Origin of the sequence: Flavobacterium sp. 40-81 (assembly GCF_001898245.1) — a bacterium.
GTDB classification, from domain to species: Bacteria; Bacteroidota; Bacteroidia; order Flavobacteriales; family Flavobacteriaceae; genus Flavobacterium; species Flavobacterium inviolabile.
Map to the genome: position 1 here is coordinate 1 of NZ_MKTM01000008.1, position 115,343 is coordinate 115,343.

The 115,343-nt window shown below is 40.3% G+C and carries 96 protein-coding genes and 1 riboswitch (1 of these 97 running past the window's edge); of the genes, 37 read left to right on the forward strand and 59 right to left on the reverse strand.

The annotated features are described in order from the left end of the window. Positions 1-364: 364 nt before the first annotated feature. On the reverse strand, positions 365-1,606 hold the full coding sequence (locus BGO42_RS01380; RefSeq protein WP_273245656.1) for an ABC transporter permease: 1,242 nt from the start codon (positions 1,604-1,606) through the stop codon (positions 365-367). A gap of 5 nt (positions 1,607-1,611) precedes the next feature. Between BGO42_RS01380 and BGO42_RS01385 the strand changes: the two genes are divergently transcribed. The 6 genes from BGO42_RS01385 (at position 1,612) to BGO42_RS01410 (ending at position 12,657) form a co-directional block, all read left to right on the forward strand. After that, positions 1,612-2,868, forward strand: coding sequence for an exo-beta-N-acetylmuramidase NamZ family protein (locus tag BGO42_RS01385; RefSeq protein WP_273245654.1), 1,257 nt, complete (start codon positions 1,612-1,614; stop codon positions 2,866-2,868). 14 nt (positions 2,869-2,882) lie between these two features. Next, entirely contained in the window at positions 2,883-4,445 is a 1,563-nt protein-coding gene (locus BGO42_RS01390; protein ID WP_177732221.1) for a sensor histidine kinase, read from the forward strand. 108 nt (positions 4,446-4,553) lie between these two features. Further along, on the forward strand, positions 4,554-7,145 hold the full coding sequence (locus BGO42_RS01395; protein WP_177732218.1) for a zinc-dependent metalloprotease: 2,592 nt from the start codon (positions 4,554-4,556) through the stop codon (positions 7,143-7,145). A gap of 14 nt (positions 7,146-7,159) precedes the next feature. Further along, complete coding sequence (locus tag BGO42_RS01400; protein ID WP_273245651.1) at positions 7,160-10,501, forward strand: SusC/RagA family TonB-linked outer membrane protein; 3,342 nt, start codon at positions 7,160-7,162, stop codon at positions 10,499-10,501. A gap of 12 nt (positions 10,502-10,513) precedes the next feature. Then, positions 10,514-11,833: a RagB/SusD family nutrient uptake outer membrane protein gene (locus BGO42_RS01405; protein WP_273245650.1), complete on the forward strand. Its 1,320-nt coding sequence runs from the start codon at positions 10,514-10,516 to the stop codon at positions 11,831-11,833. 59 nt (positions 11,834-11,892) lie between these two features. Continuing rightward, positions 11,893-12,657: a LytR/AlgR family response regulator transcription factor gene (locus BGO42_RS01410; protein ID WP_273245648.1), complete on the forward strand. Its 765-nt coding sequence runs from the start codon at positions 11,893-11,895 to the stop codon at positions 12,655-12,657. Between the two features lie 16 nt (positions 12,658-12,673). Here the strand turns inward: BGO42_RS01410 and BGO42_RS01415 are convergent, their stop codons facing one another. Next, positions 12,674-13,081, reverse strand: coding sequence for a PH domain-containing protein (locus BGO42_RS01415; protein WP_273245646.1), 408 nt, complete (start codon positions 13,079-13,081; stop codon positions 12,674-12,676). 1 nt (position 13,082) lies between these two features. Continuing rightward, entirely contained in the window at positions 13,083-13,577 is a 495-nt protein-coding gene (locus BGO42_RS01420; RefSeq protein WP_177732203.1) for a YkgJ family cysteine cluster protein, read from the reverse strand. Positions 13,578-13,653: 76 nt separating this feature from the next. Between BGO42_RS01420 and BGO42_RS01425 the strand changes: the two genes are divergently transcribed. Continuing rightward, positions 13,654-14,367 (forward strand): class I SAM-dependent methyltransferase, encoded by a 714-nt coding sequence (locus BGO42_RS01425; RefSeq protein ID WP_273245643.1) that lies wholly within the window; start codon positions 13,654-13,656, stop codon positions 14,365-14,367. 48 nt (positions 14,368-14,415) lie between these two features. Here BGO42_RS01425 and BGO42_RS01430 read toward each other — a convergent pair whose 3' ends face one another. The 9 genes from BGO42_RS01430 to BGO42_RS01470 all read right to left on the reverse strand — a co-directional run bounded on the left by BGO42_RS01430 (position 14,416) and on the right by BGO42_RS01470 (position 21,573). Beyond that, on the reverse strand, positions 14,416-14,823 hold the full coding sequence (locus BGO42_RS01430; RefSeq protein ID WP_177732197.1) for a DUF2059 domain-containing protein: 408 nt from the start codon (positions 14,821-14,823) through the stop codon (positions 14,416-14,418). A 39-nt stretch (positions 14,824-14,862) separates the two neighbouring features. Then, positions 14,863-15,495: a 7-carboxy-7-deazaguanine synthase QueE gene (locus tag BGO42_RS01435; protein ID WP_273245641.1), complete on the reverse strand. Its 633-nt coding sequence runs from the start codon at positions 15,493-15,495 to the stop codon at positions 14,863-14,865. Positions 15,496-15,666: 171 nt separating this feature from the next. Beyond that, complete coding sequence (locus tag BGO42_RS01440) at positions 15,667-17,328, reverse strand: tetratricopeptide repeat protein (RefSeq protein WP_273245639.1); 1,662 nt, start codon at positions 17,326-17,328, stop codon at positions 15,667-15,669. 32 nt (positions 17,329-17,360) lie between these two features. Then, complete coding sequence (locus tag BGO42_RS01445) at positions 17,361-18,284, reverse strand: PstS family phosphate ABC transporter substrate-binding protein (protein WP_273245637.1); 924 nt, start codon at positions 18,282-18,284, stop codon at positions 17,361-17,363. Positions 18,285-18,379: 95 nt separating this feature from the next. Then, positions 18,380-18,601 carry a hypothetical protein gene (locus BGO42_RS01450; RefSeq protein WP_246297045.1) on the reverse strand — a complete coding sequence of 74 codons (222 nt, stop codon included), beginning with the start codon at positions 18,599-18,601 and terminating at the stop codon, positions 18,380-18,382. A gap of 4 nt (positions 18,602-18,605) precedes the next feature. Then, complete coding sequence (locus BGO42_RS01455; RefSeq protein WP_177732186.1) at positions 18,606-19,427, reverse strand: energy transducer TonB; 822 nt, start codon at positions 19,425-19,427, stop codon at positions 18,606-18,608. Positions 19,428-19,458: 31 nt separating this feature from the next. Further along, the gene (locus tag BGO42_RS01460) at positions 19,459-20,013 is read right to left on the reverse strand and encodes an ExbD/TolR family protein (protein ID WP_273245634.1); all 555 of its coding nucleotides are present in this window, start codon (positions 20,011-20,013) and stop codon (positions 19,459-19,461) included. A 20-nt stretch (positions 20,014-20,033) separates the two neighbouring features. Next, positions 20,034-20,648 (reverse strand): ExbD/TolR family protein, encoded by a 615-nt coding sequence (locus tag BGO42_RS01465; RefSeq protein ID WP_273245633.1) that lies wholly within the window; start codon positions 20,646-20,648, stop codon positions 20,034-20,036. 88 nt (positions 20,649-20,736) lie between these two features. Beyond that, on the reverse strand, positions 20,737-21,573 hold the full coding sequence (locus tag BGO42_RS01470; protein WP_177732177.1) for a MotA/TolQ/ExbB proton channel family protein: 837 nt from the start codon (positions 21,571-21,573) through the stop codon (positions 20,737-20,739). Between the two features lie 367 nt (positions 21,574-21,940). On the opposite strand from BGO42_RS01470, the gene BGO42_RS01475 reads away from it, so the two are divergent. Genes BGO42_RS01475 through BGO42_RS01485 form a run of 3 tightly spaced genes read left to right on the forward strand, consistent with a single transcriptional unit; the run spans position 21,941 to position 24,198 of the window. Beyond that, positions 21,941-23,458, forward strand: a complete 1,518-nt coding sequence (locus BGO42_RS01475) for a helicase HerA-like domain-containing protein (protein ID WP_273245631.1) — start codon at positions 21,941-21,943, stop codon at positions 23,456-23,458. Positions 23,459-23,460: 2 nt separating this feature from the next. After that, positions 23,461-23,829, forward strand: a complete 369-nt coding sequence (locus BGO42_RS01480) for a DMT family protein (RefSeq protein ID WP_273245629.1) — start codon at positions 23,461-23,463, stop codon at positions 23,827-23,829. Between the two features lie 6 nt (positions 23,830-23,835). Continuing rightward, a complete protein-coding gene (locus BGO42_RS01485) occupies positions 23,836-24,198 on the forward strand; it encodes a cupin domain-containing protein (protein WP_273245627.1) in 363 nt (120 codons plus the stop codon). Positions 24,199-24,257: 59 nt separating this feature from the next. Here BGO42_RS01485 and BGO42_RS01490 read toward each other — a convergent pair whose 3' ends face one another. Next, positions 24,258-25,607, reverse strand: a complete 1,350-nt coding sequence (locus BGO42_RS01490) for an FAD-dependent oxidoreductase (RefSeq protein WP_273245625.1) — start codon at positions 25,605-25,607, stop codon at positions 24,258-24,260. Between the two features lie 223 nt (positions 25,608-25,830). On the opposite strand from BGO42_RS01490, the gene BGO42_RS01495 reads away from it, so the two are divergent. Next, the gene (locus tag BGO42_RS01495; RefSeq protein WP_177732162.1) at positions 25,831-25,989 is read left to right on the forward strand and encodes a lmo0937 family membrane protein; all 159 of its coding nucleotides are present in this window, start codon (positions 25,831-25,833) and stop codon (positions 25,987-25,989) included. Positions 25,990-26,021: 32 nt separating this feature from the next. On the opposite strand, the gene BGO42_RS01500 is transcribed toward BGO42_RS01495, so the two are convergent. From BGO42_RS01500 to kynU, 3 genes are all read right to left on the reverse strand, one after another. Continuing rightward, complete coding sequence (locus tag BGO42_RS01500) at positions 26,022-27,104, reverse strand: agmatinase family protein (protein WP_177732159.1); 1,083 nt, start codon at positions 27,102-27,104, stop codon at positions 26,022-26,024. Positions 27,105-27,238: 134 nt separating this feature from the next. Next, positions 27,239-29,302 (reverse strand): T9SS type A sorting domain-containing protein, encoded by a 2,064-nt coding sequence (locus tag BGO42_RS01505; RefSeq protein WP_273245624.1) that lies wholly within the window; start codon positions 29,300-29,302, stop codon positions 27,239-27,241. A gap of 92 nt (positions 29,303-29,394) precedes the next feature. Then, a complete protein-coding gene (gene kynU, locus BGO42_RS01510) occupies positions 29,395-30,669 on the reverse strand; it encodes a kynureninase (RefSeq protein WP_177732153.1) in 1,275 nt (424 codons plus the stop codon). A gap of 106 nt (positions 30,670-30,775) precedes the next feature. On the opposite strand from kynU, the gene BGO42_RS01515 reads away from it, so the two are divergent. Then, the gene (locus BGO42_RS01515; RefSeq protein WP_273245621.1) at positions 30,776-31,507 is read left to right on the forward strand and encodes an SIMPL domain-containing protein; all 732 of its coding nucleotides are present in this window, start codon (positions 30,776-30,778) and stop codon (positions 31,505-31,507) included. A gap of 63 nt (positions 31,508-31,570) precedes the next feature. Here BGO42_RS01515 and queA read toward each other — a convergent pair whose 3' ends face one another. From queA to BGO42_RS01580, 13 genes are all read right to left on the reverse strand, one after another. Further along, a complete protein-coding gene (queA, locus tag BGO42_RS01520; RefSeq protein WP_177732147.1) occupies positions 31,571-32,620 on the reverse strand; it encodes a tRNA preQ1(34) S-adenosylmethionine ribosyltransferase-isomerase QueA in 1,050 nt (349 codons plus the stop codon). A gap of 87 nt (positions 32,621-32,707) precedes the next feature. Beyond that, entirely contained in the window at positions 32,708-33,943 is a 1,236-nt protein-coding gene (locus tag BGO42_RS01525) for a 3-phosphoshikimate 1-carboxyvinyltransferase (protein WP_273245619.1), read from the reverse strand. 37 nt (positions 33,944-33,980) lie between these two features. Then, positions 33,981-34,307, reverse strand: a complete 327-nt coding sequence (locus tag BGO42_RS01530) for a nucleotide pyrophosphohydrolase (protein WP_177732141.1) — start codon at positions 34,305-34,307, stop codon at positions 33,981-33,983. 1 nt (position 34,308) lies between these two features. Continuing rightward, positions 34,309-36,318 carry a DUF3858 domain-containing protein gene (locus BGO42_RS01535; RefSeq protein WP_286748566.1) on the reverse strand — a complete coding sequence of 670 codons (2,010 nt, stop codon included), beginning with the start codon at positions 36,316-36,318 and terminating at the stop codon, positions 34,309-34,311. After that, complete coding sequence (locus BGO42_RS01540; RefSeq protein WP_286748567.1) at positions 36,318-38,222, reverse strand: DUF3858 domain-containing protein; 1,905 nt, start codon at positions 38,220-38,222, stop codon at positions 36,318-36,320. The genes BGO42_RS01535 and BGO42_RS01540 overlap by 1 nt, the downstream gene beginning before the upstream one ends. 90 nt (positions 38,223-38,312) lie before the next feature. Beyond that, positions 38,313-40,256 (reverse strand): DUF3858 domain-containing protein, encoded by a 1,944-nt coding sequence (locus BGO42_RS01545; RefSeq protein WP_273245613.1) that lies wholly within the window; start codon positions 40,254-40,256, stop codon positions 38,313-38,315. Positions 40,257-40,344: 88 nt separating this feature from the next. Beyond that, a complete protein-coding gene (gene dtd, locus BGO42_RS01550; RefSeq protein ID WP_273245611.1) occupies positions 40,345-40,797 on the reverse strand; it encodes a D-aminoacyl-tRNA deacylase in 453 nt (150 codons plus the stop codon). An 11-nt stretch (positions 40,798-40,808) separates the two neighbouring features. Further along, on the reverse strand, positions 40,809-41,777 hold the full coding sequence (gene rsgA, locus BGO42_RS01555; RefSeq protein WP_177732133.1) for a ribosome small subunit-dependent GTPase A: 969 nt from the start codon (positions 41,775-41,777) through the stop codon (positions 40,809-40,811). A 71-nt stretch (positions 41,778-41,848) separates the two neighbouring features. Beyond that, positions 41,849-43,504, reverse strand: coding sequence for a hypothetical protein (locus tag BGO42_RS01560; RefSeq protein ID WP_273245609.1), 1,656 nt, complete (start codon positions 43,502-43,504; stop codon positions 41,849-41,851). 53 nt (positions 43,505-43,557) lie between these two features. After that, positions 43,558-44,640 carry a bifunctional 3-deoxy-7-phosphoheptulonate synthase/chorismate mutase type II gene (locus BGO42_RS01565; RefSeq protein ID WP_177732127.1) on the reverse strand — a complete coding sequence of 361 codons (1,083 nt, stop codon included), beginning with the start codon at positions 44,638-44,640 and terminating at the stop codon, positions 43,558-43,560. Next, positions 44,630-45,523 (reverse strand): prephenate dehydrogenase, encoded by an 894-nt coding sequence (locus tag BGO42_RS01570; RefSeq protein ID WP_273245607.1) that lies wholly within the window; start codon positions 45,521-45,523, stop codon positions 44,630-44,632. The genes BGO42_RS01565 and BGO42_RS01570 overlap by 11 nt, the downstream gene beginning before the upstream one ends. Then, complete coding sequence (locus BGO42_RS01575) at positions 45,523-46,668, reverse strand: pyridoxal phosphate-dependent aminotransferase (protein ID WP_273245605.1); 1,146 nt, start codon at positions 46,666-46,668, stop codon at positions 45,523-45,525. The genes BGO42_RS01570 and BGO42_RS01575 overlap by 1 nt, the downstream gene beginning before the upstream one ends. Then, positions 46,665-47,492, reverse strand: coding sequence for a prephenate dehydratase (locus BGO42_RS01580; RefSeq protein ID WP_273245604.1), 828 nt, complete (start codon positions 47,490-47,492; stop codon positions 46,665-46,667). Before BGO42_RS01580 ends, BGO42_RS01575 begins: the two co-directional genes overlap by 4 nt. 294 nt (positions 47,493-47,786) lie before the next feature. On the opposite strand from BGO42_RS01580, the gene gldA reads away from it, so the two are divergent. Continuing rightward, entirely contained in the window at positions 47,787-48,689 is a 903-nt protein-coding gene (gene gldA / locus BGO42_RS01585) for a gliding motility-associated ABC transporter ATP-binding subunit GldA (RefSeq protein ID WP_177732115.1), read from the forward strand. A gap of 2 nt (positions 48,690-48,691) precedes the next feature. Here the strand turns inward: gldA and BGO42_RS01590 are convergent, their stop codons facing one another. The 12 genes from BGO42_RS01590 to BGO42_RS01645 all read right to left on the reverse strand — a co-directional run bounded on the left by BGO42_RS01590 (position 48,692) and on the right by BGO42_RS01645 (position 64,931). After that, positions 48,692-49,453: a head GIN domain-containing protein gene (locus BGO42_RS01590; RefSeq protein ID WP_273245603.1), complete on the reverse strand. Its 762-nt coding sequence runs from the start codon at positions 49,451-49,453 to the stop codon at positions 48,692-48,694. Next, entirely contained in the window at positions 49,453-50,544 is a 1,092-nt protein-coding gene (locus BGO42_RS01595; RefSeq protein WP_273245601.1) for an acyloxyacyl hydrolase, read from the reverse strand. The genes BGO42_RS01590 and BGO42_RS01595 overlap by 1 nt, the downstream gene beginning before the upstream one ends. 192 nt (positions 50,545-50,736) lie before the next feature. Next, positions 50,737-51,693 carry a methylenetetrahydrofolate reductase [NAD(P)H] gene (gene metF / locus BGO42_RS01600; RefSeq protein WP_177732106.1) on the reverse strand — a complete coding sequence of 319 codons (957 nt, stop codon included), beginning with the start codon at positions 51,691-51,693 and terminating at the stop codon, positions 50,737-50,739. 24 nt (positions 51,694-51,717) lie between these two features. After that, positions 51,718-54,399 carry a methionine synthase gene (gene metH / locus BGO42_RS01605; RefSeq protein WP_273245599.1) on the reverse strand — a complete coding sequence of 894 codons (2,682 nt, stop codon included), beginning with the start codon at positions 54,397-54,399 and terminating at the stop codon, positions 51,718-51,720. Further along, a complete protein-coding gene (locus BGO42_RS01610; RefSeq protein ID WP_273245597.1) occupies positions 54,399-55,400 on the reverse strand; it encodes a homocysteine S-methyltransferase family protein in 1,002 nt (333 codons plus the stop codon). The genes metH and BGO42_RS01610 overlap by 1 nt, the downstream gene beginning before the upstream one ends. 180 nt (positions 55,401-55,580) lie before the next feature. After that, a riboswitch (SAM riboswitch) is annotated at positions 55,581-55,702 on the reverse strand. Positions 55,703-55,779: 77 nt separating this feature from the next. Continuing rightward, positions 55,780-56,952: a trans-sulfuration enzyme family protein gene (locus tag BGO42_RS01615; RefSeq protein WP_273245595.1), complete on the reverse strand. Its 1,173-nt coding sequence runs from the start codon at positions 56,950-56,952 to the stop codon at positions 55,780-55,782. Positions 56,953-56,992: 40 nt separating this feature from the next. After that, the gene (gene thrA / locus BGO42_RS01620) at positions 56,993-59,404 is read right to left on the reverse strand and encodes a bifunctional aspartate kinase/homoserine dehydrogenase I (RefSeq protein ID WP_273245593.1); all 2,412 of its coding nucleotides are present in this window, start codon (positions 59,402-59,404) and stop codon (positions 56,993-56,995) included. After that, a complete protein-coding gene (locus BGO42_RS01625; RefSeq protein ID WP_273245591.1) occupies positions 59,401-60,393 on the reverse strand; it encodes an alpha/beta fold hydrolase in 993 nt (330 codons plus the stop codon). Before BGO42_RS01625 ends, thrA begins: the two co-directional genes overlap by 4 nt. Before the next feature lie 108 nt (positions 60,394-60,501). Further along, positions 60,502-60,960, reverse strand: a complete 459-nt coding sequence (locus tag BGO42_RS01630) for an OsmC family protein (protein ID WP_177732087.1) — start codon at positions 60,958-60,960, stop codon at positions 60,502-60,504. Continuing rightward, the gene (locus tag BGO42_RS01635; protein ID WP_177732084.1) at positions 60,957-62,255 is read right to left on the reverse strand and encodes an O-acetylhomoserine aminocarboxypropyltransferase/cysteine synthase family protein; all 1,299 of its coding nucleotides are present in this window, start codon (positions 62,253-62,255) and stop codon (positions 60,957-60,959) included. The genes BGO42_RS01630 and BGO42_RS01635 overlap by 4 nt, the downstream gene beginning before the upstream one ends. A 563-nt stretch (positions 62,256-62,818) precedes the next feature. Then, positions 62,819-63,754 (reverse strand): T9SS-dependent choice-of-anchor J family protein, encoded by a 936-nt coding sequence (locus tag BGO42_RS01640; RefSeq protein ID WP_273245589.1) that lies wholly within the window; start codon positions 63,752-63,754, stop codon positions 62,819-62,821. A 178-nt stretch (positions 63,755-63,932) separates the two neighbouring features. Then, positions 63,933-64,931: a T9SS-dependent choice-of-anchor J family protein gene (locus tag BGO42_RS01645; protein WP_273245587.1), complete on the reverse strand. Its 999-nt coding sequence runs from the start codon at positions 64,929-64,931 to the stop codon at positions 63,933-63,935. A gap of 311 nt (positions 64,932-65,242) precedes the next feature. Between BGO42_RS01645 and metK the strand changes: the two genes are divergently transcribed. After that, positions 65,243-66,493 (forward strand): methionine adenosyltransferase, encoded by a 1,251-nt coding sequence (gene metK, locus BGO42_RS01650; protein WP_177732074.1) that lies wholly within the window; start codon positions 65,243-65,245, stop codon positions 66,491-66,493. Positions 66,494-66,549: 56 nt separating this feature from the next. Here the strand turns inward: metK and BGO42_RS01655 are convergent, their stop codons facing one another. Together BGO42_RS01655 and BGO42_RS01660 are read right to left on the reverse strand one after the other, a co-directional pair. Then, positions 66,550-69,261: a TonB-dependent receptor gene (locus tag BGO42_RS01655; protein WP_273245585.1), complete on the reverse strand. Its 2,712-nt coding sequence runs from the start codon at positions 69,259-69,261 to the stop codon at positions 66,550-66,552. Positions 69,262-69,393: 132 nt separating this feature from the next. Next, positions 69,394-70,239, reverse strand: a complete 846-nt coding sequence (locus BGO42_RS01660; protein WP_273245584.1) for a GLPGLI family protein — start codon at positions 70,237-70,239, stop codon at positions 69,394-69,396. 142 nt (positions 70,240-70,381) lie between these two features. On the opposite strand from BGO42_RS01660, the gene BGO42_RS01665 reads away from it, so the two are divergent. Beyond that, a complete protein-coding gene (locus BGO42_RS01665; RefSeq protein ID WP_273245582.1) occupies positions 70,382-71,803 on the forward strand; it encodes a sensor histidine kinase in 1,422 nt (473 codons plus the stop codon). Continuing rightward, positions 71,796-72,476 carry a response regulator transcription factor gene (locus tag BGO42_RS01670; protein WP_177732064.1) on the forward strand — a complete coding sequence of 227 codons (681 nt, stop codon included), beginning with the start codon at positions 71,796-71,798 and terminating at the stop codon, positions 72,474-72,476. Before BGO42_RS01665 ends, BGO42_RS01670 begins: the two co-directional genes overlap by 8 nt. Positions 72,477-72,578: 102 nt before the next feature. On the opposite strand, the gene BGO42_RS01675 is transcribed toward BGO42_RS01670, so the two are convergent. After that, a complete protein-coding gene (locus BGO42_RS01675) occupies positions 72,579-73,457 on the reverse strand; it encodes a GLPGLI family protein (RefSeq protein WP_273245580.1) in 879 nt (292 codons plus the stop codon). Positions 73,458-73,579: 122 nt separating this feature from the next. Here BGO42_RS01675 and BGO42_RS01680 point away from each other — a divergent pair, with 122 nt between their 5' ends. The 4 genes from BGO42_RS01680 (at position 73,580) to BGO42_RS01695 (ending at position 77,554) form a co-directional block, all read left to right on the forward strand. Further along, positions 73,580-74,371 carry a hypothetical protein gene (locus BGO42_RS01680; protein ID WP_177732059.1) on the forward strand — a complete coding sequence of 264 codons (792 nt, stop codon included), beginning with the start codon at positions 73,580-73,582 and terminating at the stop codon, positions 74,369-74,371. Continuing rightward, positions 74,371-74,985 (forward strand): deoxynucleoside kinase, encoded by a 615-nt coding sequence (locus tag BGO42_RS01685; protein ID WP_177732056.1) that lies wholly within the window; start codon positions 74,371-74,373, stop codon positions 74,983-74,985. The genes BGO42_RS01680 and BGO42_RS01685 overlap by 1 nt, the downstream gene beginning before the upstream one ends. A 457-nt stretch (positions 74,986-75,442) precedes the next feature. Further along, positions 75,443-76,816, forward strand: coding sequence for a hypothetical protein (locus tag BGO42_RS01690; RefSeq protein WP_273245578.1), 1,374 nt, complete (start codon positions 75,443-75,445; stop codon positions 76,814-76,816). Between the two features lie 141 nt (positions 76,817-76,957). Beyond that, the gene (locus BGO42_RS01695) at positions 76,958-77,554 is read left to right on the forward strand and encodes a DUF6705 family protein (RefSeq protein ID WP_177732050.1); all 597 of its coding nucleotides are present in this window, start codon (positions 76,958-76,960) and stop codon (positions 77,552-77,554) included. A gap of 248 nt (positions 77,555-77,802) precedes the next feature. Here the strand turns inward: BGO42_RS01695 and BGO42_RS01700 are convergent, their stop codons facing one another. The 7 genes from BGO42_RS01700 to BGO42_RS01730 all read right to left on the reverse strand — a co-directional run bounded on the left by BGO42_RS01700 (position 77,803) and on the right by BGO42_RS01730 (position 88,528). Beyond that, positions 77,803-80,286 (reverse strand): beta-mannosidase, encoded by a 2,484-nt coding sequence (locus tag BGO42_RS01700; protein WP_273245576.1) that lies wholly within the window; start codon positions 80,284-80,286, stop codon positions 77,803-77,805. Then, positions 80,286-80,954, reverse strand: coding sequence for a copper homeostasis protein CutC (locus tag BGO42_RS01705; protein WP_273245574.1), 669 nt, complete (start codon positions 80,952-80,954; stop codon positions 80,286-80,288). Before BGO42_RS01705 ends, BGO42_RS01700 begins: the two co-directional genes overlap by 1 nt. Beyond that, positions 80,955-81,950: an isoaspartyl peptidase/L-asparaginase family protein gene (locus tag BGO42_RS01710; RefSeq protein WP_273245572.1), complete on the reverse strand. Its 996-nt coding sequence runs from the start codon at positions 81,948-81,950 to the stop codon at positions 80,955-80,957. It lies immediately after the preceding gene. Then, positions 81,950-84,223, reverse strand: coding sequence for a glycoside hydrolase family 20 protein (locus BGO42_RS01715; RefSeq protein ID WP_273245570.1), 2,274 nt, complete (start codon positions 84,221-84,223; stop codon positions 81,950-81,952). Before BGO42_RS01715 ends, BGO42_RS01710 begins: the two co-directional genes overlap by 1 nt. A gap of 80 nt (positions 84,224-84,303) precedes the next feature. Beyond that, positions 84,304-84,837 (reverse strand): inorganic diphosphatase, encoded by a 534-nt coding sequence (locus BGO42_RS01720; RefSeq protein WP_177732035.1) that lies wholly within the window; start codon positions 84,835-84,837, stop codon positions 84,304-84,306. 112 nt (positions 84,838-84,949) lie between these two features. Next, positions 84,950-87,463 (reverse strand): DUF5686 and carboxypeptidase-like regulatory domain-containing protein, encoded by a 2,514-nt coding sequence (locus tag BGO42_RS01725; protein ID WP_273245568.1) that lies wholly within the window; start codon positions 87,461-87,463, stop codon positions 84,950-84,952. A gap of 63 nt (positions 87,464-87,526) precedes the next feature. Then, entirely contained in the window at positions 87,527-88,528 is a 1,002-nt protein-coding gene (locus BGO42_RS01730) for a pyruvate dehydrogenase complex E1 component subunit beta (RefSeq protein ID WP_262888440.1), read from the reverse strand. 252 nt (positions 88,529-88,780) lie between these two features. Between BGO42_RS01730 and BGO42_RS01735 the strand changes: the two genes are divergently transcribed. The 6 genes from BGO42_RS01735 to BGO42_RS01760 all read left to right on the forward strand — a co-directional run bounded on the left by BGO42_RS01735 (position 88,781) and on the right by BGO42_RS01760 (position 93,146). Next, positions 88,781-89,527, forward strand: a complete 747-nt coding sequence (locus BGO42_RS01735) for an electron transfer flavoprotein subunit beta/FixA family protein (RefSeq protein WP_177732026.1) — start codon at positions 88,781-88,783, stop codon at positions 89,525-89,527. Positions 89,528-89,561: 34 nt separating this feature from the next. Next, positions 89,562-90,530: an electron transfer flavoprotein subunit alpha/FixB family protein gene (locus BGO42_RS01740; protein WP_273245565.1), complete on the forward strand. Its 969-nt coding sequence runs from the start codon at positions 89,562-89,564 to the stop codon at positions 90,528-90,530. A gap of 226 nt (positions 90,531-90,756) precedes the next feature. Further along, positions 90,757-91,383, forward strand: coding sequence for a bifunctional nuclease family protein (locus tag BGO42_RS01745; RefSeq protein ID WP_273245563.1), 627 nt, complete (start codon positions 90,757-90,759; stop codon positions 91,381-91,383). A 33-nt stretch (positions 91,384-91,416) separates the two neighbouring features. Continuing rightward, on the forward strand, positions 91,417-92,241 hold the full coding sequence (locus BGO42_RS01750) for a thymidylate synthase (RefSeq protein WP_177732017.1): 825 nt from the start codon (positions 91,417-91,419) through the stop codon (positions 92,239-92,241). 45 nt (positions 92,242-92,286) lie between these two features. Next, a complete protein-coding gene (locus BGO42_RS01755; RefSeq protein ID WP_177732016.1) occupies positions 92,287-92,628 on the forward strand; it encodes a 2TM domain-containing protein in 342 nt (113 codons plus the stop codon). Then, a complete protein-coding gene (locus BGO42_RS01760; RefSeq protein ID WP_273245561.1) occupies positions 92,625-93,146 on the forward strand; it encodes a dihydrofolate reductase in 522 nt (173 codons plus the stop codon). Before BGO42_RS01755 ends, BGO42_RS01760 begins: the two co-directional genes overlap by 4 nt. A gap of 45 nt (positions 93,147-93,191) precedes the next feature. Here BGO42_RS01760 and BGO42_RS01765 read toward each other — a convergent pair whose 3' ends face one another. Then, positions 93,192-93,506 carry a hypothetical protein gene (locus tag BGO42_RS01765; protein ID WP_177732010.1) on the reverse strand — a complete coding sequence of 105 codons (315 nt, stop codon included), beginning with the start codon at positions 93,504-93,506 and terminating at the stop codon, positions 93,192-93,194. Positions 93,507-93,690: 184 nt separating this feature from the next. On the opposite strand from BGO42_RS01765, the gene ubiE reads away from it, so the two are divergent. Beyond that, the gene (gene ubiE, locus BGO42_RS01770; protein ID WP_177732007.1) at positions 93,691-94,422 is read left to right on the forward strand and encodes a bifunctional demethylmenaquinone methyltransferase/2-methoxy-6-polyprenyl-1,4-benzoquinol methylase UbiE; all 732 of its coding nucleotides are present in this window, start codon (positions 93,691-93,693) and stop codon (positions 94,420-94,422) included. Position 94,423: 1 nt separating this feature from the next. Beyond that, positions 94,424-95,125, forward strand: a complete 702-nt coding sequence (porT, locus tag BGO42_RS01775; protein ID WP_273245557.1) for a type IX secretion/gliding motility protein PorT/SprT — start codon at positions 94,424-94,426, stop codon at positions 95,123-95,125. Positions 95,126-95,127: 2 nt separating this feature from the next. Here porT and BGO42_RS01780 read toward each other — a convergent pair whose 3' ends face one another. Continuing rightward, positions 95,128-95,856, reverse strand: a complete 729-nt coding sequence (locus tag BGO42_RS01780) for a TrmH family RNA methyltransferase (protein ID WP_177732001.1) — start codon at positions 95,854-95,856, stop codon at positions 95,128-95,130. A 36-nt stretch (positions 95,857-95,892) separates the two neighbouring features. Between BGO42_RS01780 and tamL the strand changes: the two genes are divergently transcribed. Genes tamL through accD form a run of 3 tightly spaced genes read left to right on the forward strand, consistent with a single transcriptional unit; the run spans position 95,893 to position 100,463 of the window. Beyond that, entirely contained in the window at positions 95,893-98,451 is a 2,559-nt protein-coding gene (gene tamL / locus BGO42_RS01785; protein ID WP_273245554.1) for a translocation and assembly module lipoprotein TamL, read from the forward strand. 47 nt (positions 98,452-98,498) lie between these two features. Then, complete coding sequence (fbaA, locus tag BGO42_RS01790) at positions 98,499-99,566, forward strand: class II fructose-bisphosphate aldolase (RefSeq protein WP_177731995.1); 1,068 nt, start codon at positions 98,499-98,501, stop codon at positions 99,564-99,566. Between the two features lie 42 nt (positions 99,567-99,608). After that, complete coding sequence (gene accD, locus BGO42_RS01795) at positions 99,609-100,463, forward strand: acetyl-CoA carboxylase, carboxyltransferase subunit beta (protein WP_177731993.1); 855 nt, start codon at positions 99,609-99,611, stop codon at positions 100,461-100,463. A 30-nt stretch (positions 100,464-100,493) separates the two neighbouring features. Here accD and galE read toward each other — a convergent pair whose 3' ends face one another. Both galE and BGO42_RS01805 read right to left on the reverse strand, forming a co-directional pair. After that, positions 100,494-101,513 carry a UDP-glucose 4-epimerase GalE gene (gene galE / locus BGO42_RS01800; protein WP_273245551.1) on the reverse strand — a complete coding sequence of 340 codons (1,020 nt, stop codon included), beginning with the start codon at positions 101,511-101,513 and terminating at the stop codon, positions 100,494-100,496. Between the two features lie 35 nt (positions 101,514-101,548). After that, positions 101,549-102,679, reverse strand: a complete 1,131-nt coding sequence (locus BGO42_RS01805; RefSeq protein ID WP_273245549.1) for a DegT/DnrJ/EryC1/StrS family aminotransferase — start codon at positions 102,677-102,679, stop codon at positions 101,549-101,551. A 177-nt stretch (positions 102,680-102,856) separates the two neighbouring features. Here BGO42_RS01805 and BGO42_RS01810 point away from each other — a divergent pair, with 177 nt between their 5' ends. The 4 genes from BGO42_RS01810 to BGO42_RS01825 all read left to right on the forward strand — a co-directional run bounded on the left by BGO42_RS01810 (position 102,857) and on the right by BGO42_RS01825 (position 107,234). Then, the gene (locus BGO42_RS01810) at positions 102,857-104,101 is read left to right on the forward strand and encodes a 3-deoxy-D-manno-octulosonic acid transferase (protein WP_273245547.1); all 1,245 of its coding nucleotides are present in this window, start codon (positions 102,857-102,859) and stop codon (positions 104,099-104,101) included. Next, a complete protein-coding gene (locus BGO42_RS01815) occupies positions 104,085-104,534 on the forward strand; it encodes a GNAT family N-acetyltransferase (RefSeq protein ID WP_273245545.1) in 450 nt (149 codons plus the stop codon). Before BGO42_RS01810 ends, BGO42_RS01815 begins: the two co-directional genes overlap by 17 nt. A gap of 103 nt (positions 104,535-104,637) precedes the next feature. Then, positions 104,638-106,779: a S46 family peptidase gene (locus BGO42_RS01820; protein ID WP_273245543.1), complete on the forward strand. Its 2,142-nt coding sequence runs from the start codon at positions 104,638-104,640 to the stop codon at positions 106,777-106,779. Between the two features lie 206 nt (positions 106,780-106,985). Continuing rightward, on the forward strand, positions 106,986-107,234 hold the full coding sequence (locus tag BGO42_RS01825; RefSeq protein ID WP_273245541.1) for a hypothetical protein: 249 nt from the start codon (positions 106,986-106,988) through the stop codon (positions 107,232-107,234). 46 nt (positions 107,235-107,280) lie between these two features. On the opposite strand, the gene BGO42_RS01830 is transcribed toward BGO42_RS01825, so the two are convergent. Beyond that, complete coding sequence (locus tag BGO42_RS01830) at positions 107,281-107,430, reverse strand: hypothetical protein (RefSeq protein ID WP_177731976.1); 150 nt, start codon at positions 107,428-107,430, stop codon at positions 107,281-107,283. Between the two features lie 4 nt (positions 107,431-107,434). Then, positions 107,435-108,961 carry a GH3 auxin-responsive promoter family protein gene (locus BGO42_RS01835; RefSeq protein ID WP_273245539.1) on the reverse strand — a complete coding sequence of 509 codons (1,527 nt, stop codon included), beginning with the start codon at positions 108,959-108,961 and terminating at the stop codon, positions 107,435-107,437. 147 nt (positions 108,962-109,108) lie between these two features. Here BGO42_RS01835 and BGO42_RS01840 point away from each other — a divergent pair, with 147 nt between their 5' ends. Further along, positions 109,109-109,903 (forward strand): DUF2797 domain-containing protein, encoded by a 795-nt coding sequence (locus BGO42_RS01840; protein ID WP_177731970.1) that lies wholly within the window; start codon positions 109,109-109,111, stop codon positions 109,901-109,903. A gap of 30 nt (positions 109,904-109,933) precedes the next feature. Here BGO42_RS01840 and BGO42_RS01845 read toward each other — a convergent pair whose 3' ends face one another. Both BGO42_RS01845 and sppA read right to left on the reverse strand, forming a co-directional pair. Beyond that, positions 109,934-112,537 (reverse strand): AsmA family protein, encoded by a 2,604-nt coding sequence (locus BGO42_RS01845; RefSeq protein WP_273245537.1) that lies wholly within the window; start codon positions 112,535-112,537, stop codon positions 109,934-109,936. Between the two features lie 190 nt (positions 112,538-112,727). Beyond that, positions 112,728-114,494, reverse strand: coding sequence for a signal peptide peptidase SppA (sppA, locus tag BGO42_RS01850; protein ID WP_273245535.1), 1,767 nt, complete (start codon positions 114,492-114,494; stop codon positions 112,728-112,730). A gap of 148 nt (positions 114,495-114,642) precedes the next feature. On the opposite strand from sppA, the gene folK reads away from it, so the two are divergent. Then, positions 114,643-115,343 carry the 5' portion of a 2-amino-4-hydroxy-6-hydroxymethyldihydropteridine diphosphokinase gene (gene folK / locus BGO42_RS01855; RefSeq protein ID WP_273245533.1) on the forward strand. The gene runs 436 nt beyond the window's last position, so only the first 701 of its 1,137 coding nucleotides appear in the window; its start codon is at positions 114,643-114,645; its stop codon lies off the right edge, out of view.

Sequence of the window (115,343 nt, forward strand, 5' to 3'; positions counted from 1 at the left end):
TCAACCTCAATATCTAATGAACTTCGCCTTGATTGCGGGTGCAAAAGTAGCACCTTTTTACTCTTCTCCAAACTATTTCTAAACTATTTTTTGCCTTTCTACAAAACAATAACTTAACAAACTGATTACTAATCCTTAATATAACAAATTATTTTTAGGGGTTTTTGGTGCAAATCCCGCTTATCCGCTGCCATCCCTATTAAAACAAGGCTTCCACAATGGTTTTTGTGGTATTTTCTTTTTACAGCACTCCTTATATATAGTATAAAAGACCAGCAAAAAATCAAAAAAAAGCCCCGGGTATCATCCGGGGCTGCGCTTTTATTGCTTTAAAAATTTCTTGGTGACCACTTTTTGACCGTCATTATTCGAATCGGATTGCTTTTACCGGCGAAATCTTGGTAATAATATAGGACGGAATGAGCAAAACAACCAGACACACCAGTATCGTACCTGCATTTAATGCACCTATATATAGTATATCAATAACCACCGGCGCCTCGGTAACATAATAGTTTTCCGGATTTAGTTTGACAACTCCGAAATATTTCTGGATCAACAACACACCTATCCCAATAACATTCCCAAAAAACAGTCCTCTTATAATAAGGTATAAGGCATTGTAAAGAAATATTTTCCGGATCATCCAATTGTTGGCACCTATCGATTTCAAAATACCAATCATTTGCGTACGCTCCAAAATGAGTACCAATAGCGCCACAACCATATTAATGGTTGCCACTACTATCATAATAATAAGGATAACTACGATATTAAAGTCGAATAGTTTCAGCCATTCAAAAATATTAAAGTACTTATCCTGGATAGTCATACTATTATAGGTAGGCGGAATTTCAGAATAGATCTCTTCTCCTTTTTCTTTGATCTTTGAAAAGTCATCAATAAACACTTCAAATTCTCCAACTTCATCCTTACTCCATTTATTGATTCTTTGAACATGGCGGATATCACCCAATACATAAGAGGCATCGAATTCCTGAAATCCGGAATTATAAATACCGACAATTTCAAACCGGCGCAAATTCGGCATCTGGTTATTCCCTCCGTCCTCTTTCATAAAGAACGTATTGAATTTATCGCCTAATTTTAACTGGAGTCTGTTTGCCAGATATTGCGAAATGATCACTTCGGCATTCAAACCGGCTTTTAAATTCGGGATCCTGCCCGCTATAATATATTCTTTCAGGTTATCCCAGCTAAAATCTTTCCCCACTCCTTTAAATACAATTCCTTCAAATGCATTTTCCGTCCGGATAATCCCGGCTTTGGAAGCTGTAGCCTGAACATGACTGATGCCTTCTACATTTTTAAACTTCGGATAAAACGGCTGATTTATGGAAATGGGCTCCACACTCACTTCGGATTGGTTGTTATCATAATTAGAAATAATAACGTGGCCGTTGAATGCGGCAATTTTCTGGCGTATTTTTTGTTGCAATCCTACTCCGGTCGCCACGGAAACAATCATCATCACAATACCGATCGCGATGGCTGCAATTGCAATTTTTATTATTGGTGCAGAAATACTACTTTTATAGTTTTTAGTAGTAATTAATCTTTTTGCTATAAAATATTCTAATCTCAAGTCTTATGATATCAAATTCGGTTTTCAAAAATACAGTTTTATTCTTGGTTTTAGCGACAGTTTCCTGTGGAAATTCTATCATTAAGAGTAAAGAAGAAAAAACAGCAACTTCAAGCAGTATTGCAGTAGCGGATTCAAAAAAGAACGAAATACTTACCGGTGCCGATAATTTTGAAAAATACCAGCCGTTGTTAAAAGGCAAAAAAATCGGGGTGGTTACCAATCAGACCGGTATTGTAAATTATAATGCTTCCCGCAAGAAAACAGCCCAACCGGTACATCTGGTTGATTTTCTTTTGGCCAATAAAATTGATGTTCAAAAAATATTTGCTCCCGAACATGGTTTCAGAGGCACTGCCGATGCCGGTGAATTAATCAAAGACGGTAAAGATACCAAAACCGGATTACCGATCATCTCCCTATATGGCAGCAACAAAAAACCAAAACCGGAACAGCTGAAAGATATTGACGTCCTGGTTTTTGATTTACAGGATGTCGGTGCGCGTTTTTACACCTATATATCTTCGTTACACTATATCATGGAAGCCTGTGCAGAGGAAAACATTCCTTTAATTATCCTGGACAGACCGAATCCGAATGGCAAAATCGTTGACGGACCCGTTTTGGAGAAAGAGTTTACCAGTTTTGTAGGAATGCACCCTATCCCGGTTTTGCACGGTATGACCATCGGGGAATACGGCAAAATGATCAATGGGGAAAAGTGGTTAAAGAATGGGATTCAGTGTCCGCTGGAAATAATCCCATGCTCCAATTACAAAAGAACGCTGGCTTACAGCCTTCCGGTGAAACCGTCACCGAATCTTCCGAATGACCAGTCGATAAATTTATATGCCAGCCTGTGTTTTTTTGAAGGAACAAATGTTAGTGTAGGCCGTGGAACAGATAAACAATTCCAGCTTTACGGTTCTCCGTTTTTACCAAAATCCGATTTCAGCTTTACGCCATCGCCCAATACCGGTGCTAAAGAACCGCCTTACAACGGAAAGTTATGCTATGGTGAAGACCTGTCGCAGGCTACTCCTGTTTCCCGTTTAGAATTGAAGTGGCTGATAAAGGCGTATCAGGAAACTACCGATAAAAAAGCTTTTTTCAACAGTTTCTTTAGTAAATTAGCCGGCACTAAAAAGTTACAACAGCAAATCGAATCCGGGCTGAGCGAAACGGAGATCCGGAAAACATGGGAAAAAGGGCTGACTGCTTTTCAAAAAACAAGAGCACCTTACCTTATATATGAAAACTAAACACTGATTTATCTTTGCGATTTCCTTTAAAAAATACTATTTCCCGAAGAACGTTTTTAATAACCAGTCTTGGCGTCATTGTTATGACCATGATTGCTATTTATTTTTTGAGCAACCTGATCACCAAAATCACCGAAAGATCCAATCAGGAAATTGCACAAAGAAGTTTTTTAAAGAAATATGATGTTTTCCAGCAGGAGTTTTCGCGATTACTGGAGCAGAAAAAGAATGTCAACCAGGTTTTAAAAATCAGTACCGACAAGAATCTGGCCAACAACCTTTCGGTTTTAAATGCGATCCAGCTTAGCAATCCCGTTGTTATCTCCAATTGGTTCCAGATTAACAACGGCAAAATTTACAGCAACAGTTCTTCTCAAAAAACATCTTTTGAGAAGAATCTCAATCTGCTGGTCGATCCTATTAATAAGGAAGAAAACACCAGTCTTATTCTCCGCAAGGGCGATACTTTAATCTGGCGCAATTATTTTAAAATCAGAAAAGACGAAACAACAGCCATCCGTTACGGTTATGATGTTGATTTAAAAAAGCTGCATCAGTATTTTTCCACGATAGATGAGAATGCGCCAAACTATGCTTTTGTGTTTGACAAAAACGGTACCTGCATTTTCCATCCGGATATTGAAAAGAACGGTAAAAACATTTTTACTTTTTCCAACCTGAAGCCTTCCGATACTATTTTCAAAAGGAAAACGGACTACAATGAGGAGATTGCCATGTCGGAATACCTGCAGCTGGACGTTATCCGCTTTGTAAAACCGCTTCACTTTGAGGGTATCGACTGGTACATCTGTATTAACTTCCCCAAAATGATTGCCGATGAGAATGTAAACAATGTCAAAAAATATGCTTCGGCCATTTACCTGACCACGACATTTATTCTGGTTTTTGTTTTCTATCTGTTCAATCGTGCCAACCGGAAGGAATACCTGGAAAAAGAAGCCCTGATCAAGGACAAAAACAATTTATTACTGGAAAACGAAAAGGTTACCAAAGAGAAGGCGCTGATCCAGCTGCAACAGCTGAAGGAACAGATCAATCCGCATTTCTTATTCAACACGCTGAATTCACTCTATATGCTGATTGATGTCAATGCGCAAACCGCTAAAAAGTTCACGCTGAATCTTTCCAAAATTTACCGTTATCTTATCGATCCGCCACAGGAAAACATCGTTCCGTTGAGCGATGAGCTATCGTTTATAGAGAAATATATCTTTTTACAGATGACGCGGTTCAATGAAGAATTGCAGTTTTCCATTGAAATTGAAGAAGATTCGGGTCTGATTAAAGACATTCCGTACCTAGCGCTTCAGATTTGTATTGAAAATGTGATAAAGCACAATTCTGCAACCATCGAATCGCCTTTAAAAACCCGCATTATTATTAAAAAAGACAGTGTAATTATTAGCAATAATTTACAAAAAAAGGCCAGTCCTGAACAAAGTAATAATTTTGGGCTGAAATATTTACAAAGTATATATAATTATTATTCGAAAAAAGACTTCAAAACATTTGAAGAAAACGGAAATTTCATTTGTATCCTACCCCTTATTGATTAAAAAAAGAGCACTCACTCTCAAAAAATAGCCACTCACTCCGTTTTGTTTTTTTATCGCCGCCAAAGCTTCTAAATTTCGCGATAATTATTTAACCTAAACTTAACATAGATGAGCAAAAAGGCATTCATATCAAACACAAAATATGTATTGATATTATTGTTTTTACTAAGTAATGTTGCCGCATTTTCCCAAAAGAAAAAGCAAAAAGATACAAAATCAGAAACGACAAAAGACACTACGATTACAAAAACAAAAGGTTACGCAGAATTATTAAAAAAAGGAACTTTGAAAAAAGGGCTTTTTAATACGATTCAGGTTAAGACCGATATTTATTTTGAAATTCCCGATAGTTTAATGGGGAGAGAATTCCTTGTGGTAAACAAATTATCGCAAGTACCGATGCAGGTTAATGAAGCCGGATTAAACAAAGGAATGAATTATGAAAACAAAGTAATCACCTTTTATAAAGATACGGTTGCCAAAAAAGTATGGGTGAAATCATTCCTGCCAAAAGTTTCTTCACCGGAAACGGATGCGATAACCGAATCGGTAAAAAACAATTTTTCGGAATCCATTATTGAGGTTTTTGACATTGAAACCAAAAACAGCGATTCGACAGCAGTAGTCATTAAAGTAAACAAGATCTTTGACGGAAAGCAGAAGAGTTTTAACGATGTACTGAGTTCGATTGGATTTGGCGGATCTGTTAAGTCTGATTTATCGTATATAGAAAGTGTAAAGACCTTTCCGGGCAATGTGGTGGTAAAATCACAATTAACGACCTCTATCAGCGAAGGCGGACCTGCTTTATCCGTAACTTTAGGTGTTACCAGCAATATCGTATTGTTGGATAAGGTTCCGATGCAATCCCGCTTTTTAGACAAACGCATCGGTTATTTTACAGAGAAGCACTGGTATTTTAACGATACCCAGCATGCCATGGTTGAAAAGGAATTGATCACCCGCTGGCGATTGGAACCTAAAAAAGAAGATGAAGCAAAATACCTGAAAGGGGAATTGGTAGAACCTAAAAAACCGATAGTGTATTATATTGACCCATCCACTCCAAAACAGTGGAGACAATATATTATTGACGGGGTACATGACTGGCAGGCCGCTTTTGAAAAAGCAGGATTCAAGAACGCAGTAATCGCTAAGGAACCTACCGAAGCCGATACCGATTTTGATGTAGATGATGTGCGCTATTCGGTAATTACCTATGCTGCTTCACCAAAAGCAAATGCAATGGGCCCGTCTGTAGTAGACCCGAGAAGCGGTGAGATATTAGAAGCCGATATTATCTGGTGGCACAATGTAATGACCTCTTTGCACAGCTGGATGCGCATCCAGACCGGACCAATAGATCCGAAAGCCAGAGGTAATAAATTTAGTGATGAACACATGGGAGAAGCGATCCGTTTTGTTTCTTCGCATGAAGTGGGGCATACTTTTGGATTAAAACACAATATGGGTTCTTCTTTTGCGTTTGAAGTAGATTCACTTCGTTCCAAAGCGTTTACTGAAAAGATGGGCGGAACAGCACCTTCAATCATGGATTATGCCCGTTATAACTATGTGGCACAACCGGAAGACGGTGTTACAGCGATTACTCCTAAAATTGGAGAATATGACAAATATGCGATAGAATGGGGATACCGATGGTATCCAGATGAAACGGAAGAAAAAACAAAATTGAACGCTTTAATCACAAAACATCAGCATGATCCTATTTACTTTTACGGTGAACAGCAGGACGGTGCGGCTATAATTGACCCTCGTTCTCAGTCGGAAGACTTAGGAAATGACGCTGTTAAAGCCAGTGAATACGGTTTAAAGAATTTAAAACGCGTTGTCAATAATATACTGACCTGGACATACGACAAAGACGAGTCTTACTATGAAACCGGGAAATTATATATCGGAACTATCGGGCAATGGCAATTGTACAACCGTCATGTACTGAACAATATTGGCGGTGTGTATCTGAACACTACAGTACACGGTGACAACAAGGCCAGTTATATTCCGGTTCCGGCAGCAATGCAGCGAAAAGCAACCGATTATTTACTTAGAAATGTGATTACAATTCCGGAATGGTTGTTTTTCAATTCAATACTTGACAAAACCAATCCATTAAAAGATTCGCCGGTTGGCCCTTATGAATATACGCCTTATACCCTGTCGAGAGAATTGCAGTATGGTATTTTATATGATCTTTTCAGCGATGAGCGTTTGCTTCGTATGATTGAAAACGAATTGTATCAACGAAACAACAGTAAAGATAAATTGTTCACGGTAAGTAATTTGTTTGGTAAAGTACATCAGCAGATCTTCGGGGCTACTCTTCAGAATAAATCACTATCCATTCTGGAGCGTATGACACAAAAGAACTATGTAGATGTATTGATCGTTTCCACAAACAAACTGTTTGAAAAAACGGATGCCAAGAAATCGCTACAGTTTTCGAAAACACTGAGTATGCCAACCTTATGTAACCATCTTCATGAAGATCGAATGGTGCGAAATATCAACCAGTCTTCTTTAAAAAGAGTTACCGAGGTAACATCCGAAAAGAAAGGGGAATTAAACAAGATTCTGCAACTGTTAAGATTGAAGAAGAATACCGGAAACCAGGAAACCCGAAATCATTATGCCGATTTAATTAATCGTATTGACAAAGCGCTAAACAATCCACTATAAACTGACTGACAAAAATGAAAAAACTAATTTTTTTAATGGCTATCCTCCTCTCCTATGTTAGCCATGCCCAAGAAACCAGGACGGTTACCGGAAAGGTAACCGATTCCCAAGATAAGTTACCTATGCCGGGTGTTTCGGTATATGTTGAGAACCAATCCATTTCCAACAAAACGGAACAAAATGGTATTATTCAGAGTACCGGTGTCGGAACAGTTACCGATATGGATGGTCATTTCAAATTGGAAATTTCCAAAGATGTAAAAAGCCTTCGGGTTAGTTTTATTGGCTACCAACCATATCTGATTGACCTGTCGTCACAAAGTAACTATAATGTTTCTTTGAAAGCCGACATGAATCAATTGCAGGAAGTTGTGGTTACAGGTTATCAGAAAATTGAGAAACGTAAACTTACAGCTGCCCTGACTAAAGTAGACATGGAGAACATTCAGCAAGCCGGTGTTGCCAGCGTTGACCAGTTATTGGCGGGTCAGGTTGCCGGTGTAGCCGTTACTCCCGGAAATGGTGCCCCGGGTGGTGCCGCAAAAATCAGGATCAGGGGTACTGCCTCTCTTTCCGGACCGCAGGATCCGCTATGGGTATTGGACGGACTTCCGTTAGAAGGAAATGACGTTCCGAAATTTAATGACAAAGACAATATCGACCAGTTGAATAACTTTTCTATTGCCGGTTTAAATCCGGATGATATTAAAGATATTACTATTTTAAAAGATGCCGCTGCAACAGCAATTTATGGTGCAAGAGCGGCTAACGGTGTTATCGTGATTACCACTAAAAAAGGTAAAAAAGGAAGAATGGCTGTGAATTTCACTGCGAATACCTTCGTAACGCAAAAACCGGATTTTTCGAAGTTAAATTTAATGAATGCCGACCAGAAAGTGGATTTCGAACTGGCTTTGGCAGGACGTTCTGATTTAACCTACAGAGACGGAAACGGTGAAATTTCCCGTATCCTTAACGGTGCCGGTGAATTAAGCGCTTACAGAACCGGTGGATTCTCTGCATTGACTCCGGGAACACAGCAGGCGATTAACGCTTTGCGTAAAAATCAAACCAACTGGGGCGATTTATTATACCGTACAGCCGTGAACAAACAATACGGATTGAGTATTTCCGGTGGTGGTGAAAAATCAGATTACTATTTCTCATTAGGATACTATGACGAAAAAGGAGCGACCATAGGAACCGGTTTTGAAAGATATAACCTTACGTTAAAAAACAATTACGAATTATCAGACAAGTTTAAAGTAGGTGTTGGTTTATTCGGAAGTCAGAGTAAAAACACTTCCTATATTTCCGATACGGATGCTTTTACCAATCCTGCTAATTATTCCCGTAGTGCTAATCCGTATTTATCACCAATTGATGCCAACGGTAATTATGTATATGACAAAGATATCCAGGGATATTCGGATCGTTATGTTCCGTTCAACTTCCTGGAAGAAAGAGAAAACACTTCGTATGAATTAAAAACAAGAGCGTTAAAAGCGATTTTTGATCTGGAGTATAAAATCACCAATGATTTAAAACTGACTTCTCAAATCGGTTTACAGCTGGATAATTCCGGTACCGAAAAATATGCCGGAAAAGAAACATATTTCTCCCGTAAGGAAAGAGAAAAAACCAGACGATACAGCAATGGAAATTATTACTATTTCTTACCGGATGGCGGGATCATTCAAAACTGGAATACCGATTTTTTCCAGTATAACGTAAAAACACAGTTAACCTACAACAAGACTTTCAATGAAAAACACGAATTGGACCTTCTTGTGGGTAATGAGTTAAGAAGAACCTATAATACGAGTATCTATACCAGAGGATTTGGTTATGACCGTAAAACCGGAAACACTATTCAGCCAATTTTCCCGAACCAGGAAACGGCAAACAGTTCCGATTATAAAATGTACAACAGAACGAAAAACGAGAATGCTTTTGCTTCTTTCTATGCAACAGCTTCGTATACCTACGACAGAAAGTATACTGTTTTCGGAAGTGTGCGATATGACGGTTCCGATCTATTCGGAGTGGATCCTAAATACAAATACCTTCCGTTATGGTCTATTTCCGGTTCCTGGTTAGCTTCCGAAGAGAACTTCTTAAAAGACAATGTTCCGACAATTAGCAATTTAAGACTTCGTGCTTCTTACGGTTTACAAGGAAATATCGACAAAGGTACTTCTCCGTTCGTAGTAGGAAACTATAACAACACCAGTATTCTTCCGGGACAATCGGAGCCGACTATTGTGGTGACCAGTCCTCCAAACAGCAAATTGCGTTGGGAGAAAACAGAAAACGTTAACTTTGGTCTGGACTTAGGTGTTTTGAAAAACCGTATTAATGTAGCAGCAGATTTATATGGCAGAAAGAGTACCGATTTATTAGGTATCCGTGCTTTACCGCTTGAAAACGGTTTCGAATATACAAACATGAACTGGGCTCAGGTAACGAACAAAGGTTTTGAGATTTCATTATCGACTAAGAACATTGATAATCCTAATTTCAAATGGTCTACCAACTTTAACTTTGCACATAACAAGAGTAATATTGACCGTGTAGAAGTGAGAGCGAACAGCTACCTGCCATCAGGAGAAGGCTATCCGGTTAATGCCGTTTTCGCTTTGAAAACTGCCGGAATCGATGCTAATGGTTATCCACAGTTTTTAAACAACAATGGTGAAGTGGTTAGCGCTGTGAATTTCTTTAAATTGTTTGACCCGTATGCCGATTTCCTGCCGGGAGAATTATCGCAGTCTGCTTTAAGCGCATCGGAATTCAGAAATTTATTTACCTATATGGGTGACCAGGATCCTAAATTTACAGGAGGTTTTATCAATACCTTTAAGGTTAAAGATTTCGATTTAACGGTTTCAACAGCTTTTAATTTAAAACAAACGGTTGTTAAAAGACCGCCATACAACGGAACACAAGTGGACAGAGGTCAGAACTTCACCACAGACATTTTAAATGCATGGTCGCCTTCCAACCCGAATTCTAACTTACCGGGAATCGTAGGTCAGCAATCCGGTACCGGAGATTCCTGGATGGCATACCAGTGGTTTGCAAACGCATCACCAATTAACACTTATGCGCTTTTGGATACCTGGGTAGAAGAAATGAGTTATTTAAGAATCAGCAGTATTCGTTTGGGGTATTCCTTACCGAAAGCGGTAACTGAAAAAATGAGCATTCAGAATGTTCGATTCAGCGTTGAGGGAAGAAATCTTTTCGTTATTAGTTCTGATTACAAAGGTTATTTTGATCCGGAAACATTTGGTAACATTTATGCACAGCCAATCCAACGATCAATAACATTGGGTGTAAACTTAACTTTTTAAAAATTGAGAATCATGAAAAAAATATCAAAATATATCGTTCTGTTTGCCGCTGCTATCGGAATGACAGGCTGTAATGAGTTCCTGGACATTAAACCGGAAGGAAAAGTGATTCCGGAAACGCTGGAAGATTTCCGTGCCGTACTGACAACCGGATATAATGCTTTCCCAAGACACAAATCGCTTGCGTCATTACGCGCAGACGAGCTGACCTTGAACGAATTTGACGATCAGCTGGTTTATTACAGAGACATCTATATCTGGAAAGATGCCAACCCGGATCCGGCAACGACCACATTTCAATGGGGACAGCTGTACAACACTATTTTCTATACGAATGTAGTGATTAACGAAGCCAGTGCAAAAGTTCCGGCTTCAGCAGAAAAGAACCAGTTAATCGGTGAAGCACATGCTTTAAGAGCCCTTACCTATTTTGACCTGATCAACCTGTTTGGGAAACCATACAACGCAGCGACATCTGGCAGTGATAAAGGTGTGCCTTTGGCTTTGGAAGTGGATCTGGAACAGAATTTCATTCCGGAAAGTGTTGCCAATGTTTACAATCAGATCCTTTTCGATATCGACCAGGCTAAGAATTTATTGAATCAGTCCACACAGGCGACAGGATTAAACTACCGTTTTTCCAAAGCTTCCATTTTTGCGTTAGAAGCAAGAGTGCGTTTGTACCGTAACGAATGGCAAAAAGCACTGGATGCTGCCAATACGGCTCTGACTTATAAAAGTGAGCTTGCCGACCTGAACAGTGCCGCTGTGTTACCAAACAAATTCAACGGAGTGGAATCGGTAATGGCTTTAGACGATGCTTTTATCAGTACTTTAAAAACGGCTTCTTATGCTTCTGCAGATCTGATTGGTGCTTTCAGCCAGCAGAATGACCTTCGTTTTCCGTTGTATTTCCAGGCATCGGGCAGCCGCTTCAAATTTAAAAAAGGTGGTGAGCAGGATCAGAAATGTACTTTCAGAACTTCCGAGTTGTATTTAATCAAAGCGGAAGCGCAGTTAAGACTGGACAACGTTACCGAAGCAAAAGCAACGGTATTGCCATTGTTACAGAAAAGATATACACCGGCCGGATATACCCAGTTGAGTACCCAGGTGAACAACATGTCTGCCCAGGATTTCACCAACTTCCTTTTTGAAGAAAGAAGACGTGAATTAGCCGTAGAAGGCCATCGCTGGTTTGACCTGAGAAGAATGAATCAGAAACAGATCATTCACCAGATAGACGGACAGGATTATACGCTTATTCAGAATGACCCGCGTTATACGCTGCCTTATCCACGAAATGCGCAGTTGAATAACCCTAATTTATAATTTCAGGAAGTCCGGTTTTAAAACCGGGCTTTTTTTTTACTTTTACATAAAAAAGTAAAATGCAAGTAGCTATTGTAGAAGATGAGCATCTGGCTTCCGGTTATCTCAAATCGATTTTGGAGAAACAGGACGTCATTGCAGTGTCTAAAATAACTATTTTAAAATCTGTAAAAGAAGCGGTTGCTTTCTTTAAAGAGCATACTGTCGACCTGGTTTTTATGGACATTCACCTGGGTGACGGCAAAAGTCTGGACATTTTTGAAGAAATTTCCATCCCGAGTCCGATTATCTTTGTTACGGCTTATGATGCTTATGCCATACAGGTCTTCAAACATTTTACTATCGATTACCTGCTCAAGCCTTTTGAAGAACAGGAACTGCTTGCCGCAATATCGAAATACAAAAAGATGAAAAGTGCTTTCGACCTGAATCAGACGGTACAATCGCTGGCAACCATCGAAAACAAGAACGCCGATTCCTACCAGAAACGTTTTCTGGTGAATCACGGTTATAAGTTTATTTCAATAAACGATTCCGATATTGATTGTTTTATGGGTTCCGGAAAGCATCTTTTTATTTACACTTCAAACGGCAACAGTTATTTGTACAGTGACACCATCAAGGATGTCATCAACAAACTCAATCCGGAGTTCTTTTTTAAAGTTAACCGGAAATACATTTTCCACATCTCGGCGATCAAAGAAGTCATTCGCCATTCCAGCCAGAAAGTAGAAATTAAAGTTACCGCCGCCATCAATGACAGCAGTCCGATATTGGTCAGCAAACATGAGATTGCCAACTTTAAAAAGTGGCTGGACCGGTAAATAAATCGGTCTGCACTTATAACTGCACGACAATAGCGGGATTCACGGCCAGCAATTCCGTAACAAATGCTGCCTTTTCTTTTGGGGAAATAATCACACTTTTTGAGTCTTCATATTTTATTTCAATCCTGTCCGTAATCGAATTTGCAGGTGCACTTAATACCGAATCGGTTTTCATGACCGATTGAATGGACATGATCTTTATTTTCTTATTGACCAAAAATCCTGCTTTTACCTGTAAAATATCCCCTTTAATGTAGTATTTCGTTTCCAGGAACAGGTAAACAATAAACGCCAGCACCGCACACATAAGCAATGCTCCTTTCCAATCCTTCTGACTGATAAACAGTATTGCCGGACCTATAAAAGAGGCGGCAAGAATCATAATGATTGCGGAATCGGTTTTGGATCGGAATGTTTTCAACTTAAAGCGGCATTTTTTTCTTCATTTCTTCCACTATATTATACGCGGCCGGACAGATGGCAACATTCTTTAACGTAAGATTCGCTATCTGCTGGAATTTCTTCCTGTCGGTATGCGGAAACTCCCGGCAGGCTTTTGGGCGCACATCGTAGATCATACAATAATTTTCATGATCCAGAAAAGTACAGGGAACGCTTTGCAGCACATAATCGTTGTCCTCATCAATGCGGAGGTATTTTTCTATAAACTGCTGCGGTTTCATCCGGAAATGTTTGGCAATCCGTTCCACATCGGCAATTGTAAACAAAGGTCCTGTTGTTTTACAGCAATTGGCACATTTCAGGCAATCCGTTCTTTTAAACTCGGCATCATGCAGTTCCTGCATCACATAATCCAGATTCTTGGGCGTTTTCTTTTTCAGCTTATCGAAATACTTTTTGTTTTCGTTATGCTTATCTTTGGCAAGCTTTGGAAGATTTTTTATAAGATTGTCCATTTTGGATATGCAGCTAGGTTATTCAATAAATCTGCAGCAAATAAACAAATAACCGATATAAGATACAAACTAAATAATGAAAGACCTAATAGGAAAAGCAATACTGGATTATCAGACGCATAACGCACCGGAAGACATCATTACCGAAACTTCAATTACCGAAGCCGACAGTATGAGTGTTGCCTATCTTTTCCGCAGTTTTAAAGAAATGCCGAAGATCGAGCAAAAAGCCCTGCAGCTTGCCAAAGGAAGGGTTCTCGATGTGGGCTGCGGTGCCGGAAGCCACAGCCTGTATTTACAGGAAAAAGGGTTTGATGTTACGGCTATTGATATTTCGGAAAACGCTGTTGAAGCCTGTAAGTTAAGAGGTCTTCAAAACGCTTTTGTCCAGGACATGATGACGCTCACAGCTGCACCGTTTGATACGATCCTGCTACTGATGAACGGAACCGGTATTTGCGGAAAGCTGAACCGGATCGCTCCGTTTCTTCAGAAACTAAAAACTTTATTATCCATACATGGACAGATTTTAATTGACAGTTCCGATATTATTTATATGTTCGATGAAGATGAAGACGGCGGAAAATGGATTCCATCCGATGTGGACTATTATGGTGAAGTGCTTTTTAATGTTAGCTATAAGGGTGAAAAGGAAGAACCTTTTGACTGGGTTTACGTGGACTACAATACGCTGCAAAATGCGGCACATGCAAACGGCCTGCATTGCGAACTGATAAAAGAAGGTCCGCATTTTGAATACCTGGCACGACTGACGCATCTTAAATTATAACAAAAAGCCTGAGAAAATCTCAGGCTTTTTTTATTGTTGCTACAGTGCTTATTGCATGTATTTCATCATCATTCCTTGTAATGAGCTTCCCCACTCCTGGCTTGCTGTCATGTTTTTCTCTGCGATAACACCCGCTTTTTCAGTCATTTTTTTACCAATCGGAGTTTCGTAAAATTTCAAGATCTGTTTGATATCATCGTGAGTATATTCCTGCATATAAACATTTGCGATTTTATCGTATAGCGACGGTAAAGTTGCTTCAAATTCTACCAGGAAAGCAGCTTGTTTTTCTTTAGGGATCATTTTGATGATCTGATCCTTAACAAGCTTCATTTGTCCCGCAGAACCGGTAACATCGATCACTTTTAATACATCTTTTTTGAAAGCCTCATTCGTTTGGGCCATTCCTATTTGCGCTGCTAAAACAAAGGCAAATGTTAATACTATTTTTTTCATCGTTATTTTGTTAATTAACCAGGATAAAAGTAAACTATTTTATGGAATATTCAAATATTTATGCGTCTGTAATGATACGCGCCATTTGGGGTTGTTCATCACGTAATCCACGATTAGCGGTGTCATTTCCTCTTTCTTACTCCATTCCGGCTGTAAGAACAATATAGCCTTGCTGTTTACTTTAGCAGCCTGCTCTTCGGCAAAAAGAAAATCGTGTTTGTTGTGAATAATCACTTTTAGTTCATGTGCATTTTCATAGACTTCATCCTTAGGAAGTTTTGTCTTTTTTGGCGACAAACAAATCCAGTCCCAGGTTCCCGTTAAAGGATAGGCTCCGGAGGTTTCGATATGTACCCGAAGGTTCTTTTCTTTTAATTTACGGGTTAGCGTAGTCATGTCCCACGTTAACGGTTCTCCACCTGTTATAACAACGGTTTCGGCATATTTTTTTGCATTCTCAACAATCAGATCCGTTGCTGTTGGCGGATGCAGTTCGGCATTCCAGCTTTCCTTTACGTCACACCAATGGCATCCTACGTCACAACCGCCTATCCGTATAAAATAAGCCGCTGTACCGGTATGATAGCCTTCACCCTGAATGGTGTAAAATTCCTCCATTAAAGGCAACATTTCGCCTCTTTCTACCGCTAATTGAATTTCTTTTTTAAGCATGTGTTTCTAAAATAGTCTGCAAAGATAGTTATTTTGAAAACTTTATAATTTGAAATCTTAAAAAGCTTAACCATAATTAACTAAAGTTTATTATCCGGGCCGGCATTCTCAAATAAAAAAACCCGGTAACACTGTTACCGGGTTTGCTTTGTATTTCGAAATCCCTCCGGATTACAATTTTTTCAACGTGTCTGTAGCATATTTATTACCGGGCTCCAATACTAAAAGTGCCTGTAAGTTTTCTACTGCTTTTGCTTTATCACCGTTATTAGCATAATAAGCCCCAACATAAGTATATGCTTCTATCAGGTTGTTTTTAGCTTTTTCCGTTTCTCCTTTTTCTTTTACAATTTTGATGTATTCTTCATAAGAACCCACCATTACTTTTTTAGATTCCGGAGTATCGATAATACGGTTAACTTTCGCTTTGTATAAGTGTGCATCCTGAGTTGTCGGCGATGCTGCAATTACATTTGTAAAGGCAAGATCTGCTTTAGTCAACTCGTCTTTAGGAGATGTTTTCTCATCATAATTGAAGTATAACGAATATCCTAAATAGAAGTTATCATACAAATAGTTTTTCGATTTTGGATTTTTAACCGCTACTTCAAAGATTTTACCAGACTCTCTGTAGAATTTCTCTTTGAATAGTTTTAAACCAAACTCGTTTAATTCGCTGGCAATAACCGGATCTTTTTCTACCGCTTTGTTGATTTCAACTACTCCTTCGTCAAAGAACGTTTTATCATACGATTTTCCATCTGCCTTTTTAGACAATCCGATTTTAGCTAATCCTAAATACAGGTAATCTCTGGCGATGATTTTCTTAGCTTCTGCTTTTGCAATAAATTCATTTAATGCTTTTACACTTTCCTGGTGGTTTCCGTTCTCATGAGCAGAATATCCCAGATAACGTAAGATTCTTGGATTCACTTTATCCAGCTGTTGCATTTTTTTAGCTTCTGCTTCCAATGCTTTATAGTCTTTTGCCAGGATTAAGAAATCGGCATGACGCATACGGGACTCTAAAGAGTAATCAGTAAGGCTCATGTATTTCTCATAGTACTCCAATGCTTTTTTCACATAAGCATTATAGTTTGTTGTTTCACTGGCACCCCAGTAATAGTACGTTTCTGCTAACTCTCTGTAAACCGGTCCGAAGTTCGGGTTGATGGCTACAATTTCGTTAAACGCTTTTACTGCTTCCGGGAAGGCTTTTGTATTTTTTGTAATCGCTGCTAATTTTACTTTTGCAAGCAACAACGTATTATCATAATCGTAGGCATTACGGTAAGCACTGTACGACTCGTTTATGTTACGATCGCCATAGTAAGCATCACCTAAGCTCAAATAGGCCTGAGCCGATTTAGGATCAACAACCAGTACTTTTTTCAGGCTTTCGATCGCTTTTTTAAAGTCCGGACGATCCGACTTAATGTAAGCTCTACCGATTAACAAAAATTCTTCTGTATCTTTCTTTTTAATATCTTTTGTTGCTTTGGCAAAATTAGCTTCCGCTCCGAAACCATCCCCATTGTCAAGGTTCATTTCCCCAAGTCCGATATAGTTAAGTGCTCCTTTATCTTTAGCTGCTAATCCTTTTTCAAAATAGATTTTAGCCGAATCCACAGATTTCTCATTCAAATACAAATCTCCTAAATAGAAAAAATTTCTACCGTTATTGGCATCAGAAGCCACTAAAGATTTTAATATTTTTTTTGCCTTGTCATATTGCTCTGCATCAACTGCTTTTTTTGCTTGTTCCAAATCCTGTGCAAAAGTGGCAGTACCAATCACAGACAGTAACAAAGTAAAAACTTTTACATTCTTCATTTTTATTGTTATTTATTATTATTTGGTTTCTTCTATTTATCCTTAACCAGTATTTCTCTACTTGGCATTATTGCGGGAACTAATCCGGATTTTAAAATAATCCGCTGTCCTTTATTCCCTGCAACAAAAGATGCAAACCCCATGCCTAAACCGGTGGTTCCCTGAAAATTTAACAAATACAGCTTTCGCGTAATCGGATAATCACCTTTAGCAATAGCGCTTTGCGTTGGTTTATAGAACTTATTATCTTTCAGTTTATTGTTGTTAACCCCTAAAACTTTAACATTTTCAACATAAGGCTGAAGGTCTTTTGGTGCCTGAAGCAGCCAGTTTACGCCAACAACTCCTACTGTTCCCGGGTTAGCAGCAATATGCCTGATTAATTCTTCATTTGAGTTTAAGGAAAAGACACCTTCTTTTGGTAATACCTGTACATTGGCCAATTCTCTGATTGTTCTCACGGAACTTGAATTGGCATTATCAAAGACCAGGTTTTTGATTCTTGTAGATTTTTTCCCCAGCATCACTGCTACAATTTCCTCAGTGGTGATGGTGGAATCTTTTTCTTTAGCATTTACGATAAAAGCTAAGGCATCGGTTCCGATTTCCGTAATACGCGGTATAATGCTTTTACTTTTGAAATTCTTCAGTTCGACAGAGTCTAACGTTCGTGGCAGTACAACCACCTGCGAACTATTCTGAAAAATAGATTTTAGTATTTCGGTTTCCGTTTTTTTATGCAATTCAATCTTTGCACGATTGTAATCATTTTCAAAGATAATCACTTCGTCTTCCATTATCGGAAAGATCGTTTCTTCAACCGAAACGGTCGCTTTTCCCGAAACAGGTGTTTCTTCAATTTCTTCCGGATTGTCACTTGGTTTCTTACACCCCATTTGGAATGTCAGGAAAGCCACTCCAAGTAAAACAGATAATTTTAAAGCAATCTTTTTCATCAAAAACATTTAAGCTGCAATAGCCATAGCTACAAAGTTAGTCCTTTTTTTATTTTACAAAACCTTAAAAACGTGAAATTAAACCTAATATTTGGTTAATCTTCCTGCTGCATTAAACGGAAAAACCGGAAAGCGGCATAAATCATCAATAAAATTGCCAGTATTACTCTTCTTGTATAGGAAAGCTCAATGGGCATTGATTTCCATATAATCAAAGTCAGTCCCATAAAGACATACAAACACAAGAAGATAAGTCCTAAAACAAACAGAAATCGCTGTTTAGGCGATTTCTGCTTAAAAATTTGAAATATATTCATAGAATTATTCTCCTACTTGAATAGTGATTGGCAAGTTATACGCTACACGTACCGCTCTACCATTTTGAACTCCGGCTTTCCATTTTGGTGCATTCTGCAACATACGGATCGCTTCTTTACCCATTCCGTATCCCGGATCTCTTAAAACTTTAATGTCTGTTAATGATCCGTCTCTTTCAACAACGAAACCAACAATAACTCTTAATGTTTTAACACCTTCATCAACATCAGGAGCTCTGAAGTTTTTCTGAACGTATTTGTTGAAACCAGCCATACCTCCTGGAAATTCCGGCGGAACTTCTACAGTAAAGAATACTTTATTTCCATCGTCAACGATATCCGAGTTTTTAGGCCCGTCACCCGCTGGTTTGTCGATCAGGATATCTCCTGCTTCTTTATCTCCTTTAACATTTTTTTGTCCAGGATCGGCAGTTTCCAAATCTTTAACCGTTGGCGGATCTTCGTCACGCACTAATTTTTTATCAACCACTTTCGGCGGAGGGAATTTCACCTGGTCGTTTACAGACTTTGGTGGCTCCGGTGGTGGTGGTGGTGGTAAAATTTCATCTTTTGGCGGTGGTGGCAATAATGCTGTTTCAATTACCTTGTCCATGTTTTCCTTTTTCTCAACACCGATATTCTCAGAGATAAATCGCATGATCAAAGGAGCACTTACTGCAGAACCGAATAAAACTATTCCAAGAAAAAGTGCTCTTGTTGTAGTTTTAGGGTTCTCTGAACGTAATTGATAAGCACCATAGGCTTTGTTACGGCCTTCAAAAACCATATCAATCCACCCTTTTTTAAATATGTTTAATCTTGACATAATTTAGTTTTTTTAATTAGTCCGGAAAGAATTAATTAATTCCTTCTTTATCTAACATTTTAAGTTCGTCTGGTGTAATATCAACAATCGCATAAGTCGGAACAGATGTAATCGCCATCTCATCTAAAATATCCACTAAGTTTTTATAGTTTGATTTCTTAGAAGGTTTAATTACAACGATTAATCCTTTTTTAGGGTCAGCTCCATAAATTCCTTTTACTTTCTGAATCTGATCCAATATTACCTTACGAATCCCATCTTTACCAAAAGCTACAGCTGTAGGACCTTCTAAAGGTGATGCAGGCTGTCCTTTGAACCATAGGATTTTATTATCTTTTCCTATCAAAATTGTCAACGAACGGTCATCAGGAATAGTTAGCTCAACCTGCGGCTTATCCTTTGGCGTTTTATCCGGCATTGCCAGATTCATTGACTGAGGTTTTGACAACGAAGTCGTTAACATAAAGAAAGTAATCAATAAGAATGCCAAATCCACCATCGCTGTCAAATCGACACCGGCGTTTTGTTTTTTACTTCTTACTTTCTTGCCTTTACCGCCGCCGTCGCCTGTATTTAATTCTGCCATTTCTACAGTTTATTTTTTAATTAAAAATCTTCGCTTCTTAAACCGGTAACCAAGAAGAATTTATTTACTTTTTGGTCTTGAAGAATATCAATTACTTTTTTAACAGTAGGATATTCTTCTTTAGCATCTCCCTTGATAGCGATCTTAAGCTCAGTATTGTTTATTTCTTTTGTCGCATTACGAGCAGCCAGAATCCATTCTCTTAATTGGTTATCAATAGAATCGTATGGGATTCCAGGCTGAAGACCTTCTTTGTTACGCTCTTCTCCGTTTAAAGCGATCAATTGCTTTAAATTTCCGATAGGCACTCCAAAACCATCTATAAGTGAAAATTTCTTAGCTTCTTCATCTGTGAACTTCACATTATATTTTTCTCCCATCTTTGACAAAGTAAGCATTCTTACATCCTTACCTACTACTCCAAAGAATACTTTTTCCTTTCCTACGGTAATTGTTGCCAAATCAGCATCCGGCAATTTTGTTTGTACTGTAGAAGCAGGCGTATCCACCGGAAGCGGCTCTGGGAGCTTTGCCGTAGACGTCATTACAAAGAAAGATAACAACAAGAATGCTACGTCACACATCGCAGTCATATCTATTCTTGTGCTTTTCTTTGACATTTTTGCTTTAGCCATTTTCTTTTAGATTTTTTAATTCCAAACCTGATAGTCGAAACATCATTCCGCTATCCCGTTTGCAATTTGTTATTAAATTACCTTATAATTATGCGTTGTTACGCGCTTTGAAACGTCTGTAAGTTTGCGTGATAGCAAAACCAGCCTCGTCAATAGAATAAGTTAATTTATCAATCTTAGAAGTAAAGATGTTATAAGCAATAATAGCTAGTGTAGAAGTACCAATACCAGTTGCTGTATTAATAAGTGCCTCAGAGATACCAGTTGCCAATGCTGCCTGATCCGGAGCTCCAGCTGCTGCTAATCCAGAGAACGCTTTAATCATACCTGATACCGTTCCTAATAGTCCCATCAACGTACCAATTGATACTAATGTCGCAATAATTGTTAAGTTTTTCTCTAACATTGGCATCTCTAAAGAAGTTGCCTCTTCGATTTCTTTTTGAATAGTTTCTGTAGCTTTCTCACTATCAAAACCTTCTTTTTTAACCTCTTGGTATTTTGTTAAACCAGCTCTAACAACGTTAGCTACTGAACCTTTTTGAGTATCACACTCAGCGATAGCCTCATCAATTTTACCTTGGTTAATTAATACCTGAATATTTTTAACGAAAGTTTCAACATTCCCTTTTCCAGCTGCTTTTGAAATAACGAAGAATCTCTCAATTGAAAACACAACAGTCATCAAAAATAATCCCATCAACACCGGAACGATAAATCCTCCTTTGTAAACCATTCCTAAATAGTTTCCAGGTAGCGGATGACCATTAGGGTCGTTATTGATGAAATTCGATGGTGCACCCATTACATATTTCCAAATAAGAACTCCGACTAAAATACAGATTACAATTGCTAAACCTGCAAATACACTTGATCCATTAGAGCTAGCTCCTTTCCCAACATTTTCGTTAGATACTTTTGTCATTTTTTTTAATTTTTAGTTTTTTGATTTTATTATAACTACCTTCTTACAAAATGAATATTCTCGTCTTATAAGATTCGCAAATTTATGTTTTTAGAGTAAATAAAAAAATAAAAAGCATTTTTTTTAAGTGTTAACAATAAATTATTTAACAATCCCTATACTTTTCTTTATAATTCCACCCGCCACCATTAACATAAGTTTAAATTAATAACGCTTTAATGTTACTATTATTCTTTTTCATTCTTGCTTTTTTCTATAATTTTTTAAAAAAGATACAATTTTGAATATTCCGGATCCGCATATTTTATAGAATCGGATTCGTATATTTGTATAAACACGATCCGTAATACTATTGCTACAACAAAAGATGACAGCTACAAAATTTTCAGATGCTATAAACGCAGGTTACGATTGTAAAGGTGAACATATCGTACTTGGAGGAGCTATTTTAAACGGTGAATCCGTTCCGAATACTCAAATCAAAATCCCTCTTAAAACCCTTAACCGTCACGGTCTTATTGCCGGAGCAACGGGAACCGGAAAGACCAAAACCATACAGGTACTTTCGGAACAGTTATCGCAAAACGGTATTCCGGTACTGATGATGGACATTAAAGGTGATTTTAGCGGCATTGCCATGCCCGGTGAAGAAAAATCGTTTATAACCGAACGCCATGAAAAGATCGGAATTCCTTACGAAACAAAGGCTTTCCCTGTGGAACTAATGAGCCTGTCGTCGCAAAACGGCGTACGCTTAAGAGCCACCGTTTCTGAGTTTGGCCCGGTTTTATTTTCACGTATCCTGGACCTGAACGACACCCAAAGCGGCGTTGTTTCCATCATTTTCAAATATTGTGACGACAACCAGATACCACTGCTGGATTTAAAAGACTTTAAAAAACTGCTGCAATATGCCACCGAAGAAGGCAAAGCCGAATTTGAAAAAGAATACGGCCGGATCTCCACTTCTTCTACCGGTTCCATCCTGAGAAAAGTAATTGAACTGGAGCAGCAGGGAGCCGATTTATTTTTCGGGGAATTGTCGTTTGAAATTGACGATCTGATGCGGATTGACAGCAATGGAAACGGCTATATAAACATTATCCGGCTGACGGACATACAGGACAAACCGAAATTATTCTCCACTTTTATGCTTTCGCTTTTAGCCGAAATTTACGGCCAGATGCCGGAACAGGGCGATAGCGGAAGACCGGAGCTGGTTATTTTCATTGATGAGGCGCATTTAATATTCGACCAGGCCAGCAAAGCATTACTGGATCAGATCGAAACAATTGTAAAACTAATCCGTTCCAAAGGCATCGGTATTTATTTTATCACCCAGAATCCTACCGATGTTCCGAATGGCGTATTGGCGCAATTAGGATTAAAAATCCAGCACGCACTGCGCGCTTTTACCGCTAACGACCGGAAAGCCATTAAAATGACTGCTGAAAACTACCCGATTTCCGAGTTTTACAAAACCGACGAAGTCATAACCCAATTGGGTATTGGCGAGGCTTTTGTAACCGCTTTAAACGAAAAAGGGATCCCGACACCCTTAGCAGCCTGTATGCTTCGTTCCCCGATGAGCAGAATGGATATCCTGACACCAGCTGAAATTGACACCATCAACAGCAATTCCAAACTGGTCAAAAAATACCAGGAAACCATCGACCGGGAAAGTGCTTATGAAATACTGAATAAAAAAATAGAATCCGCACAGGAAGTGGCTGCAAAAGAAGCAGAAAAACAAGCCGAAGAAAAAGCACAGAAAAGCACGGCAACCCGCCAGAGCAGCGCCATGAATCCGATTGTAAAAGTCCTGACCAGCGCGACATTTATAAGAGGCGCTTTCGGAATACTATCCAAAATGTTTAAAAAATAATTATGAAAGGGTACATCACTATCGGATTACTGATCCTCTCCAATGTTTTTATGACACTGGCCTGGTACGGACATTTAAAATTCAAGGAACTGAAATGGTTTGAAAACGCCGGTTTGATAACGGTAGTTTTAATCAGCTGGGGACTCGCCCTATTTGAGTACTGCTTTCAGGTACCGGCAAACAGGGTAGGCTTTGATGGCAACGGTGGTCCGTTTAGCCTTATGCAGTTAAAAGTGATCCAGGAGGTTATCACTTTGGTTGTTTTCGTTATTTTTTCTTTGCTTTTTTTCAAAAACGAAACTTTCCGGTGGAATCACGCCGTTGGCTTTTGCTTTTTAGTCCTGGCCGTTTACTTTATATTTAAAAAATAGTACAAAATGAAAAAATATTATATCCAAAACAATCCGTTTGTTGTTCCAACAGACGACGGTAAACTAATCGAAGAGCATCATGGCAATGCCTCGACAGGCAATGCTGAAATTTCAATTGCCCACATGGTTGCACCGCCACACTGGAGTGAGCCGTTTCAAACGCCCGAATTTGACGAATACACCTATATTATAAAAGGAAAGAAACAATTTATCATTGACGGCGAAACGATCATCCTGGAAGCCGGACAATCCATTAAGATCGAAAAGAACACCCGGGTCCAGTATTCCAACCCGTTTGATGAAGCCTGCGACTATCTTTCCGTTTGCAAACCGGCCTTTACAGTAGATGCCGTGCACCGGGAAGCATAAGCCCGAAAACAAAAAAGTCGTGTCTTATAAATTATACGACACGACTTTTTTGTTTCTATTTATAATGCCTGCTTTAGCAGTGCCAATATTTTATGCTCAACTTCTTCCGTTTCCCAGTTATGCTCAATGCCCGGCAATCTCATAATCTCTTCCATAATGGCATTTTGATGGTTCCCTATCGCTAAAGCTTCCGCATACGGACGGTGGCTAAAGGTTACCCTGTCGTATAGCGGCAGCCATTTTTCAGGATGCCTGATCGCAAACCATTTTTCAATTTTCTTTTGCAGTAAAAATTTATCATCGGCTGTTTTGGTACTCATCTCCATAAAGTTGCGATAAGATAATTCCGCAATAGCGTCAGCATTTGGTTTTCTGATTATCTGGTATTGTTTAAAAATAGTTTCCCAATCGTCGCCATACTCTTTCATCAACTCCGCTAAACTGGTAATATCTTCAAATCCGGCGTTCATCCCCTGTCCGTAAAAAGGAACTATTGCATGAGCCGCATCCCCTATCAACGCTACCTTATCGGTATACGTCCACGGATAGCATTTCATCGTTACCAGTGAACTGGTTGGATTTTTAAAGAAGTCGTTTACCAATTCCGGAATCACATTAATGGTATCCGGGAAGTGTTTCTGGAAGAAATCCTGAACCGCCTGTCTGTCGTTTAATGATTCGAATGAGTTTTCTCCTTCAAACGGCATGAACAGCGTACAGGTAAAACTGCCATCCATATTGGGCAGTGCAATCAGCATAAAAGCCCCTCTTGGCCATATATGAAAGGAGTTTTTATCCAGTTTATGGGTTCCGTCCGGATTTGCCGGAATGTTCAGTTCTTTATAACCGGTATCCAGAAAGTCCTGGGAATAATCAAACCGGTTTTGTCGCTGCATCCGGTGTCGCACTCGGGAAAAAGCTCCGTCGGCACCAAATACTTTGTCATATTTTACTTCTTCCCATGCACCTTTTTCGGTTTCCCCGATATGTAAGGTCGCATCAGAAAGAGTGACATCCCATATTTTTTTCTCGAAGAAAAATTCCACTCCCACTTCTTCCGCCAGGGTTAACATCAGGCGGTTTAATCCTCCTCTTGATATGGAGTAGATACTTTCACCATCAATACCGTAGTTTTGAAAAGCCAATGGCTTATCGGCAAGATGGATGGCTCTTTTATCCATTGGTATCGCCACTTTTCTTATTCTGTCGCCAATTCCCGCTCCATCCAAAGCTTTCCAGCCACGATCTGACATTGCTAAATTTATCGACCTTCCTGAAAACTGTATGTTCCTCACATCCGGACTCCTGTCGTATACATGGACGGTATGTCCTTCTTTTTTTAGATAAATCGCTAATAATGTCCCTACTAATCCTGAACCGACTATAGCTATTCGTTGGTGCGTTTGCATGAAATTTACTTCTAAATAATTGGCGTAAAAATACTTAATAATTAAGAACTGAAGCCGTTTTATACTGATTTTATCATATTTTTCACTTTTAAAAAAGCCCTGCAAAAAGCGCCATTCAATTAATTACACAAAAAAGCGCGTTAACCTTAATTTTTTATTAAAATTCAAGCTAAAAAGAATAAATATTAATAATTTTAAAGAAATAACTTAAAAACTATTAATTATGAGAGATTTAATTTGGTTGATTGTGGTTATCTTATTACTCGGATGGTTAGTTGGGTATTTCGGATTCAGGGAAGCTGTCGGCAATTTAATCCATGTATTGCTTATCCTGGCAATTGTTGGTGTACTGTACCGATTAGCAACCGGAAGAAAGCCCTGAAAATAGAAAAATCCCCAATCGGGGATTTTTTTTTATCGGTTGAATGTAATCTTCTCGCCTACTTTCATTTTTTGTGATTTTGCAAAAACACCACACATGTGGAATAGCATTCTTGCGCCGACATTACCGTCCCAGTCATCTTCTCCCGGTGCTACTTCAACCAGGTCGAATCCGATGATTTCTTTATTGGTATCGGCCAATCGGCTTAACAAATAAGCCGCCTGTTCAAAAGAGAAACCACCCGGAACCGGTGTTCCTGTATTCGGGCAGTACCAGGGATACATTCCGTCAATATCGAAAGAGATACATACTTTTTCCGGCAGGGAAGCAATGATATCATCACATTGCTGTAACCAGGTTTTGCCTTCAAACGTTTCTGCTTTCAGATCCATATCGGTATGAACCAAAACCCTGTTTCCGGCATTTTTGGCCACTTCTACTTCCTGTTCACAAAAATCCCTGATTCCCACCTGAACAATTTTAGATATCTGCGGGATCTGCAAAGCATTGTACATAATGGAAGCATGCGAATAGGTAAATCCTTCATAAGCAATACGCAAATCCATGTGTGCATCCAGATGTAAAATACCAAAATTCTCATGCTGGGAAGCCAAGGCTTCATAATATCCTAATGGTGTACTGTGGTCACCACCCAATAAAGCTACTTTTTTACCTTGTTTCATCCAATGTAAAACGCGGTCCTTCACTTCATTTTTTAAGTCTTTACAAACTTTATTAATCTTATCAAGGTCGGCTTGCAAAGCAGGAAATGTAGCAATATCTTCTCCGTTTTCCAACGCTTCAATTACCGGTTGTGCCAGACTTTTGTACTTTTTTGAATTTTCTTCCCAATGTTTGGGTGCTTCATCCATATAGATCCCCAACTTCCATAATTCCGGAAATTCCTGGTGCTGTAAATCTACCTGAAAAGAGGCATCCAGAATGGCATCCGGTCCTTCCGATGCTCCTGCTCCGTAACTTACCGTAACTTCCCAGGGAACCGGAACAATAACAATATCGCTTTCTGCTGCTGTAAAAGGCAATCCAAATACACTTGCATCTGCTAATCCCGGTTGTGAAGGATCAAAATTTTCTATTTTTTGCTGTTTGTTCATTTTTAATTTTCTAATGATGATGGTACAACTTAACGTCACAAAGATAAGCGCATTAGGATAATTGCGAAAAAATATTCAAAAAAAATGACCGGAGCTGCATCCGGTCATTATATCAGTAAAAAAGAAGTATCCTATTATTTTTTTACGAATTTATAAGAGGCTTTACTGTTGTTAAAGAATATCGAATATACTCCACTTGACAGTTTTGACACATCAAGGGTGATTTCTCCGTTCTCGATAGTGTTTTCAAGCACTTTTTGTCCTAACATATTGTAGATCGCAAAATCTTCGGCTGCATTAAAGTTTCCTTTTATGGTCAGCACATTGTTTGCCGGGTTCGGGAAGATTGCCACATTTTGTTTTGCAAAATCATCCGTTCCCAGTGGTGCTTCCACTACCAATGAGAAATTACAACTTACAGAAGTACCGCTTGTTCCGGTCATCGTAATCTGGTGTGTTCCAACATTTACAACTGTTCCGGCTGCCGGCGACTGGGTAACAACTGCATTACAGTTTGCCGTTACAGCACTTGTTTGTCCGCTATAATCCGGAACTACATAAGTCCCGCCGCCCCCGGCATTAACTGTTTGCGTACCCGGACAGTGAATGGTTAAAGGTAAAGCCGGCAATACATATCCTGTAGCTGTAAAATGGGTTGTGAAAGCCTGCACATCCTGACAGCTGTATCCCATATCGATAGCTGCCTGTCTTACCGCAATGGCTGCATTTTGCTGGTTTGTAGAACTATTCGTCATTGCCAGACCTTCTAAAAATGCTTTGTCAACTTTTGTTCTTCCGATCTGATCGTACACTTTCATTAAAGCTGTAGCCCAGATTTGCCCGTCCTGGTGGATTTGTCCTACCAAGCCGCCCGGATAGGTAGCATTATAATTGGTTACCCTTCCTGCCCAGAACGGATTGTGTCCGTCCCAGCTGAATACATAATGGTAAGCCGCCTGAGAAGATGTCCACTGACTTAAACTTCGGCTATAGGATTGTGCCCAGTAATCTCCGGAACCTTCACTAAGTCCGTTAACCTGCGATAAAGAACCACCTGTTAGCCAGTCGTGCAAACCGTGGCCTAATTCGTGCAGGATTACATCGGCATCCTCAGCATCATCAACACCACCTTCACCAAAATTCAAGGCACCGCCTCCGTAGCTGGAGTTATCTGCTCCGTTAAAACTGTGTGGATCAAAGAATACCACGCCGTTATTTTGCAGCGGTACCAAAGGAATCCCTAATGTTCCGTTAATATATCTGAAACTGTTATCGATATGGTAGAAGGCATTAACTGCTTCAAATCCGGCATCGAACCGGTTAAAAATAAAGGAACTGGTGTTTTGTGTAAAAAGTCCTGTATTTGGGTTTTGCAGGTTCTTTATTTCCACATATTGGCTTTTCAGCTTATAAACACCGGACAAAAGTTCGATATCAACCAATTCTACCTGGCTTCTTGCCGCATCCAGCTGTGCATTGGTCGCATCATTATTGTCTACATACTGACCACCGTAGGCCACACCTGCAACAGACAACGGATCCGGGTTAAAGATCATGGCTGTTCCGGTTGCCGACTGTGCCGTACCGGCTATGCTTTTTCCGAATTGTTTTTCTTTTTTGTCTTTTTTATCTTTATCCTTATTGTGCGAATGGGCATAATAGGCAACATCTTTAAGGCTCAGCATGTCTCCGCTTTGTGCATCGATGATCGCTTCCCAGTGTCCTTTCAGGTCTTCGGCAGCCGTTACCACTCTATACACCAGGGTTGTTTTGCCTAGTTTATTATATACAAACAGTTTGCATTCCTGTGACGTTATCGCACCTTCAAATGCCAGCGCCTTGTCTGAAATGCTTATTGCTTTTTTGTCGTTAAACTGAGGGGAAACACTGATATTCGTTACTGTTTTATCGTAACTGTTAGAAGAATAGGTTATTTTTCCATCCGGTGAAAAATGAACCACAATTTCCGATTCAAAAACCGGAATCCCGTTTAAGGTCTGCTGGAAACGCAAGGTTTCTCCTGAAGGTCCTTTCCGGTTGAATCGCAGATTAAAATCATGAAACGATTTTATCTCCAAATCTTTTGCCTGCGACTTTATAAAGTCTCTGGCTGCTCTTTCGTTTTCAGAACTCTGGGCATTGGCCTGCAGCGAGAATAAAAACAAAACAAAGGCGAACTTAAGTAGTCTTCTCTTCATTTTTAAATTAGGTTTTAGTTAAATTTAGTTAAGTTTAACAGCTAAAATAGCTAAAAATGAAGAGAAAACACAAAAAATATTTATTTTGTTTACTATTTCAATATCCCCTGGCGTAAAATCTGCCCAAATTCATACATATCTTCAAAAGAACAGTAAAACGGAGCCGGAGCCAATCGAATCACATTCGGCTCTCTCCAGTCGGTAATAACGCCGTTTTTCATCAGGTACTCAAAAAGGGATCTGCCTTCTCCATGCAGGAACACGGATAACTGACAGGCTCTTTCTTCCGGATTTGACGGTGTGATCACTTCAAATTCGCTAGCTACTTCTTTATCGACTTCCTGTAAGATAAATTCCAGATAGGCTGTTAACAGGTTTCTTTTTTCGATTAGTTTGTCCATCCCTACTTCGGCAAACATTTCCACTGAAGCCAGATAAGGCGCTAAGGATAAAACCGGTAAATTACTGATCTGCCATCCGTCTGCACTGCGCACCGGATCAAACTGCGGTTCCATTTTAAAACGTCTTTCTTTATTATGTCCCCACCATCCGGCAAAACGCGGCAGGTCGGTATCGTTGTGATGCATTTCATGTACAAAACAGCCTGATGCATTTCCTGGTCCGGAGTTCATGTATTTGTAACTGCACCAGGCAGCAAAATCCACATTCCAGTCGTGCAGCTGCAATTTAATATTTCCGGCAGCGTGGGCTAAATCCCATCCAACGTAAGCCCCGTGCTTATGTCCGGCTTCTGTTATGGTTTTCATATCAAATACCTGACCGGTATAGTAATTTACACCACCCATTAATACTAAAGCCAGCTCGTCGCCTACTTCCTCAATTTTTGCCAGCACATCTTCCAGACGGATATTGTGTTCTCCTTCCCTGCGTTTGATTTCTACGATCGTATCTTTCGGGTCCAATCCGTGGAAATGCACCTGACTCTGGAACATATACTGGTCGCTTGGAAAGGCTTTTTCTTCACATATAATCTTATATTTCTTAGCTGTCGGTCTGTAGAACGTAACCATTAACAGGTGCAGGTTTACGGTCAGTGTGTTCATTACCGTTACTTCAGCTGGTTTCGCTCCTACAACGGTACTTAGTGGTGCCGCAAATCTTTCGTGATAATCCCACCAGGGTTTGTCTGCATAAAAATGTCCTTCCACAGCCAGGTTTCCCCAATCGTTCATTACCTCATCCACATAGGCTTTTGTTCTTTTGGGCTGTAATCCCAAAGAGTTTCCTGTGAAATATATTACTTGTTTACCATTTACCTGCGGGAATATAAATTCGCTTCTGTACTTCGCTAAAACATCTTTTTCATCCAGTTGCTTTGCAAACTCACGAGTATTTTGAAATATCATTATGTGTTATTTTGGTTTTGGTAAAAATAAGAAAAAATAAGATTTTACGTTTGTGAAAGTAATAGCGATATTTCATACATTTATAACAATTAAATATTTATTAGTTATGAAAAACAATCTTAATGCAGCCATTATAGCGGTTGCAGTGGTTATCTCGGCGTTCCTGTTTTCCAGTGCTTTTAAGAACAGAAACCAAAGCAATGACACTATTAGTGTAACCGGATTAGGTAAAAAAGATTTTGTTTCCGATCTGATCGTATGGAGCAGTTCCTTTTCTAAAAAGAATATGAATTTAAAAGAAGCTTATGCCTCGCTGGATAAAGATCGGGAGATCATCAAATCCTATCTGATTTCAAAAGGAGTTCCGGAGAGCAATATTGTTTTTTCTGCTGTAAATATTAATAAGGATTTTGAAAATACTTATGACAACGACGGCAACACCCGTCAGCAAATCTTTACCGGTTTTTCGCTTTCCCAGAATGTTCAGATAGAAAGTAAAGAGGTTGACAAAGTAGAAGGCATTTCGCGTGAAGTGACCGAGCTGATCAATTCGGGTGTGGAACTTTATTCCAATCCGCCGGAATATTATTACACCAAACTTGCCGCACTTAAATTGGAAATGATTGCAGAAGCAACTAAAGACGCCAATTCCCGTGCCGAAAAGATTGCCGAAAATGCCGATGCCAAATTGGGTAAATTGAAGCGATCGGATATGGGGGTTTTCCAGATCATCGCCCAGAACTCATCTGAGGAATATTCCTGGGGCGGTTCCTTTAATACGGCTTCCAAAAAGAAAACTGCCAATATTACCATGAAACTGGTGTATCAGGTAAATTAAAAATATGTCATAAAAAAAACGTTCCGGAATGGAACGTTTTTTATTTATATTATAATTCTCAGATTACAGGATTAACATAGCATCACCGTAAGAGTAGAATTTATAGCCTTCTTTGATTGCTTCATCATACGCTTTACGCATTAAATCATGTCCGCAGAATGCTGAAATCATCATTAATAAAGTCGATTTCGGAGTATGGAAATTGGTTACCATACAATCGGCTACACTGAAATCGTAAGGAGGGAAAATAAATTTATTCGTCCATCCTTCATACGGATTTAATGTTTTAGCAGAAGATACAGAGCTTTCCATTGCACGCATGGTTGTTGTTCCGATAGCGCAAACTCTTTTTTTGTTGGCTTTTGCCGTATTCACTATTTCACAAGCTTCTTCGGTAATTCTCAATTCTTCCGAATCCATTTTGTGTTTGGATAAATCTTCTACCTCAACCGGGTTGAATGTTCCCAAACCTACGTGTAATGTTATTTCGGCAAAATTAACACCTTTAATTTCCAAACGTTTCATTAAGTGTTTCGAGAAGTGCAATCCTGCGGTTGGAGCAGCTACAGCACCTTCTTCTTTAGCATAAATAGTCTGGTATCTTTCTGCATCTTCCGGCGTTACATCACGGTTGATGTATTTTGGTATCGGAGTTTCTCCCAGTTCCAGTAATTTTGCTCTGAATTCTTCGTAAGAACCGTCATATAAGAAACGTAGTGTTCTTCCTCTTGAGGTTGTGTTATCAATAACTTCCGCTACTAAGGAATCATCATCACCGAAATATAATTTATTACCAATACGGATTTTACGGGCAGGATCAACCAATACATCCCATAAACGCTGCTCGGCATTTAATTCTCTCAATAAAAAAACTTCAATTCTTGCTCCCGTTTTTTCTTTGTTACCATAAAGACGAGCCGGAAAAACTTTAGTATTATTCAACACCATTACATCTCCTTCATCAAAATAATCCAGAATGTCTTTAAAAAGCTTGTGTTCGATAGTTTGTGTTTTTCTGTTCACAACCATCAAACGAGCTTCGTCTCTGTTTTCAGCAGGAAATTCTGCCAACAATTCCGCTGGCAAATTGAAATTGAAATGAGATAACTTCATTGTACAAATTTTAAATTGAGTGCAAATATACTATTGCACGATAGGGGTTGTCAAGTCTTTTAAGGTTTATTTTTAAAAACTTGGATTTTACTCATTTATTTCCTGTATTTTAAAGCCGATTTTCTTAAGATCTTCCCAAAAATCCGGATATGACTTTGAGACTACTCCGGCTTCCTCTATAACTAGCGGAACCCGTAATGCCAAGGGTGCAAAAGCCATCGCCATGCGGTGGTCCTGATAGGTTGCAATAGGAACATCGGGGTTTATAACCGCAGCGGCTTCCAGCGTAAGACTGTCATTGGTGACTGTAATGACAGCTCCTAATTTTGTCAGCTCATTTTGCAATGCCAGCAAACGATCCGTTTCTTTAATTTTTAAAGTGTGCAAACCGCTAAGGTGACAGCTTATTCCCAAACCAAAACAGGTTACGGCAATCGTCTGGGCGATATCCGGTGTGTTCTGCAGGTTAAACGATAGTGCATCTTCGATCTTTACAGCTGTTTTTTTCAGCGTAAGCGTATTGTTCTCAAAAACGGATTCGACTCCAAAATGGCGGTATAGTGCCACCAGGTCGCTATCGCCCTGAAAGCTGTTTTCTTTATAGCTGGTCAGTGCAATCGTTGTTCCGGGTTTTGCCATAGCGGCAATCGAATAAAAATAAGATGCCGAACTCCAGTCGCTTTCCACCGTTACTTCCTGTGCTGTGATTGTTTTTGCCTGATGGGCAACCGTGATTGTATTGCCTTCAAATGTTGTGGCTATCCCGATTTCGGCTAACAATGCCAGTGTCATTTTAATATATGGAATAGACGTGAGTGTTCCTTCCAGCGTGAGCTCCAGTCCGTTTTCCAGACCGGGTGCCACTAAGAGCAATGCCGAAATATACTGACTGCTGACATCCGCTTTCAGGCTTACCTGCCGTTTCTCAATTTTTGTTCCTTTTATACGGATGGGCGGATACCCTTCCGTTTTTTCGTATGTGATATCGGCACCCAATTGTCGCAGCGCATCCACTAAAATACTGATCGGGCGTTCCTGCATGCGGGTAGAACCCGTTAATACCACTTCTCTGCCTTGCTGAACTGCAAAATAGGAAGTCAGAAAACGCATCGCTGTTCCGGCATGATGGATGTCCACAACCGTTTCTTCCGACTTCAATGCTTTGGTCATGACCTGACTGTCATCGGAATTGGATGTGTTTTTTAAAATCAGTTCCGGGTACAAGGCCTGCAGCAATAACAGCCTGTTGGTTTCACTTTTAGAGCCGGTTATGGCAATTGCAGACGAACTGTTTATTTCGGAAGGCAGGAGTTTTATTTTCATTGTTCCAGGTATTACAGGCACTTATGCCCTGATGCGGCTATTTTAATTTTTCATTGTTGTGATGACGATCGTGATCCCGCTTTGTTTTTAAGTCCAGTTTTTTATCAAACGCCGCCTGTAAATCGACTCCCGTTTGATTCGCCAGACATAAAACCACAAAAACAACATCTGCCAGTTCTTCACCCAGATCTTTATTTTTATCACTTTCTTTTTCCGATTGCTCCCCATAACGGCGGGCAATGATTCGGGCTACTTCCCCAACTTCTTCTGTAAGCTGCGCCATGTTCGTCAGTTCGTTAAAGTAACGAACCCCGTGGTTTTTAATCCAGTTATCAACGTCCTGTTGTGCGTTTTTTATATCCATCTTATGCTTTTTTAAGAACTATTTTTTCTGTTTGTTTTTCAATAATTGTCTTATAGAAATTTTTAAGTATTTCATAGTGACTTGCCGGAACCAATGACCAGTTAATATCTACAGATGCCACCAGCTGTACTTTATTTCCGGAAGTATTAATATTAAAATTAAAGCTTCCCATGTCTTCTTCCATTGCCATGCTTATTGGCGCCGGAACCGATTCTACCACATAACCATCCGGTATGGTCAGGTTAATCATGTATTTTTCCTGATTCGGGAAGGAGAAATCAATCGGATATTCTCTTTTTTCCTGTTTAAAAGGATTTTCCGTCTGGGCAAAAAACAACATCGGATCAACATATATTTTATCGCCAATTCTTTCAACTATTGCCTCATGCGTAAAATTATAATCTTCTACAACTGGTTTCGCCATATCCTTTGCATTGGCTACTTTATAGGATTCTATCTGAATTCCGGTATATTTCTTCTCCAGTTTTTCCAGATATTTTTCCTGATTTAAATCGCCATACAACGCTCTGTACATATAGGCAAAATAATCGAAATGCTGTTCGCGTACCATTCCTTTCAATACTCCGTCTGCCCCAATGGTCGCCATGATATTTACTACGTTTTTGGACAGGTTTTTAGGAACCAGTTCCACATCGTCTGAACTTCCGTCTTTACGCACCATTCTTCCAAACCAGTTCAGCGCTCTGAAAGGCATAATATCGACACCTGCATTCTTATCTGTCGCATCTAAAAGCAACAAACGATCACCAGACTGAACTCCGGCTATAACATAGTTATAAGAAGATCTGTTTGGAAAAAAGGCAATTCCGTTGCTTCTTGTACTCAACAAAATAGGATTCACATCTATTCCCGCCTCTCTTAGCATCGCTATCAGGATCAGGTTTATTTCTGCGGTGTTTCCTACTTTTTCCTTATAGGCTGTACGCACTCCTTTTTCGCAGATATAGCCCACATATTCATTCCAGGTCATTCTGGATTTTACAAAGTTAAAAATAGTTGTAATCTTTTCATCCGGATTACTGATTCCTTTTAATATTGCCGCCAGATCCTCTTCAAAATAACTTCTTTTGTTCAGCTCGCTTCCAAACTCTCCTTCATAAATTCTTTTTACCAGGGTATTCCAATCTGTAGAAAGATCTTTATATGGCTGGTTCGGATATTTAATGGACGTCAGTTCATGCAGTAATGCCGTTCTGTAATTATTGATGTTATTGATATAGCTTTCATCTTTCATTGCCGGAATATCTTTTAAGGTATAGGTGATGTTCGCTTCCTGATAATCCAGATCCAGATTGGATTTTACATTACTGTATCCTCCGTCGCCATTTACTTTTTGTGTTACCTTTCCTCTATAACTTCCGGTAGAACTTGTCTTTTCTATTTTTGGCACAAGTGCTCCTTTCATTTGTGTCTTATAGATATAATATTCCGGAATTTGCGTTACATACTCCGAATGATTCACCGGAATTGCCATCTGGAAGTTCCAATCTTTAAAAGCACCGATAAACGGAGATTCCTGGGTATATTTAAACTCAATAACCGACAATTCCTTTACGTTAGGAAGTACAATTTTGTTGCGCTCTCTGTATTTATTGGTTTTTTCAACAAAAATACCTTCGCTTTTCAGCTTGGTTTTTTCAATTTTCCCGTCAACTAAGTTATACGTACAGGCATTGGTAAACGAAACATTCTCCTTGGAATTATTGTCTACATAATTATCAATGACAAAATTTGCCCAGTCGTAACCTTCTTTTTTATAAATTTTAATTCGTGTTTCCACCTCCGTAATGGTTCGAAATCCTTTGTCCGGGTGAAACTCAAAATAGGTTCTTCCTTTTTTATACAAAACAGCCGCTTCTGCTTTGGGATCTTTAGGGTGTTCCGTTTGTTTTAATTCTTCAACCGTCACTTTTCCCATATCGAACTTTTGGGCAAATGTTTGTACCGTTATGAAAAAAAACAAAGCACTAAGTAATGTTACTCTCATCATTATTTATTTTTAATTAAGCTAATTTTTGCATTGTCATTTCTGGCAATGAGTTCCTGGAATTTTCTAAAATCTTCATATTCTTCTTTTGCATAATACCCTCTGAATATTGTTACAGAGCGTATCGCAAGCAATTTGTCCTTTCCTTCAAGTTTATAGTCTGTTTTATACTCGCCAAACTTTGTTTTTAAGGCAATATTCTGCGGTAATCCTTCCACAGAAAATCCTTCCGGCAACTGTACCGTTACTTCGTCATAATCATGGTATCCCCTACCGATTTCAAACGGCAGCTTTCTGTTTCTGTAACGTTGCGGCAATTCCCGGCTTACATTAAAAGCATTGACAGGAAAAAGCATTCGCTCCCCGGAAATAGTAGCATATCGTTCTGCCTGAACCGCAATATTTTCCAGGAATATTACCTTGTCCCTATCATTTTCAAACTGAACTTTATTAATTTTCAGGTTATTGATATTGGAAAAATAGTGTTTGTAAAACCGTTCCTGGTCTTCTTTGGATTTTCGTTCCATCAGGTATTTGTTCTCATACTGCGTTCCTCCGGACCGAATAGCAATTTCGCCGCTAAAGTTTCCTTCCGGATCAATGGTATAACGTCCCTTTGATTGCTGTGTATTGTCTTTATCCGGAATATCATTCGTTTTGACCAGTTCGCCCCCATCCGGTTTTACAATTAAAGCATAGCGGTCATCTGTAAATTTTCCCTGATAGGCAAAAGGATACACCTGGCTGGTACATTCCAGAAAATAATACTGTCCATTGTCCGGCACTGTTAAAATAGCATGATTCCCCTGGATTGAAACAAGATCGTTTTGCAGGTTTTCCTTTTCTTTTCCGCCATAAATCACGGTATAATAAGAGGGGATTCCAACCACATTCAATAACGATTTTGTATAATTAGACAGCGCTTTACAGTCGCCATAACCCAACCTGTCTACATCTGCGGCTTTCATTGGTTTCCATCCCCCAATACCTACCTGAATACTGACGTATCTGGTTTTATCCTGTACATACCGGTATATTTTTTTTGCCTTTTCTATCGGGCTCTTTTCATTTTCCACCAGTTTTTTTATCGTGTTCTGCGTTTCTAACGGCAGTTCCTGTACATCCTGAAGCAATTTATCATTCATCCACAATCCGAAGTCTTTCCAGTTGTCTGCCACACCATCCGTGCCTTCTAACGAGAATTTGCCAAATCCAAACCGGACATAGGGTATTAACTTCGTGAAACTGGGTGCATATTCTTCATATTTTAAGGCCGGAACATTTTCGAGTACAAAAACAAGTTCGGTACCTTTAGCTGTTTTTACGGCTTTAAATTTATCCAGATTGTATTCCTTATACTTAAGCTTCAGGTCATACGGATAGGCAATCCTGTATTCACTTTTCATCAGGCTCTGTGCATAACCGGTAATCGGATACCAGGTGGTTACAAATCCGGTATTGGACGTTTCCGTTTCACTGTTCAGCTCAATCGTAAACGGATATTCTGTGGCAACATAGTTTAATGTAAGTGCCCTGTTATCTGAAAAAACAGAAAAACCATCTGCCACACTATGGTCAAAAAAATCTTTTCGCTTTAATTTTTTGATCTCTTTTCCGGATTTGTCATAAATAATCGCTTCAACATTTTTTATTTTAGTTGAGTTATCATAATACAAATCCCCTTCGATACTGGAAAGCCCTTGTTCATTGAGTACAATGACCGTTTTCTTTTTACTGATCAGCATATTCCTGACCGACAAAACCTGAATTAGCGTTTTATCCGTTTTTACAATGGTATTTGCATTTTCCCGAAGACTGTCAGGAATAACAACGGCTTCCTGAGCAAATGCCCACAGCGAACAAAACAGGATCAACAGTGCGGTATATTTAGTTTTTGAATTCATCATTATGGCTTTAATTCTATTTCCCTTTCTGCAATTAAATAACATTCCCCGTTACTTTCACGACCGACCAGGCCGGATAGAAACGTTGGGATTTCAGCTTTTTTTAAGTACAATTTTTTCTGTCTGCTTCTTAATGACCTCATTAAAAAAACCTTTCAGGTTATCATAATACGATTCCGGTATATTGGCATAATTAATATCAAACAACGCCATGAGTTGCAGTTGCCGGTCATTGTCAACAATATCGTATTTAAAAGTTCCTATTTGCTCTTCCATCGTAATGGTCGCCGATTTTGGCAACGATTCAACCACATAACCTTCCGGAACTTTGATACTCACTACATATTTCCACTGAAAAGGATAAATAAAATCAATCGGATATTGTCTTTTTTCCAGTTTAAAAGGATTGTCGTTCATTGCCAGAAACAACAGCGGCGCAAAATACAATCTGTCGCCAATTGCCTCAACCATATTGCTATGCGAAAACGAATAATCTTCGGTTACCGGTTTAGAGAAATCTGCAGGATACACTACCGAATAGTCCCCCAATTCGATTCCGTCGTACTTTTTCTCGATATTTTCAATCCTTTTCTCTTTTGTAAAACCGCCATAATCTCCTTTAAATTCAAAAGCATTATAGCCCTGGTATTGTTTTCGGATCTTCCCTGAAAGCACGCCTTCCTTATTCAGCTCGGCCATTACCATACTGTTTTCTCTGGATTTAAATTTCGGCATCAGCTCTACTTCTTCCGAACTTTCATCTGCTCTGATTATTCTGCCTACCCAGTTTATTGCCCTGAAAGGGATAATATCCGGTTCGGCATTTTTATCTGTTGCATCCAGAAAAATGGTTTTATCTGGAGTTTTAACGGCGGCAATAACATAATTAAAAGCGGTACGGGAAGGAAACGGGGCAATACCATTATTCCTGGTACTAACCAAAACAGGATTGGCATCCAATCCGGCATACCGCAACATTGCCGTGAGCATTAAGTTAATCTCGGCCACATTACCCGCTTTATTCTTAAAGGCTGTTTTTACACCATCCCGGCACAGGTAACCGTTTTTTTCATTCCAGACCATTCTTTGCCTGACAAAATCAAAGACCGTTTTCATTTTTTCATCCTTATCTACGGCTCCTTTTAAAACCGGCCCCAGTTCTTCTTCAAAATAGGATTTAAGATTCAGCTGTCTTCCGAAATCGGTATCCTCATATATATTCTTCGCTACATCATTCCAGTTCTGAGCAAAGGATTTACTTCCCAGTTTATTACTGGCTGCTACCAACTCAAATTTTAAGCTTGAAATATAGTTTTTGATATTGTTCACATATTTTTCTTCTTTGATGGCAAGAATATCTTTTACGGTATAGGTTAGCTTTGTTTCCGCATAATCTCCGTTCAGACTGCTTGCCACAGCCGATTCCTTATTGATGGTTGTTGATCCGGTAATGATCTGATTATAGACCAGATGGCTTGGGATATTGATCTGGTAGGTCACAAAATCTGCCGGGATGGAATATTGAAAGTCCCAGTCCCGTAAATCTGTAATAAACGGAGAAACAATCGTATACTGATATTCCACGACCGAGCCTTCCTTTACGGCAGGCATAACAATCTTTTTAATATCCCAGTTTTCGTTGAACTTTTCTTTAAACTCCCCTTCTTTATTCAGCTTTGTTTTTTCTATTTTGCCATCCACTAAATTGTAGGTAAAAGCATTTTCGAAGACTACTTTTTCACCGGCTCCCTCATTATTGTAATACGGCACCTGCTTGTTTGCATAGCCATAGCCTTCTTTTTTATAGATCTTGATCCTTTCCTGTACTTCCGTATAGACATACCATTTGGAGTCGGTACCTACTTTAAATGTTGTCAGCCCTTTTTTAAACACGACTGCAGCGGCAGCACTGGTATCTTTAAGATGCCTTTTCTGCTGCAATTCTTCGGCAGAAACCCTGCCCAGCATTCGTGTCTGGCCATAGCTGCCGGCTACCACACAAATCAGAGCATAAAAAAATAGTAATTTTGTTCTCATTCCTTAATTATTAAGATGTTAGTGTGGGGGCTTTATTTTAGTAACAGTCCTGAGAATGCCTTTAGCATTACGCCATCGATCTGCTGTTTTATTCTTTATTCTTCGTATCAATAATGATCGTTACCGGTCCGTCGTTTAACAAGCGAACTTTCATATCGGCGCCGAATTCACCGGTCTGGATTTTTTTACCGAGTTCTGTCTCCATCTGGCGCACAAAACCTTCATAAAGCGGTATGGCAACATCGGGTTTTGACGCTTTAATATACGACGGACGATTGCCTTTTTTGGTCTGGGCATGTAAGGTAAACTGACTTACCACGATCATCGCGCCATCAACATCTTTCACGGATAAATTCATCACGTCATTTTCGTCGCCAAAAATGCGGAGATTCGCTATTTTAGAAGTCAGCCATTGTATGTCCTCCGCTCCGTCGGCATCTTCTATTCCTATTAACACCAATAGTCCTTTTTGAATTTCGGCGGTAATTTTTCCGTCTATGGTTACCGAAGCTTCCGAAACTCTTTGTATTACTGCTTTCAAATCGTATTTTTTTATTCGGTATCTTTTGCTTTTCCTTCGCCGTAAATATCCGTTCGGTAATGTTCGTCTTCACCTTCCAGAATCTGGATATAACTTTTATAGCGCGACCAGGCTATTTCGTCATTTTCCAGGGCGTCTTTAACCGCACAATGCGGCTCTTCTTTATGCAGGCAGTTATTGAATTTACACTGGTCTTTTAACGCAAAGAATTCCGGAAAGTAGTTTCCTATTTCCTGTTTCTCCATGTCTACAATTCCAAATCCCCTGATTCCCGGCGTATCGATGATGCGGGCTCCGAAAGAAAGTTCAAACATTTCTGCAAAAGTGGTCGTATGCTGTCCCTGCTGATGCTGATCGGATATTGCTTTGGTTTTTAAATTCAAAGTAGGTTCCAGAGCATTAACCAGTGTTGATTTCCCTACACCCGAATGTCCGGAGAACATGGATACCTTATCTTTCATCAGGCTTTTTAGTTCTTCAATCCCTTTACCTTCGGTTGAAGAAATACGCAGGCATTTGTAACCGATATTGGAATAAACATATTGCAGATACAATTGCTCGTCCAGCGTTGCCTCATCGTAAGTATCGATTTTATTGAACAGCAACACCGCTTCAATTCCGTAAGCTTCCGCTGTTACCAGAAAACGATCGATAAAACTGGTTGTGGTTGGCGGATTATTAATTGTCACCAAAAGAAAAACCATATCGATATTCGCCGCGATAATGTGCGTCTGCTTCGACAGATTAACCGATTTGCGGACAATATAATTTTTCCGGTCGTGTATATTGTGAATAACACCGGCAATTTCATCGGTGGAATTGTCCAACTCAAAATCAACAACATCACCCACTGCAATAGGATTGGTACTCTTAATACCTTTCATTCGGAATTTCCCTTTTATACGGCATTCAAAAACCTGATTATCTTCGGTTTTAACGCTGTACCAACTTCCTGTAGATTTATAAACAACTCCTGTCATACTGCAAAGATAGCCATCTTTATTTATTACAAAAAAAAGGTTGCTTTTTAAGCAACCTTTTCTGAATCTTATTATTGTAAAACCATTCTTCCTAACTTATCCTGAGATTTTCTGGATGCATAGATCAAGAATTCTTTCTCATTTTTTCTGTAGTAAATTCCTGGTCGGATTACAAGTTCATTTTTAATTGCTTCTTCCGGATCTTTTCTGGAAATCTGCCCTTTATCATCAAAAACAAATACCGTAGGAACCGCATTATTATAGTTCCCTAACGATTTGATCTCTTCGATATCGGTAATTCCTTTATTCTTTTTATTGTCATTGAAAAGGATACTCAACTGCCCGTCTTTATAAATAGGAATAGCACTTAAATACTCCGGTCCTTTCCCCATAACCCCTAACGGGATCGATAATCCCAGTGCTACGTTAAAGTTTGACGATCCGCCTCCTATTCCAAAGAAGTTCAGCGAAGCCACCGTAACGGTAGCCGACTGGTCTTTTGCCACCACATTACTCCAATCCAATGAACCGTCCGGTTTTAACGACGTAACAATCATTTCGTTAGTTGTATAGGTTATCGGCTGTACTCCTAACGGTCCGATTCCCTGTTTCTGACCAACATATACAAATCGGTATTCTGAGATCACGATAAGGCCGCCGTCATTTTTCTCAATAATAGAGTGAATGATATACAACGGTTTTAAATCCTTCCCTTTTTTCGCTCTTCTCTCTCCTAACAATTTCACTTTGGTCGCATAATCGAACTCGTTAAATTTCAGATTATCGTTCGTATTAGTCCCTAAATTAATTGTAGCATTGTAAACGCCTTTCAGCTCTTTATTCGCTTTTCCGTTTTCGCGGACACTGGAATAAAAACCTACCAATTGTACCGTGTTTTTACTGGTTGACAACATTTTACAGTTAATAATTTCTTTTCCTGTAAAATTGATATCAATCACATCTTTCTTGTATCCGTTTTCATTTTTGAAAGCAAATACCTGAAATTTCTCTACTTTTTCTTTTTTCTTTTTGTCGCGGTAGCTTTCATTGATTACCACAAAAGCATCGTCTTTGGTATTCACGTCAAAATCGGCAATTGTGAATTCAAAATCTTTCTTATCGTCATCATACGACACTTTTTCAATGTTCGTAAAAACCGGTTTCAGACTTGGATCAAACAATTTCAATTCATATTTCATCGCATCTTCTTTTTCATAAAGCGCCGTGTGCATGGCAAGCAGCATGTGCTCGTCCGGCGATGTTTTAAAATAGAATCCACCACGGTCTGAACTTCTGGCAACCTGTGCCTCAAACATTGTGGTCATGTTATTGCTCAGCTTACCATCTTCCGAATATTCGATTCCTACCAATGTAAAAACCTTGTCTTTTCTGTGGTAAACACTTCCAATCACATACAGTCTGCCGTTCAGTATAACTATTTCCTCAAAATCAATGTCTTTGTCTTTCAGTTCCGGCAATACAATAGGCTTATTCGAAATCAGCTTCATTGCTTTGGATTCGAAGATCTTTAAGAAATAATCGCTTTTCCCTTTCAGACCCAGCGCATAAATTTTGTTATTGGTCTCTCCAATAATCTTGATAATTTTACCTTTCTCTTCGGTGATCTCTTCACCATAAGTCATGGAAACATTTTCCATTTTATACTGTGAGAAAGCTGAAAAATTACTGAATAACGTAACAGCCAATAATAGTAATAGTTTTTTCATACATCGTTTTTTAAAAAATCCCGCGATGATACGAATTTTCTTCAAAAAAACTGTTAACTATTTATAATTTTTTCCTGATGCGCAATACTTTCCTGGTGAATCGCTTTAAACATTTTCAAAATAAATTCTTCACTCAACCCTCTTTCTTCTCCTTCAAGTACCATTTTGCCTAAAATCTCATTCCAGCGTTTGTTTTGTAAAACCGCAACATTGCGTTCTTTTTTCAACGCCCCGATACTGTCTGCGATCTTCATTCTCTTTCCTAAAATATTCAGAAGTTTGCTGTCGATTTCATCAATCTGCGTACGCAGTCCGGCTAATTTCTGATTGTATTCATCTGCTTCGTCCGTTTCCTTACGGATTCGCAGGTCTCTGAAAATTTGTTTTAAAGCTGCCGGGGTTACCTGCTGTGCGGCATCGCTCCATGCATTTTCAGGATCAATATGGGTTTCAATAATCAAACCGTCATAATTCAGATCCAATGCCTGTTGCGATACTTCCAGTATCATATCCCTTTTTCCGGTAATGTGCGACGGATCACAGATTAGCGGCAAATCAGGAAATTTGCTTTGCAGCTCTATCGGCAGCTGCCATTCCGGATTGTTTCTGTATTTTGTTTTCTCGTAGGTCGAAAATCCTCTGTGGATCACTCCCAACTTTTTAATATTCGCATTGTACAAACGCTCTACACCGCCCAGCCATAAGGACAAATCGGGATTCACCGGATTTTTAACCAATACGATTTTATCGGTATCTTTTAAAGCATCGGCAATTTCCTGAACGGCAAACGGGTTTACCGTTGTCCGGGCACCAATCCACAACACATCCACATCGTGCTCCAATGCCAGCTGCACATGGTGGGCATTGGCCACTTCCACAGCCAGTAACAGCCCTGTTTCCGCTTTTGCACGCTGCAGCCATTTCAAACCGATAGCGCCCACGCCTTCAAATCCACCCGGTCTTGTTCTCGGTTTCCAGATACCGGCTCTGAAGATACTCACGTCAGAGTCTTTTAATTCGTGTGCTATTTTTAAAACCTGTTCTTCTGTTTCGGCGCTGCATGGTCCTGCAATTACCAGCGGATGGCTTAAATTGAATGCGTCTAACCATGTTCTCATTCCTGCATTATTCTCCATAACTTATCTCTTTTCTTAAATGTATTCCTTTTAATATCTCTTTTATCTTATTGGTTTGCTCCATTTCGGCATAAACCGATCCGAAGTCTTCTGTTGCTAATAATTCTTTAAAATTATTCAAATTGTCAATGTATTCCGAAAGGGATTTTAATACCATCTCCTTATTTTGCTGAAAAATGGGCGTCCACATAGCCGGGGAACTTTTTGCCAGCCGCACCGTACTTTCGAATCCGCTTCCGGCCATATCAAAAATATCCCGCTCGTTTTTTTCTTCTTCAATAACCGTTTTTCCTAACATAAACGAACTGATGTGCGACAGGTGCGAAACATAGGCAATGTGTTTATCATGCGATTTCGGATCCATATAACGGATTCTCATTTTTAGCTTTTTAAACAGCTGCAACGCTTTTTCCTGAATGGTAAAAGCCGTTTTTTCAACTTCACAGATAATATTTGTCTTTCCTTCAAACAATTTTTCCTGTGCTGCGGACGGTCCGGAAAACTCGGTGCCCGCTATCGGATGCGTAGCAATAAAATTACGCCTTTTAGGATGATTTTCAACGGCTTTACAGATTTGTTCTTTCGTGGAACCCACATCCAAAACTACGGCATCTTCTTTTACGATATCCAGTATTTCCGGCAAAACGCTTACCATTTTATCAACCGGAATGGCCAGTATGACCCAGTCGGCTTCCGACAGGACTTCAAAACCGGCTTTCCGGTCAATGATCCCCAGCTGTAATGCTTCTTCCAGATGGGCATCGCTATGGTCTATTCCATGAATAACCGCAGCGGCATTTGCCTTTTTGATATCCAGTGCCAATGAGCCGCCTATCAATCCCAATCCTATTATAAAAACATTTTCTTTTTCATTATCCTCCATCAAAACCGGTTTAGAATTTCTTTTATTTTCGCTTCTTCCACACACAATGAAAAACGGATATATCCTTCTCCATTGCTTCCAAATATAGTTCCGGGTGCGATAAATACATCTTTATCGTACAATAACCGGTCTACAAAGGCTTCCGCCGATGTTTCCCCTTCCGGAAGTTTTGCCCAGACAAACAGGCCCACACTGTTTTCATCATACGTACAGTTCAGCTTCTGCGCCAGTTCAAAAACCAGCTGCCGCCTTTGGGTATAAATCTCATTTTGCTGCCCGAACCAGGCGGCATCACTTTTCAGGGCTTCAATAGCGCCTTTCTGAATACCGTAAAACATACCGCTGTCCATGTTGCTCTTCACCTTTAATACGGCCTGGATCAGTTTGCTTTCGCCCAGCACCATCCCTACTCTCCAGCCAGCCATGTTAAAGGTTTTGCTCAGCGAGTTTAGTTCTAGGGCTACTTCTTTAGCGCCTTCCACCTGTAAAACAGACTGCGGATTGTCATTCAGTATAAAACTATACGGGTTGTCATTTACCAGTAATATATGATGCTTCTTCGCGAATGCCACCAGTTTTTCAAATAACTCCAGGCTTCCGGTGGCTCCGGTTGGCATGTGCGGATAGCTTACCCACATTAATTTCACGTTGGAAAGGTCCTGTTTTTCCAGAGCTTCAAAATCCGGTTCCCAATTGCGGCCGGCTTTCAGATCGTAAAAAACACTTTCTGCTCCTACCAGATTGGCTACGGATGCATAGGTCGGATAACCCGGATTGGGAATTAACACTCCGTCCCCTTCATTTAAAAACGCCATCGCAATGTGCAATATCCCTTCCTTTGATCCCATTAACGGTAAAATCTCCGAATCCGGATTTACCGTCACCTGAAAATTCCGGCCATAAAAATGAGCCATGGCCTCACGGAGTTCCGGTAATCCCTGATAACTCTGATATTGGTGTGCCATAGGTTGTAACATTGCTTTTTGTACCGCTTCCATTACTGCGGTGGCCGGTGCTAAGTCCGGACTTCCGATTCCCATATTGATTACCGGTTTTCCTGCAGACTGTAGTGCTCTCACTTCCCTCAGTTTCCGGGAGAAGTAGTATTCCTGCACGTGGTCTAATCTTCTTGCTGTTGTTATCATGCCGCTCCTTTTTTATATTCTCCAAGAACTTTAAATTCTTTTGTATCCGCTTCCAGTTGTTTTCTTGCTTTTTCGTAATCTGCATAGTCGTTAAACGTGATGTCCACAAAAAAAGAATACTGCCAGGGCGTTTCTATTACCGGCATCGACTGAATTTTAGTGAGGTTCAGCCTGCATTCATTCATGATATTCAGAATCCCGGCAAGGCTTCCCTGCATGTCGTCCAATTCAAATTTTAAAGACGCTTTGTTGATCTCATTTTTCGGTATCACGGAATTTTCAGCTTTTACGATTACAAATCGGGTTTTATTACTTTTTACGGTGTGTATGTTTTCGGCAATAATGGGCAGTGCATATATTTCGGAAGCTACGCTGCTGCCTACTGCGCCAATACCGGTTAATCCTTTTTCCCGGATGCGTCTTGCGGTTTCCGCAGTATCGGCATCTTCCACCAGTTTGATGTGCGGATAGCCGCTAAAAAACTTTTTGCATTGCAGCAGGGCTATCGGATGTGAGTGTACTTCCTGAATATCTTCAATCGTTTGCCCGGGTAATGTCATCAGGTTCATCCGGATATCCAGATAGTGTTCCCCGATGATGTGCAGCCGGTTGTTATCGATCAAAGCATAGTTCGGAATGATCGAACCCGCTATTGAATTTTCCAATGCCATGATGCCTAAATTCTGGTTGTTCCCTACTACATTTTTAACCAATTCATCAAACGACATGCATTCAATCAACAATTTATTTTCGTTGAAATACTCCTTTGCCACCTGGTGGTGAAAAGAGCCTTTTATTCCCTGAATTGCTATTTTTCTTTCCATAACGCCAAAAAAAAATCCCGATGAGACCATCGGGATTGTGTGTACTATAGTTGTTTACTAAATTTTTGATTTCAATCAAATAACCATACGACAATCCCTTTCTTCTCTCCAGAAAAAATAAAAGAAATTGTTGTAATAAAAAGTGTTATTTGAATTCATTGCTTTTTTTGCTAAGCGATTTGAAGGACAAAATTAGTAAAAAATTATTTCCAGCCTACATTTTTTGAAAATTTTAAGTTTTTAAAAATAATCCGCATCATTTTCTTCTTATTTTTGCTCCAAATCAGGTATTATATGTCTATTGAGGTTCTAAATATATCTAAGAATTACGGCGAGCAAAAAGCTTTGGACAGTGTTTCTTTTTCTATTAAAAAAGGTGAAATCGTTGGTTTTCTGGGCCCTAACGGCGCGGGAAAATCGACTTTAATGAAAATATTAACGACTTTTTTAAACGCCGATGAAGGCACTGCTTCCGTAAACGGAAATGATGTTAATGCGGCTCAGAAAGCGGTACAGAAAGCCGTGGGTTATTTGCCGGAACACAATCCGTTATACCTTGATTTGTACGTTCGTGAGTATTTGTCTTTTAATGCCGACGTATATAAAGTTCCGAAATCGCGTATTGACGATGTGATCGCTTTAACCGGATTAACACCGGAAAGCCATAAAAAAATCGGGGAACTATCAAAAGGATACCGTCAGCGTGTCGGGTTGGCAACAGCCTTATTGCACGATCCTGAGGTATTGATCCTGGATGAACCGACAACGGGTCTGGATCCGAATCAGCTGGTTGAAATCCGTGAGCTGATTAAAAGCATCGGTAAGAACAAGACCGTTTTTCTTTCCACACACATTATGCAGGAAGTAGAAGCCATCTGCGACCGCGTCATCATCATCAACAACGGTAAAATCGTTACCGACAAGAAACTGAACAACCTGATGTCTGAAGAAAAAGAACAGGTTATCGAAGTGGAATTTGACTATAAGATCGAGGAGGAATTTATTGCTAAGATCTCTAACCTGAAGTCCTACAAGAACATTCACGATAATACCTGGGAGCTTACGTTTTCGACCGATAAGGATATGCGTCCTGTTGTTTTTGATTTTGCTCAGGATAACGGATTAAAAACGTTACAGCTGAATCTTAAAAACAAGAATCTGGAAGCTGTTTTCCGTGAAATGACCAAAAAGAAATAAGCTTAATTATAGATTAAATGCCCGGTATAATGCTGGGTAACTTCTACCGTTGACGGCGTACTTTTGAGTACGACATTTCCGGTGCTGTAAATATTGCCTTTTATTTCATGGAGCGGTTTTACGATAATATCGTTGGTACTTCTCTGGAAGACATAAACATTCTGAACACTTAGGTTTTGTCCTTCAAAACGTTCTTCCCCGGAGTAAAAAGCGATATTCAGGTTTTCGGTATACCCGGAAATCCGGTACAGGCTCGCGCGGTTGTCTTCTACAACAAGATTCGTACAGTTTACCTCCAGCTCAAAAATACCGGAAGCCGTGTCGGCAAACATTCCGGATTGCAGTTTAAAATCGGGAAAGTGTAACACTCCGTCTGATTTCACATTAAACTGTGAAGCCGAATAAATGTTCTTCAAATCCGGAACGGTTACATATACTCTGGTGGTGTTATATTCCCGCAGCCAGTTACAGCCATTGGAGTTTCGCAAAAACAGCTCTCCGTCAGCTACCGAAATACTGATTCCCGGAACCAGGTTGGTACCGGTTTCCAGAACCACTTTGGTTTCCGCTCCCTGTTTGACAATCAGTTCAATTCCTTCGGCTATATTGATTTTATCAAAATCTGCTACAGCAATCTCATTGGAAACGATTGTTCCAACAGACATCAGGCAATCCGGTGCATTCCCGGAATCGCAGGAAGAAAGCCCCATAAAAGCAATCAGGAGCAGGTAAATAACGGTATGTTTTTTTGTTACTTTCATCATTACAATCGGATTCCCAGACCAAATTCAAGCGCTTCCGCTTTTGCCGCATGGGTCTTTAAGCTTAAGGCGCCAAATATTTTATCAGACAAATAATATTTCAATCCTATCCGCTGGTATAGCGATCCGTTAATTTTTGCCGGATTATAAACATAGGCTCCCAACTGTGCTTCAAAAGAAAGCTTATTAACAAACAGTTCATGCCCTACAAAAACACCGGCTCTCCTATAATCAACATCGGGATCATTGTTTTTTTCATAATAGGCAATTGCCATATAGCGGATGTATTCTTCCTGAAATTTAGACCAGAATATTTCTCCTCCCAGCTGCAAAGCACTTTTCCGTCCAATGCGTTTGTCTACATAGGCAGAAAGTACATAAAACGGATATTGTCCGCTGCCAATCACATCACTTTCATTCACTCCGCTGCGAAATACCACATTGTATTTTAAAGGCTGTGTAAAACGCACGCTGTCTTTTGTGTGCTGATATTCCGGTTCCTGCTGTTCCAGGTTGTAGTTGAGTCCGAGGTTAAAGGCCAGCGTATTCGTACTGGTATTGGGCGCTTTGATATTGGCATTCGAATGATGAACCAGTAACAATCCCGCCTGCAATCCCAGCCCTTTCCAGATTTGCTGCCGGTTATAATTCAGCATAAAATAGGTGGACGGCATCAGGTGGGTACTATAGGCAAAATTCCTGAAGTTATTTTCTTTATCGTACGGATTGGTATTGTAAGCGATTCCCTGCCCTACGCGGAATTGCAGGTTTCGCTTTAAAAAGTAAAAACTGTAATGCCCGTATACCCCATACATATTTCCCAGGGCTTCATTTTTATTGTGCTGGTACTGGAAAGAAAGTCCGTAATCCGGGAAATTATATTCTGCCTGCCAGGCTTTATCGCCAAAAGTTTTACGGCTCACACTAAGCAAAATGCCTTCCGGATGTGCCGTTATCAAATGCTTGATTGCGTTATTGTGCGGGAGTATGTTTCCGTAAAAGTAATTGGCATCCACAAAATACTGCTTTTCCTTTGCAGTTTGTGAGAAGGCAATACATGAAAAAAGTAATAAAAGATTAAAATAAACGCGCATCTGATTTTTTGAAAACAAGCAAATATATAAGAATATATTTATTTCAGGCTAATTTTCGAAAATGTGTTTGGCTTGTACCGGGATTCCGCTGCCTCGTGCCGGAATGATACCTTTGTAAGGGGCATTCCACAAAAAAACACCTGCCAGATTTTAAAAATCCGCCAGGTGTTACGTCCGTAAGATGTTCCGGATCTAAAAAACCGCTTCGGCTATTTGTTTGATGTTTTCGGAACGGCCCATCGAATAGTAATGTAAGACCGGTATTCCGGCCTTTACCAATTCTTTGCTTTGTTCAATACACCATTCAATTCCGATCTGTTTAACTGCTTCGTTATCGGCTGCCTTTACGACTTCCATAATAAGGTCATCCGGTAAGTCCACTTTAAATCGATGTGGTATCTGGTTTAATTGTTTCTTTGTCGATATTGGTTTTAGCCCCGGTATAATCGGAACGGTGATCCCTTCTTTGCGGCATTTGGCTACAAATTCAAAAAACTTACGGTTGTCAAAAAACATCTGGGTGATGATATAATCGGCTCCGTTGTGTATTTTTTGTTTCAGGAAGTGAATGTCACTGTCCAGGCTGGGCGCTTCCATGTGCTTTTCCGGGTAACCGGCCACACCAATGCAAAAGTTGGTCTTGTTCGTGTTTTGCAAATGATCATCCAGGTAGATCCCTTTGTTCAGGTTACTGATCTGGGTTACCAGTTCACTGGCATAATGATTTCCTTCTTTTTCCGGTTTAAAGTAAATCTCACTTTTTACCGCATCACCACGCAATGCCACAACATTATCGATCCCTAAAAAGTCCATATCGATCAGGAAATTTTCGGTATCTTCTTTGGTAAACCCGCCGCATAAAATATGTGGAATGGCATCCACCTGGTATTTATTCTGAATTGCCGAACAAATACCAACTGTTCCGGGACGTTTCTTCACGATTCTCTTTTCGAGCAGTCCGTTTGGCAATTCTTTATATTCGTATTCTTCCCGGTGGTAAGTCACGTCTATAAACGGCGGTTTGTATTCCATTAAAGGTTCAATGTTGTCAAAAATACACTGGATGTTCTGTCCTTTTAAAGGCGGTAATATCTCGAAGGAAAATAATGATTTTCCCTGGGCGTTTTCTATATGTTGGGTAACTTTCATTTCAGTACTATATTATTTGTTCGTTTAGTCGGCGATATTCGGGTTAAGCCATTTTTCGGCATATTCATAGGAAACATTTCTTCGTTTGGCATAATCCCGGACCTGGTCTTCTTTGATTTTTCCGAGTCCGAAATACTTGCTTTCGGGGTTGCCGAAATAGTATCCGGATACAGAAGACGCCGGCCACATCGCCAGGCTTTCCGTTAGCGTTACCCCTATATTTTCTTCGACTTGCAATACTTTCCAGATGGTACTTTTTTCCAGATGATCCGGGCAGGCCGGATATCCCGGAGCCGGACGAATCCCTTTGTATTTTTCGGAAATCAGTTCGTCATTACTCAATACCTCATCGGAAGCATACCCCCAGATTTCTTTTCTGATCTTTTCATGCAGGTATTCGGCAAAAGCTTCCGCAAAACGGTCGCCTAATGCTTTTATCATAATGGAGTTGTAATCGTCATGTTCCGCTTCAAAAGCCGCCGCTTTTTCATCGACACCAAATCCTGTGGTCACGCAAAAAGCGCCCATATAGTCTTTTTTGCCAATGGTTTTCGGCGTGATAAAATCGGATAGCGCAATATTCGGTGCTCCTTTTGTTTTTTGGGATTGCTGGCGCAACGTCAAAAAGGTGTCGAGTACATTTCCGTTTTCATCATACAGTTCTATATCGTCATCGTTAACCTGGCTGGCCGGAAAGATGCCGTAAATCCCTTTGGCTTCCAGCCAGTTTTCGGCAATTAATTGCTGCAGCATTTTTTGCGCATCCTGGAATAAGATCACCGCCTGTTCGCCTACTACCTCATCTTCTAAGATATTCGGGTATTTCCCGTGTAAATCCCAGGTTCTGAAAAACGGTGTCCAGTCGATATAATCAACCAGTTCGCTTACATTCAGGCTTATTGTCCGGATTCCCGTAAAATTGGGCTGCTGTGCCGTAAAACCATCCCAATCCAATTGAAGTTTGTTTTTTCGTGCTTCTTCAATAGTCAGGAAGTTTTTATCACGGGAACGATTCAGGAATCCTTCGCGCAGTTCATCATATTCGGAACGGATGGTTTTCGCATAATCAAGCTTTACATGCTGATTAATCAGGTTTCCGGCAACGGTTACCGCTCTCGAGGCATCGTTTACATGGACTACGGTGTCGGAATATTCCGGCGCAATCTTCACTGCCGTATGTGCACGTGAAGTGGTCGCACCGCCAATCATCAACGGAATTTTGATATTCAGTTTGTCCATTTCTTTGGCCAGGTAAACCATTTCATCCAATGAAGGCGTGATCAGTCCGCTTAATCCGATAATATCGACCTGCTCTTTTACCGCCGTTTCAATGATTTTTTCGGGTGGTACCATTACTCCCAGATCGATAATTTCAAAGTTGTTGCATCCCAATACTACCGATACGATGTTTTTACCGATATCGTGTACATCGCCTTTTACTGTTGCCATCAGTATTTTTCCGGCAGAACGGGAAGCCCCGCCTTTTTCCGCTTCAATAAAAGGTAACAGATAGGCAACCGCTTTTTTCATAACCCGTGCCGATTTTACAACCTGTGGCAAGAACATTTTTCCGCTGCCGAATAAATCGCCCACGACATTCATACCGTTCATCAGGTTGATCTCAATTACTTCAATAGGTTTCGCTGCCTGTAGTCTTGCTTCTTCCACATCTGTTTCTATAAACTCATCGATTCCTTTTACCAAAGCATACGTGAGTTTATCCTGTACCGAACCGGTTCGCCATTCCTGAGCCTGTTTTTCGGTTGTTTTTACATCGCCTTTTACATTTTCGGCAAATGCCAGCAAGCGTTCGGTGGCATCGTCCCGGCGGTCTAACAATACATCTTCTACATGTTCCAGTAAGTCTTTCGGGATCTCATCATATACTTCCAGCATTTCCGGATTGACAATACCCATCGACATACCGTGCTGAATGGCATGGTATAAAAAGGCTGAGTGCATCGCTTCCCGTACCCTGTCGTTTCCTCTGAAAGAAAAGGAAACATTGCTCACCCCGCCGCTCACATTGGTATACGGCAAGTTTTCCCGGATCCATTTTGTTGCCAGAAAGAAATCGATCGCATTACGGCGGTGTTCTTCCATTCCGGTTGCGACCGGGAAAATATTGGGATCGAAAATAATATCTTCGGGCGGGAATCCTACTTTATCCACTAAAACGTCATACGAACGTTTACAGATTTCGATACGGCGTTCGTAAGTATCGGCTTGTCCGACCTCATCGAAGGCCATGACAATTACCGCCGCACCATATCGTTTTACGAGTTTGGCATGATGAATAAACAGTTCTTCCCCTTCTTTTAAGCTGATGGAGTTTACCACACATTTTCCCTGGGCTACTTTTAATCCGGCTTCAATGATTTCCCATTTGGAACTGTCAATCATTACCGGAACCCTTGAAATATCCGGTTCGGAGGCAATCAGATTCAGGAATTTTGTCATGGCATACACACCATCCAGCATTCCTTCATCCATATTAATATCAATAATCTGCGCCCCTCCTTCTACCTGCATCCGGGCAATATCTAATGCTTCTTCATATTTCTCTTCTTTTATCAAACGCAAAAATTTTCGCGAGCCGGTAACATTGGTACGTTCTCCGACATTCACGAAAATACTTTCCGGTGTGATTAACAACGGTTCGAGTCCTGATAATTTTAAATATTTTTTACAGTCTGCTTCTGCCATTATGCGTTTACTTCTAAAATTCTTGGTTTGTATTCTTTTGCCACTTCAGCAATCAGTTTGATGTGCTCCGGCGTTGTTCCGCAGCATCCTCCGATGATGTTGATCAGGTTGTCGTCTAAGTATTCTTTGATCAGCAACTGCATCTCTTCCGGCGTCTGGTCATATTGTCCAAAAGCATTCGGCAATCCGGCATTCGGATGTGCCGATACATTAAAGGACGTGTTGTGTGCCAATCGCTTTAAGTAGGGTTTTAGCTGATCGGCTCCCAAGGCGCAGTTAAAGCCTACGCTTAACAAGGGGATATGAGAGATGGAGATCAAAAAGGCTTCTACGGTTTGTCCGGATAATGTTCTTCCGGAAGCATCGGTAATTGTTCCGCTCACCATGACAGGAATATCCAGGTTGCGTTCTTCCTTTACCTCATCTATTGCAAATAAGGCCGCTTTGGCATTGAGCGTATCGAAGATGGTTTCAACCAAAAGGATATCGCTTCCGCCATCGATCAACGCTTCTACCTGCTGTTTATAGGCAATTCTCAAATCGTCGAAAGTAACCGCCCTGAATCCGGGGTCGTTTACATCCGGCGACATGCTTGCCGTACGGTTGGTCGGCCCGATGGAACCGGCAACAAATCTTGGTTTTTCAGGGTTCTTAGCCGTAAACTCATCAGCAACTTCACGGGCTATTTTAGCCGATTCGTAGTTGAGTTCGTACACCAGGTCTTCCTGATGATAATCGGCCATACCGATAGTGGTTCCGGAAAAAGTATTGGTTTCCACAATATCGGCTCCGGCTTCAAAATATTTGGCATGAATTTCACGGATTGCCTGCGGCTGAGTGAGCGACAGCAAGTCGTTATTTCCTTTTAACGGATGTGGAAAATCTTTAAAACGTTCGCCTCTGAAATCTTCTTCAGAGAAGTTATAGCGCTGCAGCATGGTTCCCATTGCTCCGTCGAGAATGAGTATCCTGTTTTGTATGGCTTCTTTAATTTTTGACATTGGTTTGTTTTTTATTTTGTTCACAAACTTTGCCAAAGCACAATACTGTTTACAACGCAGTTAACGTATGGATATACGAAAACCGGGACTGTTTTATATTGTCTTTAGCAGCTTCCGAACCGGGTCCGGAATAAAAAAATGTCATCAGAAAATTGGAGGAGAATACCAGAAAAGTATTCTTTGTTATCTATCCTTAATCCGAAACAGGTTCCGTTTATAAGGTAGAATGTAGCACCTTCTTTATAGATAAAGGGTTGCTAAGGCTTCAATGGGTCTAATCCCTCCGCCTTTCGTGATAACATTTCAGTGTGTATAAGAACAGTGCAAAGTAAAGCAATTGTTTTATACCAACCAAATCTATCTTATAAGTTATTGCTTATCAGGATAGCGCCTGTTTTAAATCGTTAATAATATCGGTTACCGTTTCCAGTCCTACCGATACGCGTACCAGTCCATCGGTAATGCTCACTGCGAGTCGTTCTTCTTCCGTCAGTTTGCTGTGTGTTGTCGATGCCGGATGTGTTACTATCGTCCGGGTATCTCCCAGGTTAGCCGACAGGGAACACAATTGTATCTTATCCAGAAACTGTCTTCCGGCGTCAATACCGCCTTTGATTTCAAAAGCGACAATGTTTCCGCCCAATCGCATTTGCTTTTTAGCGATCTCATATTGCGGGTGGGATTTTAAAAACGGGTACTTCACCGTTTTTACATTCGGGTGTTCTTCTAAAAATGCCGCTACTTTCTCTGCATTTTCACAGTGCTTCTCGACTCTTACCGCCAAAGTTTCCAGGCTTTTGGACAATACCCAGGCATTGAACGGCGATAAAGACGGACCGGTATTCCGGGAGAACAGATAGATCTCACGGATCAGATCTTCTTTTCCTACCGTGATACCGCCCAGTACCCTTCCCTGACCGTCTATTAGTTTTGTTGCCGAATGGATCACCAGATCGGCACCAAATTGTATCGGGTTCTGGATATAGGGTGTTGCAAAACAGTTGTCGATAATCAGGATCAGGTTGTGCTTTTTCGCAAGCGCTCCCAAATATTCCAGATCCAGTATATCTACAGCAGGATTCGTTGGCGATTCGGCATACAGGATTTTTGTATTCGGCTGAATATAACGTTCAATCGTTTCCGGTTCGGCAATGCTAAAATAGGACGTCGTGATGTTCCATTTCGGGAAGTATCTGGTAAACAGCGTGTGTGTAGAACCAAAGACACTGCTGGCAGAAACAATATGATCTCCGGAGTTCAGCAATGCGGCAAAGGTGGAATAGACCGCTGCCATTCCGGTTGCAAAAGCATATCCGGCTTCGGCTCCTTCCATCTGGCAGATTTTCTCTACAAACTCGGTCGTATTCGGATTGCTGAAACGGCTGTAGATATTCCGGTCTTTTTCTTCGGCAAAGGAAGCCCTCATGTCTTCGGCATCTTCGAAGACAAAACTTGACGAAAGGTATAAAGGCACGGAATGTTCCAAATATTGCGAACGTTCTAACTGCGAACGTATGGCCCGGGTTTCAAATCCGAAGGTTTCAGTACTCATTTTATTTGTGTATTAAGTTGTTGCTGGTTTTGTTTTATGCTTATTTTTTTTCCGATAGTCTTAGTATGTCGCCAAAAACGCCTCTCGCCGTTACGGAAGCGCCTGCACCGGCTCCCTGTATTACAATGGGACGATCTCCGTATGAATCGGTATAGATTTCAAAAATTGAATCGGAACCTTTTAGCTGTCCTAAGGCGGAATCACTTGGTACGGAAACCAGTTTTACTTCGAGATTGCCTTTGTCCTGCTGCAGGTCGCCGGATAATTCCCCGATATAACGCAGCACATGATTTGGTTTTTGGGCGGCTTTCAGCTCGTCATAAATGCTGTCCAGTTCTTTTGTTCGCGTCAGGAATGCTGCTGCATTACCGGCTCTCAGGTTTTCCGGAATGAGGTTCCGGATCTGAATTTCTTCAAACTCGTTCTGTAAATCGAGCTCTCTGGCCAGGATCAGTAATTTCCGACCCACGTCATTTCCGCATAAGTCTTCTCTTGGGTCCGGTTCTGTAAATCCGTTGTCGATCGCTTCCTGCAGCACTTCGCTGAAAGGCCGGTTCTCCACCGAGAAATGGTTGAATAAATAGCTCAATGTTCCGGAAAAGACACCTTTGATTCGGGTAATATTCTCCCCGGAAAGGTGTAGCAATTTGATCGTATCAATTAACGGTAATCCGGCACCAACATTAGTTTCATACAGGTAATTCTTCTGATTTTCGGCCAGTACTTTTCTGAGTTTTTTGTAGAAATCATAGCTTACCGTATTGGCCACCTTATTGGAAGAGATCAGGTCAAAACTGTTTTCTGCCAGGGCAATGTAGTTTTCAATAAAAGTACTGCTTGCCGTGTTGTCTATCGCGATCAGGTTTTCCAGGTGATGTTCGTTTGCATAGCCGATAATATCCGCTACTGTATAAGCCGCTCCGTTTTCCCGGATATCATTTTTCCAGTCTGCGGTAATTCCGGATTTGTTGAACAAGGCTTTTTTAGAATTGGCAATCGCAAAAATGTTGATTTTTATGCCTTTTATTTTTTCAATGTTTTCTGCCGAAGCCAGGATCTGGTCGATTAACGTACCGCCTACGAGTCCGTGCCCGAAAACCGCAACATTAATTTTTTTGGACACCCCGAATATTTCACCGTGGATCACATTCAGCGCTTTGTGGATTTGTCCTTTCTGCACTACCAGGCTCACATTTTTTCCGGTAACGGTATTATTGAAAAGGATTGGTACTATTTTGTTTCGGATCAGGGCTGTGTACGGTTTGTGGAAAGTACTCAGGTCCTGCCCTATTATCGAAATCACCGCAACATCATCTGTCACCGAAATTTTATTGACGTCTTTGGTATAAAAATCGTTTTCAAATTCTTTTTCCAGCCCGATAACGGCTTTGGTGGCTTTATCGGCAGCGACCACAATCCCGATTCCTCTTTCGGAAGAACCCTGTGAAATAATGCTTACACTGATATCGTTTTCTGCCATTACCCTGAAAATACGGGCATCGACTCCGGTTTTACCCAAAAGCCCTCTTCCTTCCAGATTAATCAAGGCGACATTGTCCAGTACCGAAAGGGATTTGATTCCTTCATTATCGGATACGGAAGTGATCAGGGTACCGTGATTGTTATTGTTAAACGTATTCAGAATGCGCAGCGGGATGTTTTTCTCGATTAAAGGGATAATCGTTTTGGCATGCAATATGGTGGCTCCGAAGTTGGCCAGTTCGTTGGCTTCATTAAACGACAGGCGGTCTATTTTTCTGGCATCTGTTACCAGATCGGGATTAGCGGTATAAATACCGTCAACGTGGGTATAGTTTTGCAGTTCTTCTGCTTCCAGGTAATTGGCAATCAGTGACGCGGTGTAGTTGCTTCCGTTCCGGCCCAGTGTAGTTGTTTCATTATTGGCATTGGAACCAATGAATCCGGTAATCACATTAATGGTTGTACCGTTGTTTTGTTTGAAGTGATTCAGTACGTTCTTTCGGGACAGTTGTTCCAGCGGTTGGGCACTTCCGAAACGGGTATCGGTTTTGATCAGTAAGCGGGCATCCGAAAAATTGGCATTCAGTCCTTTTTCTTTTAAAGCATCCGTTACAATTTTAGCAGCGATGACTTCTCCCTGTGCCAATACGTTATCCTTGATTTTCGGACTGTAATCTCCCAGTAATGCCACTCCTTCAAACAGTTTTTCCAAAAGGGAGAATTCGTTTGATAAATCGACTGCCCGCCTGCCTTGCTGTTGTTGTTTAAAGAGGTTTAATTGTTCCGTATAGGTCTGGTTTTTTGAGGCTGCTTCCAGTATCTGTTCCAGTTCATTTGTGGCATTCCCGATAGCGGAAACCACAACGGCTATCTTTTCCTGTTTATCCGCCTTATCCTGAATAATGCGGAGTACCTTATCAAATCCGCCATCATAGGCCAGTGATTTTCCTCCAAATTTTAAAATCTTCATTGTATTGTTTGTTTTGTTGTTATAAATATGTGTTTGAGTATGTTGTTCAATTGTTCGAATTCAATCAAAAAGGCATCGTGCCCGTGTATGGATTGGATTTCGTGATAGTAAACGTCTTCTTTAACCCTTTTTAAAATTTCATAGGTTTCTTTATTTTCCGCTGCGGTGAAAAAATAATCACTGTCTACGGCAACGATGTGTATCTGTGCTTTGGTTTCTTTTCCCAGTCTGAGAAAACTGCCGCAATTCAAATCTTCGCCTATGGTTTTTAAAAGGTGGTTCATCAGTTTGTAGGATGCCAACTGAAATCTGCCTTTCAGTTTTTCGCCGTGGTGCAGCAGCCAGCTTTCAATCTGGTAAATGCTTTGTGTTTCGTTTTTGGTTCTGTCGAATTTCTGCTTTAGCGATTGCGGTGTGCGGTACAGTAACATGGCATGCAGTCGGGCATCATGGACAGGATTATCGGAGTTGTTCAGTATTTTATCCTGAACCAGCACATTGGCAATGAGCCAGTCTGTCGCTTTCCAGTCTGCTGCTATCGGAATGAGGTGCCGAATATTTTCCGGCTGCAGTAACGTCATTTCCCATGCAATTCCTCCGCCAAGGCTTCCTCCTATTACTGCAAAAAGTTGTTTGATTCCTAAAAATTGTAAGCCTTCCCAAAATATCCTGGCAATGTCTTTTGTGGTAAAGTCCCGGTAATTATGGATCAGGCTTTCGGTATTTCCGTCATAGCCGTTTCCGGGAATATTAAACGCGATTACGGTGTAAAAACCGGTATCGATCACGGCATCCGGTCCAATCAGGCTGGTCCACCATCCGTTTTGTCCGGTTACCTGCGAATTACCCGTTAACGCGTGATTGACCAACACTACCGGAGCGGTTCCTATCGGTTGTCCGAAGACCTGATAGTACAACGACAGCCATCTTTTATTTACCCCGTTGTGTAACGTAAAATCGAAAAGATCTATTTTTTTCAGCGTATCCATTTTTACATTTTTAAAAACTGCCTCTAACTTTTTGCAGACTCGTTAGAGGCAGTATAAACAAACAAAACAACTTAATTTTCCTTTTTATGATCCCTAAGCGGGATTGCCTTATGCTACTTCCGACTGGTTGTATTCCTTAACCAGCGTTAACAAAACCGGTGTGGTGTTGAGCAGATTGTCTCTTAGCGGGCATCTGTCTTTTACCGTGTCGATCCATTCTTTTAATAAGGTCAGCGGTGCATCGGTAGTGGGTTTTACCACTACTTCTATTCTTCTGAAACCCGGTCTTGATCGGGTGGCGATTCCTTCGGCTTTATTGGTTTCCAGCTCTCCGGAAATTTCCACCTGAAGTGATTTCAGGTTCAGGTTCAGTTCTTTGGCAACCAGCTGTCCTACCGCGTTGATGCTTCCGGCAAATCCGGCTAATAAAAATTCTACCGGACTGGGTCCTTCTGCCGAGGTTCCGGCAACATTGCTGCTTATTCTTACTTTGAAATCCTGCGCTTTTACTACAAACTGCGCGTCATTCCCTACAAATCCTAATACGTTTACTATTTTAGTGCTCATGATGTTATTGTTCTTTTTGCTTTGACTATTGCAAATGCTGCTGCCAAATCTGTTTTTAAATCTTCTATATCCTCTAATCCTACCGATAAGCGGATTAAATCTTTTGTTACTCCCGTTGACAATTGTTGTTCTTCCGTTAATTGCTGATGCGTGGTGCTCGTTGGGTGAATAATTAAAGATTTAGAGTCTCCGATGTTTGCCAGTAGAGAGAAGATCTTCGTGGTATCGGCTACCTGCCGTGCCGCTTCAAATCCTCCTTTTAGTCCGAATGTTACCACTCCGTTTTGTCCTTTCGGCAGGTATTGCAGGGCTAAGTCGTAATATTTACTGGAGGGTAATCCCGGATAGTTTACCCAGGCTACTTCTTCCTGTTGTTCCAGCCATTTTGCCAGTTCCAGGGCATTTTCGCTGTGTTTTTTCACCCGGATATCCAGAGTTTCCAGGCCCTGAATGATCTGAAAGGCATTGAACGGACTTAAAGCACCTCCAAAATCCCGCAGTCCTTCGATTCTCACTTTGGCAATAAAGGCTGCATTTCCTAAGGCTTCATGGTATACCAATCCGTGGTATCCTGCTGACGGTTCTGTGAATTCCGGGAATTTCCCGTTGCTCCAGTCGAAGTTTCCGGCGTCTATGATGGCGCCGCCTAAAGAGGTTCCGTTTCCGGAAATATATTTTGTTAACGAGTGAATCACAATGTTGGCACCGTGTTCAATCGGATTCAGTAAGTATGGGGTAGCTACCGTATTGTCCACGATAAACGGAACTTTAAATGCCCTGGCTGCTTGTCCGATGGCTTTCAGGTCCAGTACATCCAGTTTCGGGTTTCCTAAACTTTCCGCAAAAAAGGCTCTGGTATTTTCTTTTGCTGCCTTAGTGAAGTTTTCCGCATCGGAAGGGTCCACAAATGTTGTTGTGATTCCCAGTCTTGGCAAGGTAACATTCAGTAGGTTATAGGTTCCGCCATACAGGCTGCTGGAAGCTACAATGTGGTCGCCGGCTTTTAGCAATACTAAAAGTGCTGTGGCAATTGCGGCCGTTCCCGAAGCAGTCACAACAGCTCCGATTCCTCCTTCGAGGGCGGCAAGACGTTGTTCCAACACATCATTTGTCGGGTTATTCAAACGGGTGTAAATATATCCTGCTTCGGTAAGACCAAATAGGTTTGCTGCATGTTCTGCATTGTTGAACACATAGGAAGTGGTCTGATAAATCGGTACCGCTCTGGTTCCTGCGTTTTTAGTTACGTCGTGTCCTGCGTGAAGTGCGTTTGTTGAAAATTTTTGAGTGCTCATGTTTTATAGATTTTGAAGTTAGATTTCGATTAAAAAAAAAGTCCTTTCGGTGCTTTTACCAAAAGGACTTTTACAGTTTGAACTATAACAAGATTAAGTCGTTCGCTTTTGGCAATAGCAGGGTGGGATATACATGGAAATGCACATCATTCGTTTCATCATCATTTTTTTTGTTGCTATTGCTTTCATTTTCTTCTGTTTAGTTTTCTGAATTTCTTTTCGTTTTCGTTTTTTCAATAATTGCAGAAAACAAAAAAGCCTCTGCTTTGGGCAGAGGCTTATGCTGTATATTTAAAATTGAAATTTCAAATTAAGCAATGGTATCCTCTGCGGAACATTTCCACATCATCATACACATATATCGCTTAATTGATTTCATTATTTTTTCTTCTGTTTTGATGGAGCAAAATTGAAAACTAATTTTGAATTGACCAAACAAAAACAGAAATTTTAACATTTATATTTTTTGGTTATATATATAAATACTACGTATTTAAATTTTTTATAAATTTCTAAAAACCAACAGGCAAACAGGATGTTTTAGTAATTCATCCGCTGTTTTTTTAGTTTTTGAGAAACTTGGAAACCGCATTTCCGTCATTTGTCTGCACCGTAATCAGGTACATTCCGGCGGTCAGATCGGACACATTGAGCTGTAATGCTTCCACTGGAGGCTGCTCTATTTTTTTTACGGTTCTGCCGTTTAAATCGGTGATCTGAATCCCTTTAATCCCGGTATTGTTCTTAGCCGAAAGATGCAGCACCTCATTTGCCGGATTCGGGAAAATTGTAAAATGCTGATTAAAAAAGTCCCGGGCTCCCAATGTGGCTGTGGTGACTTTAAAATCGTCAACCATAAAAAAATACCGGTTTACAGAAACACAGTGTATCCCGATCCGTACCGTCTGATTGGCATAGGCATCCAGGTTAAAGGTTTTTTGTTCCCAGTTTGGAAAGGGTGCCGTTAGCGATCCGCCGCCGGAAATAAGCGTAAAATCGGAAGAAGCTGCCGGTACACCGGAACCGGTATATACCCCAACCGTATAATTTTCCAGTCCATAGGAGCTTGACATTGATTTTACCCAAAAGCTGACAACATTATCCGAGGCTCCAAGCGGGATGGGAGGGCTTACCAGCCAGTCATTATTCGGACCGGTTCCGCCAACGCCGTCACCCGGTAAAACCGCCGCCCATGAACCGGCATATTTGCTTCCGGTTTTCGGATCATAATTCCGAAGTTCATTACCCGAAGCAGCGTTTGTTACTCCGGCAACCGAAGGGTTAAAAATGATAAATGCCTGTGGTAAAAATTTATTACTCCAAACTATCGTACCGTCATCAGCATACGTAGTAGAACCGTCTAAATCGAGCGTAATCCAGGAACCAATGTTCTGGATGATAAAGTCATTATACGCCTCAAAACTATCCTCAAAAAGAGTTGTCTGAGCACCCGCTGTTATTGATAATAACAAAAAAAGTGAAAGTAATTTTTTCTTCATGATTCTATTTTTAAAAGTTCATAATCCCCTAATATAACCTTTTTACCGCACTGAATCACAATGTTTTAACACCAAAAAACTACTTTTAACATTTGCAATCTCCTAATAACCAGCTTTTACAGCATAAAAAAACCTGCCCGGAACCGGACAGGTTTTAATATTCTAAAACGTTATTTTTTTAGTTCTTTAAGAACTTAGATGTTGCGTTTCCATCATTCGTTTCTACCGAAATAAAATATGCTCCGGCAGTCAGATCCGCTACATTGATCTGTACTTCTGCTTGTGTTTGCTGATTCATTTTTTTCACCACTCTTCCGTTCAAGTCCGTGATCTGAATTCCTTTGATCTCGGTATTGTTTTTAGCCGTGATATTCAATACATCGTTTGCCGGGTTAGGGAAAACGGTAAAGTTTTTAGCAAAGAAATCGCTTGTTCCTAATGGTCTGTCTACAGAGAATGTATCGATTCCGATAATATCCGAGTTAGAACCGTTAGGTCCTGCATTTGTTACAAAATAACGGAAACCTAATTTAACTGCAGTTGGTCCTGATAATCCTGTAACGGTATATGAAAACTGCGTCCACGTTGTCGGGTAGGACGTTAGGTTCAATGCCGGATTGATTTCTACCAACAGGTTTGTAAAATCACCAAGGTTTGTTGGTCCTCCTGCAGGATTCACAGTTGCAGCACCATTAGTACTCATTCGCAATTGTAAATTATCTGCAAAAGATGCTGCACCGGTAGCGGAGTATTTCCCTAATCTTGAGTAGAAGGTAATAACATCCCCGTTTTGTACAGTAACAACAGGAGAAATCAACCAGTTACTGATTGTTGCTCCCGAAGTAGCAGAACTTGATGTACTGGTAAAGTTAACCAATGCAAATGTGTTTGGCGTTCCATCCTGTCCGTTTGGTATCGGGCAGGTCTGACCGTTTGTATACGCCTGATTCTGAAACGGAGTAGCCTGTACCGGTGGTACTCCCAGGGTATTAACTACAACCGGAGTATAAGAACCAACTGTCCAAAGTGTGGTAGAAGCAGATGTACTTTGATTTGTTCTTACCCAACCTGCAGTCGTCATGTCGGCCGTTGTACCGTTGAATCCGTAATTGTAAAGATTTTGTGCCTGACCTAAAAAAGGAACACAAAATAAAAGAGAAAGTAAAGTTTTCTTCATGTTTATTATTTTTTAAGAGTTATTGTGACGGCAATGTAATAATTTAAATACATTAAAGAACAATTCGCAATTGTTAAACTTACCTTTTTCACAACTACTGCTCTTCTTGTTATTTTTTTTTGTTATTTTTTATTTAGTTTAAAAAACTCTTTCATACATTTGCAACAAATTTCAGAGGAAAAATTTGAACTGATTGCAACCTCTATTACCAGATTTCGTTTTTGGTACTAAAAAATGCTAAAGCAGTACATACTTCTTTAGGCATTACCTGCAATATTTTTTCCTCGCTTAATTATTAAAAATCTAATTTTATGGCTTATTTATTTACGTCAGAATCCGTTAGTGAGGGACATCCAGATAAGGTTGCCGATCAAATTTCTGATGCTTTAATTGATAATTTTTTAGCTTTCGATCCGGAATCGAAAGTAGCTTGTGAAACGTTAGTAACAACCGGACAGGTTATTCTTGCCGGTGAGGTAAAGTCGAAGATTTATCTTGATGTGCAGCAAATTGCCCGTGAAGTGATCAAAAAAATCGGTTATACCAAAAGCGAGTACATGTTTGAGGCCAACTCTTGTGGTGTACTTTCTGCTATTCACGAGCAATCTCAGGATATTAACCAGGGTGTTGACCGTTCCAGCAAAGAAGAGCAAGGTGCAGGCGACCAGGGAATGATGTTTGGTTATGCTACAAATGAAACGGCAGATTTTATGCCATTAGCATTAAACCTTTCTCACAAATTACTTCAGGAATTATCGGCTTTACGTCGTGAGAATAACGAAATCACCTATTTACGTCCGGATGCAAAATCGCAGGTAACGTTAGAATATGACAACAATAACAAACCGGTTCGTATCGATGCTATTGTAATTTCTACACAACATGATGATTTTGCTGATGAGGAAACAATGTTGGCAAAAATCAAAAAAGATATTATTGAGATTTTAATTCCCCGTATTATCGCGCAGAACCCTCAATATGCTCATTTATTCAACGATAAGATCCAGTATCACATCAATCCAACCGGAAAATTCGTTATTGGTGGTCCTCACGGAGATACCGGATTAACCGGAAGAAAGATTATTGTAGATACCTATGGTGGTAAAGGAGCTCACGGTGGTGGTGCTTTCTCCGGAAAAGATCCGAGTAAAGTAGACCGTAGTGCGGCTTATGCAACCCGTCATATCGCTAAAAACCTTGTGGCTGCCGGTGTAGCCGATGAGATTTTAGTTCAGGTATCCTATGCTATTGGTGTTGCTAAACCAATGGGTATTTACATCAATACTTACGGTACTTCGAAAGTAAACTTAACCGATGGTGAGATCGCTAAAAAAGTGGAAGCTATTTTTGATATGCGTCCTTATTTTATCGAGCAACGTTTAAAATTAAGAAACCCTATTTACAGTGAAACTGCTGCATACGGACACATGGGAAGAACTCCTGAAACCGTTACCAAAACTTTTATCGCTCCGGGCGGAAAAGAGAAAACAGTTACCGTTGAGTTGTTCACATGGGAAAAACTGGATTACGTAGCGACTATAAAAGAAGCTTTCGGTTTGTAACCAACGTTTTTATAAAATAAAAAAGCCTGCTCGATGCAGGCTTTTTTTATGGGTTGCTATAAGTTATATTTCAGGCTTAAAATAATATACCTCGGCTGTATGATATATTGTGAGAAACTGCTGGAACCTCCCAACTGACTGAAACTACTGTCGTTCAGGGAAGTGGTATTCAGCAAATTGGTTGCCAACAGTTTGTATTCCCATTTGCTGTCTTTCTTCTGGTAGATCAGACTGGCATTCAGGAAATCATATTCGTTGTTAATTGTATTATCCTTGTTCCTGTTGTGGTAAAAAGTATAATCGGAAGTAAATGAAAAGGCATCCAGGAAATAATATTCCAGCGTTACCGAAGGGCTGTCGACAAAGAAGGTATCACTGAAAAAATCATTTTTAGTAAAGCCGTATCCTAGTTCGATATTCGGGATTCTTTTAAAGTTTGTTGCCAGTTTCACGTTGTAATTCTGCGTATATGAATCGGTTGTCTGGGTTTCTTCCACACCGCCCTGGAACACCCTGATGTTGTTATTCTTACTCCAGTTAAAGTTTCCGCCCACCGAAGCTTTGTAATATCTCCAGAACGATCTTCCATAATTGGCACTGGCAGAAAAGCTCTCATCTGCAAAAGCAGAATTCATGTTTACCGAAGACGATACCTGGTTCACACCGTCAAAAAAGGCTTTGGATTTTACGGCATCCGTTTGACGGGTATAGGTAATGTTCGCAAAGATATTTTCGAAATTGAACATATTGTATTTGAAGTAACGCAGGGAATGCACTTGCGACAGCGAGTTTTCCAGCATTCTGTTACCGCTGAACAAGCTGTTGTAATTGGAAAAAACATACCCTTCGGCTACTTTACTAATGTCGGTAAAGTTATTCGCCAATGAGAAATTATAGGTCAGGGTTTCCGACTTTTTAATTTGATACAAGGCATAAAAATCGGGCAACACTCTAACGAAATCATTTTTAAACTCACTGTTCAGCTGTTGGTTATTCATCGTATAACTGTGCAGGCTGAATCCCGGATTAAAGGTAAATTTCCCGGTAATGAACTTATAATGCAATCCTACAAACACATCATTAAAGGTGTAATTCACCTCATTATTATTCTGCGGATCGGTTAAATTATTGGTATTCCCGTTGTCCAGGATCTGGAAAATATTCGAATTAAAGTTCTGATGCGAATAGGTATTTCCCACCGTTACATTAATATTGCTTTTCGGCGTCAGCATATAGTAGTAATCAAACTTGGCATCTGCTTTATTGGTTTTCACAAAGCGGTTCTGTGTTACATCATTCCGGTTTTGTCCCGGAAGGTAACCGGATAACTGGAACGGCTGTAGTTTCAGGTTGGCGTTATAAAACGGGTCTTCTTCCTGGTACAAATGCTGCAATTCAAAAGCAAATACGTTTTTATTGTTCAGCGTATAATAGTAATTCAGGTTCTGATTAATGGAAAACGGTTTTTGTTTTTTATTGGTATAGATATCATCCAGCAAACTCGAAAAAACGCTGTTCGATTCTTTCTGATCGGAAATTTTAAAGAAGCCGTCATAGTCAAAATGTACTTTATCGGAAGGCACATAGCTTGAGCTCAGTTTCAGCATGCCGAGGTTGGTTTTCTGCCGGGTCAGTTCCTGGCGCTCTTCGGTAACGGTAGCCGATGTTCCGTCAGGCAGTTTATCGGTTCTGACTGTTCTCGAATTGGTTTCCAGATCGGTTTTATTGACAGAAAAAATACTAAAGCCGCTAATCGTCCAGGCTTTGGAAGGGTTATAGCTAAAGTTTGCCGCACCGAATTTAACGTCTATTTCTTTGGCTCTGTTGTTGCGCAGTCCCAATATTCCCAAATCGTTCGAAGAAACGTTAAAATTGGTTCCTCCTTTTCGCATCATGTTCTTGAACCCGCCCGAGAATTTAAAATAATCCTGCATCGTGAGCGGCAGTTCCCCGATATTGTTCAGGTTCCCGATAACGTTCACGCTGTATTTCGGGTTGTAATAAAACAGTTTCGGATTCAGGATATGCCGGTCTTCCTTATGCCCTGCTCCGATACCCGCCATCATTTCCCCAAACCAGAAGTTTTTCTTCCCTTCTTTCAGCTTGATATTCAAGGCTACATTTTCTTCATTATTTTCCAATCCTTTCAGGTTGGATACTTCGTTATAGTTTCGCAGTACCTGGATTTTATCCAGCGCATCGGCAGGAATGTTTTTTGTCGCAATCTTAGTATCACCGTCAAAAAAGTCTTTACCTTCCACCATGACCTTCTGTACTTTTTTGCCTTCTACTTCAATTTCACCATCGGCATTAACCTCAACGCCGGGTAATTTTTTCAGCACATCTTCCAGTTTTCGCTCTGTTCCGTTTTTAAACGAATCGGCATTGTAAACAATCGTATCGCCTTTTATCGTTACCGGCATTTCTTTTACAATCTGCACGCCCTGTAAATCGATACCTTCCCGCAGTGCAATAGCCCGGCTGATGGCGGTTGTACCCGTTTTTACCGTTTCTTCAAAAGCATTGAATCCGATATAACTGGCTTTTATGGTATAACTGGTATTGGCTTTTAACACCAGTTGGAATCTTCCGGCATCATTGGTAATCGCATAGGAATCCATGGCTTTGGTTTCCTGATTGATCGCCATAATATTCGCCATTTCCAACGGTACGCCTGTGGTATCTTTTATCGTGCCTTCAAATTTTACGTTTTGGGCATAACCGGCAATAGACAATAAACAAACAATTAAATGTAAATATTTTCTCATTTTTATTTTCGCTTTTCTGATATCGTGCTGATAAGACTTTAAAAACCGCATAAGGTTCAATCTCTTAGACGAAAAAAAATTCCTTTTGTTACTTTAATTCGCTATTATCAGGCAATTAATATTTTTCCCGCCTTATCCTCCTACTCTGATGATCGTTTTTCCTTTACTGTTTTGGAACGATTCCAGCTGTTCTTCCATTTTTTTCTCCAATATTGCATCATATTCTTTCTGGGTTACCACCTTACCGTTTTTAGGTTCTTTCACCTCTTTTTTTTCTTTAGGGTTTAAAACAATTTTAGAGCAGAGAATAACACTTTTCTTTTCGTTTATTTCCAGTATCAAACCCGGCAATCCCCAGTAATCATCAGGTCCCTGGCTAATCGGGATTTCCGGTGCATACCAGGCTGTTATCGTTTCCGAATCGGGTGATTCAAGGTCTTTTAACAGGGAAGTTGTTTTTGCTTTTCCGGAACTTTCCTTGTCTTTAAAACCGGATTTTTCCACTTTCCGCACCAGGGTTGCCTTATAACAGGTATAATCGCCGATTTTCCGGGTTTCATTTTCCAGTTTCCAGTTCAGTTTAGGCAGGGAGTCTTTAATCAGGAATTCTTTACCCATTATTTCCGTTGCCAGTGCATATCTTTTCTCTTTTATGTTTTTATATTTTTTGCCGCTGCCGCCAACCGTGATCTGCATGCCGCTGCCGCCACTGCTGCTCAAAGGCGGTTTCAGTCTTTCTTCTTCTTCATATAGTGACGCCGACTTGTCAAAAGAGAGGGTATAGGTTTTTTCAAAATTCTTTTTAACCTTTTCTTCCAGGCTTTTTTCAATTTCCGGGGTTATTCCGCTTCCGGAAAATGTTATTTTCGGGGCAGTCATTTTGGTTTCATAAACCGCTATACCGCTAAAGTCCTGAGCAAAGATTTTCCCGAAGCTCAACAACAATAATCCTACAATGATAATACTAATTCGAATCATGATTATTTTTATTATGTTAGTTATTTCTTTTACGCTGTAAAGAGTAATCAAAACTAACAAAGCGAGTTTTAACCGGATTGTAATTAGTGTTAACGTGTGTTAACGGTAAAAAAAGTAGAAGAACAGTTCTTACATTTGATTTATGAAATCCTTTTTTCGTCATAACGGTATGCTTCTGATTGCAGTTACAGTGGTTCTGATTACTGTAATCATTCAGATATATTGGAATATCAATAATTATGATACCAATAAGCAGCGTATTATCCTTGCTGCCCAAAGTGCTTTAGACAGCAGTATCGACAATTATTACAATGACAAGGCAAAGTCCAATATTATTTATTCGACTACCGGCAAAGATGTGGCACTTCCAATGCCGATCCATTCGAAATTACAGCGCGATGCCAAAAACATTAATTTTTACCATACCGAAATTCATACGGATTCCACCGCACCAAAACGGAAAAAAGCGACCACTATTTTCATTTCCAACGAAGCCGGACTTCCCAAACCGGACAATATTAAAGATGTCCGGGTTTTAGCCGAAAAGATTGTGATCTCGGTGCGGCAGGACAGTGTTGATCTAAAAAAAATCGCCCAATACATCAATAAAGAGTTTGCCCGGAAAAACCTTGATTTTGATTATGCCTTGCTTTATAAAGTGCATTTCAATACCGTATCGCAATACCATAATCCGGAAGACAAAAAGTACCTTTTCTCCACGCGTTCCAAGTCTTCCTTCCTGCCTCAGAACAGCAATATCGAGCTGTTTTTCCCGGATATATTTTACCCGGCCTTACAGGAAGGTATGCTAGGCATTATGTTATCGCTGGTGTTATCGCTGAGTATTGTTTTCTGTCTTTTCTATTTGCTGCATATTATCCGCAAACAGAAACAGCTTGCGATCATTAAAAACGATTTTATCAGCAATATTTCCCATGAGCTTAAAACGCCTATAGCCGTTGTGAACAGTGCTCTGGAAGGTATTGAAAAATTCAATTCGGACAATGAACCCGAAAAAACAAAGAAGTACCTTGAAATTTCCAATCAGCATTTGTCCAAACTGAACCTTATTGTAGAGAAAATACTGGAAACCTCTATTTTAGAAAGCGACCAGCTAAGGCTGCAAAAAGAACCGGTTGCACTTATCGGACTGATAAACACTGCTATTGACAAGTTCCGGATCAATACCGATAAAGCAATTGTATTCCATAGTCCGGATACACCCGTGATTATTTTTGCTGATACATTTCATTTTGAAAATGTCATTTCTAACCTCATCGACAATGCCCTGAAATACGGCGGCGACTGCATTACCGTTACCCTGCAAAAAACGGATGCCGGTGTGGAGATTGCCGTTTCGGATAACGGGAAAGGCATTGACAAGATCCACCGTCAGAAAATATTTGAGAAGTTTTACAGGGTACCCAAAAACAATCAGCATGACGAAAAAGGATTTGGCATCGGTTTGTATTATTGTAAAAACATTGTCGAAAAACACGGTGGCAAAATAGACCTCATCGCAGAAACACAGACAACTTTTAAAATTTTCATTCCTCATGAGTAGCAAGGTGACTATTTTACTGGCAGAAGATGAAGCCACTCTGGGCCTGATTATCAAAGAAAGCCTGGAAACCCGGGATTTTAAAGTAACGCACTGCCTGAACGGTGTAGAGGCTTTGGCTCATTTTATACATGAAAAACCGGATGCAATCGTTCTGGATATAATGATGCCGAAAAAAGACGGTTTTACACTCGCCCAGGAAATCCGGAAAACAGACAAGACAATCCCGATTATTTTTTTAAGTGCGAAATCGCAGGTTCAGGATGTGGTGGACGGTTTTCAATATGGCGGCAACGATTATCTGAAAAAGCCTTTTAGTATGGAGGAATTAATCGTCAGAATCCATGCCCTGTTAGGCCGGACCGGTAAAAGCAATCCGGAAGAGCAGCTGAATATTGGTCGTTACCGTTTTAATTACAACAAGCAGACTTTAGAGCATCAGGCGCTGGTTTTTTATTTAACCCACCGGGAAGCTTTGGTTTTAAGACTGTTGCTGGAAAACAAAAATGAAATTGTAGACAAGTCGTTTGCCTTAAATAAAATATGGGGTAAAGATGATTTTTTTAACGGCAGAAGTATGGATGTGTTTATTTCAAAATTGCGAAAAAAACTGGCACTGGACAGCAGTATCCAGATCATTAACATTCGCGGAAGAGGTTATAAACTGATCTGTTAAGCGTTCTTTTCTGCATCCGTATTATTATAATTAAAAAAACCGGTTTCCCGTATGATTATTACAATCAGGAGAAACCGGTCTGGTTGTATATCGCGCCGAAAACTATCGGCCCATTCGCATCTGCATTCTGTTTCCGCCCTGTTGTCCTTTGGACATTTCCCGCATCTCTTCCATTTTTTTCACTACAATATCATCGTATTCTTTTTGTTTTACGACTTTACCGTTTTTAGAGGCTTTTATTTCCACTTTATCTTTTGCATTCAACACAACCTTAGAGCAAACAATTACCGTTTTACCGTCATTCACTTCCAAAATCAGTCCCGGTAATCCCCAGTAACTTTCCGGTCCCTGATTAACCGGAACATCCGGAGTGTACCAGGCCGTTATGGTTACTTCTTTCGGCATTTCGAAATCTTCCATAAAGTTTGTTGTTTTCTCTTTTTTAGCCTCATCGCTTTTCGTGTCCTCTTTCTTTCTTCTGAAGTTTCGGAAATCGGACTGGCTAACCGGCTTTACAGCTGTTGCCTTAAAACAGTTATAGTCCCCGATTTTTTTGGTTTCACTTTCCAGTTTCCAGTTCAGTTTGGGTAAGCTGTCCACAATTAAGAATTCTTTTCCCATAAATTCTTTGTCAACAGTATAGCTTTTCTCTTTTACATTTTTAAAGAAAGTACCGCCGCTTCCCATCATCGAGTTCATCATTCGGGAGCCTGGTCCCTGTTGTCCGGGTGCATCCAGTTTTTCTTCTTCTTTATAGATTGAAGTGGAACGGTCAAAATTCAGGACAAATGTTTTTTCCAGCATTTTTTTCATTCGCTCCTGGATCATTTTCTGCATTTCGGGCGTGATGTCCCTTCCCTCCATTTTGAAATCGGATATTGTTGTTTTGGATTCATAAACCGCCATTCCCTGAAAATTCTGGGCAAACGACGTGATGGCAAAGCCGAATACTGCAATCGCGGTTACTATTTTCTTTTTCATAATGTTATTGTCTGGTTTGTTTATCTCATAAGACTTCTCAGCCTTGATTTTGTTACAATCAAAAATTATTTTTGTATTGGACTTTTTATATCATAAAAGGTTTATTCGTAATTTGCAGCATTATGCAGCAAATACTCCTCTATCTTTTTTTATCCTGTTGTTCCCTTGCTTTTGCCCAGCAAAAAAGCATTGACGCAGTTTTTATTGCCAGTGACAATACCGAAGGAGCTGTTTTCGTAGGGAAAGATCCTTTTGGCTTTTCCTATACCATCAAAGATAACGAATTCCGGAAGAGCAATGCGACGCAAAAGTTTCAGTACCGCAACCTGACTTTCGGACGAATCAAACAGGTGGATTTACAAAGTCCCTTGCAGATCGTTTTGTATTATAAATCTTTTAATGCTGCCGTATTGCTGGACAACCAGTTAAATGAAACCACAAAAATAAATTTTTCAGAAAGCAACCCGGAGCTTTTTCCGACAGCCGTGAGCCTGGCATCGCAAAACCGGTTGTGGCTGTTTGATCAGAATTCCCAGAAACTGGGTTTGTACGATATTTACAAAAATACCTTTAGCGCTGTTTCATCGCCCATAAAAGACACTCCGGTACAATACCAGTCGGATTACAATTATTTTTACTGGATAGACGGGAATCAGAACTGTTATGTTTCCAATATTTTCGGAAAGATCAGCTTCCTGGGAAAAGCGCCGGAAGCCGATGCGATACAATTTATCAGCACTTCTCAGGTTTTATTAAAAAAAGGCAATCTGTTGTCCCTTTATAATTTAGAAAATCAAACGGCTCAAATTGTTCCGATACTGGAAAAAAGCATTGAAAGTTTTTATTATAAAGAGCAAATTTTATCTATTTTTACCGATAACGAAATCAAGAATTATAAAATCATATTACCATAATGCATATAGCTGTAGCAGGAAACATTGGCGCCGGAAAAACAACATTAACCCGACTTTTAGCAAAACATTTCAAATGGGAACCCCATTTTGAAGATGTGGTTGACAATCCTTATCTGGACGATTTTTACCACCAAATGGATCGTTGGTCTTTTAACCTTCAGATTTATTTCTTAAACAGTCGTTTCCGCCAGGTTTTACAAATTCGCGAAAGCGGTAAAAAAATCATACAGGACAGAACCATATATGAAGATGCACATATTTTCGCACCCAATCTTCATGCTATGGGATTAATGACAAATCGTGATTTCAGCAATTATACGTCTCTTTTCGAATTAATGGAAGGTTTGGTCGCTCCGCCGGATCTATTGATCTATCTGCGCAGTTCCATTCCGAACCTGGTTAACCAGATCCATAAAAGAGGACGTGAATATGAAAACACCATTTCTATTGATTATTTAAGCCGGTTAAACGAGCGCTATGAAGCCTGGATCCAAACGTATACCAAAGGAAAATTGCTGATCATCGATGTAGACAATATCAATTTTGTAGACAATCCGGAAGATCTTGGAAACATCATCAACCGAATTGATGCCGAAATCAACGGTTTATTTTAGAATAAAAGTTTACACAAATACATCAAAACAACCAAAAACGATTGTAAATAAATGATTTACAATCGTTTTTCTTTTTAGGATGATATAATACTCCTACATACTTATACATTTGGTGCATCATTTTATACCCGTTCTGTCGCGGGTGAAAAGAAACTTTTACTGCCATACCTCAACCCCCTACCGGAACACTTGACCGAAAAGGGGTGACACCATCAATAGCACGGTGTTTTTCTGTATTACAAACCATTATCCCCATCGTGATACGGTTTGACTCCGAAGCCGCTAACCTGTTAGTCTATACTATTTTAAGTATTCGTGATACCTGTTGTAAGAAAAGTAAAAGGTTTTACTACGCATTTATACTCATTTTGGGTACAAAATACCTTAATTACGGGTTTTCCGTAATTGTTTTGTTTTTCAGGGAGTAATATTTGCAAACACATTTTTATAACAATTTATGAAAACTGTTTTTAAAATATGGCTTTTTATGACCCTGGTGCTGCTGGCAGGCTGCGAGCTGAACGAGGAAGTAGTCCGCAGGGAAAATTATACAGCAAAGATTAAAATCAGGGAAGCCTCTCTGGATGAACTACTTGGTGAGCGTAAGTTTATGGCTGCCTACAATAAAGTTTACACCACTAAGGAAAAATCCCGCACAATGATGGAAGCCCAGTATGGTTTTACTATTGTGCCACATGGTGCAAAGGTAATAGAGGCTGACAACAGGACTTCCTACACCTTTAAAATAACAAGGGAGCATAATAGTCCAGCCTATTTCGAGAACCTGGTTATAAACGTTGATAGTCTGGAGCAGACAAGTGCCTATATCGTGAAGTATACAAAATCTACACCTTTAAGCTTAAGTAATGTGCACGGATCATTTTACTTTAAAGGAGATATCCACATCAGTCCTATCAAATATAACATAGAGCCGGCAGAGAGAACATTGCATTGTGTCACGGCTACTATCATGATGTGTAAAGAACATTCGTCAGGAAATGCCATAGGACCCGTACATGTTGCCGGACCTAATTGCAACAATAACGAATATCTATATGGTGTTACAACAACAACTTGTGATATGACGGCAGGAGGAGGAAGTTTCGGAGGAGGTGCAGGTGGTTACTCTGGTGGTGATGGAATGGGTGGATCTGGAGGCGGAGGAGACGGAGAGGTACCAACCGATGGGGATATTTTAACTCCACCTAATAATTGTCTGCGTTGCCCTGATTTTACAACTGCACCAGTTGAAGAAATGGATCCCAATGATACATCAGTATCACCAAACCCCTGTGTACAACTGGGAAATCTTCTGAAACAAAAAATTGTTAAGAACGGATTAAATTATTTGAAAAATAATTTGCAGAACAACTTAGAAACGGTATACTCTTTGGAATATAACAAAACGGATAAGAATGTTTCATTGCGCCCTGGAATTTCGGGAACCAGAAGTGGTATTATAAGAGTATATCCTACTACTTTTGGTGTTGTACATAATCATCCTGTAAAAATAGAAGATGAAGATTCCAGTTATCCAATGTTTTCAGCAGACGATTTGTTTATTCCTTATCAGATAGCGATGAGTAATAGTATTAACATCCAGTCGATTGATTATCCTGTGACCAATATTATGGTTGCTCCCGACAACACCTATGCATTGATCCCGAACAATCTTCAGGCACTATCTGCACTCTCTGTTAAATTTCAGAATGCTACAGCCAAAAGAAAGTTCATTGATGAATTACAGGAAATATATGAAAAAAAATGGAAAGCCATGGGATGTGGATCAAAACACACTCCTAAGGGAATTTATAAAATTTGTAAACGATAAATACAATCTGGATATCGCTATTTATCAAGCCGGCAATAATGATCTTTACGGCGCAAATCCTAACTGGTCTAAGGTAATAATAGACCCGAATACTCCAAACGAGGTAACAAGTATACCATGTAACCAATAAAATTCTAAAACATGAAAAAAACACTTGTAATAATAGTACTTCTCATCAATACAATTGTAAGTTATTCTCAAAATCAATATCCGCTATATCTTTCTTCCGATGCGATCACCGGGGGATATTATAAAGACATTGATAATGATCTGAATAAATTTCAGGGGACATGGAAATATAGCGATGGAACCACCTCATTAACCATAGTACTAAAGAAGAAAAATCAAGTGACTGTTCCTTACGGGGATTATATGACCGATATACTGGTAGGTGAATATTCATTTGTCTACAATGGAACACAGCAGACCAATACGCTTAACAGTCTTGAACAAAATGCAACAACCTACGGGGCAAATAATATTTATGCTACAATTATCAGGAGATGTGACGAATGCTTACCGGGACAGCGTAAAGTAGTAATAGGAATATTTAAGGACCCTGTAGTTGAGTATTTGGGAGCACGAATGAGTTTATCATATTATACAGAAAATGGCACAGAAAAGCTGAAACTGGGGTTAAAGCCGGAAACATACGTATATACCGACGAACTTCCGCCAATACCCGCAGGATACGAAAGTGTACCTATTGGAAAATACATTTTGACGAAACAGCCGTAATTTTCAGGCAGTTTGCTCCGTTCCTGCACACCTCCAGAAAGCAAACCGTTCTTTCAACACTTAAAATCAGGAACTCACAGACTTAGCTTTATCCAAGATTATATCTCTTGGTTTATCCTAAAAGTTAGCAGCTATTTTTTATGTCTAACTAATTGATCTGAATAAAAACTCATTAGAAAAAGCACTTAAAGCATATTTATAATGAATACAACGAAACAACATTGATATTCAACAAAAAGTATTTACTATTATTTTTTAGACTGTACTTCATAAAGGTTTTTGCAGTCTGGCAGCTTTCCTTCACCTGTCATCTTTATAAGTCGTTTTTCTTGGGGTAACAGGTCAAAGTAGTTATCACTAAAATGGGTTCCCTCTGCCGACAGCTGAATATTTTTCGCCAAAACATCGGTAGTAATTTCGAGTGTTCCGGCATCCTTTTTCTGAATGGTAATAGTAGGTTTCGGCAACAGCAAATCCTTGTTTTTCTCAAAATAGTACAAGGCATTTTTCATACTGCCCTCCTGAAGCTGCAACCGGACGGACAAGACTATTTCTTTAGTATTGTAACGCGCCAGGGTCTTGGCATTCAGCACAGCCTGTTTTGCACTGCTGTTTCCGACAAATGTTACTACCTGTTTTTCCTGAAACAGCACCCTGCCTTTAAAATCCAGCAGTTCCATTTCCAGCGTTCCCTGTTGCGGAGTCAGCAAATCGCTGACAATAAAAACCGCATAATCATCTGCTTCTTTGTTTACCGACAGGATTATGTTCTCAAAACTCTTTTGTACCTGGTAGTGCAGTGCTTTCCAGTTCCCGTTAAAGTCAACGGAACTCCACGAGGTCACCGGCCAGCAGTCGTTGAACTGCCAGTACAGAGTTCCCATGCAATACGGCTTTGCCCTGCGATGTGCTTCTATAGCTGTTTTCATGCCTTCTGCCTGCAGCAATTGCGAAACGTATATATAATCCTCAAATGCATCCGGAACGACAAAATCACGCGCCATATAGGTTTTTATCGTTTGATAACCTGTTGGATGTTTCTGATGGTTTTTCACAGCTTCCGATTCCAGGTTCCGGTCGTCTGGATTCGCTATTGCTTTAAAAGTACTCCGATCGGGCATGGATTGGAATCCGTATTCCGACATGAACCGGCCGACTTTGTCTTTGTATATTTCAAACGGTTCCATTCCCCACCAAACACCCCAATAATGGGAATCGCCTTCGCGCAGGCTTTGTTCTTTCCCCCACCCAATGGAAGGCGAAGACGGCCAGTAAATATTTTTCTCTTTACCCAACAGGCTGTCCAGCGTTTGCGGTATGACTTCGTGAAACAGTTTTTTATAGTCGTTCCGGATTTTCGTGGAATCCGCAGCGGTATATTGATATTGTTTTTGCCAGCCCCAGTTTTGCCAGCCTTCATCATTTTCGTTGTTCCCGCACCATAGTGCAATCGAAGCATGATGCTGCAACCGGTTCACGTTGTCGATTGTTTCTTTTTTTACATTATCCAAAAACGAAGCATCACCGGGATACATCGCACAGGCAAACATAAAATCCTGCCAGACCAGTATCCCGTTTTGATCACAGGCATCATAAAAAGCGTCATCGGCATACACCCCGCCGCCCCAAACGCGGAGCATGTTCATGTTTGCTTCTTTTGCATCTTTTACAATGTTGTCATAACTTTTTTTGCCGGCTTGCGGCAGGAAGCTGTTTACCGGGATATAATTGGCACCCTTCATAAAAACAGGAACACCGTTTAGTTTAAAGTAAAAACTTTTCCCTTTATCATCTTTTTCCTGAACCAGCTCAACCGTTCGCAAACCGATCTGTAAGGATTTTGTTGCAAGGGTTTTCTTTTTATGATCTGCCAGGCTTACCGAAAAAGGATACAGATGTGCTTCACCCAAACCGTTTGTCCACCATCTTTTAGGGTTTTCTATAGGATATTCCATTTCTATAGTATTACTGCCTTTCTTCAAACGGACTTTTGTCTGCCGCTCGTTGATTGTCAAATAAAAGGTTCCGGTTTTCCGGCTGTCAACCGTTACGGTAAACGCTAACAGCGCCTTATCCTCCTGCAATATTTTTTGGGCATACCGGATGGTATTGATCTTTCCGGTATTCCAGAACCGGAGGGTTACAGGCTTCCAGATTCCGGCGGTAACCAGGCGCGGTCCCCAATCCCATCCATACTGGTATTGGGCTTTCCGGGTGAACACTTTTTCATCTCCGGGTAAGATATAGGGTAATTTTGAGGCTTCCGATTTTCCTTTTTTAACAGCCGATTCAAACAGGATATACAGCGTATTCGTTCCGGCTTTCAGTTCCTTACTGACTGCGACTTTCCATGTCCGGAACATATTATTCGCTTCCAGTATGAGCTTGTCGTTTAAATAAACTTTGGCATAGGTGTCCAGTCCGTCAAATTGCAATTCAACATTTTCCTGTGCTATTTCTTCTTTTGTGAGTGTAAAAGTGGTTTGATACTCCCAGTCTTCGTTTTCAATCCACTGTAACTTTTTTTCATTATCTGCAAAAAAGGGTTCCGGTATCACGCCGTTCTGCCGTAAATCCGTGTGGACCGTTCCCGGTACTTTAGCTGTTAACCAGCTGGTTGTTCCCTTTTTTTTAAAAACCCATTTCTCGTGACTTAAGTCTTTTTCCAAAACCTGGGCCTGCAGCAGGAATGGCAGTAAAACGATCAGGCATCGAAACACGATCTTTCCCATTATTGCAGGTTTTTTTTGAGCGCCACAACCTCATCAATACTGGCAACAGCCGTTGCATCGGTAATTGCCGAAGAGTGGTAATAAGCCGCTTTGGTCGTTTCCATAAGCGACCGGATATTCGTGGAACGCAGTCCACCGCCGGGCATGATCACAATACGGTTCGCTGCCCGGGTAACCAATCCGGATAAGGTATTGCTGCCTTCCGTTACATTTTTGGCACCGCCAGAAGTTAAAACCGTCTGGAATCCGCATTCGATCACTTCTTCCAAAGCGCGGAATACATCCGGAACTTCATCAAAAGCGCGGTGAAACGTGCAAGGTAACGGACTTGCCAAAGTTACCAGTTCGGTATTGATCGCGATATCGATGGCATTGTTATCCGTTAAGACACCAAATACAAATCCGTTAACACCCATTTTTTTAAATTGGCGGATATCCGACCACATCTGTTCCAGTTCCGCTTCGGAATAGACAAAGTTTCCGCCCCGCGGACGAATCATCACAAAAAGATCGATTGCCAGTGCTGTTCTTGTTTGTTCCGTTATGGCATAGGCCGGCGTGGTTCCGCCTTCCTGTATCGTATCGCAAAGTTCTACTCTGTCTGCTCCGCCTTGTTGTGCAATCACGGCCGATTCCGGATTAAAACAGGCTATTTCTAATTTTCTCATTTACTTTAAAAAATAATCCGCATCAATTAAGCGGTTTCCGGAATTATCATATTTCGCATAGTTAAATCCGCCCTGAACACAATAAGCTCCGTGTTCTCCTTTTTTGTTCAGCGCAATAAACCCGACCTGGATATCTTTCAGGTCCTTATTTCTGTTTTTGGTTAGTTTTACAATTCTGGACACTGCTTCTTCGCAGGCCTGCTGCGGCGATCTTCCCTGCCGCATCAGTTCGACAACCAGATGACAGCCGGCAATCCGGATCACTTCTTCACCGTGACCGGTGGCTGTGGCGGCACCTATTTCATTGTCTACATACAATCCGGCTCCAATGATAGGTGAATCACCCACTCTGCCATGCATTTTAAATGCCATACCGCTTGTTGTACAGGCACCGGACAGGTTACCGGCCGCGTCAAGGGCAATCATTCCAATAGTATCGTGATTTTCGATATTGGCAACGGGTTTATAGTTACTGGTTTTCAGCCATTCCTTCCATTCTTTTTCGGATGCCTCCACCAGCAGGTTTTCTTTTTTATATCCCTGTAAAAGGGCAAATTGTAAAGCACCTTCACCTACCAGCATGACGTGTGGTGTTTTCTCCATAACGGCTCTGGCTACCGATATGGGATGTTTAATATGTTCCAGGCAGGCAACAGAACCGATATTGGAAAATTCATCCATGATACAGGCATCCAGGGTTACGCGTCCGTCCCTGTCCGGTCGTCCGCCATAGCCTACACTTCGTTCGTTTGGGTCGCCTTCGGGTACTTTCACCCCGGCTTCTACCGCATCCAGAGCCCTGCCGTTATTCTTAAGCACTTCCCAGGCAGCTTCATTGGCAGCAATACCAAATCGCCAGGTGGAAAGCACGATCGGTTTTTTAACTTTTCCGGCTGCCGGAATACTGTCTGCCGTTTCCTGTGCTTTAAAGGATTGTAACGCAACAGCTACCGATGCCATTGCCGTGGTTTTTATAAAGTTTCTTCTGTTTCCCATTATTCTATCATTATTTCGTCAACAAACAACCATGAATCGGCTCCGGCTCCGGCTTTCCCATCGGGTATTTTTCCGGCATTCCTGGCAATGACTTTGACAAATCTTGCCTGCTGTTTGCCGATATTCATGGCAATTATTCCTTTTAAACTGCTAATTTCCGCAGCCGAAAGTACTTTTACCTGCTTAAAGTCTTTTCCGTTTTCGGAAAGCAGTACCGTTACTTTTTCAGGATAATAAATCCAGCTTCCTTCGTTTGCCAAAACATCCAGCGTGACTTTGGTCAGTTTCGTTTTTTTGCCCAGATCAACAGTCGCTTCGAGGTCTTTCCCCCAGAAACCAATCCAGTCCCTGCCGTACTTTTCCATGTTTCCCCTCATTCCGTCTACTAATGTAAAGGCGCCGCCTATGCCGTAATTTTCATGAGGCTGGCTGACCAATGTTATTTTTTTACCGGTCGATTTTGTCCTGTAAAAAGCCTGTTCGATAACGGCGCTTTTTTGCGTTCCGTTTTCAAAATAGGCCGCTTTTACGACCGTGTTTCGGGTAATGGGAACCGGTTTTGAATACGCCGGCGCTTTTGCTGTTGGCGGTGTACCGTTTGTCGTATAATGGATGCCTTTATTATCCTGTGCCGATCTGAGCCAGAACAATACGCCTTTTTTATTGTCGGACGGACTTACTTTTGACGTGATTTCAAACAGGGCTTTACTGTAACGGATTCCTTTTTTGTCCAATACCGCAAAATGCTGCAGCAGGCGTTTTTGGAAGTTATTGTATTTGCCGGGCTGCGACGTTCCCCATACCACTTCGGCAAGTGCCTGCATTCTGGGCATAATCATATATTCCGCATGTTCCGGAGTTTTGATATATTCCGTCCAGAGATTTCCCTGTGCTCCTAAAATATATTTTGCTTCTTCCGGAGTGAGCACTTCCGGAGTGGGATTGAACGAATATACTTTTTCTACTGTGGTATAACCGCCAATAGCCACCGGTTCGTTTTTGGGTTCTCCCTGGTAATGGTCGAAATAGCAGTAGGCTCCGGGAGTCATTACCGCAAAGTGTTTCTGCCGGGCGGCGGCGATTCCGCCTTCGGTTCCTCTCCAGCTCATTACGGCAGCATTCGGCGCCAGTCCGCCTTCCAGAATTTCATCCCAGCCGATAATCTTTTTTCCTTTGGTATTCAGAAACTGTTCTATCCGCCGGATAAAATAGCTTTGCAGTTCGTGTTCGTCTTTGAGGTTTTCTTTTTGGATCAGTGCCTGACAATGCGGACAGTTTTTCCATCTTATTTTAGGACACTCATCGCCACCGATATGGATATATTCGGAAGGAAATAAAGTCACGACTTCCGAAAGTACATTTTCGAGAAATTCGAAGGTTGTTTCTTTCGGACAGTACACCTCATCCAAAACGCCCCACTGTGTGGCGACTTCAAAAGGTCCTCCGGTACAGGAAAGTTCCGAATAGGCCGCCAGAGCTGCCTGCGAATGTCCCGGCATTTCTATTTCGGGAACAATGGTGATATGCCGTTTTTGGGCATAGACCACGATTTCTTTAATATCTTCCTGGGTATAGAATCCGCCGTACCGTTCGTTATCAAACCGCTGGTCGTTATAATGTCCTACCATGGAGCCTTTCCGCCAGGCTCCGATTTCCGTTAACTTAGGGTATTTTTTAATTTCAATACGCCATCCCTGGTCTTCCGTTAAGTGCCAGTGAAAGGTATTCATCTTGTACATGGCCAGATAGTCGATGTATTTTTTAATGAAGTCTTTTGTAAAGAAATGGCGCCCGGTATCCAGGTGCATTCCTCTCCAGGAGTATTTCGGTTCGTCTTTTATTGTCACACACGGAATACCAATCGTGTCTTTTGCGGCTACCGGTAATAATTGCAATATGGTTTGCAGCGCATAAAAAACGCCTTTATTTTCTTTTGCTTTAATCCGGATCTGTGCGCTTGTGATTTCCAGCGAATAGCTTTCCGGAGCCGAAGCGGCATCGGTGTCTTTGACGATCGTTAGGGTGTTTAACGGACTTTTACTGTTGCTAACAACCGGAAGTTCCCAGCCGTAACCGGATTGTAATGCCTGATTGAACAAATCGGCTTCATTTTGAAAAGCGCTATCCGTGAGCAGTAATAAGGTTCCGGCACTCAGTTCAAAATTTCCGGTTCCCTTTTTGATTTCTTTGGGCTGCGGAATCAGCGGCAGCAGTTCCTGAGCGAACATACTATTGGCCAGCAGTAAAAACAGAAATGTTAATTGCTTAAACATTTTGAGTTGTATTTGTAGTTTTTGTTAAGAATATTTAAAACTACAAAAAAAGCCTCATAAAATTATGAGGCTTTCTGAAATTATAATTTGATAGAGTAGCTATCTTTTTTGGCCTGGTCTAATGCCTGAAAACGTTTTGAGCATTCGTCAATCATGGCTACTGCCTCGTTAACGTCTCCCCAGCCCTGTACATCAACTTTTTTGTTTTCAAGGTCTTTGTATACTGCGAAGAAATGTTCTATTTCCTGGATTGTATGAACATTGATATCTGAAATATCTTTTAATTTATTCATGATCGGATCAGAAACCGGTACACAAACGATCTTTTCGTCCGGTCCTTTGTCATCGGCCATTTTGAAAACAGCGATTGGTTTCACTTCCACCAAACATCCCGGGATAGATGGCTCTGTAAACAATACTAAAACATCCAAAGGATCTCCGTCTAAAGCTAAAGTTTCCGGAATAAATCCGTAATCTGCCGGGTAGAACATTGCAGAATATAACATTCTGTCAAAACGGATTCTTTTTTGTTCAAAATCGTATTCGTATTTATTTCTGCTTCCTCTTGGGATTTCGATAAGTGCATCGAATGATTCAATATTTGCTGTACTCATTTTTACTTTTAGTTCTAAATTTAGCGACTGCAAAGGTAAAATAAAATTGATTTTTTACAAGTTTAATTACACATAATAGTCTGCTTTTGAAAAGCTTTACCGGATGTTTTTGTTAAAATTCAGGGAAAAATCCGAATCTTACGCCAAAACCTGGTGATTCTTTCCCGTTTACATTGGTAAAATCTGTTCTCCAGATAAAATCGACTCTAAAAGGTCTGAAATTACCATATCCGATATTTTCAATCCCGAAACCATATTCGCTGTACACTTTATTGGACGGTGCCGCATATTGAATAAAAGAACGGTTCATGTCGATATTTTTCTGGGAAATACTTCCGTATGCAAACCGGTACAATAGTAAACTTCTCCATTTTAGTTTCTTTATCAACGGAATCCTGTTCAGGATAAATCCGTTGAAGTGGTGTTCAAAATGAGCTGTGAAATAGGTATCGGTTACAAAATCATAATAGTTCAGCAACGAGAAAGAGTTCGGTACTACCGAAAAGGTCTGATCGGCCGAAATAGGATTAAGCAACGGTAGTGGAACCGGGTCAAATACTTTTCCGAATTCGAAATTGGTTCTCAGGATTCCGAAATTACTCAGGAATATAGGTTTGTTCAGCGATAGCTGGATTTTATTATAATCGAAGTCGCCTCCAAAAACACCTTTATTACCGCGGATGTATTTTAAAACAATGGTCGGATATAAGGTTGTTCCTATTTTCTGGTCTACTCCAAAACCGTACACATAACGGGTTGGCGTGTAAATCAGGGAAATATTACTGGTCACATCGGTCAGTTCGTTTCGGATCAGTCCGGTATCCGGTGCCAGGTAATCAATAGAAAAATGTTCCGGATCGGCTGCTTTTATTCTTTGGCGAACGGTAGATACGTTAATGTGCAGGTTATTGCTAAAAGCAAAGTCAAAATTCACCGACGTTCGCATTACTCTCGACAGGAAATAGTTTTCTCCGCGCCCGATAATCACATTGGTGTTCAGGTTTTTCGGCAGCAATTCATCGGTTTCGATCAGTCTTCCGCCCAATTGCAGGTTATCGTCCAGATGGGATGCTCCTACTACAATTCTCGGTTTAAAGCTCAGCAGGTATTTTGCTTCCGCACCATATTTGAATTTTTCATCTTTTGTTCCGTATGCGCCGTAAACCATTGCGCGGAACCGGTCGTTATCTGTTTTATAGGTTCTGAAACCGGCGCGAAGGCGCAGTCCTTCCACGTTGTTGTTGGAAATCAGCTGCCATAAAAATCCGGCCTGGATACCATCAAAAACGCCCACATAGCCTGTTGACAGAACGGTAATAATATCGGTTACGCCTTTTACCTTTTTATTGGATTTCAGGTCTTCAATAACTTTCCGGGTTTCATCGGTTTTGAGTTCCGTTGCTTTCAGTGATTTCCAGTAGGCATCACTTTGCTCAAACTGGTCTCCTCTCACCTGGATGATTTTTTCATCGTAAAACGAAGGTTGCTTGGGTTCGTTAAGAATATAATCGTTGTACACTAAATTCTTCTTCACATAAAATCCTTTTTCATCGTCGTTTTTGGTAAACAACGTGAAGTCCCCTTCATAATAATCCCGCGTTGGCAGGTACATGGTATCGTTTAATGTTTCAAAATATTTTTCGAAATAAAGATTACGCACCAAACTCAGGTTGATATTTTTATTGGTACGCATGGAGATTTCAGTCAGCGCAAACGTTTTATCGGTCACTTTAAAGTTTCCTTCAAAAACCAGGTCTTCCGATTGTCTCGGGAAGAAGTAAATCGTATAGATCTTTTTCTCTCCTTCCATGATACTGTCTTTCAACAGGTATTCATATACGCCGTATCCCCGGGTGGAAATCGGGCTGATAAATGCTTTATTCAGGATCTGGATATCGTCTGCATAAACATCAATAGTGGTAAAGGTATTGCTGACCCTGTCAAAGATAAATCCCCGCTGGTTCAGTCCGGTACTGCGTTCCCCTTCCATGTCAATTCTTTCTTTGTCTAATGCTGTATCTCCGTATATATGTTCGTTTGTTTCTTTCATATAGATCGGAATGACAAATTTATCCTGACGTTTGTCTTCTTTTACAATTTCGGCTACCGAGTCGTATCCGCTGCCTACAATTTTGCGCAGGAACACGCTGTCCAGATTACTCAGTCCCAGACTAACAGACGAATAGCGTTTATAGTCGTAGGATTTGGCAAGCTTCAATCCGTTTTTCTTTTTATTGGCCCAGATGCCCTGTAAAATTCTATAAGCAGGATTTTCTTTTTTAGACAAGTGTTTTTTAGGCTTACTAACGATCAACACTTCCTGAAGTTCTTCTCCGGTGGTTAGTTTGACTTTTAAATTTTCCGTAACCGGGTTTTTCAGCACTACTTCCTGATTGGTATAGCCTACGAAGGAGACTACCAGAATTTTTTGATTGTTATCTGATGCCAGCGTAAATTTACCGTTCTCGTTTGTTGTAACTCCTATAGTGGTTCCCTTGAAATAAACACTTGCAAAAGGCATGGGTTCATTTAATTCGTCGTATACCGTTCCACTAACTTTTGTCTGTGCCTTAATTCCTATGGAAAACAAAAAGAGCAAAAGTGTTGCGTAATAAATTTTCTTCATAAGCTAAAAAAAAAGCTTCATCTGCATGACACAGATGAAGCTCCAAATATAAATGATATTTTCTTATTTATAAGTAACTTTCTTCACAGCTTTTACAACATCACCTGCATTTGGCAACCATTCTTTTAAAAGAACCGGCGAATACGGTGCCGGTGTATCGGCAGTAGTGATTCTCTGGATAGGTGCATCTAAATAATCAAAAGCTCTTTCCTGAACCATGTATGTAATTTCTGAAGCCACACTTCCAAAAGGCCATGCTTCTTCCAATACTACCAGACGGTTTGTTTTTTTAACCGATTTCAGGATAGCTTCCTGGTCCATCGGACGAACTGTTCTTAAATCGATTATCTCGCAGGAAATACCTTCTTTTGCCAGTTCATCGGCAGCGATATAGGCTTCTTTGATAATTTTTCCGAAAGAAACGATGGTTACATCTGTTCCTTCTCTTTTGATTTCGGCAACACCTAACGGAATGGTATATTCTCCGTCCGGAACTTCTCCTTTATCACCATACATCTGTTCGGATTCCATGAAGATTACCGGATCGTTATCACGGATAGCCGATTTTAATAATCCTTTTGCATCATAAGGATTTGACGGAACCACTACTTTTAATCCCGGTGTGTTAGCAAACCAGTTCTCAAAAGCCTGAGAGTGTGTTGCTGCTAATTGTCCGGCAGAAGCTGTTGGTCCTCTAAATACAATTGGCATTGAGAATTGTCCGGCAGACATCTGACGCATTTTTGCCGCATTGTTAATGATCTGATCAATACCAACCAATGAAAAGTTAAAAGTCATAAACTCCACAATCGGTCTGTTTCCGTTCATTGCAGATCCTACTGCAATACCGGCAAAACCAAGTTCTGCAATCGGTGTATCAATAACTCTTTTCGGACCGAATTCATCCAGCATACCTTTGGAAGCTTTGTAAGCTCCGTTATATTCTGCTACTTCTTCACCCATTAAATATATCGATTCATCGCGACGCATTTCTTCGCTCATAGCTTCGCAAACCGCTTCTCTAAACTGTATCGTTCTCATGTATTTTCGTTTATCCTTATTTATTTGATTCGCAAAAATAAAAATTTTAAATCACTTAACCTCAACATTCTTTTAATTATAACATTCTCTTTGGTTAGCATAAAAAAGTCCCGATTTCGCAAAAAAGCATTTATTTTCAATTATTTTTTAAAATTATTAAGAATTTATTCTCATTTTCATTACAAAAAAGACATTTATTATGCGTGCATAGTTTTTTATTGAAATAAAATCATTACTTTCGTTGCTCGAAAAATAATCAACTTTAACTTTAATAAAATGAAAATATTAGTTTGCATCAGTCATGTGCCTGATACTACTTCAAAAATTAACTTTGTTAATGGCGATTCAGAATTTGACACTAACGGTGTTCAATTCGTAATAAATCCGAATGACGAATTTGGTTTAACCAGAGCGATTTGGTTTAAAGAACAACAAGGAGCAAATGTAACGGTGGTAAACGTAGGCGGACCGGATGCAGAGGCAACTTTAAGAAAAGCTTTAGCAATTGGTGCTGACGAAGCAATTCGTGTGAATGCAGTACCAACCGATGGTTTTTTCGTAGCAAAACAATTGGCCGAAGTGGTTAAAAACGGAGGATATGATTTGGTAATTGCCGGAAAAGAATCATTAGATTATAACGGCGGAATGGTTCCGGGAATGTTAGCTGCTTTAATTGGTTCAGACTTCATCAATTCCTGTATTGGTATTGAAGTAAACGGAACCAGCGTAAAAGCAGTCAGAGAAATTGACGGTGGAAAAGAAACCCTTAGCGCTAACTTACCGTTAGTAGTAGGCGGACAAAAAGGTATCGTTGAAGAGAAAGATTTAAGAATTCCGAACATGAGAGGAATTATGACTGCAAGAACCAAAGCGCTTACAATTCTTGAGCCGGTTGGAGCAGAAAATACTACAAAAGCTGTTAAGTTTGAAAAACCTGCTGCTAAATCGGCAGTAAAATTAGTAAGTCCGGACAACATCGACGAACTAATCAACCTTTTACATAACGAAGCAAAAGTTATCTAATTTTTCATTCATTAAACATTAAACAAAGAAGATCATGTCAATTTTAATATATGCTGAATCAGCAGAAGGAAAATTTAAAAAAGTAGCTTTCGAGTTAGCTTCTTATGCTAAGAAAGTTGCAGAAAAAATGGGAACAACAGTAACAGCTGTTACAGTAAATGCTGCTGATGTTTCTGCTTTATCAAAATATGGAGTAGACAAAGTTTTAAAAGTAGCAAACGACAAACTGGCTTCTTTCAACGCAAAAGCTTATGCTGATGTTATCAAACAGGCTGCTCAGAAAGAAGGTACTAAAGTAGTGGTGTTATCCTCAACTACAGACAGTTTATACTTAGCACCTCTTGTTGCTGTTGGCTTGAATGCAGGGTATGCTTCCAATGTGGTGGCTTTACCGGAAAGCACAGCTCCGTTTACCGTAAAAAGAAATGCTTTCTCTAACAAAGCTTTTAACATTACTGAAATCACTACCGATGTAAAAGTGGTTGGTCTGGCTAAAAACTCATTCGGTTTGATCGAATCGGCTTCTTCATTAACGGAAGAGGATTTCACACCAAGCTTAAACGATGCTGATTTCTCTGTAAAAATGGAAAGCGTTGAAAAAGTAACCGGAAAAGTAACGATTGCAGACGCTGAGATCGTTGTTTCTGCAGGTCGTGGATTAAAAGGTCCAGAAAACTGGGGAATGATAGAAGATCTTGCAACGGTTTTAGGAGCCGCTACGGCTTGTTCAAAACCAGTTTCCGATTTAGGATGGAGACCTCACAGTGAGCACGTTGGACAAACCGGAAAACCGGTTGCTGCCAACCTTTATATTGCTATTGGTATTTCGGGAGCGATCCAGCACATTGCGGGGATCAACTCTTCTAAAGTAAAAGTAGTCATCAACCCGGATGCAGACGCACCTTTCTTTAAAGTGGCCGACTACGGTATCGTAGGAGATGCATTCGAAGTAGTACCGAAATTAGTTGAAAAATTAAAAGAGTTCAAAGCACACAACTCATAATTTTTAACACAAATATATTAAACGGGCTTTCTAATTTAAAGATTTAGTATCTTTGTTAGTAAGCCCGTTTTTTTTATTTTTAAAAGCGAAAATTTTAGGCTTTCTTTGCAAACCTTTTTCCGGTAATAACCGCACCGTTTTCGGTTGCAAATGATATGCCCGCAGAAAGATAAAACAAAAAAGGACTTTAAACAGTTCGTTAAAGCAATAATGTAGCAACCCTCAAATGAGTTTAGTAAAATTAACGATAAAAGGAATTTCTTACAGTCAAACGCAAAATGGCGCTTACGCCCTGATTTTGAACGAAGTTGATGGCGAACGAAAATTACCAATAGTAATAGGCGCTTTTGAAGCACAATCCATAGCCATTGCTTTAGAGAAAGAGATCAAACCACCCAGACCGCTTACCCATGATTTGTTTAAAAATTTTGCCGACCGGTTTGACATCGTGGTAAAACAGGTCATTATTCACAAGCTGGTTGACGGTGTTTTCTTTTCAAGCATTATCTGCGAAAGAGATCGTATTGAGGAAATTATCGACGCCCGTACTTCCGATGCTATTGCTTTGGCATTGCGTTTTAACGCTCCTATATTCACCTATAAAAACATACTGGACAAAGCCGGTATTTATTTAAAAGTGAATCCTATTGAAGAAGGAAAAAAAGAGGAAAACGATGATCCGCTGAGCAGTCCGGAAACTTTCGGATTAACCGAGGATGAAGCTGTAACCGGAGAAGCCTACGCTCAGTACAGTCTTTCGGAATTATACGATTTATTGGAAAGTGCCGTTCAGAATGAAGACTATGAAAAGGCGGCAAAAATCAGAGATGAGATTTCTAAAAAAGAATCCTAAATAACCCATTACCGACACACCCAATCAGCACCCATGAAACAGTATTTAGATTTAGTAAAGCACGTTTTAGAAAACGGAAATCAAAAAGGAGACCGAACCGGAACCGGAACCAAAAGTGTTTTCGGCTACCAGATGCGCTTCGATTTAAGCGAGGGCTTCCCTATGGTAACGACTAAAAAACTGCATCTGAAATCGATCATTCATGAGCTGCTATGGTTTTTAAACGGGGATACCAATATTGGTTACCTTAAAGAAAACGGGGTTAAGATATGGGATGAATGGGCAGACGAAAACGGCAATCTGGGTCCTATATACGGGCATCAGTGGCGCAACTGGAACAGCGAGGAAATCGACCAGATCACGGAACTGATCGACACCCTGAAAAACAATCCGAACAGCAGAAGAATGCTGGTTTCGGCCTGGAATCCGAGTGTATTGCCCGATACGTCAAAATCGTTTGCAGAGAATGTTGCCAACAATAAGGCGGCACTACCACCCTGCCATGCCTTTTTCCAGTTTTATGTTGCCGACGGAAAGTTATCCTGCCAGTTATACCAGAGAAGTGCCGATGTATTTTTAGGAGTACCGTTTAATATTGCTTCCTATGCGCTGTTCACCATGATGGTTGCACAGGTTTGTAATTTGGAAGCCGGTGAATTTATCCATACTTTCGGTGACGTCCATATTTACAACAACCATTTCGAACAATTGGAATTACAGCTCACCCGCGAGCCGCGAAAACTTCCGAGAATGATCCTGAATCCGGAAATAAAAAACATCTTCGATTTTAAATTTGAGGATTTCACGCTGGAAGATTATGACCCGCATCCGCATATTAAAGGCGCTGTTGCTATATAATTTTTAAAAGAAATTACTTATCTTTATTTCCGTAAAACTTTAAGTATGGAAATAAATCAACACGAACTGTATGAATATGCCAGACAGCGTTTGAAACAAAAAAAACGCTTGTACTTTCATTTTATCCTGTTTTTTCTGGGAAGCATCTTCTGTATTGTAGCCAATAAATTACTAAATGTTAAACCGGAAATAGACTGGTACCTTTGGGTTATTACCATTTGGGCTTTCTTATTTGTATTGCACTTCATTCGTGTTTTTATAACAGACAGTTTTATGAATAAAAAATGGGAACGTGCTCAAATTGACAAACTGATGCTCAAACAGGAACGCAAAATAGAGCAACTGGAAAAAGACCTCAACAAAAACAACGAGTCCCCTGCAAAATGATCACTTTAATCGCTGCTGTAGCAGAAAACAATGCTTTAGGAAAAGACAATCAGATGATCTGGCACCTGCCGGACGATTTTAAACGTTTCCGCCAACTTACCACCGGACATTATATCATTATGGGACGCAAAACGTTTGAAAGCCTGCCAAAGCTGCTTCCCAACCGCACCCATGTAATCATATCCCGCCAGAGCGATTACCAAACCCCGGAAGGCTGCATTGTTGTTAACGCTCTTAATGCCGCGATAGAAGCCTGCCTGGAACAGGAAGATGTATTTATAATTGGCGGCGGCGAAATTTACAAACAGGCCATTGCCATAGCCGACAAAATTGAACTGACCAAAGTGTTCACCTCACCCGAAGCCGATGCTTTTTTTCCGGAAATAGACCCGAACGAGTGGCAATTGGTATTCGAAGAATTTCATTCGAAAGATGAAAAGCACGCTTTTGATTTTAGCTTCCTGACGTATTTAAAAAATAACCGCATAAAAAATCCCGATAACATCTTACCGGGATAGTTTATTACAAATAAGCTAATAAGCATATCAAATTTCATTTTGAATTTATTCAAGTGAAAGTACCTGATAACATAAAATAAAAATTGCCACTGTTAACAATACTCCGGAAATGAAGATAATAACATTGGCAAATCGCTGAGAATACATCTCAAAAAAGCCTTTAATACCAAATACCACAAAAGTACTAAAGACAAAAAAAACTAAAATTTCCAAAAACAAATTTAACCCAAAGAACGTTTGCGGTACCCCATATTCAGCAGGATTAAAAACCCCACTGTTGATACTTTCTACCAGAACCAATGTAACAACCAGTACCAATAGCATCCATTTTAATTCAGATAAAAATAATTTTGATAACATAGCTCATTAATTTGTATGATGTAAAATTCCACATTAATACAACACCAAACAATCGCCAAATCCTTGTATTTTTCATCTCACTAAATTTAGTGAGGCCCAACTAACTAATTATTCAGGAATAACAAAATGAGTTCTTTTTATATCCTTTACTTTCTATTATCTTTGTCTCAAATTTTCTTTTAGAATGTCAAAAAACATAACGCCTTATAAAGATTCCGAATTAGGAAAAAAAGAACAAGTAACCCAAATGTTTGATACCATTTCCGGTAAGTATGACGATTTGAATCGTGTCATCTCTTTTGGAATTGATATCAAATGGCGTAACAAAGTTTTAAAAATTGTTTCCGATAAAAAACCACAGGCGGTTTTGGATATTGCTACCGGAACCGGCGATCTGGCAATACTGATGACAAAAACTTCAGCATCAAAAATTATCGGTTTGGATATTTCTTCGGGAATGCTTGAAATCGGGAAGAAAAAAATTGCCGAAAGAAACCTGTCAGACAGAATCGAAATGGTTTTGGGCGATTCGGAAAACATTCCTTATGAGGACAATTATTTTGATGCGATAACCGTGGCTTTCGGGGTTCGTAATTTTGAAAACCTGGAAAAAGGATTATCCGAGATACTGAGAGTACTGAAACCAAACGGTGTTTTCGTGATACTGGAAACTTCCGTTCCAACAAAATTCCCTTTTAAACAAGGCTATTATTTCTATACCAAAAACATACTTCCCCTAATCGGAAAGCTCTTTTCTAAAGACAAAGTTGCCTATTCTTATCTTTCAGAATCGGCTTCTGTTTTCCCTCATGGTGAAGCGTTAAACAATATTTTGAGAAAAGTTGGGTTTATAGATGTGAAACATGCGCCGCAAACTTTCGGAGCAGCAACCATTTACTCAGCGTCAAAAAAATAATATGAAGAGACTACTCCTAATTTCCATGCTAACCCTTTCACTAAACGGCTTTGCGCAGTCAATGTTTAGTAAAAACCCTGTTATCAACCTGGAAAACTTTGACAAACAAAGGGTTCACTGGGGCTATTTCTTAGGATTCAGCAGTTATGACTTTAAGTTTGACTATATCAAACCGGGCACCGATATTGAAGTAAAAAGCACTACCGGTTTTAACGTTGGATTGGTTGGAAACCTACGTCTTATGGAATATCTGGATCTTCGATTCGAACCGGGATTATATTATACGCAACGTGATTTAACCTTCCACGATCCCAGCCTTACCCGTCCGGTTGAGCAGCTGCGTGAAGTAAAATCAACCTATATCCATTTCCCGTTATTACTAAAATTCTCTTCACAGCGTTTTGGAAACGTTCGTCCTTATGTCGTGGGCGGTCTTTCCAAATCACTGAATTTGGGCAGTAACCACGACGCAACCGACGACAACTATGCTTATCGTTTTAGAATGACCCGCTGGTCCACTAACTATGAGCTGGGTTTGGGTGTTGATTTCTACCTGGAATATTTTAAATTTTCACCGTCCATCCGCGGTGTATTCGGAATCAATGACGAGATAATCCGCGACAACAATCCGGACAGTCCATGGACCGGAAATGTAGCATCCATGAAAACACGTGGTATCTTCATCAACTTTACATTCCATTAAAATTAAAGTCCTCTTTTAAATTCGCTTAAAATAATAGCGGTGGCAGTGGCAACATTTAAACTTTCCGTTTGCTGCAGGTCGCCAAAACGCGGAATAGAAAGCCTGTTTGCCGCCAATTTTTCAATGGCAGCCGAAATACCATTGGCCTCATTCCCCATTACCACGATTCCTTTTTCGGGAAGGCTTTGTTTGTAGATATTGGCACCGTCCATAAAGGTTCCGAAAACAGGAAGGTTTGTTTTTTCCAGAAAAGCTTCCAGATCAGTATACACCACATTTACCCGGGTAATAGACCCCATAGTAGCCTGAACTACTTTGGGATTATAAATATCAACGGTTTCGTTCGAACACACCACATGCTGAACGCCAAACCAATCGCTCAGCCTTAAAATCGTACCCAGGTTTCCCGGATCGCGAATGGCATCCAAAGCAATGATCAGTCCGTCTTCCGCTACCGGTTTTTCATCCGGAATCAGGAATAATGCCAGGCAGCTATTGGGCGTTGTTAAAGCGCTTATTTTTTTTAATTCGGCTTCCGAAATAAACGTGATTTTACGCTCCGGAACATCCGGAAAAAGATCTTCAACCGTAAACAAATGATACAATTCAAAATTGGAATTCAGCAATTCTTGAATTACCTTTATACCTTCGGCAAAGAACATTTTATGCTGTTTCCTATATTTTTTTTGCTGTAAACTCGTTATTAGTTTGATTTGGTTTTTACTAACCATAAAAAAATGTATTTTTGACTTACTATTGTAAACGATTTGAAAAATAATTTATCAAAAATAGCACTATTTCTTGTATTAGGTGCAATTTTATACTCTTGTTCTCTTGTAAAAAGAGTACCCGAGGGTCAGTATCTTTTAATTGAGAATACTGTAAATGTAGACGGGAAAAAGGAAAAAAGCGAGGCAATCCTCAATCAGCTTTACCAGAAACCCAACAGTTCGATCCTGGGCTACCGTCTTAGACTTCAAATGTACAATTTAGCCCGAAAAAGCCCCGAAGCCGACTATCAGTTATGGCTGCAAAAAAAACCGAAACGCCACCAGTTTTTAAAAGATCTATTATCTGAAAAACAAGTGCAGCGACTAGGACAGTCTTTTTTTGTTTCCGGTGCCAGCACCTTCCTTAAAAAAACAGGAGAACCGCCGGTGATTATTGACGAAACAAAATCGCAAAAATCCCGAAACCGCCTTTTATCCTACTATTTCAACAGCGGTTATTTTAACAGTAAAGTGAGCTATAAGATCGATTCGCTGGAAAACAAACGCGGAAAAATAGCCTACAACATTAAGCTGGGTGCTCCCTACATTATTGACAGTATCACCACATCTATTAAAACACCGGCTTTGGATTCGTTGTTTCACAAAATCAAGGATCAGTCCCTGATTGTTAAAGGAAAACAATACAATTCCCAGAATTTTATTGACGAGCGAAAACGTATTGCCACCAATTTCAGAAATAACGGCGCTTACTATTTCCAGGAAACCAACATCGAATATGATGTGGATACCGTGGCGACCGGACATAAGGCAAATGTGGATTTTCTTATTGACAACCAGACGATAAAAAAAGGAGATTCATTAATTAAAGTTCCTTTTAAACTGTACACCATCAGCCAGGTAAACATCTTTACCGGGAACAGCAACAATAAAAGCAAAGAAAAAGTTGCCGACAGTATTACATACAACAACTTTAACATATACAGTTCTGACAAGCTGAATTACCGCCCGAAAGCAATTACCGATGCTATTTTCATCACCAAAGGAAGTAAATTCAGCGATTTCAGAAGACAGTTAACGTCCCGTTCCCTGAGTAATCTGCGCGTTTTCAACTATCCGAACATTGAGTATGAAGAAGACAAAACCGATACTACCGGAACGTCGCTGATTGCCAATATCGTTTTGTCGCCAAGAAAGAAATTCAACTTTAATGCTACTGCTGATTTCATGCATTCCAACATTCAGGATTTTGGTATACTGGGTAGTACTTCCCTATCGATACGTAACATTTTCCGTGGTGCCGAAATTCTGGAAATCGCCCTTAGAGGGAATATTGGTTCCTCCCGTGACCTTGCGAATCCGAACAATGTATTTTTCAATATTTCCGAATACGGAGCCGATGTAAAACTATCCTTTCCAAGGATCTTTTTCCCTTTAAATACCGAAAAGATCATCCCGAAAAATACGCTTCCGACCACACAGATCAGTTTTGGTATGTCGCGTCAGCAAAACATCGGACTGGACAAAGAGAACTTTACCGGAATATTCAACTATACCTGGAATCCGAAAAGAAACACCAATATCCGTTTTGACCTGGTAAACCTGCAATATGTGAGAAACGTAAACCCGGGGAATTATTTCAGCGTTTACCGTTCATCCTATAACCGACTGAACGATCTGGCACACGTTTACAACAACGATGGCAGCTATCTGGACAACGAAGGTAACCTGACCATAGCCGGAGGCGGAACTGCCGGTTTTATCAATGATGTCCTAAACGGGCAAACGGTATTGACCCAAAACGACAATGATTATTTTGTGGTGCGCAGTATTGAAGAACGCCGTTTGCGTCTGACCGAAAACAACCTGATACTTGCGTCCAACATTACCTATACCAAATCGAGCAGAACAAACATTACGGACAATGACTTCTTTACGTTTAAAACGAAATTAGAATCTGCCGGAAATGTTTTAAGCCTGTTTTCCAAAATACAAAACCAGGAACCGGACATTAACGGCCGAAAGAAATTTTTTAACGTAGAATATTCACAATACATCAAAGGGGAATTAGACTTTATCAAAAACTGGGATTTTGGCAGCAAGCAGGTTCTTGCCGCAAGAAGTTTTGTGGGATTAGCCATTCCCTATGGCAACTCCAACTCCATTCCGTTCTCCCGAAGTTATTTTGCCGGAGGTTCGAACGACAACAGAGCGTGGCAGTCCTACAGCTTAGGCCCGGGGCGCAGCGGCGGATTAAACGATTTCAATGAGGCTAACTTTAAAATCGCGTTAAGTGCCGAATACCGTTTTAATATTTTCGGAAAATTAAACGGTGCCTTTTTTGCCGATGCCGGTAATATCTGGAACGTTTTTGACAACGTGACCGATGAAGAAAGTGTATTTGAAGGCTTCAAATCGTTAAAAGATATGGCATTAGGAACCGGAATTGGTTTCCGTTACGACCTGAACTTCTTTGTAATCCGTCTGGATGTGGGCTTTAAAACCTACAATCCGGCCAAAGCAATGAGTGAAAGATGGTTTAAAGATATCGTTCCAAACCGTGCCGTCTTAAATATTGGAATTAATTATCCGTTCTAATTTTAGAAATTATTATTTTTGTCGAAATAAACTAAAACAACAACACAATGGCTCATAATATAAAACCAGGAGTAGCGACAGGCGATCAGGTTCAGGAGATTTTTAATTATGCAAAAGAAAAAGGCTTTGCCTTACCAGCTGTAAACGTAACAGGATCAAGCACTATCAACGGTGTTATGGAAACTGCTGCTAAATTAAACGCACCTGTTATCATTCAGTTTTCAAATGGAGGCGCTTCCTTTAATGCCGGAAAAGGACTTTCTAACGAAGGGCAGAAATCGGCTATATTAGGAGCAATTGCAGGAGCAAAACACATTCACACGCTGGCAGAAGCTTATGGTGCTACGGTAATTTTACATACAGACCATTGTGCTAAAAATTTATTGCCATGGATTGACGGCCTGCTTGATGCCAGTGAAACGCATTTCAAACAAACCGGAAAACCGTTGTTCAGCTCTCACATGATCGATCTTTCCGAAGAGCCGATTGCAGAGAACATTGAGATCTCTAAGCGTTATTTAGAACGTATGAGCAAAATGGGAATGACACTGGAAATCGAATTGGGTATTACCGGCGGTGAAGAAGACGGTGTGGACAATTCTGATGTGGACAGTTCAAAATTATACACCCAGCCGGATGAAGTAGCTTTTGCTTATGAAGAACTGATGAAAATCAGCCCTCGTTTCACAATCGCTGCAGCATTTGGAAACGTTCACGGTGTTTACAAACCCGGAAATGTAAAACTAACCCCGAAAATCCTGAGAAATTCACAGGAGTATGTTCAGCAAAAATTCAACACTGGCCATAATCCGGTTGATTTTGTTTTCCACGGCGGTTCCGGTTCTACATTAGAAGAAATCAGAGAAGCGATTACCTATGGAGTAATCAAAATGAATATCGACACCGATTTGCAGTTTGCATTTACAGAAGGTGTTCGTGATTATGTTATTGAAAAAATAGATTATTTAAGAACTCAAATCGGGAATCCGGAAGGAGAAGAAGTTCCTAACAAAAAACATTATGACCCTAGAAAATGGGTTCGTGAAGGAGAAATTACGTTTAACACACGCTTGGAGCAAGCGTTTAAAGACCTGAATAACGTTAACACTTTATAATTTAAAGTAAACACCATTCGGGATTAATTCAAATTTAAGACTATGGCTTGGTTTAAAAGAACAGCAAAAGGAATTCAAACCGCAACAGAAGATAAAAAAGACGTTCCTAAAGGACTTTGGTACAAATCTCCAACCGGAAAAATCATTGATTCAGAAGAATTAGCTAAAAATCTTTGGGTAAGTCCGGAAGACGGATACCATGTTCGTATTGGCAGTAAAGAATATTTTGAAATCTTATTTGACAATAATGAATTCAAAGAATTGGATGCCAACATGACTTCTAAAGATCCATTAAAATTCGTGGATACTAAAAAATACAGTGATCGTTTAAAAGACGCTATCGAAAAAACCAAGTTAAAAGACGCGGTAAGAACGGCTGTTGGAAAATCGAAAGGGAAAGACCTGGTTGTTGCCAGTATGGATTTCGCCTTTATTGGTGGTTCTATGGGAGCTGTAGTAGGAGAAAAAATTGCCCGTGCGATCGATTACTCTATCAAACACAAAGTTCCTTTTGTAATGATTTCCAAGTCCGGTGGTGCCCGTATGATGGAAGCGGCTTACTCACTAATGCAGTTAGCCAAAACATCGGCTAAATTAGCGCAATTGGCAGAAGCAAAAATCCCGTACATTTCCTTATGTACCGATCCGACTACCGGAGGAACAACCGCTTCTTATGCGATGTTAGGTGATGTTAATATTGCCGAGCCGGGCGCTTTGATCGGTTTCGCAGGACCTCGTGTTGTTAAAGATACTACCGGGAAAGATTTACCGGAAGGATTCCAGACATCTGAATTCCTTTTAGAGCATGGTTTCCTTGATTTCATCACACCGAGAAAAGAATTGAAAGACAAGATTAATCTATACCTGGATCTGATTTTAGATCAGCCAGTACGATAATAAAAAAAGCCCGGTTAAACCGGGCTTTTTTTATGACTTATTTCTTATTTTCTGTTCCCACTTCCAGGCAGAACCCAGAGCTTCTTCCAGCGTTGCTTCGGCTTTCCAGCCTAAAACCGCATTGGCTCTGTCTGTATTGGCATAGGCTTCTACAATATCTCCTTCTCTCCTGCCTACAATTTTATAGGGCAGTGGTTTTCCGCTTACTTTTTCAAAAGCCTGGATCACTTCCAGAACAGAGCTTCCCGTTCCGGTTCCCACATTGAAGGTTTCCACTTTTTCCAGGTTTTTATTTTCCAGCAGGCGCTTCATCGCCACAACATGTGCTTTTGCCAGATCCACTACATGGATATAATCGCGAACACAGGTACCGTCGGCTGTTGGATAATCATCGCCGTAAACTGACAATTCATTTCGCAAACCTATTGCCGTCTGGGTAATGAATGGCACCAGGTTTTGAGGAACACCAACCGGCAATTCGCCTATTTCTGCCGTGGCATGTGCCCCGATAGGATTAAAATATCGCAGCAAAACAGCCTTTATCCCGGACACTTTTGCCACATCGCGGATGATCTCCTCACCTATTCGTTTAGTGTTGCCATAAGGCGACATGGCCGGCTGTACTGAAGCACTTTCGGTAATCGGCATTTTTTCCGCCTGTCCGTAAACCGTACAGGAAGAACTGAAAATAAAACACGACTGCTCTTTTTGCTGCAATTCCTGCAGCAAATAAACCAGCGCGCCAATATTGTTTTCATAATAGAGTAACGGATTTTCGACACTTTCGCCCACTGCTTTTGAAGCGGCAAAATGAATCACTCCGGCAACATCGGCATACTGTTTGAAAAAACCGGCTACACTTGTTTTATCGCGCAAATCAAGCTGTACGAATACCGGTTTTTCCCCGGTGATCTTTTCAATACCTTCCAAAACATCAATTGACGAATTGGACAGGTTATCGATGATAACCACTTCAAAACCCTGATTGTATAATTCTACTACGGTATGTGAACCTATAAAACCTAAACCTCCTGTTACAACTATTCTCATTTATTTTTTAGTATTAAACCAGATTTTAACGAATACTATCCTAAGAATTCCAGGATGCTGTCGGTTATGAATTTAATTTGCTCATCGTCTAATTCTGTATGCATCGGCAAGGAAATTACTTCATTAACCAATTCATTGGTTACCGGGAATGCTTCTTCTTTGTAACGGGAATCGGTATAAGCTTTCTGGCTGTGTAACGGAATCGGGTAGTAAATGGCACAAGGAATACCTTTATCCAGTAAATGCTGCATTAAAGCATTTCTGTCGGCATTAAGGATGCGCAGAGTATATTGATGAAACACATGACTTCCGTCTTCACCTTTTACAAAAGGAGTAATAATATCCGGATGATTGGCTAAAGCCGCATCATATTTTTTAGCCGCCAGCTGGCGCGCCTCGTTATAAGCATCCAGTTTGGGCAGTTTTGCATTTAAAACCGCTGCCTGAACACTGTCCAGGCGGGAGTTAACCCCCACTACATCATGATGGTAACGCACGTACATTCCGTGGTTTACAATACCGCGCAATTTATAAGCCAGTTCATCATCATTGGTAAAAATAGCACCGCCATCGCCATAGCAGCCTAAATTTTTTGACGGGAAGAAAGAAGTAGAGGCTACATGGCCGATTGTTCCCACTTTCTTTTTTGTTCCGTCTGCATATTTATAATCGGCTCCGATTGCCTGTGCATTATCTTCAATTACATACAGGTTGTGTTCTTCTGCCAAAGTCATAATTGCTTCCATATTGGCCGCCTGTCCGAACATGTGAACCGGAACAATCGCTTTTGTTTTTGGCGTAATCGCTTTTTTAATTGCGTCTACCGAAATATTAAAAGTATCCACCTCCACATCTACCAAAACCGGTGTTAACTGCAATAATGCAATCACTTCCACGGTTGCAGCAAAAGTAAAATCGGCGGTAATTACCTCATCACCCGGTTTCAGGTCCAGCCCCATCATGGCAATCTGCAAGGCATCGGTTCCGTTAGCACATGGAATAACGTGCTTTACTTCTAAATAATCTTCTAATGCTTTCTGGAATTGGTGTACCTGCGGACCGTTTATAAAAGCTGTGGTATCCAGAACTTCCTGGATGGATTGATTTACAGTTTCTTTTATCGCTTCATATTGACCTTTCAGGTCAACCATTTGTATTTTTTTCATCTGTTTACGTATTGTTTTTATTGTCACATGCTTTCAGACTGTAATGAAAAAACGTCATTACAAGACCTGTTTCATCTGAAAAAAAGTTTTTAAAACAAGCAAAAATAGTCATTTAATGAGTTTACACCAATCAAATTAACGTAAAGAACCGTAATTTAGCGACACAAATTTTCGCTTATGTTTTTTCTCTACGATTTATTAGTTCAATTCGTTGGTTTCCTCCTGAAATTCATTGCTTTACTGAGTCCGAAAATCAAACTTTTTGTGGAAGGCCGAAAAATTGTTTTCCCGGCATTAGCAACGGCAATACAGCCATCTGACAAAACGATCTGGTTTCATGCCGCTTCACTGGGAGAATACGAACAGGGACTTCCGGTAATGGAAAAAATAAAAGAAAAGTTCCCCGGTCATAAAATTGTCGTTACTTTCTTTTCGCCATCCGGCTACGAAGTACGAAAGAACAATACTACTGCCGATGCCACGGTTTACCTGCCTCTGGACACCAAAAGCAATGCTATAGCTTTCCTGAAAGCCGTTCATCCCGATATGGCTTTTTTCATTAAATACGAATACTGGCCGAATTACCTGAACGAGCTGAAAAAGCAGAATATCCCGACCTATCTGATATCGGGGATTTTCAGGGAAAAACAATCGTTCTTTAAATGGTACGGCTCTTTTTACAGAAATGCGCTGAAAAGCTTTAACTACTTTTTTGTACAGAATGAAAAATCCAAACAACTATTGCAAAGCATTGGTTTTTCGAACGTAAAAGTTTCCGGCGATACCCGTTTTGACCGCGTAGCTGCAATACTGGAACGCGACAATACCCTGGATTTCATCGAAAGCTTTAAAAACGACAGTCCGGCAATTGTGATTGGCAGTTCCTGGCCAAAAGACGAAACCCTGCTGGTTAATTATATCAACAACACGAGCGATGCGGTAAAATTCATCATCGCACCACACAATATCAAACCGGAACAAATATTATCCTTACAAAACAGCATTACCAAAAAAACGGTACTGTTTTCTAAAAAAGAAGGAAAAGACCTTTCCGGTTATGACGTTTTTATTATCGACACCATAGGCATACTGACCAGGATTTACAGTTATGCCGACATTGCCTACGTTGGCGGCGGCTTTGGAAATCCCGGAGTACACAACATCCTGGAACCGGCCACTTTTGGCGTACCCATTGTAATTGGTCCCAACTATTCCCATTTTGCCGAAGCCACCGCTTTGGTGAACATGGAAGGCTGTATTTCCATTTCCGGTCAGCAGGAACTGAACGAAGCGTTCACCGACCTGATCCGCAATGTGGACATTCGTTATGAAAAAGGGCATATTTGCAGCACTTTCGTACAGATGAATAAAAACGCAACCAATAGTATTTTAAACCACATTATACATGAGCACCATCTTTAAACCGTTAACCAAAGCAGACATTCCTGAAGCAGTAACCCTGATGCGTGATTTTTATGCCATCGATAATTACCATATCGACCCGGCAACTTCGGAAGCGCTGTTTACAGAGTTTATCAGTAATGACAACCTGGGAAGAGCCTGGCTGATCTATTCCGATAACGAACTGATCGGCTATACCATTATCACTTTTATATTCAGTTTTGAATACAAAGGCCGGTATGCTTTTCTGGATGAACTATACCTATCCGAAAAGGCAAGAGGAAAAGGAATCGGGAAACAGGCAATCGAATTTATAAAAGCAGAAGCTCTTAAATTAAAGTTAAAAGTAATCTACCTTGAAGTGGAAAACCATAACGAAAATGCTCAAAAATTGTATCTTGCCCAGAATTTTACAGTACATCATCGTAAAATGATGAAATATATTGTAGCATAAACACCAAAAATCAATTAATACCGGTAACCCTATGATGTGCTTTTAACCAAAGCTCATTACAGCGTTCCGGCTGATTCATTACAAACAAATAAATAACAAACAGATGAAATTTTTAAGACTACTTGTCGTATTGTTCGTTTTACCCGTTTACGCCCAGCAAGGCGGAATGTGGATTCCCTCCTTACTAAAAGGAATGAACGAAAAGGAGATGAAAAACTTAGGGATGAAAATATCGGCAGCCGATATTTACGATGTGAACAAATCCAGTTTAAAAGATGCGGTTCCGCATTTTAACGGAGGCTGTACTTCCGAAGTGATTTCCTCAAAAGGTTTACTTTTAACCAACCACCATTGCGGTTATGGCGAGATCCAGTCGCACTCTACAATCGACCATGATTATCTTACAAATGGCTTTTGGGCTATGAAAATGGAAGATGAATTACCAAACAAAGACCTGGTGGTAACCTTCATTGTAAAAATAGAAGATATAACCAATAAGGTGTTAGAAGGTGTTGCCGCACTTCCTAACGAATTGGACAAACAAAAGAAAATTCAGGAAAACATCGGTATACTGAGCAGAACATTGCCAAAAGAATCCTGGCAGGAAAACAAGATCAGAACTTTCTATGACGGAAACCAATACATCCTTTTTGTAACGGAAACCTATAAAGACGTTCGGTTGGTTGGTGCACCGCCTTCATCTATCGGAAAATTCGGTTCGGATACAGACAACTGGGTTTGGCCGCGCCACACCGGAGATTTCTCTTTATTCCGGATCTATGCCGACAAAAACAACCGTCCGGCGGAATATTCCAAAGACAACGTTCCGTATACACCAAAACATTTCTTCCCGGTTTCTATAAAAGGGGTTAAGGAAAACGACTTTACTATGGTAATGGGATATCCGGGCAGAACCCAGGAATATTTGCCATCGTATGCTGTGGAGCAGATTGTAAACGACTTGAATCCTGCAAAAATTGAAGTTCGTGATGCGGCTTTAAAAGTACAGGACGGATTTATGCGTAAAGACAATGCTATCAAAATCCAGTATGCTTCCAAATATGCCAGTATTGCCAACTACTGGAAAAAATGGATCGGAGAAACCAAAGGTTTAAAAAAATCCAATGCGGTTGCCATCAAACAGAAATTTGAAAAAGACTTCCAGAACAAAGTGAACAAATCCGGCAAACAAGCCGAATACGGAAACTTACTGGCTGACTTTAAAAAGAATTATGCCGACATTGCTCCGTATGCCCTGAGCAGGGATTATTTCACAGAAGTAGTGCTAAGAAATACTGAATTACTGAGCTTCGGACACCGTCTGTACCAATTAGAGCAGGTGTATACCGCTAAAGGAGAACAAGCTTTTAACGACAGAAAAAACAATCTTATCGCCGGTTTTGAAGATTTGTATAAAGACTTCAATGCTAATGTTGATGAAAAAGTTTTCGAACAGTTAATTACCTTATACTCCACAAAGTCGCCAAAACAATTTTTACCGGCAGCTTTCAACACGGTTGATGCTAAAAACCTGACGGCAGAAGTGTACGGAAAATCAAAACTGACCAGCTATAACGGTTTAAAAGAATTATTAAGCGGTGATGCTAAAACGGTTATTGAAAAAATCAATCAGGACAAAGGCTATCAAACGGTAAAAGCAATGGCAGACAGCTACAACAAAAATGTAGCACCAAAATATGACGAGTTAAATCTGAAAAATATTGCTTTACAACGCACCTATATGAAAGCGATACTGGAGTTATTCCCTAACGATCGTCTTTTCCCGGATGCAAACAGCACATTGCGTGTAACCTATGGTAAAGTAAAAGGATACAACCCAAGCGATGCGGTAGTGTATGAACCGATGACTTTCCTGGACGGTGTCATGGAAAAATATGTACCGGGTGATTATGAGTTTGACGTACCGGAAAAACTAATCACTTTATACAACAATAAAGATTACGGACAATATGGCGAAAAAGGCAAAATGCCGGTTTGCTTTATCGGAACCAACCACACTACCGGAGGGAATTCCGGAAGCCCTGCTCTGGATGCGGAAGGTAACTTAATCGGACTGAATTTCGACCGTGTTTGGGAAGGAACGATGAGTGATATTTACTACGATCCGGCGATTTGCCGCAACATTATGGTGGACATCCGCTATGTTTTGTTCATTATTGACAAATATGCAGGCGCAAAACACCTTGTTGACGAGATGAAACTGGTACAAAACAAGAAAAAATAGTCGTTTTTTAACACTTTAACAAAACATTAAAAATCAGATAGTTACACACTTAAACCCTTTGAAATCGGGCGTTTTTGACCATAATTATCTGATTTTTCAAAAAAAAAGTAAACCGGAGCGAAAAAATATTTTACGAAATATTATTACGTATTAAAAATTTTATATCTTTGCTCCGAATTAATAATTAACCTTTATAATTTAGTAAGATGAAAAAAGTTGTTTTAAGCTTAGCATTAGTAGCTATGATGAGTGTTTCTTTCGTTTCTTGTAAAGAAACTAAAACTGAAGAGCCTGTAACTGAAGAAGTTGCTGCTCCTGCTGAAGAGGCTGTAGAAGCTGCTGCTACTACTGTTGATTCTGCTGCTGCTACTACTGAAGCTGCTCCAGCTACTGACGCTGCTGCTGCTCCAGCTACTGAAGCTGCTGCTCCTGCTGCTGACGCTGCAAAAAAATAATTAGAACTTTCTAAGAATTTTAAAACCTCGCAATAGCGAGGTTTTTTTATGCCCTTTCGGTAGCTTTCTGTATTACTTTATCCGATGGATGCCCGATTGTTTTTACCTCACATCTTCTTGGTCCGCACCCCATCCGTTTGGGACCGCAGGAGGCAAGAACTGCCCCCAGCACAAGGAAACCTATCACTTTTTTCATATCATCATTCTATTTGGATATATTGCAATGCTTTCAGTCTGTCTAAATATTCCCGGCTATTGGACAACCTTGGTATTTTGTGCTGTCCTCCCAGTTTATCCTGCTCTTTCAACCAATCATAAAAAAGATTCGTTCGCGCCACATTCAACACTAACGGATTCAGTGTCATATTATTATACCGTTTTGCTTCATAATCGGAATTCAGGCTTTGCAGGGCTTCATCCAGGTTTTTACGGAATAGCTCTATGTTTTCCGGTTTTTTACGGAACTCGATCATCCATTCATGCGCTCCTTTTTCGCGTCCTTTCATAAAAATAGGCGCTACCGTATAATCAATCACTTCCGAGCCGGTTTCATGACACGCCCTGGCGATTGCCCTGTCTGTGTTTTCCACCATCAATTCCTCTCCAAACACATTGATATGATGCTTGGTTCTTCCGGTAACTTTAATACGATAAGGATTCAGCGAAGTAAAACGAACTGTATCCCCTATTAAATAGCGCCACAAACCGGAATTGGTCGTAATCACTACCGCATAGTTTTTATTCAGCTGCACTTCCGATAACCGGATGGTTCGCTGCTGTAAGGTTCCAAAAGTATCCATCGGGATAAATTCATAGAAAATCCCGTAATCAAGCATCAGCAGTAAATCATCGGAATTATTCAGATCCTGGATGGCAAAAAATCCTTCGGAAGCATTATAGATCTCATAATATTTAAAATCCGCTTTCGGCAGGATCCGCTTGTACTGTTCCCGGTACGGTTCAAAGCTCACTCCTCCGTGAAAGTAAACCTCAACATTAGGCCACAGTTCAAACAGATCGGTTTTTCCGGTTTCTTCCAGTACGCGGTTCAACAGCACCAGCATCCATGACGGAACACCGGCAAAACTGGTTACATTTTCCAGAACCGTTTCGTGAATGATCGCCTGTATTTTGGACTCCCATTCACTCATCAGGGAAACCTTATTACTTGGCGTACTGCTGAATTCTGCCCAAAAAGGCATATTATCAATCAGAATCGCCGAAAGATCGCCGAAAAAAGTATTGTTATCTTCATACAACTGCTTACTGCCGCCCAATCGCAGGCTTTTACCCGTAAACAGCTGTGAGCTTTCATTGTTATTCAGATACAGGCACAGCAAGTCCTTACTGGCTTTATAATGGCAGTCTTCCAACGCTTCGTTACTCACCGGAATAAATTTGCTTTTAGCATTGGTGGTACCGCTGGATTTTGCGAACCATTTGATAGGCGTGTTCCAGAAAACGTTCTGCTCCCCTTTCCGGGTTCTTTCGATCAGCGGTTCGAGCTCTTCATAGGTCGATACCGGAATACGCTCCGAAAAGGTCTTGTAGCTCTTAATTGTTCCAAACTCATATTTCTGGCCAATAATTGTGTTTTCTGCTGTTCTCAGCAAACTAAAAAGCAATTCCTCCTGTACTTCATTCGGGTATTTAAGAAACAATTCCATCTGGTGAATTCTCTTTTTTAATATCCAAGAAGCAATTGAGTTAATTATTGTTAATGCCATAATACTAGATTCCGGTTAAGAAGATTTGTTTTTGGGATAATTCAAATCAAAGTTTGTACTTTTACAACATTACCAAAAATAATAAAAAAACCGCAGTAACGACGCTGTTAACCTGCAAATCCTAACTCTTAAATCTGAATTTACAAAATGCAATACGAAGGCGTACTTACAAAAATGCAAACGGAAATAGGAAACCCGATCCAATATTATCTTGTTTTCGAAAATAGCTTTTTGAATGTCAACCAATTACTCAATAAAGAAATGGAGATTTCCTTCCAGGGATACCAATGTTTGAATTGCGGTAAGAAAAAAAAGATTTTCAGACAGGGTTTTTGCTACGACTGCTTTATGTCGAGTGCCTCAGCCGGAGACTGGATCATGAAACCGGAGCTAAGCACCGCACATCTGGACATTGAAGACCGCGACCTGGAATATGAAAAAAGAGTACAGTTACAGCCGCACATCGTTTACCTGGCACTTTCGAGTGAAGTAAAAGTGGGCGTAACCCGAAAAACACAGGTTCCGACCCGCTGGATCGATCAGGGCGCCATTGAGGCTGTTCCGATAGTAGAAGTACCGAACCGTTACCTGGCCGGAATTACCGAAGTTGCTTTAAAGGATCATTATTCGGACAAAACAAACTGGCGGAAAATGCTTCAGAATGAAATTCCAGCCATGGATATTATTTCCGAACGCAACAAACTGGAACCGCTTTTACCCGATGAAGTAAAAGAGTATTTCCATACAACACCCGAAAAAATGTACCATCTGGAATATCCCGTTTTACAATACCCTAAAAAAGTAAACAGTTTAAGCCTTGACAAAACACCTGTTTTTAACGGAAAATTAGCCGGTATTAAAGGACAATACCTGCTTTTTGAAGACGGCACCGTTTTTAACATCCGTACTTTTGAAGGTTATGTTGTAAAAATCACGCTATAAAAAAAGCCCCGCAATTGCGGGGCTTTTTCTTTATTCTTGTTTTTTCTTCTTACCGAACAAATCTTTAATGGCATTTGTTGCGGCATTTTTAATATCGTCTTTCGGTTTTGTTTTGGTCGTATCGGCCGTAGTTCCGGTTCCGGTATTCTTCTTCCCTCCTCCTAAAAGGTTTCCCAAAGCTCCGGTTCCCTGGTTAATCAGCTTGTCTTTCTGCTGCTTGATTAACTGGTTCGAAATATTGGTAACCGCCTGGTTTAAGTCGGTAGATACTTTAGGACTTTTAAAGTTCCCGGTTAAGATAGCATTTACCGGTACGCTTTCTATTTTATTTGCATCTGAAGGCGATAATTTTGCCAGAAGCTTGTTCACATCCGATCCCAGGTATTTGGCCGGAACATCAAACTTCAGGTTATAATTCATGCTCTGGTCAAAACCGTGCTGTCCGCCAACCGTTACTTTGATATCCTGGTATTTAATATCGAACGGTTTTACGTTTACTTTTCCGTTATCGAACGACAAATGGGCTTTCAGGTTGTTCAGGTTCAGCTTGTCCAGGTCTACGAATTTTAAATTGCTGTCCAGCGCATTCAGTAAATTGGAATTTTTCGCATTAACAGAAGTCGAAAGCAATTGCCCTACTAAATCTCCGGAAATTGTTTTTAAATCCGGCGTCATTTCCTTAGCATCCAGGTTACCCGACAGTTTAATGGTCGAATTCAGTTTACCGCTAATAACTCCGGCGATAGGCGCAATGGATTTCAACATATCCAGCTGCGTAAACGATTTGGCAATATCCACGGTATTCAGTCCTAAATCCATATTAAAGGACGGCACAGCTCCTTTAGTCGAAACAGTACCGTTTACCCCGATCTGACCGTCAAAAATATTGGTTTTCACATTTTCCAGTTTTACCGCTTCATCCTTAATGATCATTTTTCCGGAAACAGCTTTCAGGGTCAGGTTATCGTACACCACCGTATTGGCATTTGCCGTAATGGCACAATCCAGGAAGGCCGGAATTTTCACAGCTTCTTTCGGCTTCGCATTACCTTTTGTCGCTTCAGGCGTTGTTGGCGTCATAAAATCGGACACTAACAACTGGTTGGAGTTCATGGTAAAGTTTCCTTTCAGCACTTGTTTTTTAAATACAAAACCATAGAAATTATCCAGTGTTCCGGTTACTTTAATATCTGATTTTCCGGTTACCGCATCCAGTTGGTTCAAACGGATCTGATTCGGATTAAAGGCAACGGTTGCCTGTTTGATCTGAATTGGTTTTGCCATTTCCGGACCGGCATAGTTGAATCCGGTAAGGCTGATATTTCCGGAATTCTGGATATTCTGATACTGGCTGGTTTCCACCGATTTCATATCGAATTTGGTCACTACATCGGCTTTTAGAATCCCCGACAACGGTTTTTCCAGTTTCACCGGATAGGCTTTTGTCACATTAGCCAGGTTGATAACGCCTTTTAATTCGGCATTTACCAAAGCGTTTTGTGAAATATTTTTAATGTTTGCTTTCGCATTGAAAACATCCTGATCGATCCGGAACGACAATTTATCCAGATTTACATACGTATCGTTCATCAATCCGGTTTCGTTTATGATCCGGGTATCAATTACAATATTCTGAACCGATTTCGGCAAATCCGGATATTGGAAGGAAGCATTATTGGAGGCTATTTCAATATTGAATTTCGGGATTGTTGTATCGGTAAGCGCTCCTTTAACCGTTCCGTCTACTTTAAAATCACCGGTTGTTTTAACCGTATTCAGGTTGCCGGCATAGGCTTCCGGAACCAGTCCCAGGAAGTTTTTAAAGGATGATGTAGGCGTTTTGAATTTCAAGTCATATTCCTGCCCGTTTTTCAGCATTTGAATAAATCCGTCAAATTCCAACGGCAGCTGATTGATCAACGCCTTATTTTCTTTAAAGGTATATTTTTGTTTGTCCAGATCAATACCCAAAACAGCATCCAGATTCAGCGATACGTTTTTCATGTATTGCATCTTATCCATCACCAATGATAATTTTGCCGATGATTTTGTTACCAGATCCAGCTTTTGCGCGGCAAAATTACCGGTTCCTTCATGATCCAGGCTATCGACCACCATTTTGATTTTTGACTTTTCATCAAGATATGTGAATCGCAGGTTTTTTATTTCATATTTCTTAAGGTTCAACGCAAACGGTTTACTCTCTGAAGGGTCATTTTCTTTTTCATCTTTTAAGGCAATGTCAAAATTTCCCACACCGTCTTTATTGAAGATGATGTTCACGACTCCGTTTTCGGAATAGAATCCGTCTACTTTCATCGTTTCCCCGTCTTTTTTAAAGAGTTCCTTAATGGACATTTTCAGATTTACCTCTCCGGCATAAAACAAGGTATCGCCGGCAAAAGGCGCCTTATTAATGATGCTGATCTTATCAATGGTGACATTTGCGTTCGGAAAGCTCTTAAACAGGCTTAAATCCACATCATCAAAAGCCACTTTGGCATCCACTTTATCATTAATGGCTTTTACCACCAATTCTTTTATTTTGTCTTTAAACAAAAACGGAACAGCGGCTAAGGTGATTATTGACAGCAATAAAAACACACCGAAACCTTTTAGAATTTTCTTTAACATAACTCGAAATATTTATCTTACGAATTTACTACAAAAATTAAACCAACTTATTTAATGCGAACAGAAAATAAGTTGGTTTAGTATAAAAATCGTTGAATAGTACGTTATTACGTCCGTTTCCGGAACCCGTTTTCTTTCAACACGATTACCGATGTTTGTGCTGTAGCATTTTTCTACAGTACGTTGGGGATTAGCGGATCACTAACTGGAACGGCATTAACGCCTGTACGCCTCTTTGCTGATTGGCTTTTCTGATCTGCTCCAGAATCTGGTAGCTTTCTTCACCTATCTGCTCTTTGATCAAAGCTTCTCTTCCCTGGAACATGGATATTCCGGTAAAATTGTGAAGCATGTCCTGCAGCGTTTTATCATATTCCGGGAAACTTTCCGTTTTGTATTCTTTAATTTTGGCTAAAGAAGCTGCATGTTTGATGGCTTCATCCATACCGCCCATTTTGTCGACCAATCCTACTTTGATTGCATCTCTTCCTGCCCAGACACGTCCCTGCGCAATGCTGTCTACCTGTGCGAAAGTCATTTTTCTTCCGGTTGCCACACGGCTTACAAATGTTTTATAGATGTTTTCCACACCTTCTAAAACCACATTTTTGTAGTTCTCGTCAATCGGTTCAAAAACGCTGTATCCGGATGCATTCTGATGGGTTCTTACCTGTTCGGCATTGATCCCTATTTTTTTAGCCAGCGGACTAAAGTTCGGCAAGGTTCCGAATACCCCGATAGAACCGGTGATTGTATTGGGTTCTGCAAAAATAGTATTGGCATTGCAGGCAATATAATATCCGCCGGAAGCTGCCAGGTTACCCATGGAAACCACTATCGGTTTTTTCTTTTTGGTCAGTTCAATTTCTCTCCAGATCAGTTCCGATGTTAAGGCACTTCCACCCGGGCTGTCGATTCTCAAAACAATCGCTTTTACATTATCGTCATTACGGGCCGCTTCCAAAGAACGTCGCATTGAACCTTCACCAATGTAGGTTACATCCCCTTCACCTGATAAAATTTCACCCTGTGCATAAATAATGGCAATTCTGTCTTTCGTTGAATACTCCTCATTGGTCGTCGCTACATTACGGGCATAATCCAGTATGTTCACTTTATTGTATTCTTCTCCTTTTTCAACTTTTAAGGCTTTACGGATACCGTCATGGAATTCGTCTTCATAACCGATTTTATCGATCAGTTTTTTGTTTTTTGCCATTTCCGGAGTTCTTGCTCCAAGATTTGTTGCAATAACATTCAGGCTGTCCACCGGTATTTTTCTGCTTTTCGAAATATCGTCAACTACCGTTGTCCAGACAGAGTTTAATAAAACGGTCATTTGTTCCCGGTTTGCCGGACTCATTTCGTTTTCCAGAAACGGTTCTACAGCACTTTTATATTTTCCGTGACGGATAACTTCCATCTTGATCCCTGATTTTTCCTGAAAATCTTTGAAGAATAAGATTTCTGTAGACAGTCCTTTAAAGTCCAGTTCTCCCACCGGATTCACATAAAGTGTATCGGCAACAGAGTCTAAATAATATTCTCCCTGCGTATAGGCATTGGCGTAAGCCACAACAAATTTTCCTGATTTTTTAAATTCTTCCAGTTTGTTACGAACGGCTTTTCTTTGTGCCATTCCCAGCATGGAAGCATTGTTTACAATAGAAATCCCTTTGATCCGATCGTCTTTTTTAGCCGCATCGATTGCATTTAAAACATCGACTACACCATCGTGTTTTGCTTCAAAATAATTAAAATCGGTGAAGTTAAATTTTCCGCCATAATCATGCGTCACTTCAGACAAATCCAGTTCTATAACGGAATTATCTTTTACTTTTATTTTATCATTATCGCCTCCAAAGATTGCTCCGATCAGCACAATCCCAAAAAACAACATCATAAAAAAAACGAATAGTCCGACTACAGTTGCGATTACATTTCCTATAAATTTCATTTTATTTCTTTTTACTATAAGTAGTTTTTTTTCGATAAATGTTACAAAAGAAGTCAAAGAAAGCTGTTTGGCCCGGCTTTATCAAGAACTTATCAACACTTCCCACAAATATACTCCAATTCTAAAATTCTTTTAGTTATTTTGCCGTATGCGCAGTCAGAATCAAGTTGTATTATCATTAGGAAGCAATCAGGGAAATCGTTTGGAGAACATCCAGCAGTGTATCAATCTGATCCACAAAAGTATAGGAACCGTAATTCGCGTATCCCGCCTGTACGAAACACCCGCATGGGGTTTTGAAAGTGATGCTTTTTACAATTGCGCCATTGTACTTCACACTTATTTTTCTGCCGAAACCATCCTTAAAAAGATTCTTTCTGCTGAAAAAAAGCTGGGAAGAACCCGGAACGAACAGCAAGGTTACCAGGCACGAATGATCGATGTAGACATTATTGCTTTTAACGAAACGGTAATAACTACTGACGAACTGACGATTCCGCATCCGCAAATGCAAAACCGTCTTTTTGTATTACTGCCTTTTAAAGATTTAAATCTGGAATGGGAACATCCGGTTTTAAAGAAAAGTATTTCAGAGCTAATCGCCACTACAGCAGACACCAGCCACTGCACAATTGCCGGCAAGCTTGTTTCTCCGGTGGAGAAGTTTGAAATGCATCATTTTAATTATATTGCAATTGAAGGCAACATCGGCGCCGGAAAAACGACTCTGGCTACCAAAATTTCCGAAGATTTTAACGGCAAACTAATTCTGGAGGGTTTTGCCGACAATCCGTTTTTACCCAAATTCTATAAAGATCAGGCCCGTTATGCGTTTCCGCTGGAAATGTC

Excerpts from the sequence above, each read along its gene's own strand:
- BGO42_RS01385 (WP_273245654.1), top strand. The coding sequence starts at position 1,612 with ATGATATCAAATTCGGTTTTCAAAAATACAGTTTTATTCTTGGTTTTA.
- BGO42_RS01395 (WP_177732218.1), top strand. The coding sequence starts at position 4,554 with ATGAGCAAAAAGGCATTCATATCAAACACAAAATATGTATTGATATTA.
- BGO42_RS01400 (WP_273245651.1), top strand. The coding sequence starts at position 7,160 with ATGAAAAAACTAATTTTTTTAATGGCTATCCTCCTCTCCTATGTTAGC.
- BGO42_RS01405 (WP_273245650.1), top strand. The coding sequence starts at position 10,514 with ATGAAAAAAATATCAAAATATATCGTTCTGTTTGCCGCTGCTATCGGA.
- BGO42_RS01410 (WP_273245648.1), top strand. The coding sequence starts at position 11,893 with ATGCAAGTAGCTATTGTAGAAGATGAGCATCTGGCTTCCGGTTATCTC.
- BGO42_RS01420 (WP_177732203.1), bottom strand. The coding sequence starts at position 13,577 with ATGGACAATCTTATAAAAAATCTTCCAAAGCTTGCCAAAGATAAGCAT.
- BGO42_RS01425 (WP_273245643.1), top strand. The coding sequence starts at position 13,654 with ATGAAAGACCTAATAGGAAAAGCAATACTGGATTATCAGACGCATAAC.
- BGO42_RS01430 (WP_177732197.1), bottom strand. The coding sequence starts at position 14,823 with ATGAAAAAAATAGTATTAACATTTGCCTTTGTTTTAGCAGCGCAAATA.
- BGO42_RS01435 (WP_273245641.1), bottom strand. The coding sequence starts at position 15,495 with ATGCTTAAAAAAGAAATTCAATTAGCGGTAGAAAGAGGCGAAATGTTG.
- BGO42_RS01440 (WP_273245639.1), bottom strand. The coding sequence starts at position 17,328 with ATGAAGAATGTAAAAGTTTTTACTTTGTTACTGTCTGTGATTGGTACT.
- BGO42_RS01445 (WP_273245637.1), bottom strand. The coding sequence starts at position 18,284 with ATGAAAAAGATTGCTTTAAAATTATCTGTTTTACTTGGAGTGGCTTTC.
- BGO42_RS01450 (WP_246297045.1), bottom strand. The coding sequence starts at position 18,601 with ATGAATATATTTCAAATTTTTAAGCAGAAATCGCCTAAACAGCGATTT.
- BGO42_RS01455 (WP_177732186.1), bottom strand. The coding sequence starts at position 19,427 with ATGTCAAGATTAAACATATTTAAAAAAGGGTGGATTGATATGGTTTTT.
- BGO42_RS01460 (WP_273245634.1), bottom strand. The coding sequence starts at position 20,013 with ATGGCAGAATTAAATACAGGCGACGGCGGCGGTAAAGGCAAGAAAGTA.
- BGO42_RS01465 (WP_273245633.1), bottom strand. The coding sequence starts at position 20,648 with ATGGCTAAAGCAAAAATGTCAAAGAAAAGCACAAGAATAGATATGACT.
- BGO42_RS01470 (WP_177732177.1), bottom strand. The coding sequence starts at position 21,573 with ATGACAAAAGTATCTAACGAAAATGTTGGGAAAGGAGCTAGCTCTAAT.
- BGO42_RS01475 (WP_273245631.1), top strand. The coding sequence starts at position 21,941 with ATGACAGCTACAAAATTTTCAGATGCTATAAACGCAGGTTACGATTGT.
- BGO42_RS01480 (WP_273245629.1), top strand. The coding sequence starts at position 23,461 with ATGAAAGGGTACATCACTATCGGATTACTGATCCTCTCCAATGTTTTT.
- BGO42_RS01485 (WP_273245627.1), top strand. The coding sequence starts at position 23,836 with ATGAAAAAATATTATATCCAAAACAATCCGTTTGTTGTTCCAACAGAC.
- BGO42_RS01490 (WP_273245625.1), bottom strand. The coding sequence starts at position 25,607 with ATGCAAACGCACCAACGAATAGCTATAGTCGGTTCAGGATTAGTAGGG.
- BGO42_RS01495 (WP_177732162.1), top strand. The coding sequence starts at position 25,831 with ATGAGAGATTTAATTTGGTTGATTGTGGTTATCTTATTACTCGGATGG.
- BGO42_RS01500 (WP_177732159.1), bottom strand. The coding sequence starts at position 27,104 with ATGAACAAACAGCAAAAAATAGAAAATTTTGATCCTTCACAACCGGGA.
- BGO42_RS01505 (WP_273245624.1), bottom strand. The coding sequence starts at position 29,302 with ATGAAGAGAAGACTACTTAAGTTCGCCTTTGTTTTGTTTTTATTCTCG.
- kynU (WP_177732153.1), bottom strand. The coding sequence starts at position 30,669 with ATGATATTTCAAAATACTCGTGAGTTTGCAAAGCAACTGGATGAAAAA.
- BGO42_RS01515 (WP_273245621.1), top strand. The coding sequence starts at position 30,776 with ATGAAAAACAATCTTAATGCAGCCATTATAGCGGTTGCAGTGGTTATC.
- queA (WP_177732147.1), bottom strand. The coding sequence starts at position 32,620 with ATGAAGTTATCTCATTTCAATTTCAATTTGCCAGCGGAATTGTTGGCA.
- BGO42_RS01525 (WP_273245619.1), bottom strand. The coding sequence starts at position 33,943 with ATGAAAATAAAACTCCTGCCTTCCGAAATAAACAGTTCGTCTGCAATT.
- BGO42_RS01530 (WP_177732141.1), bottom strand. The coding sequence starts at position 34,307 with ATGGATATAAAAAACGCACAACAGGACGTTGATAACTGGATTAAAAAC.
- BGO42_RS01535 (WP_286748566.1), bottom strand. The coding sequence starts at position 36,318 with ATGATGAGAGTAACATTACTTAGTGCTTTGTTTTTTTTCATAACGGTA.
- BGO42_RS01540 (WP_286748567.1), bottom strand. The coding sequence starts at position 38,222 with ATGATGAATTCAAAAACTAAATATACCGCACTGTTGATCCTGTTTTGT.
- BGO42_RS01545 (WP_273245613.1), bottom strand. The coding sequence starts at position 40,256 with ATGAGAACAAAATTACTATTTTTTTATGCTCTGATTTGTGTGGTAGCC.
- rsgA (WP_177732133.1), bottom strand. The coding sequence starts at position 41,777 with ATGACAGGAGTTGTTTATAAATCTACAGGAAGTTGGTACAGCGTTAAA.
- BGO42_RS01560 (WP_273245609.1), bottom strand. The coding sequence starts at position 43,504 with ATGAAAAAACTATTACTATTATTGGCTGTTACGTTATTCAGTAATTTT.
- BGO42_RS01565 (WP_177732127.1), bottom strand. The coding sequence starts at position 44,640 with ATGGAGAATAATGCAGGAATGAGAACATGGTTAGACGCATTCAATTTA.
- BGO42_RS01570 (WP_273245607.1), bottom strand. The coding sequence starts at position 45,523 with ATGGAGGATAATGAAAAAGAAAATGTTTTTATAATAGGATTGGGATTG.
- BGO42_RS01575 (WP_273245605.1), bottom strand. The coding sequence starts at position 46,668 with ATGATAACAACAGCAAGAAGATTAGACCACGTGCAGGAATACTACTTC.
- BGO42_RS01580 (WP_273245604.1), bottom strand. The coding sequence starts at position 47,492 with ATGGAAAGAAAAATAGCAATTCAGGGAATAAAAGGCTCTTTTCACCAC.
- gldA (WP_177732115.1), top strand. The coding sequence starts at position 47,787 with ATGTCTATTGAGGTTCTAAATATATCTAAGAATTACGGCGAGCAAAAA.
- BGO42_RS01590 (WP_273245603.1), bottom strand. The coding sequence starts at position 49,453 with ATGATGAAAGTAACAAAAAAACATACCGTTATTTACCTGCTCCTGATT.
- BGO42_RS01595 (WP_273245601.1), bottom strand. The coding sequence starts at position 50,544 with ATGCGCGTTTATTTTAATCTTTTATTACTTTTTTCATGTATTGCCTTC.
- metF (WP_177732106.1), bottom strand. The coding sequence starts at position 51,693 with ATGAAAGTTACCCAACATATAGAAAACGCCCAGGGAAAATCATTATTT.
- metH (WP_273245599.1), bottom strand. The coding sequence starts at position 54,399 with ATGGCAGAAGCAGACTGTAAAAAATATTTAAAATTATCAGGACTCGAA.
- BGO42_RS01610 (WP_273245597.1), bottom strand. The coding sequence starts at position 55,400 with ATGTCAAAAATTAAAGAAGCCATACAAAACAGGATACTCATTCTCGAC.
- BGO42_RS01615 (WP_273245595.1), bottom strand. The coding sequence starts at position 56,952 with ATGAGTACTGAAACCTTCGGATTTGAAACCCGGGCCATACGTTCGCAG.
- thrA (WP_273245593.1), bottom strand. The coding sequence starts at position 59,404 with ATGAAGATTTTAAAATTTGGAGGAAAATCACTGGCCTATGATGGCGGA.
- BGO42_RS01625 (WP_273245591.1), bottom strand. The coding sequence starts at position 60,393 with ATGGATACGCTGAAAAAAATAGATCTTTTCGATTTTACGTTACACAAC.
- BGO42_RS01630 (WP_177732087.1), bottom strand. The coding sequence starts at position 60,960 with ATGAGCACTAAAATAGTAAACGTATTAGGATTTGTAGGGAATGACGCG.
- BGO42_RS01635 (WP_177732084.1), bottom strand. The coding sequence starts at position 62,255 with ATGAGCACTCAAAAATTTTCAACAAACGCACTTCACGCAGGACACGAC.
- BGO42_RS01640 (WP_273245589.1), bottom strand. The coding sequence starts at position 63,754 with ATGAAGAAAAAATTACTTTCACTTTTTTTGTTATTATCAATAACAGCG.
- BGO42_RS01645 (WP_273245587.1), bottom strand. The coding sequence starts at position 64,931 with ATGAAGAAAACTTTACTTTCTCTTTTATTTTGTGTTCCTTTTTTAGGT.
- metK (WP_177732074.1), top strand. The coding sequence starts at position 65,243 with ATGGCTTATTTATTTACGTCAGAATCCGTTAGTGAGGGACATCCAGAT.
- BGO42_RS01655 (WP_273245585.1), bottom strand. The coding sequence starts at position 69,261 with ATGAGAAAATATTTACATTTAATTGTTTGTTTATTGTCTATTGCCGGT.
- BGO42_RS01660 (WP_273245584.1), bottom strand. The coding sequence starts at position 70,239 with ATGATTCGAATTAGTATTATCATTGTAGGATTATTGTTGTTGAGCTTC.
- BGO42_RS01665 (WP_273245582.1), top strand. The coding sequence starts at position 70,382 with ATGAAATCCTTTTTTCGTCATAACGGTATGCTTCTGATTGCAGTTACA.
- BGO42_RS01670 (WP_177732064.1), top strand. The coding sequence starts at position 71,796 with ATGAGTAGCAAGGTGACTATTTTACTGGCAGAAGATGAAGCCACTCTG.
- BGO42_RS01675 (WP_273245580.1), bottom strand. The coding sequence starts at position 73,457 with ATGAAAAAGAAAATAGTAACCGCGATTGCAGTATTCGGCTTTGCCATC.
- BGO42_RS01680 (WP_177732059.1), top strand. The coding sequence starts at position 73,580 with ATGCAGCAAATACTCCTCTATCTTTTTTTATCCTGTTGTTCCCTTGCT.
- BGO42_RS01685 (WP_177732056.1), top strand. The coding sequence starts at position 74,371 with ATGCATATAGCTGTAGCAGGAAACATTGGCGCCGGAAAAACAACATTA.
- BGO42_RS01690 (WP_273245578.1), top strand. The coding sequence starts at position 75,443 with ATGAAAACTGTTTTTAAAATATGGCTTTTTATGACCCTGGTGCTGCTG.
- BGO42_RS01695 (WP_177732050.1), top strand. The coding sequence starts at position 76,958 with ATGAAAAAAACACTTGTAATAATAGTACTTCTCATCAATACAATTGTA.
- BGO42_RS01700 (WP_273245576.1), bottom strand. The coding sequence starts at position 80,286 with ATGGGAAAGATCGTGTTTCGATGCCTGATCGTTTTACTGCCATTCCTG.
- BGO42_RS01705 (WP_273245574.1), bottom strand. The coding sequence starts at position 80,954 with ATGAGAAAATTAGAAATAGCCTGTTTTAATCCGGAATCGGCCGTGATT.
- BGO42_RS01710 (WP_273245572.1), bottom strand. The coding sequence starts at position 81,950 with ATGGGAAACAGAAGAAACTTTATAAAAACCACGGCAATGGCATCGGTA.
- BGO42_RS01715 (WP_273245570.1), bottom strand. The coding sequence starts at position 84,223 with ATGTTTAAGCAATTAACATTTCTGTTTTTACTGCTGGCCAATAGTATG.
- BGO42_RS01720 (WP_177732035.1), bottom strand. The coding sequence starts at position 84,837 with ATGAGTACAGCAAATATTGAATCATTCGATGCACTTATCGAAATCCCA.
- BGO42_RS01725 (WP_273245568.1), bottom strand. The coding sequence starts at position 87,463 with ATGAAGAAAATTTATTACGCAACACTTTTGCTCTTTTTGTTTTCCATA.
- BGO42_RS01735 (WP_177732026.1), top strand. The coding sequence starts at position 88,781 with ATGAAAATATTAGTTTGCATCAGTCATGTGCCTGATACTACTTCAAAA.
- BGO42_RS01740 (WP_273245565.1), top strand. The coding sequence starts at position 89,562 with ATGTCAATTTTAATATATGCTGAATCAGCAGAAGGAAAATTTAAAAAA.
- BGO42_RS01745 (WP_273245563.1), top strand. The coding sequence starts at position 90,757 with ATGAGTTTAGTAAAATTAACGATAAAAGGAATTTCTTACAGTCAAACG.
- BGO42_RS01750 (WP_177732017.1), top strand. The coding sequence starts at position 91,417 with ATGAAACAGTATTTAGATTTAGTAAAGCACGTTTTAGAAAACGGAAAT.
- BGO42_RS01755 (WP_177732016.1), top strand. The coding sequence starts at position 92,287 with ATGGAAATAAATCAACACGAACTGTATGAATATGCCAGACAGCGTTTG.
- BGO42_RS01760 (WP_273245561.1), top strand. The coding sequence starts at position 92,625 with ATGATCACTTTAATCGCTGCTGTAGCAGAAAACAATGCTTTAGGAAAA.
- BGO42_RS01765 (WP_177732010.1), bottom strand. The coding sequence starts at position 93,506 with ATGTTATCAAAATTATTTTTATCTGAATTAAAATGGATGCTATTGGTA.
- ubiE (WP_177732007.1), top strand. The coding sequence starts at position 93,691 with ATGTCAAAAAACATAACGCCTTATAAAGATTCCGAATTAGGAAAAAAA.
- porT (WP_273245557.1), top strand. The coding sequence starts at position 94,424 with ATGAAGAGACTACTCCTAATTTCCATGCTAACCCTTTCACTAAACGGC.
- BGO42_RS01780 (WP_177732001.1), bottom strand. The coding sequence starts at position 95,856 with ATGGTTAGTAAAAACCAAATCAAACTAATAACGAGTTTACAGCAAAAA.
- fbaA (WP_177731995.1), top strand. The coding sequence starts at position 98,499 with ATGGCTCATAATATAAAACCAGGAGTAGCGACAGGCGATCAGGTTCAG.
- accD (WP_177731993.1), top strand. The coding sequence starts at position 99,609 with ATGGCTTGGTTTAAAAGAACAGCAAAAGGAATTCAAACCGCAACAGAA.
- galE (WP_273245551.1), bottom strand. The coding sequence starts at position 101,513 with ATGAGAATAGTTGTAACAGGAGGTTTAGGTTTTATAGGTTCACATACC.
- BGO42_RS01805 (WP_273245549.1), bottom strand. The coding sequence starts at position 102,679 with ATGAAAAAAATACAAATGGTTGACCTGAAAGGTCAATATGAAGCGATA.
- BGO42_RS01810 (WP_273245547.1), top strand. The coding sequence starts at position 102,857 with ATGTTTTTTCTCTACGATTTATTAGTTCAATTCGTTGGTTTCCTCCTG.
- BGO42_RS01815 (WP_273245545.1), top strand. The coding sequence starts at position 104,085 with ATGAGCACCATCTTTAAACCGTTAACCAAAGCAGACATTCCTGAAGCA.
- BGO42_RS01820 (WP_273245543.1), top strand. The coding sequence starts at position 104,638 with ATGAAATTTTTAAGACTACTTGTCGTATTGTTCGTTTTACCCGTTTAC.
- BGO42_RS01825 (WP_273245541.1), top strand. The coding sequence starts at position 106,986 with ATGAAAAAAGTTGTTTTAAGCTTAGCATTAGTAGCTATGATGAGTGTT.
- BGO42_RS01830 (WP_177731976.1), bottom strand. The coding sequence starts at position 107,430 with ATGAAAAAAGTGATAGGTTTCCTTGTGCTGGGGGCAGTTCTTGCCTCC.
- BGO42_RS01835 (WP_273245539.1), bottom strand. The coding sequence starts at position 108,961 with ATGGCATTAACAATAATTAACTCAATTGCTTCTTGGATATTAAAAAAG.
- BGO42_RS01840 (WP_177731970.1), top strand. The coding sequence starts at position 109,109 with ATGCAATACGAAGGCGTACTTACAAAAATGCAAACGGAAATAGGAAAC.
- BGO42_RS01845 (WP_273245537.1), bottom strand. The coding sequence starts at position 112,537 with ATGTTAAAGAAAATTCTAAAAGGTTTCGGTGTGTTTTTATTGCTGTCA.
- sppA (WP_273245535.1), bottom strand. The coding sequence starts at position 114,494 with ATGAAATTTATAGGAAATGTAATCGCAACTGTAGTCGGACTATTCGTT.